Source organism: Curtobacterium sp. PhB78, assembly GCF_003751685.1.
In the GTDB taxonomy this organism is placed as follows: domain Bacteria; phylum Actinomycetota; class Actinomycetes; order Actinomycetales; family Microbacteriaceae; genus Curtobacterium.
Map to the genome: position 1 here is coordinate 1 of NZ_RKIA01000002.1, position 114,394 is coordinate 114,394.

General features: G+C 69.6%; 99 protein-coding genes, 1 rRNA gene and 1 pseudogene (1 of these 101 cut by a window edge). 50 read left to right on the forward strand and 51 right to left on the reverse strand.

Going from position 1 to position 114,394, the window contains the following annotated elements; translation table 11 throughout:
* Positions 1-116: 116 nt before the first annotated feature.
* The 4 genes from rrf (at position 117) to EDF53_RS03880 (ending at position 5,727) form a co-directional block, all read left to right on the forward strand.
* Positions 117-233 (forward strand): 5S ribosomal RNA (rrf, locus tag EDF53_RS03865).
* Positions 234-329: 96 nt separating this feature from the next.
* Entirely contained in the window at positions 330-1,460 is a 1,131-nt protein-coding gene (locus EDF53_RS03870) for an ROK family transcriptional regulator (protein ID WP_123292818.1), read from the forward strand.
* 92 nt (positions 1,461-1,552) lie between these two features.
* Positions 1,553-3,568 carry a beta-galactosidase gene (locus tag EDF53_RS03875; protein ID WP_123292356.1) on the forward strand — a complete coding sequence of 672 codons (2,016 nt, stop codon included), beginning with the start codon at positions 1,553-1,555 and terminating at the stop codon, positions 3,566-3,568.
* The gene (locus tag EDF53_RS03880; protein ID WP_260215204.1) at positions 3,565-5,727 is read left to right on the forward strand and encodes an alpha-galactosidase; all 2,163 of its coding nucleotides are present in this window, start codon (positions 3,565-3,567) and stop codon (positions 5,725-5,727) included. The genes EDF53_RS03875 and EDF53_RS03880 overlap by 4 nt, the downstream gene beginning before the upstream one ends.
* 279 nt (positions 5,728-6,006) lie before the next feature.
* Here EDF53_RS03880 and EDF53_RS03885 read toward each other — a convergent pair whose 3' ends face one another.
* The gene (locus EDF53_RS03885; RefSeq protein WP_123292357.1) at positions 6,007-8,655 is read right to left on the reverse strand and encodes a glycoside hydrolase family 2 protein; all 2,649 of its coding nucleotides are present in this window, start codon (positions 8,653-8,655) and stop codon (positions 6,007-6,009) included.
* A gap of 117 nt (positions 8,656-8,772) precedes the next feature.
* On the opposite strand from EDF53_RS03885, the gene EDF53_RS03890 reads away from it, so the two are divergent.
* Genes EDF53_RS03890 through EDF53_RS03910 form a run of 6 tightly spaced genes read left to right on the forward strand, consistent with a single transcriptional unit; the run spans position 8,773 to position 16,405 of the window.
* Complete coding sequence (locus tag EDF53_RS03890) at positions 8,773-10,458, forward strand: ABC transporter substrate-binding protein (RefSeq protein WP_123292358.1); 1,686 nt, start codon at positions 8,773-8,775, stop codon at positions 10,456-10,458.
* A 34-nt stretch (positions 10,459-10,492) separates the two neighbouring features.
* Positions 10,493-11,482 carry an ABC transporter permease gene (locus EDF53_RS03895; RefSeq protein ID WP_111086984.1) on the forward strand — a complete coding sequence of 330 codons (990 nt, stop codon included), beginning with the start codon at positions 10,493-10,495 and terminating at the stop codon, positions 11,480-11,482.
* A 12-nt stretch (positions 11,483-11,494) separates the two neighbouring features.
* A complete protein-coding gene (locus tag EDF53_RS19200; protein WP_159573964.1) occupies positions 11,495-12,529 on the forward strand; it encodes an ABC transporter permease in 1,035 nt (344 codons plus the stop codon).
* A complete protein-coding gene (locus EDF53_RS19205) occupies positions 12,526-13,398 on the forward strand; it encodes an ABC transporter ATP-binding protein (RefSeq protein WP_173168295.1) in 873 nt (290 codons plus the stop codon). Before EDF53_RS19200 ends, EDF53_RS19205 begins: the two co-directional genes overlap by 4 nt.
* Positions 13,395-14,288 (forward strand): ABC transporter ATP-binding protein, encoded by an 894-nt coding sequence (locus EDF53_RS03905; protein ID WP_123292359.1) that lies wholly within the window; start codon positions 13,395-13,397, stop codon positions 14,286-14,288. Before EDF53_RS19205 ends, EDF53_RS03905 begins: the two co-directional genes overlap by 4 nt.
* Entirely contained in the window at positions 14,285-16,405 is a 2,121-nt protein-coding gene (locus tag EDF53_RS03910) for a glycoside hydrolase family 36 protein (protein ID WP_148058258.1), read from the forward strand. Before EDF53_RS03905 ends, EDF53_RS03910 begins: the two co-directional genes overlap by 4 nt.
* A 206-nt stretch (positions 16,406-16,611) precedes the next feature.
* On the opposite strand, the gene EDF53_RS03915 is transcribed toward EDF53_RS03910, so the two are convergent.
* The 5 genes from EDF53_RS03915 to EDF53_RS03935 form a co-directional block, all read right to left on the reverse strand.
* The gene (locus EDF53_RS03915; RefSeq protein ID WP_123292361.1) at positions 16,612-18,282 is read right to left on the reverse strand and encodes a DHA2 family efflux MFS transporter permease subunit; all 1,671 of its coding nucleotides are present in this window, start codon (positions 18,280-18,282) and stop codon (positions 16,612-16,614) included.
* Positions 18,283-18,359: 77 nt separating this feature from the next.
* The gene (locus EDF53_RS03920; RefSeq protein ID WP_123292362.1) at positions 18,360-18,992 is read right to left on the reverse strand and encodes a response regulator transcription factor; all 633 of its coding nucleotides are present in this window, start codon (positions 18,990-18,992) and stop codon (positions 18,360-18,362) included.
* The gene (locus tag EDF53_RS03925) at positions 18,989-20,191 is read right to left on the reverse strand and encodes a sensor histidine kinase (protein WP_185020932.1); all 1,203 of its coding nucleotides are present in this window, start codon (positions 20,189-20,191) and stop codon (positions 18,989-18,991) included. The genes EDF53_RS03920 and EDF53_RS03925 overlap by 4 nt, the downstream gene beginning before the upstream one ends.
* Positions 20,192-20,220: 29 nt before the next feature.
* On the reverse strand, positions 20,221-21,030 hold the full coding sequence (locus tag EDF53_RS03930) for an ABC transporter permease (protein WP_123292364.1): 810 nt from the start codon (positions 21,028-21,030) through the stop codon (positions 20,221-20,223).
* Positions 21,027-21,866 (reverse strand): ABC transporter ATP-binding protein, encoded by an 840-nt coding sequence (locus EDF53_RS03935; RefSeq protein WP_123292365.1) that lies wholly within the window; start codon positions 21,864-21,866, stop codon positions 21,027-21,029. The genes EDF53_RS03930 and EDF53_RS03935 overlap by 4 nt, the downstream gene beginning before the upstream one ends.
* 290 nt (positions 21,867-22,156) lie before the next feature.
* Between EDF53_RS03935 and EDF53_RS03940 the strand changes: the two genes are divergently transcribed.
* The 11 genes from EDF53_RS03940 (at position 22,157) to EDF53_RS03990 (ending at position 36,879) form a co-directional block, all read left to right on the forward strand.
* Positions 22,157-23,089 (forward strand): NADP-dependent oxidoreductase, encoded by a 933-nt coding sequence (locus tag EDF53_RS03940; RefSeq protein WP_123292366.1) that lies wholly within the window; start codon positions 22,157-22,159, stop codon positions 23,087-23,089.
* Positions 23,090-23,255: 166 nt separating this feature from the next.
* On the forward strand, positions 23,256-25,184 hold the full coding sequence (locus tag EDF53_RS03945; RefSeq protein WP_148058259.1) for a hypothetical protein: 1,929 nt from the start codon (positions 23,256-23,258) through the stop codon (positions 25,182-25,184).
* A gap of 122 nt (positions 25,185-25,306) precedes the next feature.
* Positions 25,307-26,800, forward strand: a complete 1,494-nt coding sequence (locus EDF53_RS03950; protein WP_185020933.1) for a YcaO-like family protein — start codon at positions 25,307-25,309, stop codon at positions 26,798-26,800.
* Between the two features lie 92 nt (positions 26,801-26,892).
* Positions 26,893-28,365: a nitroreductase family protein gene (locus EDF53_RS03955; protein ID WP_148058261.1), complete on the forward strand. Its 1,473-nt coding sequence runs from the start codon at positions 26,893-26,895 to the stop codon at positions 28,363-28,365.
* Positions 28,365-31,010 carry a lantibiotic dehydratase gene (locus EDF53_RS03960; RefSeq protein ID WP_185020934.1) on the forward strand — a complete coding sequence of 882 codons (2,646 nt, stop codon included), beginning with the start codon at positions 28,365-28,367 and terminating at the stop codon, positions 31,008-31,010. The genes EDF53_RS03955 and EDF53_RS03960 overlap by 1 nt, the downstream gene beginning before the upstream one ends.
* Positions 31,010-32,077: a lantibiotic dehydratase C-terminal domain-containing protein gene (locus tag EDF53_RS03965; protein ID WP_123292371.1), complete on the forward strand. Its 1,068-nt coding sequence runs from the start codon at positions 31,010-31,012 to the stop codon at positions 32,075-32,077. The genes EDF53_RS03960 and EDF53_RS03965 overlap by 1 nt, the downstream gene beginning before the upstream one ends.
* A 47-nt stretch (positions 32,078-32,124) precedes the next feature.
* Positions 32,125-33,177: a hypothetical protein gene (locus EDF53_RS03970; RefSeq protein ID WP_123292372.1), complete on the forward strand. Its 1,053-nt coding sequence runs from the start codon at positions 32,125-32,127 to the stop codon at positions 33,175-33,177.
* Positions 33,178-33,219: 42 nt separating this feature from the next.
* Entirely contained in the window at positions 33,220-33,405 is a 186-nt protein-coding gene (locus tag EDF53_RS03975; RefSeq protein ID WP_123292373.1) for a thiazolylpeptide-type bacteriocin, read from the forward strand.
* Between the two features lie 104 nt (positions 33,406-33,509).
* A complete protein-coding gene (locus EDF53_RS03980) occupies positions 33,510-34,403 on the forward strand; it encodes an ABC transporter ATP-binding protein (protein WP_185020935.1) in 894 nt (297 codons plus the stop codon).
* Positions 34,400-35,152 carry an ABC transporter permease gene (locus tag EDF53_RS03985; RefSeq protein ID WP_123292375.1) on the forward strand — a complete coding sequence of 251 codons (753 nt, stop codon included), beginning with the start codon at positions 34,400-34,402 and terminating at the stop codon, positions 35,150-35,152. Before EDF53_RS03980 ends, EDF53_RS03985 begins: the two co-directional genes overlap by 4 nt.
* Entirely contained in the window at positions 35,149-36,879 is a 1,731-nt protein-coding gene (locus EDF53_RS03990; RefSeq protein ID WP_148058262.1) for a YcaO-like family protein, read from the forward strand. The genes EDF53_RS03985 and EDF53_RS03990 overlap by 4 nt, the downstream gene beginning before the upstream one ends.
* Before the next feature lie 846 nt (positions 36,880-37,725).
* On the opposite strand, the gene EDF53_RS04000 is transcribed toward EDF53_RS03990, so the two are convergent.
* Complete coding sequence (locus tag EDF53_RS04000; RefSeq protein ID WP_311316833.1) at positions 37,726-38,502, reverse strand: 3'-5' exonuclease; 777 nt, start codon at positions 38,500-38,502, stop codon at positions 37,726-37,728.
* Positions 38,402-39,832 (reverse strand): nuclease-related domain-containing DEAD/DEAH box helicase, encoded by a 1,431-nt coding sequence (locus EDF53_RS04005; protein WP_185020936.1) that lies wholly within the window; start codon positions 39,830-39,832, stop codon positions 38,402-38,404. Before EDF53_RS04005 ends, EDF53_RS04000 begins: the two co-directional genes overlap by 101 nt.
* A 268-nt stretch (positions 39,833-40,100) precedes the next feature.
* Here EDF53_RS04005 and EDF53_RS04010 point away from each other — a divergent pair, with 268 nt between their 5' ends.
* From EDF53_RS04010 to EDF53_RS04015, 3 genes are read left to right on the forward strand one after another with little or no spacing between them, the layout of a single operon-like run.
* Complete coding sequence (locus tag EDF53_RS04010; protein WP_123292380.1) at positions 40,101-42,620, forward strand: DUF262 domain-containing protein; 2,520 nt, start codon at positions 40,101-40,103, stop codon at positions 42,618-42,620.
* Positions 42,617-42,775 (forward strand): hypothetical protein, encoded by a 159-nt coding sequence (locus EDF53_RS19210; protein WP_185020937.1) that lies wholly within the window; start codon positions 42,617-42,619, stop codon positions 42,773-42,775. The genes EDF53_RS04010 and EDF53_RS19210 overlap by 4 nt, the downstream gene beginning before the upstream one ends.
* A gap of 23 nt (positions 42,776-42,798) precedes the next feature.
* Positions 42,799-44,058, forward strand: coding sequence for a hypothetical protein (locus EDF53_RS04015; protein WP_123292820.1), 1,260 nt, complete (start codon positions 42,799-42,801; stop codon positions 44,056-44,058).
* A gap of 1,033 nt (positions 44,059-45,091) precedes the next feature.
* Here the strand turns inward: EDF53_RS04015 and EDF53_RS04020 are convergent.
* The 7 genes from EDF53_RS04020 to EDF53_RS04050 form a co-directional block, all read right to left on the reverse strand.
* Positions 45,092-47,410 carry a DEAD/DEAH box helicase family protein gene (locus tag EDF53_RS04020; protein ID WP_123292381.1) on the reverse strand — a complete coding sequence of 773 codons (2,319 nt, stop codon included), beginning with the start codon at positions 47,408-47,410 and terminating at the stop codon, positions 45,092-45,094.
* Entirely contained in the window at positions 47,407-49,170 is a 1,764-nt protein-coding gene (locus EDF53_RS04025; RefSeq protein WP_123292382.1) for a site-specific DNA-methyltransferase, read from the reverse strand. The genes EDF53_RS04020 and EDF53_RS04025 overlap by 4 nt, the downstream gene beginning before the upstream one ends.
* 791 nt (positions 49,171-49,961) lie before the next feature.
* Positions 49,962-51,515 carry a PTS transporter subunit EIIC gene (locus EDF53_RS04030; protein ID WP_123292383.1) on the reverse strand — a complete coding sequence of 518 codons (1,554 nt, stop codon included), beginning with the start codon at positions 51,513-51,515 and terminating at the stop codon, positions 49,962-49,964.
* Positions 51,516-51,561: 46 nt separating this feature from the next.
* Entirely contained in the window at positions 51,562-52,485 is a 924-nt protein-coding gene (murQ, locus tag EDF53_RS04035; protein WP_123292384.1) for an N-acetylmuramic acid 6-phosphate etherase, read from the reverse strand.
* A gap of 8 nt (positions 52,486-52,493) precedes the next feature.
* Positions 52,494-53,399 (reverse strand): MurR/RpiR family transcriptional regulator, encoded by a 906-nt coding sequence (locus EDF53_RS04040; RefSeq protein ID WP_123292385.1) that lies wholly within the window; start codon positions 53,397-53,399, stop codon positions 52,494-52,496.
* 187 nt (positions 53,400-53,586) lie between these two features.
* Positions 53,587-54,174, reverse strand: a complete 588-nt coding sequence (locus EDF53_RS04045; RefSeq protein WP_123292386.1) for a hypothetical protein — start codon at positions 54,172-54,174, stop codon at positions 53,587-53,589.
* Positions 54,175-54,297: 123 nt separating this feature from the next.
* Complete coding sequence (locus EDF53_RS04050; protein WP_123292387.1) at positions 54,298-54,942, reverse strand: NrtR DNA-binding winged helix domain-containing protein; 645 nt, start codon at positions 54,940-54,942, stop codon at positions 54,298-54,300.
* Positions 54,943-55,033: 91 nt separating this feature from the next.
* Here EDF53_RS04050 and EDF53_RS04055 point away from each other — a divergent pair, with 91 nt between their 5' ends.
* A complete protein-coding gene (locus EDF53_RS04055; protein ID WP_123292388.1) occupies positions 55,034-55,975 on the forward strand; it encodes an ADP-ribosylglycohydrolase family protein in 942 nt (313 codons plus the stop codon).
* 181 nt (positions 55,976-56,156) lie between these two features.
* On the opposite strand, the gene EDF53_RS04060 is transcribed toward EDF53_RS04055, so the two are convergent.
* From EDF53_RS04060 to EDF53_RS04075, 4 genes are all read right to left on the reverse strand, one after another.
* Positions 56,157-56,633 carry a DUF4395 domain-containing protein gene (locus EDF53_RS04060; RefSeq protein WP_123292389.1) on the reverse strand — a complete coding sequence of 159 codons (477 nt, stop codon included), beginning with the start codon at positions 56,631-56,633 and terminating at the stop codon, positions 56,157-56,159.
* Complete coding sequence (locus tag EDF53_RS04065; RefSeq protein ID WP_123292390.1) at positions 56,630-57,094, reverse strand: thioredoxin family protein; 465 nt, start codon at positions 57,092-57,094, stop codon at positions 56,630-56,632. The genes EDF53_RS04060 and EDF53_RS04065 overlap by 4 nt, the downstream gene beginning before the upstream one ends.
* A 284-nt stretch (positions 57,095-57,378) precedes the next feature.
* Entirely contained in the window at positions 57,379-57,750 is a 372-nt protein-coding gene (locus EDF53_RS04070; protein ID WP_123292391.1) for a hypothetical protein, read from the reverse strand.
* Between the two features lie 18 nt (positions 57,751-57,768).
* Positions 57,769-58,368: a TMEM175 family protein gene (locus EDF53_RS04075; protein ID WP_123292392.1), complete on the reverse strand. Its 600-nt coding sequence runs from the start codon at positions 58,366-58,368 to the stop codon at positions 57,769-57,771.
* A 47-nt stretch (positions 58,369-58,415) separates the two neighbouring features.
* Here EDF53_RS04075 and EDF53_RS04080 point away from each other — a divergent pair, with 47 nt between their 5' ends.
* Positions 58,416-58,661 carry a DUF1653 domain-containing protein gene (locus tag EDF53_RS04080; protein WP_185003124.1) on the forward strand — a complete coding sequence of 82 codons (246 nt, stop codon included), beginning with the start codon at positions 58,416-58,418 and terminating at the stop codon, positions 58,659-58,661.
* Here EDF53_RS04080 and EDF53_RS04085 read toward each other — a convergent pair.
* Genes EDF53_RS04085 through EDF53_RS04095 form a run of 3 tightly spaced genes read right to left on the reverse strand, consistent with a single transcriptional unit; the run spans position 58,634 to position 63,080 of the window.
* A complete protein-coding gene (locus EDF53_RS04085) occupies positions 58,634-59,998 on the reverse strand; it encodes a hypothetical protein (protein WP_123292393.1) in 1,365 nt (454 codons plus the stop codon). The genes EDF53_RS04080 and EDF53_RS04085 overlap by 28 nt on opposite strands.
* Entirely contained in the window at positions 59,995-60,708 is a 714-nt protein-coding gene (locus EDF53_RS04090) for an ABC transporter ATP-binding protein (protein WP_123292394.1), read from the reverse strand. Before EDF53_RS04090 ends, EDF53_RS04085 begins: the two co-directional genes overlap by 4 nt.
* Entirely contained in the window at positions 60,705-63,080 is a 2,376-nt protein-coding gene (locus EDF53_RS04095; RefSeq protein WP_185020938.1) for a protein kinase domain-containing protein, read from the reverse strand. Before EDF53_RS04095 ends, EDF53_RS04090 begins: the two co-directional genes overlap by 4 nt.
* 298 nt (positions 63,081-63,378) lie before the next feature.
* On the opposite strand from EDF53_RS04095, the gene EDF53_RS04100 reads away from it, so the two are divergent.
* Positions 63,379-66,873, forward strand: a complete 3,495-nt coding sequence (locus tag EDF53_RS04100) for a TM0106 family RecB-like putative nuclease (protein WP_123292396.1) — start codon at positions 63,379-63,381, stop codon at positions 66,871-66,873.
* 10 nt (positions 66,874-66,883) lie between these two features.
* On the opposite strand, the gene EDF53_RS04105 is transcribed toward EDF53_RS04100, so the two are convergent.
* On the reverse strand, positions 66,884-67,495 hold the full coding sequence (locus EDF53_RS04105; protein WP_148058265.1) for a hypothetical protein: 612 nt from the start codon (positions 67,493-67,495) through the stop codon (positions 66,884-66,886).
* On the opposite strand from EDF53_RS04105, the gene EDF53_RS18930 reads away from it, so the two are divergent.
* Positions 67,479-67,874 carry a hypothetical protein gene (locus EDF53_RS18930; protein WP_148058266.1) on the forward strand — a complete coding sequence of 132 codons (396 nt, stop codon included), beginning with the start codon at positions 67,479-67,481 and terminating at the stop codon, positions 67,872-67,874. The genes EDF53_RS04105 and EDF53_RS18930 overlap by 17 nt on opposite strands.
* Before the next feature lie 80 nt (positions 67,875-67,954).
* Here the strand turns inward: EDF53_RS18930 and EDF53_RS04110 are convergent, their stop codons facing one another.
* The 4 genes from EDF53_RS04110 to EDF53_RS04125 all read right to left on the reverse strand — a co-directional run bounded on the left by EDF53_RS04110 (position 67,955) and on the right by EDF53_RS04125 (position 71,013).
* Positions 67,955-68,371, reverse strand: a complete 417-nt coding sequence (locus EDF53_RS04110) for an SseB family protein (protein ID WP_185020939.1) — start codon at positions 68,369-68,371, stop codon at positions 67,955-67,957.
* Between the two features lie 104 nt (positions 68,372-68,475).
* The gene (locus EDF53_RS04115; RefSeq protein WP_123292399.1) at positions 68,476-69,279 is read right to left on the reverse strand and encodes an SDR family oxidoreductase; all 804 of its coding nucleotides are present in this window, start codon (positions 69,277-69,279) and stop codon (positions 68,476-68,478) included.
* Positions 69,280-69,356: 77 nt separating this feature from the next.
* A complete protein-coding gene (locus tag EDF53_RS04120) occupies positions 69,357-70,022 on the reverse strand; it encodes a GPP34 family phosphoprotein (RefSeq protein ID WP_185020940.1) in 666 nt (221 codons plus the stop codon).
* Between the two features lie 76 nt (positions 70,023-70,098).
* The gene (locus EDF53_RS04125; protein ID WP_123292401.1) at positions 70,099-71,013 is read right to left on the reverse strand and encodes an HNH endonuclease family protein; all 915 of its coding nucleotides are present in this window, start codon (positions 71,011-71,013) and stop codon (positions 70,099-70,101) included.
* Between the two features lie 56 nt (positions 71,014-71,069).
* Here EDF53_RS04125 and EDF53_RS04130 point away from each other — a divergent pair, with 56 nt between their 5' ends.
* Positions 71,070-71,846: an aldo/keto reductase gene (locus EDF53_RS04130; RefSeq protein WP_123292402.1), complete on the forward strand. Its 777-nt coding sequence runs from the start codon at positions 71,070-71,072 to the stop codon at positions 71,844-71,846.
* 13 nt (positions 71,847-71,859) lie between these two features.
* On the opposite strand, the gene EDF53_RS04135 is transcribed toward EDF53_RS04130, so the two are convergent.
* Positions 71,860-75,324, reverse strand: a complete 3,465-nt coding sequence (locus EDF53_RS04135) for a DEAD/DEAH box helicase (RefSeq protein WP_148058268.1) — start codon at positions 75,322-75,324, stop codon at positions 71,860-71,862.
* A 127-nt stretch (positions 75,325-75,451) separates the two neighbouring features.
* Between EDF53_RS04135 and EDF53_RS04140 the strand changes: the two genes are divergently transcribed.
* On the forward strand, positions 75,452-75,649 hold the full coding sequence (locus EDF53_RS04140) for a hypothetical protein (protein ID WP_123292404.1): 198 nt from the start codon (positions 75,452-75,454) through the stop codon (positions 75,647-75,649).
* Between the two features lie 16 nt (positions 75,650-75,665).
* Here the strand turns inward: EDF53_RS04140 and EDF53_RS04145 are convergent, their stop codons facing one another.
* Positions 75,666-77,093: an amino acid permease gene (locus EDF53_RS04145; protein WP_123292405.1), complete on the reverse strand. Its 1,428-nt coding sequence runs from the start codon at positions 77,091-77,093 to the stop codon at positions 75,666-75,668.
* A 211-nt stretch (positions 77,094-77,304) separates the two neighbouring features.
* Here EDF53_RS04145 and EDF53_RS04150 point away from each other — a divergent pair, with 211 nt between their 5' ends.
* The gene (locus EDF53_RS04150; RefSeq protein WP_123292406.1) at positions 77,305-77,796 is read left to right on the forward strand and encodes a DUF427 domain-containing protein; all 492 of its coding nucleotides are present in this window, start codon (positions 77,305-77,307) and stop codon (positions 77,794-77,796) included.
* Positions 77,797-77,821: 25 nt separating this feature from the next.
* Here the strand turns inward: EDF53_RS04150 and EDF53_RS04155 are convergent, their stop codons facing one another.
* Positions 77,822-78,157 carry a hypothetical protein gene (locus EDF53_RS04155; RefSeq protein ID WP_148058269.1) on the reverse strand — a complete coding sequence of 112 codons (336 nt, stop codon included), beginning with the start codon at positions 78,155-78,157 and terminating at the stop codon, positions 77,822-77,824.
* Between the two features lie 76 nt (positions 78,158-78,233).
* On the opposite strand from EDF53_RS04155, the gene EDF53_RS19605 reads away from it, so the two are divergent.
* From EDF53_RS19605 to EDF53_RS04170, 3 genes and pseudogenes are all read left to right on the forward strand, one after another.
* Positions 78,234-78,614, forward strand: a complete 381-nt coding sequence (locus EDF53_RS19605) for a hypothetical protein (RefSeq protein WP_123292408.1) — start codon at positions 78,234-78,236, stop codon at positions 78,612-78,614.
* Positions 78,581-79,099, forward strand: a pseudogene (locus EDF53_RS19525) (DUF6264 family protein); the annotation flags it as partial. The gene EDF53_RS19605 and the pseudogene EDF53_RS19525, both read left to right, overlap by 34 nt.
* Positions 79,100-79,416: 317 nt before the next feature.
* The gene (locus EDF53_RS04170; RefSeq protein ID WP_123292410.1) at positions 79,417-79,854 is read left to right on the forward strand and encodes a hypothetical protein; all 438 of its coding nucleotides are present in this window, start codon (positions 79,417-79,419) and stop codon (positions 79,852-79,854) included.
* A gap of 28 nt (positions 79,855-79,882) precedes the next feature.
* On the opposite strand, the gene EDF53_RS04175 is transcribed toward EDF53_RS04170, so the two are convergent.
* Positions 79,883-80,503 carry a hypothetical protein gene (locus tag EDF53_RS04175; RefSeq protein ID WP_123292411.1) on the reverse strand — a complete coding sequence of 207 codons (621 nt, stop codon included), beginning with the start codon at positions 80,501-80,503 and terminating at the stop codon, positions 79,883-79,885.
* Positions 80,504-80,770: 267 nt separating this feature from the next.
* Positions 80,771-82,225 carry an APC family permease gene (locus tag EDF53_RS04180; RefSeq protein WP_123292412.1) on the reverse strand — a complete coding sequence of 485 codons (1,455 nt, stop codon included), beginning with the start codon at positions 82,223-82,225 and terminating at the stop codon, positions 80,771-80,773.
* A gap of 98 nt (positions 82,226-82,323) precedes the next feature.
* Between EDF53_RS04180 and EDF53_RS04185 the strand changes: the two genes are divergently transcribed.
* The gene (locus tag EDF53_RS04185; RefSeq protein WP_123292413.1) at positions 82,324-82,752 is read left to right on the forward strand and encodes a DUF6892 domain-containing protein; all 429 of its coding nucleotides are present in this window, start codon (positions 82,324-82,326) and stop codon (positions 82,750-82,752) included.
* 21 nt (positions 82,753-82,773) lie between these two features.
* Here the strand turns inward: EDF53_RS04185 and EDF53_RS04190 are convergent, their stop codons facing one another.
* The 3 genes from EDF53_RS04190 to EDF53_RS04200 are packed head-to-tail and all read right to left on the reverse strand — an operon-like array spanning position 82,774 to position 85,445.
* The gene (locus EDF53_RS04190; RefSeq protein WP_123292414.1) at positions 82,774-83,400 is read right to left on the reverse strand and encodes a uracil-DNA glycosylase; all 627 of its coding nucleotides are present in this window, start codon (positions 83,398-83,400) and stop codon (positions 82,774-82,776) included.
* Complete coding sequence (locus tag EDF53_RS04195; protein ID WP_123292415.1) at positions 83,397-84,599, reverse strand: glycosyltransferase; 1,203 nt, start codon at positions 84,597-84,599, stop codon at positions 83,397-83,399. The genes EDF53_RS04190 and EDF53_RS04195 overlap by 4 nt, the downstream gene beginning before the upstream one ends.
* Positions 84,600-84,608: 9 nt before the next feature.
* The gene (locus EDF53_RS04200) at positions 84,609-85,445 is read right to left on the reverse strand and encodes a DUF429 domain-containing protein (protein WP_123292416.1); all 837 of its coding nucleotides are present in this window, start codon (positions 85,443-85,445) and stop codon (positions 84,609-84,611) included.
* Between the two features lie 32 nt (positions 85,446-85,477).
* On the opposite strand from EDF53_RS04200, the gene ligD reads away from it, so the two are divergent.
* Positions 85,478-86,497, forward strand: a complete 1,020-nt coding sequence (gene ligD, locus EDF53_RS04205; protein ID WP_123292417.1) for a non-homologous end-joining DNA ligase — start codon at positions 85,478-85,480, stop codon at positions 86,495-86,497.
* A 20-nt stretch (positions 86,498-86,517) separates the two neighbouring features.
* On the opposite strand, the gene EDF53_RS19215 is transcribed toward ligD, so the two are convergent.
* The 3 genes from EDF53_RS19215 to EDF53_RS04210 all read right to left on the reverse strand — a co-directional run bounded on the left by EDF53_RS19215 (position 86,518) and on the right by EDF53_RS04210 (position 88,001).
* Positions 86,518-86,661, reverse strand: coding sequence for a hypothetical protein (locus tag EDF53_RS19215; protein WP_159573682.1), 144 nt, complete (start codon positions 86,659-86,661; stop codon positions 86,518-86,520).
* Positions 86,658-86,819 carry a hypothetical protein gene (locus EDF53_RS19220; protein WP_185020941.1) on the reverse strand — a complete coding sequence of 54 codons (162 nt, stop codon included), beginning with the start codon at positions 86,817-86,819 and terminating at the stop codon, positions 86,658-86,660. The genes EDF53_RS19215 and EDF53_RS19220 overlap by 4 nt, the downstream gene beginning before the upstream one ends.
* 138 nt (positions 86,820-86,957) lie before the next feature.
* The gene (locus EDF53_RS04210) at positions 86,958-88,001 is read right to left on the reverse strand and encodes an ATP-dependent DNA ligase (protein WP_123292418.1); all 1,044 of its coding nucleotides are present in this window, start codon (positions 87,999-88,001) and stop codon (positions 86,958-86,960) included.
* A gap of 169 nt (positions 88,002-88,170) precedes the next feature.
* Between EDF53_RS04210 and EDF53_RS04215 the strand changes: the two genes are divergently transcribed.
* Entirely contained in the window at positions 88,171-89,214 is a 1,044-nt protein-coding gene (locus EDF53_RS04215; protein ID WP_185020942.1) for an MBL fold metallo-hydrolase, read from the forward strand.
* A 17-nt stretch (positions 89,215-89,231) separates the two neighbouring features.
* Here the strand turns inward: EDF53_RS04215 and EDF53_RS04220 are convergent, their stop codons facing one another.
* The 3 genes from EDF53_RS04220 to EDF53_RS04230 form a co-directional block, all read right to left on the reverse strand.
* On the reverse strand, positions 89,232-89,864 hold the full coding sequence (locus EDF53_RS04220; protein ID WP_123292822.1) for an FMN-dependent NADH-azoreductase: 633 nt from the start codon (positions 89,862-89,864) through the stop codon (positions 89,232-89,234).
* Positions 89,865-90,024: 160 nt separating this feature from the next.
* Positions 90,025-91,626, reverse strand: coding sequence for a putative Ig domain-containing protein (locus tag EDF53_RS04225; RefSeq protein WP_123292420.1), 1,602 nt, complete (start codon positions 91,624-91,626; stop codon positions 90,025-90,027).
* A gap of 238 nt (positions 91,627-91,864) precedes the next feature.
* Positions 91,865-92,767: a LysR substrate-binding domain-containing protein gene (locus EDF53_RS04230; protein ID WP_111086860.1), complete on the reverse strand. Its 903-nt coding sequence runs from the start codon at positions 92,765-92,767 to the stop codon at positions 91,865-91,867.
* 105 nt (positions 92,768-92,872) lie between these two features.
* Here EDF53_RS04230 and EDF53_RS04235 point away from each other — a divergent pair, with 105 nt between their 5' ends.
* From EDF53_RS04235 to EDF53_RS19225, 3 genes are all read left to right on the forward strand, one after another.
* Complete coding sequence (locus tag EDF53_RS04235) at positions 92,873-96,331, forward strand: bifunctional proline dehydrogenase/L-glutamate gamma-semialdehyde dehydrogenase (protein ID WP_123292421.1); 3,459 nt, start codon at positions 92,873-92,875, stop codon at positions 96,329-96,331.
* Positions 96,332-96,576: 245 nt separating this feature from the next.
* On the forward strand, positions 96,577-97,017 hold the full coding sequence (locus tag EDF53_RS04240; RefSeq protein ID WP_123292422.1) for a VOC family protein: 441 nt from the start codon (positions 96,577-96,579) through the stop codon (positions 97,015-97,017).
* Positions 97,018-97,074: 57 nt separating this feature from the next.
* Positions 97,075-97,224 carry a hypothetical protein gene (locus EDF53_RS19225; RefSeq protein ID WP_159574076.1) on the forward strand — a complete coding sequence of 50 codons (150 nt, stop codon included), beginning with the start codon at positions 97,075-97,077 and terminating at the stop codon, positions 97,222-97,224.
* A gap of 172 nt (positions 97,225-97,396) precedes the next feature.
* On the opposite strand, the gene EDF53_RS04245 is transcribed toward EDF53_RS19225, so the two are convergent.
* Complete coding sequence (locus EDF53_RS04245) at positions 97,397-97,840, reverse strand: thioesterase family protein (RefSeq protein ID WP_123292423.1); 444 nt, start codon at positions 97,838-97,840, stop codon at positions 97,397-97,399.
* Entirely contained in the window at positions 97,837-98,445 is a 609-nt protein-coding gene (locus tag EDF53_RS04250) for a QsdR family transcriptional regulator (RefSeq protein ID WP_123292424.1), read from the reverse strand. Before EDF53_RS04250 ends, EDF53_RS04245 begins: the two co-directional genes overlap by 4 nt.
* Positions 98,446-98,492: 47 nt before the next feature.
* Here EDF53_RS04250 and EDF53_RS04255 point away from each other — a divergent pair, with 47 nt between their 5' ends.
* A complete protein-coding gene (locus tag EDF53_RS04255; RefSeq protein WP_123292425.1) occupies positions 98,493-99,686 on the forward strand; it encodes an acyl-CoA dehydrogenase family protein in 1,194 nt (397 codons plus the stop codon).
* 16 nt (positions 99,687-99,702) lie between these two features.
* On the opposite strand, the gene EDF53_RS04260 is transcribed toward EDF53_RS04255, so the two are convergent.
* Together EDF53_RS04260 and EDF53_RS04265 are read right to left on the reverse strand one after the other, a co-directional pair.
* The gene (locus EDF53_RS04260) at positions 99,703-101,763 is read right to left on the reverse strand and encodes an alpha/beta fold hydrolase (RefSeq protein WP_123292426.1); all 2,061 of its coding nucleotides are present in this window, start codon (positions 101,761-101,763) and stop codon (positions 99,703-99,705) included.
* A complete protein-coding gene (locus EDF53_RS04265; RefSeq protein WP_123292427.1) occupies positions 101,760-102,656 on the reverse strand; it encodes a patatin-like phospholipase family protein in 897 nt (298 codons plus the stop codon). The genes EDF53_RS04260 and EDF53_RS04265 overlap by 4 nt, the downstream gene beginning before the upstream one ends.
* Positions 102,657-102,769: 113 nt before the next feature.
* On the opposite strand from EDF53_RS04265, the gene EDF53_RS04270 reads away from it, so the two are divergent.
* Positions 102,770-103,585, forward strand: a complete 816-nt coding sequence (locus tag EDF53_RS04270) for a hypothetical protein (protein ID WP_123292428.1) — start codon at positions 102,770-102,772, stop codon at positions 103,583-103,585.
* Between the two features lie 41 nt (positions 103,586-103,626).
* On the forward strand, positions 103,627-103,812 hold the full coding sequence (locus tag EDF53_RS04275; RefSeq protein ID WP_123312988.1) for a hypothetical protein: 186 nt from the start codon (positions 103,627-103,629) through the stop codon (positions 103,810-103,812).
* Between the two features lie 70 nt (positions 103,813-103,882).
* Here EDF53_RS04275 and EDF53_RS04280 read toward each other — a convergent pair whose 3' ends face one another.
* Together EDF53_RS04280 and EDF53_RS04285 are read right to left on the reverse strand one after the other, a co-directional pair.
* The gene (locus tag EDF53_RS04280) at positions 103,883-104,914 is read right to left on the reverse strand and encodes an NADPH:quinone reductase (RefSeq protein WP_123292430.1); all 1,032 of its coding nucleotides are present in this window, start codon (positions 104,912-104,914) and stop codon (positions 103,883-103,885) included.
* A gap of 141 nt (positions 104,915-105,055) precedes the next feature.
* Positions 105,056-105,418, reverse strand: a complete 363-nt coding sequence (locus EDF53_RS04285; protein ID WP_111086871.1) for a helix-turn-helix domain-containing protein — start codon at positions 105,416-105,418, stop codon at positions 105,056-105,058.
* Positions 105,419-105,530: 112 nt separating this feature from the next.
* On the opposite strand from EDF53_RS04285, the gene EDF53_RS04290 reads away from it, so the two are divergent.
* Entirely contained in the window at positions 105,531-106,178 is a 648-nt protein-coding gene (locus tag EDF53_RS04290; RefSeq protein WP_123292431.1) for an NAD(P)-dependent oxidoreductase, read from the forward strand.
* A 175-nt stretch (positions 106,179-106,353) separates the two neighbouring features.
* Here the strand turns inward: EDF53_RS04290 and EDF53_RS04295 are convergent, their stop codons facing one another.
* Positions 106,354-107,676, reverse strand: coding sequence for an MFS transporter (locus tag EDF53_RS04295; RefSeq protein WP_123292432.1), 1,323 nt, complete (start codon positions 107,674-107,676; stop codon positions 106,354-106,356).
* 182 nt (positions 107,677-107,858) lie between these two features.
* On the opposite strand from EDF53_RS04295, the gene EDF53_RS04300 reads away from it, so the two are divergent.
* Complete coding sequence (locus tag EDF53_RS04300) at positions 107,859-108,716, forward strand: LysR substrate-binding domain-containing protein (RefSeq protein ID WP_123292823.1); 858 nt, start codon at positions 107,859-107,861, stop codon at positions 108,714-108,716.
* A 36-nt stretch (positions 108,717-108,752) separates the two neighbouring features.
* On the opposite strand, the gene EDF53_RS04305 is transcribed toward EDF53_RS04300, so the two are convergent.
* The gene (locus EDF53_RS04305) at positions 108,753-109,901 is read right to left on the reverse strand and encodes a hypothetical protein (RefSeq protein ID WP_185020943.1); all 1,149 of its coding nucleotides are present in this window, start codon (positions 109,899-109,901) and stop codon (positions 108,753-108,755) included.
* A 113-nt stretch (positions 109,902-110,014) separates the two neighbouring features.
* On the opposite strand from EDF53_RS04305, the gene EDF53_RS04310 reads away from it, so the two are divergent.
* Positions 110,015-110,983, forward strand: a complete 969-nt coding sequence (locus EDF53_RS04310) for an aldo/keto reductase (protein WP_123292434.1) — start codon at positions 110,015-110,017, stop codon at positions 110,981-110,983.
* An 86-nt stretch (positions 110,984-111,069) separates the two neighbouring features.
* Here EDF53_RS04310 and EDF53_RS04315 read toward each other — a convergent pair whose 3' ends face one another.
* On the reverse strand, positions 111,070-111,705 hold the full coding sequence (locus EDF53_RS04315) for an NADPH-dependent F420 reductase (protein WP_123292824.1): 636 nt from the start codon (positions 111,703-111,705) through the stop codon (positions 111,070-111,072).
* A gap of 76 nt (positions 111,706-111,781) precedes the next feature.
* Between EDF53_RS04315 and EDF53_RS04320 the strand changes: the two genes are divergently transcribed.
* From EDF53_RS04320 to EDF53_RS04335, 4 genes are all read left to right on the forward strand, one after another.
* Positions 111,782-112,078, forward strand: coding sequence for a GNAT family N-acetyltransferase (locus EDF53_RS04320; RefSeq protein ID WP_123292435.1), 297 nt, complete (start codon positions 111,782-111,784; stop codon positions 112,076-112,078).
* Between the two features lie 22 nt (positions 112,079-112,100).
* Positions 112,101-112,562, forward strand: coding sequence for a VOC family protein (locus EDF53_RS04325; protein WP_123292436.1), 462 nt, complete (start codon positions 112,101-112,103; stop codon positions 112,560-112,562).
* A gap of 82 nt (positions 112,563-112,644) precedes the next feature.
* The gene (locus EDF53_RS04330; protein WP_123939187.1) at positions 112,645-113,115 is read left to right on the forward strand and encodes a MarR family winged helix-turn-helix transcriptional regulator; all 471 of its coding nucleotides are present in this window, start codon (positions 112,645-112,647) and stop codon (positions 113,113-113,115) included.
* Positions 113,112-113,621 carry a metallophosphoesterase gene (locus EDF53_RS04335; protein WP_123292438.1) on the forward strand — a complete coding sequence of 170 codons (510 nt, stop codon included), beginning with the start codon at positions 113,112-113,114 and terminating at the stop codon, positions 113,619-113,621. The genes EDF53_RS04330 and EDF53_RS04335 overlap by 4 nt, the downstream gene beginning before the upstream one ends.
* A gap of 90 nt (positions 113,622-113,711) precedes the next feature.
* On the opposite strand, the gene thiD is transcribed toward EDF53_RS04335, so the two are convergent.
* A protein-coding gene (thiD, locus tag EDF53_RS04340) for a bifunctional hydroxymethylpyrimidine kinase/phosphomethylpyrimidine kinase (protein ID WP_123292439.1) crosses the window boundary here: on the reverse strand, positions 113,712-114,394 show its final stretch. It continues 913 nt past the right edge of the window; the window shows 683 of its 1,596 coding nt (coding positions 914-1,596); the start codon falls outside the window, past its right edge; its stop codon occupies positions 113,712-113,714.

Here is a 114,394-nt window from a genome sequence, read left to right on the forward strand (position 1 = left end):
CGCGTCCACTTTGTGGTTCCCGACAGACGATCGGGAATCAAACTGAATACACCGCTCTGCCCATTCGTGGGCAGCAGCCGGAACATGTTTGAGACTAGATTGATGGTCGAAAGTGTTCCGGTGGTCATAGCGAGAGGGAAACGCCCGGTCACATTCCGAACCCGGAAGCTAAGCCTCTCAGCGCCGATGGTACTGCAAGGGGGACCTTGTGGGAGAGTAGGACGCCGCCGGACTTAACGTTGCAACACCAGGGAACCCCTGACCAGCACTGGTCAGGGGTTTCTGCGTTTCCGGGCTGAGCCGTAGGATCAGCCGACGACGGAGGAATGATGACCGAAGCCTGGCCGGCACTGCCCGAGGGCTCCCGCTTGGCACTGCGGGAGATCCTCATCCACGGCACGCTCTCGCGGGCGGAGATCGCACGGTCGCTCGGGCTGTCGCGCGCGAGCTTGACCCGGGCGATGCGGATCCTCGTGGCACACCGGCTCGTGGTCGAGGTCGGCACCGACGTGCGTGGCGCCACCGGTCGGCCGTCGGAGCTGCTGCAGTCGAGTTCGGGGCAGTGGGAGTTCCTCGGCGTCAAGCTGACCCGGGAGCGCCTGTACGCCGCGGTGACCGACCTGGGCGGGCGGGTCCTCGCGCTGCACGAGGAGACCGTCCCGTCGACCGTGCCGGAGGACCTGGCCGACCAGATCAGCACCGTGCACGAGCGCCTCCGTGCCGTGCATCCTGCGATCTCTGCCGTCGGGGTGTCCCTGCCCGGTGACGTCCTCAGCCGGGGCGGAGAGGCCGTTGTCGCGTCGTCGCCGTTCCTCGGGTGGACCGACGTCGCGTTCGCCCGGATGGTCCGGGAGCGAACCGGACTCGCAGCCTTCACGGCGAACGACGTCCACGCCCTGACCGTCAAGGAGCACTGGTTCGGTGCCGGCGCCGGCCGCGGGTCGATGGCCCTGGTCACCGTGGGTGAGGGGCTCGGCCTCGGACTCATCGTGAACGGGCAGGTCTCCACCGGCGAGCACGGGCGGCTCGGTCGGATCGGGCACCTCCCGGTCCTCGGTGGTGGGCCCGACTGCGGCATCGGGCACGCGGGGTGTGCCTCGAGCTACCTGCCGAGTCCGGTGATCGTGCGGAACGCCGGGCGCGAGGGATCGTCGTACGAGCAGGTCGTCGAGCTCGCGCGGAACGGTGACGAGCAGGCCGTGGCGGCGTTCGAGGACGCCGGACGAGCACTCGGTGTCGTCCTGGCCACCGCGGTGCACATCGCCGACCCTGCCGCGATCGTCCTGACCGGCGACGGGCTGCCGGTGTACGACCTGGCACGGACCACGGTGGACGAGTCGCTCCGTGCGGCCCTGGCTCCGTACCGGCAGCCGGTGACCGTCGAGGTGCAGCCGTTCGAGTTCTCTGAGTGGGCGCGAGCGGGGGCGGTCCTCGCGATCCGGCAGCTGCTGGAGACCTGATGCGGCACCACTGACGATGCGTTAGTTACACACGTTGACAAACGCCGCCGGAGACGGGAGGCTGGTGCGGTCCACCCATCGAAGGAGATGCCGTGACCGCTGCCCCCACCGTCCCGTGGCCGACCGACGGCCTGTCGTTCGGCGGCGACTACAGCCCTGAACAGTGGCCGCGCGAGGTCTGGCTCGAGGACGTCCGCCTGATGCGCGAGGCCGGGGTGAACCTGGTCACGATCGGGGTCTTCTCGTGGGCGCTGCTCGAGCGGTCGCCGGGGGAGTACACCTTCGACTGGCTCGACGACGTCATCGCCCTGCTGCACGACAACGGCATCGCCGTGGACCTCGCGACGCCGACCGCCGCCCCGCCGAACTGGCTGCTGACCGCCCACCCCGAGGTGCTGCCAGTGGACGCCACGGAGCGACGGGAGCGCCCGGGCGGACGCCTCGGATGGTGTGCGGCGTCGACGGTCTTCCGCGAGCACGCCCTGCGGATCGTCGGTGCCCTGGCCGAACGCTACGGTCACCACCCGGCGGTGCGGCTGTGGCACGTGAGCAACGAGCTCGGTGGCGGGAACGGCCGCTGCTACTGCGAGGAGTCGGCAGCGGACTTCCGAAGCTGGCTCGCCGACCGGCACGGGGACGTCGACACCGCGAACGCCGCGTGGGGAACGGCCTTCTGGGGACACACCTACACGTCCTTCGACGAGGTCTCACCCCCTCGTGGTGTCGGCGGCGCACCGAACCCCGGCCTCTTCCTGGACTTCGAGCGGTACTCGTCCGACGCCTTGCTCCGGCACTTCGACGCCGAGAAGGCCGTCATCGAGCAGTACTCGGACGTCCCCGTCACCACGAACTTCATGGTCGGCGCGGGCTCCCAGGTCGTCGACTACGCCGAGTGGGCGAAGCACGTCGCGATCCCGGCGAACGACCACTACACGCTCGTCGACGATCCGCACCGCGAGCAGGACCTCGCCCTCGCAGCGGACCGGATGCGCGGCATCACCGCCGACCGCACCCCGTGGTTGCTCATGGAGCACTCGACGGGCGGCCCGAGCTGGCAGCAGCGCAACCGGGCGAAGGAACCGGGCGAGATCCTGCGCAACTCGCTCGTGCACGTCGCCCGCGGGTCCGACGGCGCACTGTTCTTCCAGTGGCGGGCCTCCACCGCGGGGGCCGAGCAGTTCCACTCCGCGATGGTCCCGCACGCCGGCACCCGCACCCGGATCTGGCGCGAGGTCGTCGCGCTCGGCCGGGCACTCCGTGACCTCGCCCCCGTGCAGGGCAGTCGCGTCGAACCGGCCCGGGTCGCGATCGTCGTCGACGAGCCGTCCGGCTGGGCACTGCAGTCCGGACTGAAGCCGCACCGAGCGCTGCGGTACTCGCGGGAACTCCGAGCCTGGTACGCCGCGTTCCACGACCGGCAGGTGCTCACCGACGTCGTGCCCTCGGATGCCGACCTCGACGGCTACGACGTGGTCGTCGTCCCCACGATGCTCATCGTCGACGACGCCACCGCCGCACGGATCGCCGCAGTGGTCGACCGCGGCGCGACCCTCATCGTCACCTACCTGTCCGGCGTCGCCGACGAGACCGCCCGCATCCGTGCCGGCGGCTACCCGGGCGCGTTCCGGCAGGTGCTCGGCGCCTGGAGCGAGGAGTTCACCCCGCTGCAGCGCGACGAGACCCGCACGCTCGACGACGGCGGCACCGTCACCGAATGGGCCGAGGCCGTCGTGGTCGACGACGCCGACGTCGTGCTCCGCTACACGGACGGACCGCTCGCGGACCGCGCAGCGGTCACCCGCCGCGCCGTCGGCGGCGGCGCCTGGTACGTGTCCGCGATGCTGCCTGCCCAGAGCACCCAGCGGCTCGTGGACCGGGTCGTCGAGGAGCGCGCGCTCCCGCGGACGGTCACCGCGCCTCCCGGCCTGGAGGCGGTGCGCCGCGTCCACGACGACGGATCCGTGTTCCTGTTCCTCGTCAACCACCGCGCGGACGACGTGACGGTCGTCGCGTCCGGTACGGACCTGCTCGACGGCTCCGGCCACGGGCCGGAGACCGTCGTGCCCGCCGGTCGCGTCCGCGTCCTGCGCGAGGAGCGTGCGTCGTGACCGTCGTGGACCGCGATCCGGCGCCGGCGCGCGCACTCGACGGACGGCAGGTGCAGGTCCTGCGCGGCGGCGGGGTGTCGCTCGTGCTGGCGACCGCCGACGACGGGCTGCCCGAGGTGCTGCACTGGGGCCGCGACGTCGGACCCGTCACGGACGGCGACGGCGCCGAACTGCTGCTCGCGCTCGGACGGCCGCTCGGACCGAGCGCCCTCGACGCGGCCTGGCCACTGACCGTGCTGCCGACCGAACGCGACGGGTGGGAGGGACGACCCGCGATCGCCGGACACGTCGACGGGCTGCCGCTCGTGCCGCGGTGGCGCGACGTCGAGGTGACCGCGGAGCCCGGCGCGCTGGTCGTGACCGCGGTGTCCGACGAACTGCTGCTGCGGAGCGCCTTCCGGCTCGACGCCTCGGGGGTGCTGCGCGTCGGGCACACCGTGACGAACGGGGCCGCCGTGCCCGTGCACCTGCAGGCACTCGAGGCGACGCTGCCCGTGGGCGAACGGGTCGGCGAGGTGCTCGACCTGGCCGGACGCTGGACCCGCGAGCGCACCCCGCAGCGCCGGACCCTGACCGCCGGCAGCCACGCGCGGGAGAGTCGCCGTGGTCGCACCGGCCACGACGCCCCGACGCTGCTCGTGCTCGGGACGCCGGGGTTCTCGGACGCCTCCGGTGAGGTCTGGGGTGTGCACCTGGCCTGGAGCGCCGACTCGGTGCACCGCCACGACCTGCTCGCCGAGGCGCGACCGCTGCTCGGTGCCGGGGAACTCCTGCGCGCCGGCGAGGTGGTCCTCGGGCAGGGGGAGTCCTTCGCCGCGCCCGACGCCGTCTTCGTGTGGAGCGACGCCGGGCTCGACGGCCTGTCCGACCGGCTGCACGACTCGCTCCGCAGCCGCCCCGGTCACCCGAAGCGCCCCCGGCCGGTGGTGCTCAACACGTGGGAGGCCGTCTACTACCGGCAGGGCCTCGCGCCCCTGGTCGCACTGGCCGAGACCGCCGCGGACATCGGCGTCGAGCGGTTCGTGCTCGACGACGGCTGGTTCCTCGGGCGTCGCTCGGACTCGACGTCGCTGGGGGACTGGCGCGTCGACCCGACGGTGTGGCCGGACGGCCTCGGGCCGCTGGTCGACCGGGTCCGCGGTCTCGGCATGGAGTTCGGGCTGTGGTTCGAACCCGAGATGGTGAGCCCGGTGTCCGAGCTCGCGGCGGCGCACCCCGAGTGGTTGCTGCAGCGCCCCGAGGACGACGTCCGCACCTGGCGGAACCAGTACGTGCTCGACATGGCGAACCCACTCGCACGGGCGTACGTGCTCGAGGCGATGTCCGCCGTGATCGGGGCGCACCACGTCGACTTCGTGAAGTGGGACCAGAACCGCGACATCGTGCACGCGGTCCACGCCGGACGCGCCGGCATCGACGCGCACACCCGCGGGGTCTGGACGCTGATGGACGCCCTGCGCGCCCGGCACCCGTGGCTCGAGATCGAGGCGTGCGCGAGCGGCGGTGCCCGGGTGGACCTCGGCGTGCTGGAGCGCACCGACCGGGTGTGGCCGTCGGACTCGAACGACGCGTTCGAACGCCTGCCGATCCAGCGGTGGACCGAGGCGCTGCTGCCGCTCGAGCTGATCGGCTCGCACGTCGGCCCCGAGGTCTCGCACACCACCGGCCGGCACCTCGACCTGGACTTCCGGATGGCGGTGTCGCTGTTCGGGTCCGCCGGCATCGAGACCGACGTCACCCGGCTGTCCCCGACGGAGCTCGACCGGCTGCGGGCGTGGACGGCGTTGTACAAGCGGGAGCGCGGGCTGCTGCACACCGGCCGGCTGCGGCACCTGGAGCTCGGCGACCCCGGGCTCGTGGCGACCTCGGTCGTGGCCGTCGACCGGTCGCGGGCGCTGGTGCGGGTCGCACGGACCGAGACCGGGCCGCAGTCGCTGCCGGTGCCGCTGCGGATGCGGGGGCTCGACCGGGCGCGGCGCTACCGGCTCGCCCCCGTCACGGGGCTGCGGGTGCCGCACGGGCTCGACATGGTGCCGCCGGCGTGGCTCGTGCGCGGGCACCTGGACCTGTCGGGCGCGGTGCTCGAGGACGTCGGGGCGCGGCTGCCGCTGCTGGCCCCCGCGACCGCGATCGTGTTCGAGCTGCACGCCCTCGACTGACGCGACCCTGCCTGCCGCCGTCGGCCTGCCTGCCGCCGTCGGCCTGCCGGCCGCCGACGGCCGGCTGGCGTCGGCCGTCGGCCGTGGTCGGGCAGGCGCGGCCGGCGAGCGGGCGGAACATCCCGGTTCGTGGCGTGCGCACGCGGGTGTTTCGCCCGCTCGGCGGGACGGCGCGGCCGTACTGGTGTGCTGACGGTTCTGGTTCGCGATCTCGCAGGATCGTGAACCAGAACCGTCACGCCGTTGGCAGAACCCGTCCCCGCCCGGGCGCGGGGCTCGTCAGGGGCGGAGCGAGCCCGCGTGGCGGAGGACGAGCGGGCCGACGAGCGCCTCGGGGCCGATGCCCGGCGCACCCGTCACCGTGAAGGTCACCGACTCGCCGGCCAGCAGGGACACCAACCCGTCGTCGACCCGAGCGGCCGGGTCCACACGATCCGGGAACAGCGAGACGTCCCGCGCGTAGGACGTCGCCGTCACCGTGACGACCGCCCCGTCGTCCGTCGCCGTGACCGACGTGGACAGCGGCGAGCGGGCGAGCACCTGGTCGACGACCTCGGCGAAGTCGAACACCGTGCGGGTTCCGGCTCCGGTGACGACGAGCACCTCGGACCCGGCGTCCCCGGGCACGGCGAGCGAGGCCGGCAGCGTGACCCGGTCGGCGTCGGCGGGAGCGGCGGCCAGCGAGAACGACGACGAGTCGAGCACCGTGCCGTCGAACGCGACGCGGGCGACCGTGACCTCGTCGGTGACCGGCGCCCCGGACGCGTTCACGAGCACGACTTCGAGCCCACTCTCACCAGACGGCTGCACCGTGAGCAACACCGGCTGGTAGGCCTGCCGCACCGCGTACCAGACCGGCTTCCGGATGCCCGCGTGGTCGACGAGCGCCCAGGACACCACGGGCCAGTCGTCGTTGAGCTGCCAGACGATCATCCCGGTGTTGTCGGGCGTGCGGGACCGGAACCACTCCATGCCGAAGCGGATCGCGTGCGCCTGGTTGAGCTGCGCGGCGAAGTGCCAGTCCTCGATGCTCGTCGGCGTCGGCAGGTGCCCGCGCATGCCGTCGGCGAGCTTCCGGTTGCCCTGGTCGGCCTTCTGGTGCACGAGCATCTCGTGGCCGTCGGGGTCGAGCGGCTCGTCGTGCACCACCGCGGTCAGGGTCGACCAGGCGGGCGGCCCCTGGAACCCGAACTCCGCCACGAACCGCGGGTTCCAGTCGGCGTAGGCGCGGTAGTCGAGCCGGTTCCAGACGTCCCAGATGTGCACGCTGCCGTTCCGCTCGTCGTTCGGCGTCAGGTACTCGTCGAACGAGAACGGGCTGCCCGGCGTGTACGGACGGGTCGGGTCGAGCTCGGCGACGATCGACGGCAGCAGCGAGCGGTAGTAGCCGTTGCCCCAGGTCCGGCCGACGAGCGACGGCCGCCAGCCCCACTCGGCGTACGCGACGAGGTTCTCGTTGTTGCCGTTCCACACCACGAGCGACGGGTGCGGGCTGAGCCGGGTGACCGCTTCGCGGACCTCGGGCTCGACCTCGTCGGCGAGCCAGGGCTCCTCGGCGTAGGCGGCACAGGCGAACAGGAAGTCCTGCCAGACGAGCACCCCGAGCTCGTCGCACCGGTCGTACAGGTCGTCGGACTCGTAGATCCCGCCGCCCCAGATGCGGAGCAGGTTGACGTTCGCCTCGATCGCGTCGTCGATCCGGTCGGCGTAGCGCTCGGGCGTCATCTCGGTCAGGTACGCGTGGTCGGGGATCCAGTTCGCGCCCCGCACGATCACCGGCCGGTCGTTCACCCGGAGCAGGAACGGGGCTCCGCCGGCGTCGGCGGCGGTGTCGAGCGTGACGGTGCGGAACCCGACGCGGCCGGTCCAGACGTCGTCGCCGACCTCGACCCGGACGTCGTACAACGGCTGCTCGCCCTCGCCGCGCGGCCACCAGACGGCGACGTCGGGGACCTCGAGCCGCACGACGGCGGAGCCGTCGACGACGGCGCGCACGCTGGTGACGGACGTCGCGCCCGGCGCGGACGGGCGGCCGGGAGGCACGGTGCCGGACCCGACGGGCGTCGCCGCCGCCTCGGTGCCGCTCGCGCCGGGGGCGGACGTGCTCTGCTCGGCCAGGGCGGCGCCGTGGCCGTCGGCCCCGCCGGGGGTGACGTGCGGGGTCAGGGTGACCCGCGCCTCCAGTCCGGCCCGACCGGACACCCCTGCGACCGGAGCCGACCCGATGTGCTGGGAGAAGGCGCCGGTGGAACCTGCGGACTCGACGTCGACGTGCGCGGTGAGCACGCCGGTGGTGCCGTCGACGTCGACGAGGGGGCGGACGGCCGCGATGCGGGCGGCGCTCCACGACTCGATGCCGATCGACTTCCAGATGCCGCTCGTGGCGACGTCGATGCCCCAGTCCCAGCCGAAGTTCGACGCGTTCTTGCGGAGTGCGTTGTACGGGTGGTGGTTGACGTGGGGGAGTTCGCCGCCGTGCAGGGCGGACAGTCGCTCGGCCGCGGGGACCGGGGCGTCGAAGGTGATCACGAGCTCGTTCGTGCCGGGGCGCAGCAGGTGCCCGACGGGGAACCGGTACGCGCGGTGCTGGTTCGCGGTGGTGGCGACGACGATGCCGTTCAGCTCGATCGTCGCGAGGGTGTCGAGTCCGTCGGCGACGAGGTCGTGGCGGGCGTGCGTGGTCGGGCCCGTGCCGGTCTCGCCCGACCACGCGAAGGTGCGGCGGTACCGCCACACCGTGTCGCCGATCCACTGGGTCGCGGCCTCGTTGTCGCCGTCGAACGGGTCGGGGATCCGGCCCGCCCGCAGCAGGTCGGTGTGCACGCAGCCGGGGACGATCGCGGCGACCGGCTCCCGGTGCGCATCGGCCTGCGCCGGGCCGTGCACCGCCTCGACCGTCCACGTGCCGTCCAGGGTGGTCCGCTCCATTGCGTCTCCTCAATCGTGACGGGGCCGTGACCCGACCCCTTGACCGCCTTAGTTTACGCGTGTAACAATCACGCTCACAACGTGGATCCTGCGACGACGCAGACCGAGAGGACAACGATGTTCAACCCAACCCGTTCACGGCTCGCCATCGGCGCCGCCGTCCTCCTCGCCGCCGGCCTCGCGCTGAGCGGCTGCAGCGCGAGCGGCAACGCCAGCACGAAGGACGACGCCGCCTCGACCCTGGTCGCCTACACCGGACAGTCCGGCGACTACCAGATCAACTTCAACCCGTGGTCGCCGTCGAACATCGGCGGCGTCGGCACCATCTACGAGTCGCTGTTCTTCATCACCAACGTCAACACGAACGACCCGAAGCCGCTGCTCGGCAAGTCGTACGAGTGGAACACCGACGGCACGCAGCTCACCATCACGCTGCGCGACGGGGCGACCTGGAGCGACGGTGAGCCCTTCACCTCGAAGGACGTCGTGTTCACGCTCGACATGCTCAAGAAGCAGAAGGCCCTCAACTCGATCGGCTACGACGGCACCGCGAAGGCGGACGGCGACGACAAGGTGGTCGTGACGTTCGACAAGCCGTCGTTCGTGCTCGGCCCGAACCTGCTCGGCAAGACCTGGATCGTGCCCGAGCACCTGTGGAAGGACATCGACCCGACCACCGACGTCGTGCGCGAGCCCGTCGGCACCGGTCCGTACACGCTCGGCACCTTCAAGGCGCAGGCCTTCACCCTCGAGGCGAACAAGAAGTACTGGGACGGCGCCCCGGCCGTGAAGACCATCCGCTACCTGTCGCTCTCCGGCAACACCGCCGGCGCCGACGCGCTCAAGCAGGGCTCGATCGACTGGCAGACCGGCCCGGTGCCGAACATGGACGACATCGCCGGCAACTACAACGGCTACGACGGCATCACCGTCGGCCAGAACCAGATGGCCCTGCTCACCTGCGCGAACACCGACCTCGGCTGCACCGGCCCGCAGACCGACCCGGCCGTCCGCCACGCCATCGCCGACGCGATCAACCGCAAGCAGCTCAACTCGCTGGCGTTCGAGAACACCGCGAGCGAGATCTCGCCGACCTTCGCGCTCACCACGACGCAGAAGGACACCATCTCGAAGGACATCGAGCCGGCCGTGATGCCGGAGACCGCCGACAAGGCCGCCGCCGCGTCGTCGCTCGAGGGCGCCGGGTGGAAGAAGGGCGCCGACGGCATCTACGCCAAGGACGGCAAGAAGCTGTCCCTGACGGTCGAGGTCGTCACCGGCTGGACCGACTACATCACCGCGATCGACACGATGACCCAGCAGCTCAAGGCCGCGGGCATCGAGCTCAAGGCGCAGCAGTCGTCGTGGAACGAGTGGACCGACAAGAAGACCAAGGGCAACTTCGAGCTCGCGATCGACTCGCTCGGCCAGGGCCCGACGGCGAACCCGTACTACCTGTACAACAACTACTTCACGACGGCGAACACCGCGAAGGTCGGTGCTGCAGCCCCGATGAACATCTCGCGGTACAGCAACCCCGACGTGGACAAGGCCATCGCGAAGCTCGCCACGATCAACCCCGAGGACACGGCCGCCACGCAGCCGGAGCTCGACACGATCCAGCAGCACATCGTCGAGGACCTGCCGTACATCCCCGTGATGACCGGCGGCACGACGAGTGAGTTCCACGCGGCGAAGTTCACCGGCTGGCCCACGAAGGACGACCTCTACGCCTTCCCGGCCGTCTGGGCGAGCCCGGACAACGCCGAGATCTTCAAGGCGCTGAAGCCGGCGAAGGGCTGACCACGATGGGATCGCGACCGAGGAGCACTCGACGATGACCTACTTCCTGCGCAAGATCGGCTTCTACATCGTCGCGCTGTGGGCGGCACTGACGCTGAACTTCATCATCCCTCGGCTGCTGCCCGGGAACCCGGTGGACATCCTGCTCGCCAAGCTCCAGCAGCGCGGCGGGCAGGTGACCCCGGCGACACGGCAGGCGTACGAGCTGCTCCTCGGTGGCGATTCCTCGGAGCCGCTGATCTCCCAGTACGGCCACTACCTGGTCAACGTGTTCCGCGGTGACCTCGGGGTGTCCGTCAGCTACTTCCCGGCCCCCGTCACCGAGGTCATCGCGAGCTCGCTGCCGTGGACCATCGCCCTGGTCGGCATCGCCACCATCCTGGCCGCCATCATCGGCGTCGGCCTCGGCGCCTTCGTCGGCTGGCGTCCGGGCACCTGGCTCGACTCGTTCGTGCCGGCCACCACCCTGCTCGCCGCGGTGCCGTACTTCTGGCTCGCGCTGATCCTGGTGTACTTCTTCGCCACCGGCATCCACCTGTTCCCGGCGCAGGGCGGCTACGACGTGATCCTCACACCGGGGTTCAACTGGGACTTCATCGCCTCGGCGATCCAGTACGGGGTGCTGCCGGCCGTGACGATCGTGCTCGCATCGCTGGGCGGCTGGCTGCTCGGCATGCGCAACATGATGGTGTCGACGCTGTCCGAGGACTACATCACCACCGCCCAGGCCAAGGGGCTGTCCGACGGCAAGATCCTGCGGAACTACGCCGCCCGGAACGCCGTGCTGCCCTCCGTCGCCGGGTTCGCGATCTCCCTCGGGTTCATCGTGTCCGGCTCCGTCGTCACCGAGCAGGTGTTCTCGTACCCGGGCATCGGGTCGAAGCTGCTGTCCGCCGTGACCAATAACGACTACGCGCTCATGCAGGGGATCTTCCTGTTCATCACCCTGGCGGTCCTCGGCGCGAACCTCGTCGTCGACCTGCTGTACGGGCTCATCGACCCGCGGACGCGGGCGCGGAGCTAGGGAGGACACGCCATGACCAACATCCAGCAGGACACCGAACCCACCATCGGCGCACTCGCCGAAGAGGCCGACGCCGGGTCGACGCGGAGCATCGCCACGGCCCGAGCGTCACGACCGAAGGGCGGCATCCGCCGTTTCCTGCCGACCCTGACCCCGTGGCTCATCACGGGCATCGCGCTCGTCGCCGGCGTCACGCTGTTCGGCGTCGTCGGGCCGCTGCTCGTCGGCGACCCGACCACCATCCGTGACTCCGGGCTGCAGGGACCGAGCGGCGAGAACCTGCTCGGGACGACCCAGACCGGGCAGGACGTCCTCGCCCAGCTCGCCTACGCCACGCGCGGCAGCCTGCAGATCGGCCTGATCGTCGGCGTCCTCGCCACGGTGCTGTCCGCGTTCTTCGGGATCCTCGGCGCGTACCTGGGCGGGATCATGGACGAGGCGTTCTCGCTGTTCTCGAACGTGTTCCTCGTCATCCCCGGCCTGCCGCTCGTCATCGTCATCTCGGGCCTGGTCCCGCGTGAGGCCCGCGGGCTCTGGACCATCGCCGTCGTCCTCGCGATCACGTCGTGGGCCGGGTCCGCCCGGGTCCTGCGGGCGCAGACGATGTCGATCCGGAACCGCGACTACGTCTCCGCCGCCCGTGTCGCCGGCGAACGACCCTGGCGGGTCATCGCCGTCGAGATCCTGCCGAACCTGCTGCCCGTCCTGGCGTCGCAGTTCGTGTTCGCGGTGATCGCCGCGATCCTCGGGGAAGCGGGGTTGTCGTTCCTCGGCCTCGGGGCGTCGAACTCGTCGACGCTCGGCACCATGCTCTTCTACGCCCAGAACGGCTTCGCGCTGGCGAACGGCGCCTGGTGGTGGTTCGTGCCGCCCGGCCTGCTCATCGCCCTGCTCGGCATGGGCCTGTCCCTGGTGAACTTCTCGATCGATGAGGTCATCAACCCACGACTGGCGAACGTGCGTGCCCAGCGGCGGCGCGAACGTCGCGCCAAGCGGGCCGCCCGCGCCTCGCGTTCCGCACGCACCACGAAGGAGTTCGTCCGATGAGTGCCGAAGCCGTGCTGACGATCGACCACCTCGACGTCGTCTACGAGACCGAACACCCCGTGCACGCCGTCAAGGACGTGTCGCTCACCCTGGCTCCCGGCGAGATCCTCGGGCTCGCGGGGGAGTCCGGCTGCGGCAAGACGACCCTGGCCTACGCCATCACCCGGCTGCACCGACCGCCGGCGAAGGTCGCCTCGGGCAGCATCACGTTCCACGACCGCGACGGCACCGACATCGACCTGCTCGGGCTGCCGCACGAGCAGCTGCGGGCGGTGCGCTGGTCGAAGCTGTCGATGGTGTTCCAGGGCGCGATGAACGCCCTCAACCCCGTCACCACCATCCGGGCGCAGCTCGACGACGCCCTGAGGGAACACCGGCGCGACCTGTCCCGCAAGGAACGGCGCGCGATCGCCGAGGACGCCCTGAGCCGCGTCGGCGTCGACCCGTCCCGCATCACCGCGTACCCGCACGAGCTGTCCGGCGGCATGCGCCAGCGCGTGATGATCGCGATGGCCATGCTGCTCGAACCGCAGATCATGATCATGGACGAGCCCACCACCGCCCTCGACGTCGTGGTGCAGCGCGAGATCCTGCGCGAGATCGTCCGACTGCGCGACGAACTCGGGTTCGCTGTCGTGTTCATCACGCACGACCTGCCGCTGCTGCTCGAGATCAGCGACCGCATCGCGATCATGCTGCGCGGCGAGGTCGTCGAGTGCGACCGCGCCTCGGTCATCCAGCACGACCCGAAGCACCCGTACACGCAGAAGCTGCTGCAGTCGTTCCCGAGCCTGTCGGGGGAGCGCGGCGCGTTCATCCGCTCCGGCGTCGACGACCACGCGGCAGCAGTCCACGAGGAGATCCGATGACCAGCGTGACCGTCAGCCACCTCGGCAAGGACTTCCACACCCGCAAGGGCCTGAAGCGCACCACCCTGCACGCCGTCGACGACGTGTCGTTCGAGCTGCTGCCCGGGAAGACCGTGGCGTTGGTCGGGGAGTCCGGCTCGGGCAAGTCCACCATCGCCCGGATGCTCGCCAAGCTCGAGAGCACCACCCGCGGCTCGATCGACGTCCGGCTCGAGGACGGCACACCCGTCGTCGGCAGCATGTACCGCCGGCACGTGCAGATGGTGTTCCAGGACCCCTTCGCGTCGCTCAACCCGTTCCACTCGATCGAGCACCACATCGCCCGTCCGCTCCAACTCCACCACCGAGCCCGGGGCGCCGACGAGACCGCCGAGAAGGTGCGGGAACTGCTCGGCCGCGTCAACCTCGACGAGGACTTCGCGAGCCGCCGCCCGCACGAGCTCTCCGGCGGACAGCGGCAGCGCGTCGCCATCGCCCGCGCACTCGCCCCTGGCGCCCAGGTGCTCATCGCCGACGAACCGGTGTCGATGCTCGACGTGTCGATCCGGCTCAGCGTGCTCAACCTGATGGGCCGCCTGCAGCGCGAGGACCACCTCGCCGTGCTCTACATCACGCACGACCTGGCGACCGCACGCCACTTCTCCGACGAGATCCTGGTGCTCTACCGCGGCCGGGTCGTCGAACGCGGGCCCTCCGACGCCGTCATCCTCGACCCGCAGCACGACTACACCCGGCTGCTCGCCGAGGCCGCCCCCGACCCGGAGCGCACCGACCGCAAGGTGACCTCGGGCAGCGCTCTCGACCGCTCGAAGATCGACGACACCACCTGCTACGACCACGGCGTCGGGGCGTGGGTGTCGAGCGAGCCCGCTCCGGTCGGCGCACGGTGAGCGGAGCCTTCGCCGACTGGGTCACGCCCGGGTTCTCGGCACGGTTCCGGATCGGCGACGACCAACCCGCCGCCCTCGTGTCGTTCGTGGCGAGCGGCGGAGCGCGTGCCGACGGGGCGCTCGCCGACGGACCCGACGAACCGCAGCCCCTGGTGGAGCTGACGACGATCGGACACGGCCGGTTCCCGGGCGGGTACCGGCACGTGGACTCCACGATCGGGGCGCGACTGCGCCCCGTGTCGTGGCGTGCGTCCGACGACGCGACCGATCCGTGGTTCCGGATCGTGCAGGCGGACGCGGCCACGGGCCTCCAGGTCGAGTCGGTGTTCCGGGCGCGCGCCGACGTCGCGGGCTTCCAGACGTGGACCGAGGTGTCCGCCGACGGCGGTGAGCACGTCGTGGACTTCGTGTCGTCGTTCGCGACCGGGGCATTCCTGACGGACTCCGGGGTCGGCGTCGACGACCTGGCCCTCGTGCACGCGGACAACGACTGGGCGGCCGAGAGCCGGTGGCGGACCGATCCACTGCGGTCGATCGGACTCGCGGCGATCGACCGCGAGGCGCAGCACCACCCGCCCCGCAGCCGCGCCGTCGTGCAGAACCGTGGGTCGTGGTCGACCGGCGAGGCGCTGCCGATCGGCGTGCTGACGCCTGCTGTGTCCGCTGGTGCCGTGCCCTACGCGCTCGTTTGGCAGGTCGAGCACAACGGGCCGTGGCTCTACGAGCTCGGCGAGACCCGACGGCACGCGTACGTGCTGCTGAGCGGGCCGACCGACCAGGAGCACCACTGGACGGCCGTCGTCGCTCCGGGGCAGCCGTTCGTGTCCGTGCCGGTCTCGGTGGGGATCGCCGGCTCGGTCGGCGGGGCGTTCGAGGTGCTCACGGCGCAGCGTCGGGCGTTCCGGCACGTGCGCGAGGCCGATCGAGCCCTGCCGCTCGTGTTCAACGACTACATGAACACGCTCATGGGCGACCCGACCACCGAGAAGCTGCTGCCGTTGATCGACGCCGCTGCCGACGCCGGAGCGGACCTGTTCTGCATCGACGCCGGCTGGTACGCCGAGGGGCACTGGTGGGACACCGTCGGAGCCTGGGAGGAAGCTGCTTCGCGGTTCCCGACCGGGCTCGGATTCGTCATCGACCACATCCGGTCGCGCGGCATGCAGGCCGGGCTCTGGCTCGAACCCGAGGTCATCGGCATCCACTCGCCGCTGGCCGCGACCCTGCCGGACGACGCCTTCGTGCACCACCACGGCGTGCGGGTCGCGGAGCACGGACGGCACCTGCTCGACCTCCGGTCACCGGCCGCGCGGGCACACCTGGACTCCGTCGTCGATCGACTGGTCGGGTCGCTCGGCGTGACGTTCTTCAAGATGGACAACAACACGATGACCGGGCCGTTCGCCGGGATGCTCGAGCACCAGCGCGCGCTCCTCGACTGGCTCGACGACGTGCAGGCCCGCTACCCGTCGCTGCTCATCGAGAACTGCGCCTCGGGAGCGATGCGCGCCGACTCCGCGATGCTGTCCCGGTTGCACATGCAGTCGACCTCGGACCAGCAGGACCCGGTGCTGTCGGCGTCGATCGCGGCTGCTGCCCCCGCCGCGATGCTGCCCGAGCAGGCCGGGAACTGGGCCTACCCGGCGCCGTCGATGTCGCCCGACCTGTTCGACCTGTCGCTCGTGAACGGGGTGCTCGGGCGGATGTACCTGTCGGGCTACCTGAACGAGATGTCTTCGGCGCAGCGTGCGGTGGTCGGGGACGCCATCGCCGCCCACCGGGCAGTGCTCGAGGTCATCGAGTCGTCGGTGCCGGTGTGGCCGCTCGGGCTGCCGGCATGGGAGGACCCGTGGCTCGCGCTCGGCCTGCGCGCTGCGTCGGGCGATCTGTACTTGTCGGTGTGGTCGCTGCCCGGTGCGTCGGGATCGGTGTCGTTGCCGCTGCCGGGCTTCGCCGGGCGGCCGGTGGTCGTCGAGCCGCTGTTCCCGACGGCGCTCGGGTCGTGGTCTGTGGCGTGGGACGCTGCCTCGGGTTCGCTCGAGGTCGCCAACGGCGGGGCGACCCCCACAGCGCGGGTGCTCCGCGTCCGACCGGAGGGGGCGGACGCGGAGCACTGAGCGGGGCGCGCGTCGCGATGGCAGGGCGCGCGTCGGAGCGGACGGGAGGAACGGTGCAGGCAGGCGCCGTGCCTCCCGTCCCGTCGGTGGTCGCGTCCACGGCGCGGGGGACGCGGGTTCGCGTCCGGCCGGTGACGTTTCTGGTTCAGGATCCTCGGGGATCGTGAACCAGAACCGTCAGGAGCTGGGGAAGAAGGGGCCCCCGGTCAGGCGCGGGTCTCGTGATCGGCGTCGGCGTCGGCGTCGGCGTCGGTTCCGGTTTCGGGTTCGGTGGTGGACTCGGGGTCGTCGTCGGGGCGGCGCGGGGCGCGGAGCCGCAGGGTCGCACCGAGGCCGATGACCAGGAAGCCGGCGGCCGAGAACGCGGCGGCGCGGGTGCCGTCGGAGAACGCCTCGGCGGCGTCGGCGCGGGTCTGACCCTCGAGACCGGCGATCGCTCCGCCCGAGGACTGCACGACGGTGTCGGCGATCTGCTCGGCCCGGGAGGTCGAGACGCCGGCGTCCTGCAGGCGGTGCTCGAGGATGCTGCCCGTCGAGGTGAACAGCACCGTGCCGAGGACCGCGATGCCGAGCGCCGAACCGATCTGGCGCGCGGTGCTCTGGGCGCCGGAGGCCTCGCCGCTGCGCTCCACGGGGACGTCCTGCAGCACGACGCCGGTGAGCTGGGCCGTCGCGAGTCCGACGCCGAAGCCGTAGACGAACAGGCACGGGACGATCGCCCACCACGGGGTCGACGAGGTCACGACGAACCCGATCGCGGCGACCCCGACGATCTCGGCGCCGATGCCCATCCGCACGATCGGGAGCGCCCCGATCCGCTGTCCGACCGTGGCCGCGAACCCGCTCGCGACGAACGACCCGATCGCCAGGGCCAGCAGCACGAAGCCGGTCTGCAGCGCCGAGTAGCCGAGGACGTTCTGCAGCCAGAGGGGCAGCGACAGGATGATGCCGAACTCGCCGAGCGACACGATGAGCGCGGCGATCGAGCCGTTCCGGAACGAGCCGATGCCGAACAGGTCGAGCGCGATGAGCGTCGACCGACCCGCACGCTGCCGGCGCCGGGAGCGGACGACGAAGGCCACCCCGGCAGCGATCGCGATCACGAACGCGACGGGGATCGACGAGACCGGGCCGTCCCACGACCACGAGCCGATCGTGAACGGCGTCGACGACGGAGTCCACCAGCCGTAGGTGCGACCCTCGATCAGCCCGAAGACCAGCGCAGCGCTCGCGATCACGGACAGCAGGGCGCCGACGAGGTCGATGCGGCCGGTGTGCTCGGCGTCGCGCGACTCACGCACGGCGACCGCGAGACCGACCAGGATGACCGCCACGATCGGGACGTTGATGCCGAAGGCCCACCGCCACGAGAAGTCCGTCGTCAGCCAGCCGCCGAGCAGCGGACCGACCGCCACCATCCCGCCGATCGTGGAGCCCCACACCGCGAAGGCGATGCCGCGCTCCCGGCCGGTGAACGTCGCGTTGAGGATCGACAGCGTGGTGGGCAGGACCATCGCGCCACCGACACCCTGCAGCACGCGGGACGCCACGAGCAGTTCGCCCGTCGGGGACAGCGCCGCCAGGACCGACGCCACCGCGAACAGGATCACGCCGATGGTCAGCAGGCGTCGGCGACCGAAGCGGTCGGCGACGGCACCGAAGACGAGCAGCAGGGCGGCGAACACGAGCGTGTAGCTCTCCTGCACCCACTGCACCAGGGTCGAGCCGATGTCGAGGTCGGCGACGATGCTCGGGATCGCGACGTTGACGATCGTGGAGTCGACGATGATGAGCGCCACGGCGAGGCTGATCACGACCAGACCGATCCACCGGCGGCGGTCCGGGGTGCTGGTGGAAGCTGCGGCTGCGGCGCTCATGTGCGTGTCCTCTCAGATGATCAGCATGCTGACTACCTGACGGTACACCCGCTCCCGATGACCGGCACACCGGGGGATCAGGGGAGCAGGCGGAGTTCCATCGCGCGGGTCACGGCACGGGTGCGGTCGTTGACGCCGAGCTTCTCGAACACGTGGCCGAGGTGCGTCTTCACCGTCGTCTCGCTGAGGAACAGGGCGCGGCCGATCGCCGGGTTCGAGTTGCCCTGGGCGACGAGCTGCAGGACTTCGAGTTCGCGCGGGGTCAGCGACGGGCGGGCAGCCACGGCCGACGAACCCGTTGCCCGGCGGACCAGCGCAGCGGCAGCCGAAGGGGCCAGTGCCGTCTCGCCCCGCGCGGTCGCCCGCACCCCCGCGAGGATCTCGGACTCCGGGGCGGCCTTGAGCAGGTAGCCGGTGGCCCCGGCCTCGATGGCCGCGAGGATCTGGTCGTCGGACTCGTACGTCGTCAGGATCAGGACGCGGACGCCCGGTTCGGCCGCGAGGATCTCCGCCGTCGCCGCATCGCCGTCGAGCTCCGGCATCCGCAGGTCCATCAGCACGACGTCCGGGCGCTCGGCCAGCACGACCGACACCGCTGCACGACCGTCGCTGGCCTGGCCCACCACGTCGATGTCGTCGGCGTCCTGCAACAGCGCGACGATGCCCGAGCGGACGATCGGGTGGTCGTCGGCGACCACGACGCGGATCACCGGGTCACCTCCGCCACGGCTTGGCGAACGGCGGACGGGAGGCCCGGTGCGGCTCCGGTGGGCAGGGTCGCCTCGACGACGGTGCCCCGGCCCAGGGCGCTCGTGATCGTGCAGGTGCCGCCAGCGAGGGCGAGGCGCTCCCGCAACCCGCGCAGACCGTGCCCGGCCGTCGGCTGCTCGGGGTCGAACCCGGCACCGTCGTCGGTGATCCGCAGCACGGTCTGCCCGTCCTCGGAGACCAGAAGGACCTGCGCAGAGCCAGAGCCGGCGTGCGCGCGGACGTTCGAGAGGGCCTCTTGCGCGACCCGGAGCAGGACCACCTGCGCATCGCGGTCCAGTGCGCAGTCGGACGCGTCGACCGTGACGACTGCGCCGGTCTCGCGGGTGTGCCGTTCGGCGAGACGGTGGAGGGCGCCGGCGAGGCTGTCGCGGGTCATGCCGGCGGCTCCGGCTGCGACGAGGGTGCGGGATTCCTCGAGGGCGGCGCGGGCGGACTCCTCGAGGACGGTGAGTCGTTCTTCCAGCGCGTCGGAGCGGTCGTTCGCCAGGTCGCCGCGGGCCCGTTCGGTGAGCATGACGATCCCGGCGAGGTTCTGCGCGACGGTGTCGTGGATCTCGCGGGCCAGGCGCTCCCGTTCGCTCGCGATGCCCGCGGTACGGTTCGCGTCGGCGAGGGACTGCTGGGTGGCGCGGAGCTCCTCGACGAGCTGGCGGCGCTCCTCGGACAGACCGGCGACGCTCGAGATCCACACGCCCATCGCGCAGGCACCGATCACGCTGATGCCCTCGATGAGCAGGGTGCTGACCAGGGCGTCCGGGCCGCTCGACAACTGCAGGCCGATGCCGCTCGCGACCCCCACAGCGACGGACAGCAGGACCGCGGTGCGGACGCGCTCCGTCTGCACCCACACCAGCGGGAACACGATGCACTGCACGAACGCGGTGCTCGGGACGACGGCTGGCAGCACCAGGGCGGCGACGATGACGAGCGGCAGGAACGCGGCGGCGGCTCGGGGGCTGTCGTAGCCGCGGTGCCCGTACGCGATGTACGCCACGACGAGGCCCACCACCGCCAGGTAGGCCGGCCAGCGAGTCGACCAGGGGGACCAGCCCAGCGCGGTGATCACGGCGGTGAGGAGCATCGTGCCCGCGAAGAAGACGTGCAACCACCGGTTGCGCACCCACGTCTCACCGCTCATGACGACAGCATCCCACCTGCCCGGCGCCATCAGGAGTCCTTGCGGTTCCAGCGGAAGGTGAGGGCGCAGGCCACCGTGCCCCCGACCAGCCACGCGACCAGGACGAGCGTTCCGAGGGCGAGGTGCCACGCGCCTCCCGGCTCGGCGGACGCGAACGCGTCGGGCAGGAAGACGGACCGCATGCCGGACGCCATCCAGCGCAGCGGGAAGACGGACGCGACGTTCTGCAGCCAGTCGGGCAGCTGCGTGAAGGGCAGGTAGACGCCGGAGATGAACTGCAGCACCAGCACGATCGGGACGATGGTGGCGGTGGCGCGGCGGCCCTCGCGGGGGAGCGCCGAGATCGCGATGCCGAGGACGCAGCTGGTGGCGATGCCGAGGACCATGACGCCCGCGAAGACGCCCCAGTTGCTCGCGTCGGTCGGCAGGTCGACGCCGAACACCAGGCTCGCGATCCCGAGCAGCAGCGCCGTCTGCACGATGGTCGTGACGAGGACCATGCCGATCTTGCCGACGAAGTAGCTCAGCACCGGCAGCGGCGTGCCGCCGAGGCGCTTCAGCGTGCCGTCGCTGCGTTCGGTCGCGATGTCGACGCCGAGGGACTGGGTACCGGAGAGCAGGATGCCCGTCGCGACAAGGCCGGGCAGGTAGTAGGTGGCGTAGTCGACGCTGACCGGTCGCCCGTTGCTGGCGACGGCGCGGATCGGGTCGGCGTCCGCGAAGGCCACCGAGAACAGCGCCAGCATGATGATGGGGAAGAGGAACGTGAAGAAGACGGCGTCGGGGGCACGGAAGTAGGAGCGGATCTCGTACGAGACGCGGCTGGTCGCGGTGTTCACTTCTGGCCCACCATTCCGAGGTAGACGTCCTCGAGGGACGGGCGGATGACTTCGAGGTCGTGCATGGCCGTGGTGCTGCTGCGGACGAGCGCGGTCGGGTCGCTCGTCCGCTCGTCGTGCAGGTCGCCGGCGTCGTCGCGCCAGCGGACTCGTGGTGTGCGGGCTGCGGCGCCGCCGATCTCGTCGATCGGCGCGATGTCGAGTAGCTTCCCGTCGGCGATCACCGCTGCCCGGTCGGCGAGTTGGGCGGCTTCGTCGAGGTAGTGCGTGGTGAGCAGGATCGTCGTGCCCTCGGCCTGCACCTGGCGCAGGAGGTCCCAGAACTGGCGGCGGGCCTCGGGGTCGAAGCCCGTGGTCGGTTCGTCGAGGAACAGCACTTCGGGGCGGCCGATGATCCCGAGGGCGACGTCGACGCGGCGGCGCTGGCCTCCGGAGAGTCGGGCGATGCGGGTGTTGCGCTGTTCGGTCAGCCCTGTTGCTTCCAGCAGTTCGTCGGTGCTGCGGTGCTTGGGGTAGAGCGTCGCGAAGTGGTTCACCTGCTCGGCGACGGTGACGTTCGGGGACTCGGCGCTGGTCTGCAGGACGATGCCGATGCGTGCGTTGTGGCTGCGGCTCGTCCGTGCGGGGTCGTGGCCGAGGACGCGGACCTCGCCGGCGGTGCGGGAGCGGTAGCCCTCGAGGATCTCGACCGTCGTGGACTTGCCGGCGCCGTTCGGGCCGAGGAGGGCGAAGGTCTCGCCGGGCTGGATGACGAAGCTGACGTCGTCGACGGCGACCTTGCCGGTGGCGTACTGCTTGCTGAGGTGCTGGACCTCGATGGCGGGGGACTCGGGCATGGGTCCAGCCTGGCCGGTGGGGCGCCGCGGGGCATCGGTGGGGGCGGTGGTGCTGCATCCTCCGATCGGGGGATGGCGTGGTTTCCCTGTCGGGTGCTCGCGCACGGGGAAGGCATGTTTCTGTTTTTGCCCGGATGGCGTATCGCGATATCGCGCTTCCTGCACGGTGCGCTGGGCGGTGGACGTCACCGTCTTCTGTCTGGAGGCCCGTGGCGGGCTGGCACTGTGCCTCCCGTCCGATGGTGGGTCGCGTCAGGTTGCGTCAAGCAACGTCCGCGTAGACCGGGAGGATGCAGGTCGTCGGAGTCGAACAGTTCGGAGGGCCGGAGGCCCTCGCCGTCCACGAGGTGCCGGAGCCGCACGCGGGTGCGGGGTCCGTGCGGATCCGGGTGCAGGCGTTCGCCGTGAACCCGACCGACACGGGGGTGCGTGCCGGGGAGCGGGACAGCTCGCAGGCCTCGCCGCCGTACGTGCCGGGGATGGACGCCGCCGGCGTCATCGACGAGGTCGGGCCCGACGTCACCGGATGGGCGGTCGGCGACGAGGTCATGGCGATCGCGTTGCCGCTCAGCACGCACGGTGGGGCGTACGTGCAGGAGCTCGTGGCGCCGGTGGGGTCGTTCACGCGGATCCCTCGTGGGACGTCGATCGAGGCTGCGTCGACGGTGCCGATGAACGGGCTGACGGCGTTGCAGATCCTGTCGCTCGCCGGGCTGTCGCGTGGGGACACGCTCGCCGTGACCGGGGCTGCCGGGCTGCTCGGGAACTACGTGGTGCAGCTCGCGGTCGCCGCTGGGCTGACCGTGATCGCTGATGCTGCTCCGGCGGACGAGGCGCTGGTTCGGTCGCTCGGGCCGGCGCACATCGTGCCGCGTGGTGATGGGTTCGCTGCCGCGGTCCGTGCGCTCGTGCCGGACGGGGTCGATGCGCTCGCCGATGCTGCGGTGCAGCGTGGGGTCGTCGTCGATGCTGTTCGGGACGGTGGAGTGTTCCTGGACGTGCGGGGATGGTCGGGGGACGGCTCGCGGGGGATCCGGTTCGAGCAGGTGGCGGTGTTCTCGGAGTACCGGTCGTTCGACAAGCTCGAGCAGCTGCGGCATGCGGTTGAAGGGGGAACGGTGGTGCCGCGGGTGGCGGAGGTGTTGCCGGCTGCGCGGGCTGGGGAGGCGCATGAGCGGTTGGAGGCTGGGGGGACGCGGGGGCGGTTCGTGTTGACGTGGTGAGTTGACGACGGTGTGATGGACGGGAGGCGCGGTGCCGGTTGGTGCCGTGCCTTCCGTCTCCGGAAAAGCTGATCGGCGGCGAGGCGTATTCATCACCAGCGCTAGTATTAGACACGCCGGATTGATCCGTTGAAATGTTGCCGTCGTGTCCACTATGGTCGGTCACATGGGGACTCCGCGGGCTGAAGAACATCGTTTTGCTGGATCGGACCGACCCTTTCTTCGCCGTGACACGTTCTACGCCGAGATCGAGGACGGTATCCAGTTCTCATCCACTGGCCCGGCTTTCCGGCTCAGTGGGACAGCCGTCTTTGCGGTGTTCGAGCGTCTTGTCCCATTCCTGAATGGCGATGTGCGTCGTGACGAACTGCGAGCGGCCGTCGGCCCGTCTCGATGGAACTTCGTCGAATCCATGTTGAGCTTCCTGGCCGAGCGAGAAATCCTCCGATGGATCCCGCAGGATGATGTCGACGCACTGAGCGTCGATGACCGGGGCTTGTACACGGAGCAGATTGCGTTCCTCGCGCAGTACAGCGACCGCCCACATGCGGCTTTTGTCGCTTTCCGTGACACTCCGGTCCACATCGTCGGCGGCGGCGAGATCGGGACGACCACCGCGCGAAATCTCGCTGAGAACGGCCACCGTGCAGTCCGGCTGATCGTGCCCGACCCCGACAGCGCATCGATGGACCAGACTCGCGACCTTCTGGAAGCTGAGCACGTCATCGTCCTGCCGACCGCATCGGGGATGGCCTGGTTTGCGGCGAACCTCACGGACCTGCGACCCGAGCGTTGCCTTCTGATCGTCCCTGGAGACGAGCGGATCTTCGTGCTTCCGCATCAGTGGTCTCCGGGTGCGGTCGCACCCGATTGGATGGATGCGGTCGTGGCGCTGGAGGCGGGGTCGACCATCCAGTCCCTGCAAAGCACCTTCATTGCATCTCAAAGCAGCCTTGACCCACTGCAAGGTCGGTCGGGCTCGACCGCGGTCCAACGAATGCTCGGTGCGATCCTCTCGTACGAAGTGTTCAAAGGACTGAGCGGGGTACTTCCCGCTGAGACTGCAACGGGCCTGCTCTCGCTCGACGCGGTCACAGGGGAGGCGACGGCCCATCCCGTCTTTCCGAGGACTCAGCAACGCCGAGTAACGCTCTCCCCGGCGGCGCCCCGAGCCGAGGCCTCCGGCGCCATCACTCCCGAGGACTCCCGTGCGGGCTCCTATCCGGAGTGGTGCCGGCTGGTGGATGAGATCACCATGCCCGTGACACGCTTCGACGACGACGAAGTCACGCAACTGCCCCTAAAGGTCACGGTCGCGATCCAGCACAATGGGGTCCGCCGGGCTGCATCGAGTCTGTGGACGACCGCAGATGCCCGAATAGGTGCGATCGAGCGGGCTTGCGAGGACCTGGTCGCCGAGCTGGAACCTTCTGAAGTGCTTCTTCCTATGGTGCACATCACGACGGGTGAGTCGCACAACGTTCACGCCGAGCGGGTGTTCCGCCGGTCACGCGCGAACTCGGCTGGCCGGTACGAGCGATCAAGCGCTGCTGTGGCGGTAGCGTTGCGCGCCGGGGAAGCGACTGCCAAGGCGGTGCGCAAAGCCGTCGAGGAATGGCTGCTCCTCGAGAATGTGCAAGCGCCATCGGGAGTGGCGTTTCACCTCGAGCCCACTGGAAGAGCTTCGGAATTTGTTCGTACGATCGACTCGGCGAGCAAGCCCCTTGCGTTCGTGCACCTTGGTACCTGCGATGTCGACGGGGCCACCGCCATCAGCGTCGTCGTCGCGATGACGACCGGCGATAGTGAATCGACATGGCAGGTGAGTTCGGGTCCGGACCCGGAGTCAGCCGCCGTCCTGGCAGCGGTCGAGGTTCTCGCTCTTCGCCAGCTCGACACGCTTGACCCCGCCATCACCGAATCCATGCGGACCTGGTCTGGCATCGATCCGCGAGCGCTAATCGGCCGATGCGCTTTCCCGGCACACGGCGTCGTCGACGTCGTTGCAGCGGCGATCGATGCACCGTTCCTGTCCGCCGCCGGTCTGTGTGCGGCGACGGCTGTCGTGCTTGAAGGGGGCGTGAAAACGTGCTGACCGCCACAACTCATCGGCACGTTGTGCTCATCGGCGACGACGGCTGCGTCGGTTGTGTGCGTCTCCGGTTCGCCCAAATGGATGACTTTCAACTCCGGAGTCCAACTTCGAAGAGGCGAGCAGTGGCCCGAGAGTCTGTGCACCCATTCCTCTCCACCTTCGTCGATGCCTTCGCGTCCGGAACTCCCCAGGACGGCTACACGGCGGTGGGTCGGCACGACCTGGTCATCCACCGCGGCGCGGTCGTGCACCGGTCGCAGTGCTCGCGTGCGCCTCGAGCGCGTCGGCCTCTGAAAGCCGAGAGTGGCGGCTATCGAGCCAACCATTCGAAAGCGTTCTTCGCTGCTGATCTCGGCGCCTCAGAGCTCTCGAATCCCGTCAGCGGGATCGTGTCCGCATCAACGGACGAGGACATCCGGTCGCTCGTCACGGCAAAGGTGGCCGGCTTCTTCGTCGAACGTGACGGGCACGGCGAGTACGTGCGGAGCTGGGGCGGACACTCCGATTCGTATGCGCATTCACGTGACATCGGTCTTCTGGAAGGCATCGAGCGGCTTTCGTGCGCTGAGCCGGACGACTGCATGGTCGTGGAGTCGGTCCCCGAGGAAGTGGACATCATCAGGCCCGAGGAGTTCGGCGTCGACCTCGCGACTCAGATCGATCCACGGGAGATCGTTGCGGCGTGGACCCTCGGACACGACCTCTCCGACGGGCGGACCGTCGCCGTTCCAGCGCGGCTGGTCTTCTACGCCGCGCGACTCGCAGAGCCAGTGTGGGTCCAAGACTCCTCAAGCGGATGCGCTGTGGGAGGAGACGATCAGGAGGCGCAGCTCTTCGGTCTGCTCGAAGCCATCGAGCGGGACGCGTTCCTGTTGGCTTGGTACGGGGATCTCCCGCTTCGCCAGATCGATACCTCCACCGTCTGTGATCCCGAGTCCATCGGCTACATCGCGCGCCTGCGTCTCATCGGCATTGACGTCAGGTTCTTCGACGCCACCGTCGGTATCGATGTGCCCACCGTGATCGCAGTGTGCTCCACCGCCTCCGATGGCGTCTGTTTCGGCGCAGGCTCGCACCCTGAGCCTGCGCGAGCACTTCGGTCCGCACTGATCGAAGTCGCCTCGGACTTCCAAGTCGTCGAAGATCACGTGCGGCAACACCGAGAGCGTCTGCTTGCGATGTTCGAGGACCCGAACAAAGTCGCTGCCGTGGACGATCACGCTGACCTGTACGGGCTCCGTGAAGCGAGGAGCTGGCTCACCCACTGGGCTAATCCGGACACGAGGTCGACCCGCTGGTGCGGACTCGACGAGCTGCAGCGGGCAAGCGCGCCGGGCACCAGCATCACCGGGGATCTCGGCGACGTGATCGCTGCGGTCGTGCAAGCCGGCTTCTCGCCAATCGCTGTCGATGTGGCGTCGAGTGTCGCGCGTTCGTACGGTCTCGCCTGCTGGAAGGTGCTTGTCCCTGGACTGCTTCCGCTGGACTTCGGCTGGCCCGAACAACGTGCCCTCTCGATGCCGCGATTGAGCGGACGCGGCCAAGAGTGGCTGGACGCGCACGCTCCGCCCGGGACTGCTCTCCGAGTCCACCGACACCCCCATCCGTTCCCATGAGGCGCCAGCCGCCGGGGGAGTGGTCCGGAGCAGTGCAGGGTCGCGCAGCCGAACTGTACGCGCGCCTCGTTGTAGACCGTGTTCGATCTGGTATGCCGAGCGACGGTTGGAAAGCTGATTGGGCCAACGCTCCGCGCACGGTCGCACATCACGAGGGCGCGCAGACGATCCTTTTTGCCCCACCGGAGCAGGGAACAGGGCTGTTCGGGGAGATCGAACCGAGCGTGAGCCGGGCAGTGACCGACGTTTGCGCCAGCATCTACGGGCTGAAGCGGCTGCAGCTGACGGTCAACCTCAACGACCGGCCGGAGGTCCACACACACGTGGCGCACGCTAAGTGGGGACGCGGAGCGGCCTCCGGAGGCGGCCGCTACTGCGCGGATTTCTACCTCGTCCACGGCGGTGACGCAGAACTCCGCGCTGGCGTGTACCACTTCAGCGTTATCGCGAACGGCTGGGAGCAACTGCAACGGCACGACCGAACTGATGAGCTCCGCCAGATCCAGCAATACACCCGATCGGCCGCTTCCTACCTCGTGATCACGATCGATTTCTGGCGTTCTGCGTTCAAGTACGGGGACTTCGCCTACCAAGCAACCGCGATGGACGTCGGCACGGTATTCGGAGCTGAGCACGAGCTGCTCGGCGATGGAGTCGCAGGAAGTTGGGACATGGAAGTGGACGAGGAAGCGATCGCAGCGGTGCTCGGTCTCGATGCCCGGGACAACGGCGTCTACGCTGTTCAACCTTGGGGGGCTCTCCGAGACTACGAGGTCGCAGGGGCACCTGCCGAAGCGCTGACGACCCCGTTGCCCACGACGCCGACACGCCATCAAGGCGACCGAGGTCGCGTTCGATTCTCCACGACCCGTGCATTGCAAGCCGACATGCGACGTCAGCTCCCCGACGTCTCCGCGCGAGAGCGGGTCCGCCCGGTCGAACCATCCAGCGGGAATACCGACCGTGATCGTGATCGTGCGCGTCAGCTTCTGCTGCGCCGCGAATCGAGTTTCGGACGCTTCGGAGTCAGCGGCATCTCGCTCTCTGCGGTGAGGGAGATGCTCGCGGCCGCCCTGCGGTCAGCAAACGCGCTCACCGCAGGGGCAGCACACAAGCCAGACATCTTCTTCCTCGTGTACGCGACACGCGTGCAGGGGCTTGAGAAAGGACTTTACCGCGCAGATGCCGACGAGCTCCGCCTGGTTTTGTCCGGCGACGAGGACGCGTTCCTGGACAGCACGTACTTTCTGCACAACTACATGGGGAGACGTGCAGCATGCACAGTGATCATCTGCGCAGCGGTCCAGGGCGCATCCCGACACCGCGGAGTCCGCGGCTACCGCCTGACGAACGCGATGGTCGGCTCGGCATGTCAGGGCATCTTGAACTTTGCTTGCGAGGCCGGCATCGGGACGGGTACGGCACTCGGGTTCGACCCTGCGGCGCACTCCGCGCGCTCAGGAATTGACCCCGAAGAGGCCTCACCGATGCTCATGATCATGCTCGGGGCAGACATGCCTTCATGTGGCAGCGTCCACGCGGCGACGAATCATGGAGGCTCGTGATGACCATCTCGATTGACTCGCTTATGCAAGTACGTCTCGGTGGAGCCGATGTCCAAACGGTCGCACGGTTGGGCTCGATGAAAGACCACCGTGACTACGCGCTGTACTGGAACGCGGCGCGAGTCGTCGCCATGCAGCGCGAAGGCATCAGTGCGGCGCTCCTCGTAGGGATCGCATCCTGGCGTGACTCCGGCCGTGCAACGGCGCCCCTGATCGGCTTTCGCCGCTCAGTGTTCCGCCGAGACGTCCAGCAAGCGAGTCGTCGTTTCGAGGCGCTCAGCGCCGAGGAGCGCTCGATGGTCCGCTCCAGCCTTGGGTGCCACTCCGCAGCCGTCGATCGATGGATGCGGCAGGATGCGCTGCTCCAAGCCGAATTCGACACTCGTCTTGTCGAGCAGCGTGCGGCTCTGTGTAGCGAAATGTCGGACGGCGCAGTCCTGCGTGGTCTCGCTGTGGCCACACCAGACTTGGTCGAGGAAGTTTCGCGGTACGTTGCTGGGTTCGAACGGTCGGGGGACGTCGACAAGCGAGGTCGGCGCGTCGAGCGATCCATGTTCTCCTACCTCCTTCGAGCCGCGGCGAAGACGACGCCGTTCACATGGCTCGGACCGGTCTCATTCGTGGACCGGACCGCTCCCTCCGTGGGAGTTTCGTCTGCCGGGACCGGAACGAGTCGTTGGTCGATCTACCCGCTCTCGAACGTGTTGTTGGGGCTGACCCGAGACCACGAAGTGATGCGGGGCGTGCGGCTCACGATCAGCCCGGACTTCCGACGGACAGCGCAGGGATGCACGATCGATCGTGCGACGTGGACGTTCCCGGGCACCGCATCGAACGTTGACCGAGCCTCGTGTGTCGAAGACAGCGTTCATCTGCCGGTCGGGAGCCTGATCGCTGCGGTCGCTTCGATGTTCGATGCTTCGACTCAGACTCAGCCCTGGCGGTTCGTGGTGGAGGACCTCAGCCGCAGACTGTGCGTACCTGCGCCACGCGCCGCGGACCTCGTGACCCGGCTGCTCGCACTTGGCGTCCTAATCGCGCCATCGCTGAACGTCGAAGGCTTCGACGAGTTCGCGAGCTCGCAGCTCGCAGGCGGGAGCAAGCGCGGAAAACAGCTCGCCGAGGCGCTGTGCCGCTACCGAGACGACGCAGCGCGTGTCACTGACATCACTGACCCCGACGAACGGACGGCCCAGATCCGCAGCGTTCGCAGATCCGTTGCCGACATCTACGAGCTAGCGGGAACCGATGCAGACGTTCCGAGGTCAGTGGTCTACGAGGACGTCGTCGCTTGTCCGACCACACATGCTTTCGAAGATTTCGAGCTCTCCGGCGAGACAGTCAACAAGCTCCTTCGGTTCATCGATCTTCTCGACACCACGCATCTTCGGCGGGACCTACTGAACGGGTACTACCAGCGTGCAACCTGCGCCGGCGAATCGGTCGACGACGTCGGTGACTTCCTCCGCGGTCTTGACGACGAGCTCCTGGCCTCCTTTGAGGAGCACTCGTACGCGGACCTCCCCGACCGCATGCTCAAGGAGGATCCGTGGTTGCGCTGGGGAGCGGCGTGGCGCCGTGAGCTCGTGCGACGTCGGCTCACCGAGTGCTTGGGGTCAGCCCAGGAGTCGGTGCGACTGGAGACAGCCGACCTTGACGCTCTCATGCGGCGAGAGCCGGTGGATCTCTGGGATACGGTGCGTGCCGTCAGCACTGAAGCTCTGGAGATCCGCGCGCCGTTCCGGCACCTGAATCTTCTCGTGCAGCACGACCTTCGGAGCCGGACCACGCTGGTCAATGACTGCTTCGGCGGGGTTGGCTTCACGACGTCCCGCTTCACGCACGTCGTACCGGAAGCCAAGCTCGAGTACCTGGCGGAGATCGAAGAGCGAGCTCAGAAGGCAGGGGTGAGCCTGCTGGAAGTCAGCGGCGGTCGGGTGTTCTCGAACTTGAACCTGCACGGCGACGTTCTCGGATCGCGATTGCGGATGCCCGGTGACCCGCAGCGACCCGGCGCACACGAGTTGGATCTCCGAGCTCTGACGGTTCGGTGGTCTCGGTCACTCGGCCGGGCTCTCCTCATCCGAAGAGACACGGACAAAATCGTGCACCCTGAGTACTCGGGGTACCTCGTCCCCGCTGCTACTCCTCGACTGCACCAAGCCCTTGGGCTGTTCACGCCATCGGTCAACTTCGGTATGAAGCCAGCTGATATGTTGAGAAGGGTGCCGGGCCGTGGGCACGTCGTCGTCCGACCGCGCATGGAGCTCGGGGGCATCGTGATCGCTCGCGCCGCCGTGCTGGTGAACGCGGCTGACTTTCCGGATCAGGACCCGCTCACGTGTTCCGGCGCGACGACCTGGCGTCGATTCTGGGCACTCCATTCCATCCCGACGCGCGCCTACCTGCGGGTGATCTCCGGCGACACCCGCCGCCCCAAGCCCTTCTTCTTCGACATCTCGCTGCTCATCTGCGTCTCCAATCTGCACAGCAGGCTCCGACAAGTCGACGCGGAAACGGTGGTCGAGATCACAGAGCCGTTTCCCGATCCGACCGTTGCTTCTGCGAACGTCGGGTCATCGGGCCGGGTCGCTGAAGCGATGGTCGGCATCAGTATCGTCCAGAATTCCGCGGAGGTCAGGTAATGGCGGCTTCAGATTCGTCGAGCCCGTTCGAGACGCTCGAAGAGACCCTCGACCGAGACCGGGACCACTGCTGGATCGCCTACCACGTGTTCTACGGGGGGTCTCCAGACGTGCTCATGCGCGACTGTGTTGTGCCGCTCCTGGAGTCGCTCGTGGCTGGCGGCGTCGTGACTGATTGGTTCTACATCAACTACTGGGCTGAGGGGAGTCACGTGCGTGTTCGTCTTCGTGTCCACCAGCGGTGGCCGATCGCCCACATCGATTCTCTTGTCGTTGAGCCGGTCAGGTCCTACTTGACGCGGAAGCCATCGATGCACCCCATGGTCGAGCTCGAAGACAACGGATTCTACGAGCGGTTGTTCGCGGGCGAGTTCCAGGAAGAGCACCGTCCACGTTTCTTTCATCCAGACGGGAGTCCCCGGTTCCGCCCCAACAATTCGATCGAAAGGCGTCCCTATGAGCGTGAAGAACATCGCTACGGAGGAGCTGAGTGCATGTTGCTCGCGGAACGCCAGTTCGTCACCTCGACATCTCTGGCGGTGGACGTTCTCCAGGCGGGGAATCAACGAGTGAGGACGCTCCTACTCGGCGTCGCCGTTCAGGTCAGCTTCCTGACTGCTGCGGCGTTGCTCGCGGATCGCGGCTTGGTGCGTGAATTCTTCGTTGCCTACCATCGCCGCTGGGCGATCGGGTATTCAGACGCAACGCCGTACTCCTCTGCGTCGGGGGTGCGAAAGCACGAGGACACGGTGCATCAGCTCCGAAAGAGCCTCGTTCCGATGCTCGAATCGATATGCGCGGGCGAGACGACCCTCGTCCCCGAACGCTACCGCGGATGGACCGCAGAGAACGTTCGAGTCCGGCAGGATCTTCTCCAACTCTTCGACTCGGGGAAGTTACGCTTCGCCTACGATGACGGAATACGTCCGCCGGAGTCCGCCCAGGCTGCTGCTTGGTCCTTGTGCCACTCGCTTGTCCACATGACAAACAACCGGATGATGGTGTCTGTCGCAGACGAAGCGTTCGTTGCATTCCAGATCGCGGCGGCGCTGGACGTTCCGGAATGATCCCGCGAGCGTCCGAGGATCATCCATCGGATTCATGGCGGCCGCGTTTGGCCAAGCAGATCCAGATCGGTCCCGCTCGGTGGAACGGCGAGCACCTCGTCACCGACATTGCGCTCGCGGGCGAGCGCCGAATAGTCCGCGTCGGCATCCGTGAGCGCATGGTCCTCGACCTCATCGACGGTCGCCGCTGTGCGTCCGAGATCACCCTCGTGCTCGAGCGAATGGGTTTGTCGGTGACGCGATCATCAACTCGAGATGTGATCAACCGACTCATCACTTTTGGCTTCATCGAGCGGCCGTTCGTCGCATCGGCAGAGTCGCTGACCGCAATGGACGCCCGGGCACACGTTGCAGCATCGAACCTCAGGGCCGTCTGGGCGTCGACCATCGGGACGTCGCGACCGATGGATCGCTGGACCAAGTCGATGATTGCCACGCCCGGGCTCGTAATCTTCCTAGCTGTAGCTGTCTCCATGTGTGTGGCCGCAGCGGTGTCCGTCACGGCAGCGATCGCGGCGGTGCAGCAGCTGCAGGCGGGGTGGGTCGTCCTCGCTGTCATCGCGTCGATCCTCTGGAGTCTGGGCGTAACCCTCATGCACGAGTGGTTCCACGCGAGCGCTTTCCGCGTACTCGGAGGACGAACGGGGCGAGTGTCCATCACTAGACTCGGCGTCTTCCCGCTCCTCAACACGCAGCTGGACGGGTTCGGTCTTCTTTCCCGGCCGGATCGTCTGAGGGTGATCGTCATCGGGCCGCTGGTCTCGCTCTCCCTACTCGCTGTGCCGCTGCTGACCTTCGCGCTTGCACGGCACGGTTCGGAGCTCGAGGCGATCGCTGGAGCGGTACTCCTCGTCGATGTATTGGTTCTGGCTCTGGGGCTTTCTTGCCTGCCCAACACTGACGGCATCCGCATCCTCGAGTCGTTCACGCTCGTCGACCAACTGCATTCCGTCGCGTTCCGAACGCTCATCCGCCGGAACCGTCTACCGACAGCACTTCCTCTGCTCGCACGGGTCGCCGTTCGGAGCTATCCCATCTTGCCCGTAGCAACCGTCGTCGGTCTGCTGCTGGCTGGAGTGCTGGCCGTCCGGTCGCACTGATCCGAGTGCAACCGCACTCCAGGAACCTGAGAAGGAAATCCAATGAACAACCTTGCAAGCCTCGCGGCCGAACTCGACAGCTTCGAGGTCGACACCCTCGAGGTGAAGGACTACGTCGACTACTCCGAGATGGCGTTTGGATCGACCTGTTCGTCGTCTTCGTCCTCGTCGTGCTCGTCGACTTGCACTTCTTGCTGCACCTCGACCTCGTCGTGCGCGACGGCGTGACGAACAGCTGACCCAACCGTACTGATCCGGGGCGCTGGGGTACTTCGGCGCCCCAGCGCCCCTCAAAGAAGGACGAGCACTTGGCACGAACACAAGAGCCCTCGGTGAGCCTTGCGGCTGTCTCGTTGTCGATCAAGGGACGGCAGATCCTCGACGACATCAACCTGGAGATCGAGCCAGGTACATTCCACGGTGTCATCGGACCGAACGGGGCTGGGAAATCAACGCTCTTCGACGTCATTCTCGGCTTTCGGAGCCCAGATAACGGAACGGTGAGAGTTCTCGGGCAACCGACGCGTCCCCGGAATCCGGAGCTGTACCAGCACATCGGGGTGCAACCCCAGAAGACCGCCTTCTTCCCGAAGCTCGAGGTCCGGGAGCACCTGACGGCGCTCGCTGACCTTTACGGCGCCACTCGTGGACGTGCGAGCCGCTTGATGAACCTCCTCGACCTTGAGCGACACTCCACCACTCGGACGGAACGATTGTCCGGCGGGGAACGGCAACGACTCGCGATAGCGTCCGCGCTCGTTCACGAGCCTCGTGTGCTCCTGCTCGACGAGCCGACTGCCGGCCTTGATCCCGCAGCTCGCCACGATCTGGTCGAGATGCTCCGCTCGACGGAGTTCGGAGACATGACCACGGTGTACACGACCCACTACCTCGAAGAGGCGGAGCGCCTCTGCGATGTCGTCTCGATCCTTGATTGCGGCCGTGTCCTCGTCACCCGCTCACCCGACTTGCTCATTGCCGAATGTGGGGAACTCTCGCGGATCACGCTGCCGAACGCCGTGCACCATGCCGACTTGATCGGATCCCTTGAGGCGATCGCGGACGTGGACATCAGCCAGGAAGGGCTCCTGCTGCGTACGCCGGATCTTGGGCGTGCGTTTGCGGCGCTGACCACAGCCGGCGTCGACACGAGCGAGTCGCGGGTCATCAACGGTTCCCTTGAGGACGCGTTCATGAGCTACACCGGACGGAGCTACAACGCATGAGCACGCAGTCCACGATCAGGACGTTGTCGAGGGTGATGTTCAAAGCAGACCTCCGTGACTTCGCGACGCTCTTTTTCACGTTCGTCTTCCCAGCCGGACTGATGATCGGTCTCGTGCTCGGCCTTGGAGAACTCCCTTCGCCGGATGGCGGGACTTCGGTCGACGCCGTCGCATCGAACGTGATCGCGTTCGGCGTTGCGTTCGTCGCTGTGTTCGCGGGGGCGCAACACATCGCAGCATGGCGGGAGAACGGAATGTTCACCGTCCTCCGGGGCGCGCCAGTACGCCCCGGAGGCATCATCGCGGCTCAGGCTGCAGTTGGCGGGGTGTTCGCTGTAGCCCAGGCATCCTTGTTGGTGGCACTTGCGGCTACACCGTGGCTCGGAATGCAGCTGACCGCGACGGCTCCGCTCGCCCTCCTCGGGATCGTCCTGGGATACTTCTGTTTCTTCGGGATCGGCGTCGTGCTCGCCAACCTCGTCCCATCGATGGCGGCTGTCACAATGCTCTCGCTGGTCGTGGTCATGGCGCTGGGGATTGCGGGCGGAGCGATGATGCCGCTCGAGTTCCTTCCCCAGTGGGTGCAGGACCTCGCGCCCTACACGCCGGTCTTCCACATCCGCGAGGTGATGACGCAACTCTTGGTCGGTGGCGCCGAGTGGATGCACGCTGGTGTTTCGTCGCTCTACCTGACCGGTACCGGGTTTGTTTTCTTCCTGATCGCGTTCAGAACGCTGCGATTCGGGTGAGCGAGTCAGCACAGTCCGAGGCTCCGCATTCCGATGATCTGGGACCGGTCGTCTGGACGACACCCACCACCGTGGTGGTTTTGCAGGGGAGGGTGGCACGGGCCGAGAACGCTGCTGATTTCAGCGTTCTATGGCTCCGGACCAGGCCGACTTCGCAGGCCGCGCTCCTCAATGAGCAAGCGATTCACCAAGCCGAAGGTCCCGCCGGACACACGCCACTCGCGATGATGGTGGGCGCGATGGTCGAGTTCGCTCGAGAGTTCGGTGCAGATCGGGACTCTCGAGCCTGGGAGCTGGATCAGCTCACTGGCCTGATCAGGACCACGTCCTCTCCGGCGCTCCGAGAGCTCGGCGACCCTCCGCTCGGCTCCAAGCGCGCGGCAAGTCTCGTCGACCAGCGGTCACTGCGCGAGCACCGTCTCGAACACCTCGGGCTCGAGGAACGTGGCCTGGTCGACCCGATTGCCGCGCACCTCGGAGCGACCGTGACCGATGCGATCGGCTGGACGACCCTCGCACCTTCCTCCGGGACCACGCCTGTCATTGCGCGTGGCAGCGCCCGTCGGCTGACGTGGTCCGGTCAACACCGGTCGTTCGCAATGTCGCGGCGGGCGGCGCTTCTGGAAGGAACTGAGCGGCTCTCCGGCTCCCACCAGCTCAGCGGCGAAGCAACCGTTTCAACAGCGCGGGCCTTGGCCGGCCCGGTGCTGACACCGCTTGACTTCGACAGCATCCCGGACTCGTCGTACGGCGGCGACATTGAACGTTTTGATCCTGACCGGTTGCACGAATGGGTTCGAGCCACGTCGATGTCCACCTGCAGTCCGGTCTGGATACCCCGCGAGTACGTGTACTTTGCTGAGGTTCCGCATCACGATCGGTGGGCACTCGGGTCGTCGTCGGGATGTGCGACCGGTTCGTCCGTCGATGAGGCCACCCTGTTCGGTTTGCTCGAGCTCGTCGAGCGGGACACCTTCGTGAATTCTTGGTACGGCGGAATCCCACCGATTCCTGTTGATCCGATGACTGTGGCCGGAGCCGCCGAGCTCGTGGTACGCGCGGCGCTCCTGGGCTGGCCGATGCAGCTGGCCCTGCTCCGGAACACGTGGGGGATTCCTGTCTTCGTCGCGACCGTGAACACGAAGACCGTCCGTGTCTTCGGCGCTGCGGCACATCTCGACCTCGAGACCGCTGCTCGGCGTGCGATCGCAGAGGCGTTTGCGTACGCCCCCGGGCGCATTGCGGAACTGTCTGAACGGAGCGGTCGAGCAGCGGAACTGCTCGCGAACCCCTGGCTGGCTCAGAACATTGACGATCACCCGCTCCTTCCCGTCGCGTCAGCGCATCAGGACTACGGCACGATGTGCGGCGAGCCCGGACTCGCCATCAAAGTCAGCCGTGCCCGAGAGCACGCCTCGGCGGGGGCTGAACTCTTGTCACGCGCGACTCCCGACAACAGCCGAGGCGTTCGGATTGCCGAGCTCGCGGACGGACTGACTGAGCTCCTGTCGGCGGACGGCGTGGAGACGTATCGGGTGGTTCAGACGGCTCCGTTCCAAGTGCCGCTCGGTCTCCACACCGTCATGGCGCTGGCTCCCTCGCTCTCACAGCTCGACTTCGGTTGGGATGCACAGCGCGTCCGTACATCTTCGCGTCCGGAACGGCAGGCTGTTCGACTCACCGGGCGACCTGGAACGCCCCGCCTCCTACCTCATCCGTTCTCGTGACACGCGGACGAAGCGCCGTACCGCCGCTCGTGTTCTTCACAGCGCTGTACCTCCTCCCGCTCGTCGTGGCGCCCTCATGGTTGTGGGCCTTGGTCTGCTTCGCTCTGGCCGTTCTCGTTGCGTCATCGTCATTGCTCGTGCAGATAGCGTCGAAGCGGCTGGCATCGACCCCCTCGGAGCGACAACAGCGCTGGGTGAGTTGCACGTCAATCGCCGAGGGCATCGTCGCCTTGATGTCCTTGGCGGTCGCCGCTGTCACCGGGAGCTGGTGGATCGTGCTGCCCCTCGTGCTCACTGCTGTGACCGTTCATTCTTGCGCGTTGCGTGCCGCACTGAGGCGCTCGGTCGACTCGTGGTCTGTCACGTGCTTCTTGATCGCGATGGTGATCGCATGGGGCGCTAGCGTCCTGCCAATCGCGTGGGTGTGGCCAGCGGCCGGAAGCCTGGCGGCTGGGACATGCTTCGGCTATGTGCTGGCGTTGCGGCACGCTGACCGGCTCACCATTGGCTCCGGCCGCTCGTGAGTTGGGGACGATGTTGCTATCCGGCTCGTCGCCGTGGTCGGTGTCGCTGGAGCAGTGGTTCGACAGCTCGATGTGCCGTCGCTCGTCGTGCTCGGTATGCTCTGCGGAGCGCTGATCTGGCTGGCAGTACTCGCCGCGAAAGCAGCCGCGTTCGTGCGGATCGATGCCTGCGCCGACTACGGCGGATCGGGAATCAATGGTTCGGCTCGAAGCGCTCGTGGTCGCTTTCAAGGACCCGAGGAGGGCAGAGCGTCTGCGGCAAGTGCTCTGCGACCGGGACTGAAGACGCTCAGCTGGTCGAACCAGCCCGCCAATGCGAACGTCAGCGGCCTCGCGATGCTCCCGTACGGGCGCCCACCCACAAGCCGTCCCGCGCCCGGGTCATCCCCACGTAGAGCTCCCGGCGACCACGCTCCCGCCGCTCCCGTTCGGTCTCCGACGGTTCGGCCGGGGCAGCATCGAGCAGCCGGGAATCGACGTGCGCGAGCAGCACCTGCTTGAACTCGAGGCCCTTGGCCCGCTTCACGGTGCCCACGCGAACCGCGTCAGAGCTCCGTCCCGCGTACTGCTGCAGTGAGACGGTCGGGACGCCGGCCCTCCCGAGCACCTCGATGACGTCGTCCGCCTGCCGGTTCGTCGCCGTGAGGATGCCGATGTCACCGTGACCGGTCCCGACGAGTCGAAGGACCTCGGTCAGCCGGTCGAGCACCGCCCGGTCGTGCTCGGCGCGACTCGCGAACCGCGTCATCGTCGGAGCCGCACCGGAGCGCGAGACGTCGGACACCGCGTCACCGACCCCGTCGACGCCCTCGATGTCCACGAACTGGTCGTCCGCCACCATCTCCTTCGCGAACTCGAGGATCTCGGCGGTGTTCCGGTGGTTGACGTCGAGCACCACGCCTCGGCCCGACAGGTTGATGCCGACCTCGCCGAGCGTGTACCCGCCGGGGTAGATCGTCTGCTGGCCGTCACCGATGAGCGTCAGACCGTCGGTCCGGTCACCCACGAGTTGGTGCACCAGCGCGACCATCGCGCAGGAAAGGTCCTGTGCCTCGTCGACGATGACCGCGTCGTACCGCTCGAGCGGCACCGCGCGCACCGCGTCGCGAGCGAGCAACACGATGTCCTGCCAGTCGTGCGCACGTCGCTCGCGCAGCCCGCGCGTACGCCTCGTACAGGTCCCAGACGGCCTGCCGCGTCTCCAGCGGGAGCGCGTGCTTGCGCCCGACGCGGGCCAGGTCCGCGTACTCGTCGAACCGCGTTAGGCCGCGGCCCTTGATGACGTGGCTGATCTCGTCTTCCCAGTACGAGCGCGAGAATCGCGACGACCGCAATGGACTGGAGGCGCGGATCGCGTTCCATGCGTCGTCGAACGCGAGCCGGGCCTCCCGTCCAGGAGTTCGGAACGCGATGCCGCGTTCCTTCAGCAGGCGCGTGGCGAACGCGTGGACGCCCATGAAGTCGACGCGACCGACCATGTCGGGCGCGAGGCGTTCGAGGAGCGACTCGAGGACCTTCGGCAGGGTGCTGATGTACGTCGTGAACAGCACGCGGCCGCCGGTTGCGCGCGCGAGGTACGCCGCGCGGTGCAGGCCGACGACGGTCTTGCCGGTGCCCGCAGCGCCGCGGATGCGGGCCGGGCCGTTGAAGCTGCGGCGGACGAGCTTGGCCTGTGCCGGGTCGAGGAACGCCATCCAGTCCTCGATCGGTGCTTCGAGCACGCCGTCGAGGAGCTGATCGGTCAGTTCTTCGTCCGAGGTGTCGATCGTCGGGACGAGTACGTCGGGTTCGCGGGGGAGTACCGGTGCTGGAACGACGACCTGTGGCGGTGGTGTCGCCTGGTCGCCGATCACGGGGAAGTGGTGGAGCATCGCGGCGAGGACCTCGTCGACGCGGGAAGCCGAGAGCCGCGCGCCGCGCTTGGTGATGTGCCCGACGAGGTCGTGCGCGCCGATCACGTCGACCGATGCGACGCGGGCGTGCATCTTCTTCTGGCCGGCGAGTGCGGCGACCGCGTGGACTTCGCCGGGCGCCAGGCCCGTGTCCGCCAGCGCTGCCTCGGTGCTGTACGCGAGGTCGGCGAGGCGGGCGATGTCGTCGGTGACGTCCTCTTGGCCGCGGGTGATCCGGTCGCCGTGGACCGCGACCTCGCGCCAGGCCTTCGTATCGACGATGAAGACGCCGGCGCGGCCGACCACGACCATGTCGACCTGTGCTGTGTGGCTGCCGGGCCAGCGGCGGTCTGCGAGGAGGTGGTAGCCGATGCCGGCGAGTGGGGCGAGGATGCGGGCGGTCTCGCTCTCCGTCCGGTGCGCGATTTCGAAGCGGGCAGCGCGCTGTTCGGCGTCTTCTGCCTGGCGGCGAAGTTCGCGTGCGTGGCTTCGCTGGCGGTGTGCCTCGACTCCTGCGGATTCGCCGGCCATCGTCATGGTGTTGCCCCTCGAAGTGCTGACTGTGCGGACCACTCGTCGTCCCCTGGACGGGCAGTGCTGAACCATCCTCGTGGATGTCGGGCCGACTCGGGAACACCAGTTCTGGGGTGCTCGAGAACGCCACTTGTATGTTATTAATACGTTACACATCAGCAGAACCTCTTGCGGCTTTCCGCCGAAGTGCAGCCATCAGGGCAGGCCGCGCCGGTCATTGTCGAGAGGCGCTCGGTTCTGTCCCTAGGATTTCGATGACGGAGGACCATACATGGACGTACGTGAAACCACCCTGCAGGAACTGCTCGGCGGACCCAAGCAGTACCTGGTGCCGCTCTACCAGCGGCCCTACGCGTGGGAGGTGCGTCAGCGGAAGCGCCTGTGGAGCGACATCCTCGAACTCGCCGAGGCCCGCCGGACGAATCCGAGCGCGACGCACTTCATGGGCTCACTCGTGCTCTCGACCGGCGCGATCGTGCCGACCGGCATGGAGTTCCTCGTCGTCGATGGCCAGCAGCGACTGACAACGTTGTCGATCCTGCTGTGCGCGCTCCGGGACTACCTCCGGGTGCACCAGACCAACGCGCCGATGCTTGCCGAGAGCATCCACGAGCAGTACATCGCGGACCGCTTCAAGCCCGGCGACGCCCGGCTGAAGCTCCTGCCCACGCAGGCGGATCGTGACTCTTTCCGAGCCGTCGTCGACGGCGCAGTCGGTGCCGATTCCACGTCCGGGGTGGGCGACGCATACTCGTTCTTCCGTCGCGAGCTCGAGCTCGCCGACGACCCGGACGATCCCCACGACATCGAACGGATCCGCGAGGCCGTCCTCGGCGGTCTGAGCTTTGTGTCCATCACCGCTCGCGACGAAGACAACGTCTACCGAATCTTCGAGTCGCTCAACAACACGGGTCTCCGACTGACGCAGGGTGACCTCGTCCGCAACTACCTGTTCATGCGACTCGGCTCCCGTGGGGAGTCCGTCTACTCGTCGTGGTGGCTCCCGATGCAGCGCCGGCTCAGCGTCAACGACCTCGAGCTGATCTTCTGGCTCGACGCTGTCGCGGACGAACCGCTGCTGAAGCAGGGCGACATCTACAGCTACCAACAGGCGCGGCTTGCCAAGATGAACGACGAGCAGATCCTCGCGGAGATCGAACGCTTCAGCCGTTTGTCCGAGCATCTCGAGGTGATCCGGGAGCCTTCCCGCGAGTCTGACCCGGGTATTCGCAAGCACCTGCAGCACCTGGCGGAGTGGGGATCGACGACCACCGTGCCGCTCACCCTTCGGCTCCTCGCGCGGCGCGCCGCCGGCACCGGCAGTGCGGAGCAGGTCGGGGGCGCGCTCGCAGCTGTCGAGTCCTACATCGTTCGCCGGACCATCGGCGGGCGCTCGGGCCAGGGCCTGAACCGGACAATCCTGCAGGCGTGCGGCGTCCTTGATGATCGACCGGTCGACCATGTTCTCGTCGACTACTTCTCGACCGGGCGAAAGTACTTCTCGACCGACGACCAGATCCGCGACGCGGTCCGCACCCAGCCGTTCTACCTGCGTGGTCTGCGGACCCAGCAGAAGCTGATCCTGAAGTGGGTGCAGGAGGAACTCAACGCGAAGGAACCCGTTGACGTCGAGAAGTCGACGATCGAGCACATCTTGCCGCAGACGCTCACACCGGAATGGCGTGCCGCACTCGATGTCGAGCTCGCCGACGACGAGACCGTCGACCTGGTGCACGAGCAGCTTGTTCACTCGCTCGGAAACCTGACCCTCACCGGCTACAACTCCGAGCTCAGCAACCGACCCTTCCCATCGAAGCAGGACGACTACCGGAAGAGCAGCTTCAGCGGTCTGAATCGACTTGTCCTCGAGGGTTCGACGTGGGGACGCGCGGAGATCCTTGCTCGTGGTGAATGGTTCGCTGAACGGATCGTCGAGCAGTGGACCGGCCCGAACGAACGGCTGCAGTCATCCGACACCGGCCGCGACTGGTCGCTCGTGCACCAGGCGATCATGGCCATCCCAGCCGGCCACTGGTCGTCCTACGGTGATGTCGCTGCTCTCGTCGGCACGCACCCGGTCCCGCTCGGCGTCCATCTGGCGAGTCACGAAGTCATCGGCGCACACCGGGTCCTGCAGGGCGGCGGCACGATCTCGCCCGGGTTCCGTTGGGCGGACCCGGCCGACGAGCGTGACCCTCGAGCGGTGCTCGAAGAAGAGGGGCTGCGGTTCTGGGCCAACGGCGCCGCTGACGAGGCGGCCCGTCTCTCGACCGCGGCGCTCGCCGAGCGAGTCGGCCTCGTCGCCGATGGACTCAACGGGACGGATGCGGTGTCAGACGGGACCTTCATGGGACAGCTCTCCAGCGCGAACCCTCCGACGACGGTCCATGCGGTCTCCGAGCTCTTCGCCGCGTGGAAGGAACTCGGCGGGACTGTCGAGTTCGGGTCGAACCGGGAGAGCAGCGCATTCATGACGGCACCGCGTCGTTCCGAGGAAGGCCCGTCGCACTGGCCCTTCGCGATCTACCCGATCTCCGGAAGTGTCGAGGTGGTGTTCCAGCACCTACGAGTCCGCCCGCCGTTCGATGACCTTGCCCTGCGCCAAGAGTTCCGTAGCCGGCTCAACGCCGTGCCAGGGATCGACCTGGCGGCCAACAGGATTGACAAGCGGCCGTCGTTCCCGATCGACGTGCTCACCGCCACCGCTGCCCGTGAGCAGATCGTCGAGGCGCTGCGGTGGTTCGTCGACCAGGTCGCCGGTCCGTCAAAGCGCGAGGGGGCAGCCGCATGACCATGACCGCACCCGACCTCGCCCGAGAGCTTCGCATCGACCCGAAACGCCTGCGCGCTTTCATGAGGCGAACCGCAACTGATCACCGCCTCGGCAATCAGTGGGCCATCGACGACGTCTTGGCAGACAAAGCCCGCGAGTACTTCCTCAAATGACAGACCCAGACCAGGAGCACACGATGGACGATCAGATCGAGATCATCAGCGACGGTGACGGTCTCGCCGTCCTTGGTGAACCGAGAGCCGTTGAACAGTTCCTCCGGAGCGAGGGGTTGAGCGGTGACCCGACGGGCACGAGCTCGGAGATGCCGCTCGGCGCCCTCGGAAGTCTCGGCCAGCTAGCAGCCGCCGGCATGGCGAGCTCGGGGCGCTGGGTGCAATTGACAGAGGAGTCAGCCGCGATCGCCCGGCGGTTCCCGCTGATGAAGAACAGCGAGACCGGACTGATGATGGGGATCGCCCGTTCATCGACCGGCCAGACGAACCACATCCTGCAGTTCGCGTCGGTCGGTTCAATGCTCAACCCCACCACCATCGCCAGCATCGGCACGATGATGAACCAGATGGCGTTGCAGAAGTCGATCGATGAACTGGGCGACTACCTCGCGGAGATCGATGAGAAGGTCGAGGACGTCCTCCGCAATCAACAGGACGCAGTTCTCGCCGACATGATCGGTGTCGACTTCGTCATCGACGACGCCATGACGGGTCGCGCCTCGTCTGGACGAGTCGATGAGGCGACGTGGTCGAAGATCCAGGGGACATCCGCCACGCTCGCTCGCACGCAGGCGTATGCGCTTCGGCAGCTCGACGGTCTTGCGAACAAGCTTGAGAAGAAGATGAAGCTCGGCGAGCTCGCGGATGCGACTGAGGCAATCGAGCCAAAAGTACGCGAGTGGCTTGCCGTTATTGCGCACTGCCTGCAGCTGCAGGACACGCTCGACGTACTCGAGCTCGACCGGGTCCTCGACGCGGCGCCTGAGGACGCGACGCAGAAGCGACTCGCGCTCCGCGCGATTCGAGAAAACCGCTTGACACGAATCTCCGGCAGTACGGGCACACTCATTGAGCGCATGGACGCCGCGGTCGCGCGAGCGAACGGCAGAGTCCTGTTGCAGCCGCTCCCCGCGCAGGCTGTCGTCCGAGCTAGCAACGAGGTCGGCTCAGCCGTCGGACAGTTTCACCAGCGAGTCGGCCTCGGGAGCGGGCACACCGGTAAGGATGCGAAGCGGTGGCTCGAAGCGGTCGGTGAGTTCCGCGACAAGGCGATCGAGGACGGCGCGGATGGTCTGGACACCGCACGGGCATTCGGCGCGTCGGCGCTCGAGCGTGCGCGGCTCGCTACGGGAAGGGTCGCGGCGGACATCGCTGAGCGAGCGCTCCGTGATCGGCAAGACGATGACGCCGTGAAGCCGGAGAAGCGGAGAGGCGACCAGTAGGTCATTTCCCGTGTGAATTGGTCGGCTTCAGGCGTGAATGTTGCGACTCACGCTGGCGTCCTCCAGCTTGCCATCGATCGGGGTCTTGTAAACGGCGTACAGATCGACTGCTGCGGCGGTCACCCGCTTGTGGCACGCGTCCACGTGGTCCTCGGGCCAGGTCGCGCGGGCCTTCCTCGACTGGCCGGCACGAAGTCCAGCAGCGGGGCGCCGTCCTGCCGGCAATTTCGCGGGTGATGCCGACCAGGCCGGTCAGCTCAGCTCCTTCGAGCCGCGCTGGCGGGCCTGACTCAAGGCCAGACAGGTGCGCCGGCACTAAACGTGGTGGCCCTCGAATCGGGCCTCGTCCGCGGCCAGCCGCGCCAGTTCTGGTTCGACAACGACGGGAGCTGCTCGACGAACGCCTTTCGGGCGCAGCCACGATCGCAGCATCGGAAGACGCCTTGCCGCCACACGGCCGGCACCTGTGTCGCCCCGGGCACGTCACGGAGCAGTCGACACCGATCCCCACGACCGGTCACGACCCTTCGCACGACGAGCATCCGACCGGAGCCCCGGCACTCGGGACCGTCAAGATGAGTGGCTCGTTACGACGCTCGACGTGCTCAACATGGACGCCATCGAAGCCGACCACCGCGCCGCAGTGGGGACATCGGCAGATGACAAAGCCCGTGCAAGCATCCCCGAAGTATCGTGAGACACGTCGAGGTACTCGTTCTGGAACAGCGGTCGAAGCTACTGATCTTCGAGTGACCTCGACCCTAACCCGCTCAACATCACCCGGCGCGCCTCACCCCACCAAGTGTCCGGAGAGCCAGCTAACTGGTGTGCATAAGGCAAGCGACCGTTCGAGCAAAAATCGCGATAAGCGACGGCACGAATGTCTTCCAGTGTCTACACGGTACGGGTGGATGTCCAATGTCGACTCTAGTGCCGGTTGGATGGTTTGCCGACGTTGTCTCGGCAGCCCGGTAACCTGGCTCAATAGTTGGTCTCGCCGAGGCGAAAGAGAGGCTACAGGTCCTCCTCGCGGTCAGCTCGGAGGCGCTGGTGGTGGCGGCGCGAGCCTTAGCAACGCGTCTTCGACCGAACTTAGGTGTTCAGGAGCCGGCGCCCTGTTCGAGCGGGGACGCACAAGTGTGTATCCGTCGGTGTCTACAAGACTGTGGAAGTCGGCGCTCACCGTCCCCCGTGTAAACAATGCTATTTTAGGCTTCTCCACTGTAAGCAACTTGCCGCGCACTTTCTCCTCGAGGATGTGCTTGCCCGTCGGGTCGAGGGCAAAGCACTTGCCGTCAACCCACCAGAGGAAGTCGGGATAGAAGGTGCTGGACGTGCCGACTTTGACGGGCAGCAGGATTCCGTAGCCGTCGCCGCGCGCAGGGTTTCGCATCCAAACCCCGCGGTTCAGCGAATCAAGCACCTTCGCGAACGCCAGCTCTTCGGCGTTGAACTGGTTCTGCGCGTACTTAGCATGCACCGCGTTATTGAATGAGTAGAACTTGTCGGACGTCGGCGTGTAAGCGGACGGACTCCAGGTCTCCTCCCCGTAGATCTCATTCGGCACGAGGTCGACAGTTGATTCGAAGGCGTCGGCCATTGCGGACGCACGTTCCGACAGAATACCCTGCGCAGTCGATCCGCTACACGACCATTGCTCGTATGCAGGCCCCGTGAAGAGTTCTGGCTCCAGCAGGTGCGCGCAGTGCCGGGAGCGGAGCTGCACCCGCCTTCGCAGGTATTCCCCGTTCTTCCGGCGCATGCTGGCCGCGATCTGCTCGTACTTCGTAGTGTCCTCCTCGCCGCGAAGGGAGATCTTCTGGATCATTTTGCGCCCCTTGGCTGCCAGATGCTCTTCGGCGAAGATGGCCTGTGAGAGGACCCGAATTTTCTTCTTCTCCGCCTCGAGCTCGGCTTCGCCTAGGACGTACTGAGGCAATGAAATATCCGCCTCGATATCCTGCTTCACCGGCACTGGCTGGAGCGGATCCTTCCGGGTCCTAATGCGGATCGCCGGATCCGCATCTGAGCCCGCCTCGTCCGCGGCGTACAGCGCGAGCTCGGCTTTCAATCCCTCCACGATGCCGTCGAACGTCCGATTGGGCACGCGGACGAAGAGCGTCGACGTGTTGAGTCGGTCATCCGCGTAGTGGCGCGCTGCCGGCTGGCGAAGTGCTCTGCCGATTACCTGAGCTATGCGGACGTAGGAATTGGACTCGTCATCGAAGTATTCGATGTACGCCTCAGGATCGTCCCAACCTTCTTGAAGCGCCCGGTTGCAGATGATGTGCGTGTGATGGGGCTGCAGCTCGGCGAGCGATGAAATTCGGACGGCCTCGTCCGGTACGAGCTTCGTCTGCGTGTAGACGGCGATGTTCTCCGCATCCACGCCGCGAGCACGAAGGTGCTCCCAGATGGCGACGGGCCTGGAAATGATCTCGTCCTTGCGCGGATTCGATCTCTCCACGATATACAGCGCCTTCGGATTGAGCCCTGATCCGCTGCTAGCTGCCGCCTCCGAAAGCTCTCCATGGAGCGCTACTGCCGCGTCGAGCAGCTGGTCGGGGTCCGAGTCGAAGTTCTCGACCATGATGGTGTGTTTGAGCAGTTCATTCTCGACCACGTCTTTGGTCAGGATCCGGTATCGCCCGCGCGCCGCGATCTCGCTTGCTCGCGCGTCGTCTTCAACGACTTCCGCGAAACGCTCGAACTGTCCGCCGGCAGGCGGCGTCGCTGACGCGAGAAGGAACCCGACCGGCTTCAACCCGATGAGCTGCTCGAGCTGCGTCGGCGTCTGATTGTGGCTCTCGTCGTAGACCACCCAGAGCGGCCGCTGCGGAAGCGAGCGCAGCTGGTCCCACGGAGACCGTTCTCCGCCCCAATCCCTGTGAGGGCGGTGCATGTTCAGCCGCGCGCTTTCGCTGCCCTCGGAGTCCGCGTACTCGGCTTCGTTCCAGGACCCTACGGTGGTGACCCAAATGGTGAGCCCGGCCGTTGACTCCAGAAGCTCCTCCCACTCGGACTTACTCGGCCGTTCGCGCACTACCCGCGTGCCTGCGGGAAGCAGGTGTGAGTACTTGCCGTTCAGGTTCCGGTAGGTCTGGTCCGCGACCGCGCTGGACTTCGAAGTCCAGAGCACGATGGCGGGCGTGAGGTCCGCGACGACCCTTGCCAGGATCGGAGTCTTGCCTGCGCCGGTAACCGCTTTCAGATGCCCGACGAAAGGAATTGGAGTCTTGCCGAGGTACAGCGGGCCGTCGTCGACGAAGTACTGCACCCAGTCCGCTGCAGCTTCGGCGATCTGATTAGCCGCCGTCTCCTGAAAATCGAACAGTCGCAACACGTTGCTCATAACTTCTCCCCCTCGAACTGCGTCGTCGTCTCCTCTTCGATCTGAAGCGCGGCCAGGATCTCGTCCGGAATCTGACAGAAGACGAACGACTTTGTCTCGCTGATGTTGCAGGTTGTGCCGTAGATGCGCAGCGGCGTCTTCAGTCCCAGCTCGCTCGCTTCGGCGAGCGCCTCGTTAATGACGGCCGCGTTCACTTGACTGTTCGCGGTTCCGTACCAAACGAGCGCGAGCGCCTCGCCCCGATGGTTGGCGCCGATGACCCACTTCTTTCCGCCGACGCGCCGGATGCCTGACCTTGTGCCAGACCGGTCCGTCTGACAAATGACGGCGGTGATTTTGTCTTTCTCCAGGCTGAGGATGGCGTCGCGGTCCAACTGAGCGCCGGCCGTGAGGAACGAGAAGCCCGTCTCGAAGCCGTCGAGCTCGATCGCGGCCTTCAATCGCGGAGCGGTCAGAGTGCGGGCGTAGCGGTCCTCTTGGTTTCCCTCCTCGACGAGAACGAAGCGCCGGCGCCCGCCGTCACGCGCGTTGAGGCTCATGACGGCATCTCCGGTGGAGCCGCTGCCGGCGAAAGCGTCCAGAACGAGCGCGTCTTTCGAGCCCGCGGCGCCGACGAGCAGCTCCATGAGCTCGACGGGCTTCGCATAACGGAAACCATCGAAGTCTTCGCCAAACAGCTGCTTCAGCCTGTAGCTCCCTGCCCGCGCGTCGAGATCGATGACGCTCCGGAGAGTGCCCCGGAAATCCTCGAGGTAGTCCTTCATCTGGACGATTTGGTCGTGCCGCCTGGGGAAGACCACCCGGCCCTCATCGATGTAACGCTGCATTGTCTGTGGAGCGAAACGGTAGCCGTTCACGGGCATGCGGTACGTTCCCCGCCCGGTAGGGCTGTCAACCACTCCAGACTTCGTCACACCATACTCGTAGCCGCCTTTCTTCGGGTTGTGCACCCTGTACGCGACCTGATACGGCCCCTTGGCGTCGAGGTGCGTGTATCGCGCGAGTCGCCCGAGGGTCTCGCGTCCGTTTCCTCGTACGAGCGACCCCCAAGCCTTTGCCCGCGCATCCAGCTCGGGCTCGCTCTTTAAGATCTTGGCGTATTCGTCCAGCAAGGTGTCGCGCGTCTCGTCTGCGGGCGTCGTCCACGCCTTCGCCACCTCGGCCGAGTTCTTCGCATAACAAACGACATATTCATGCTCGATTTGGATCCTCGACGGGTTGTTGTCCGCCGAGCCGCGCCAGGTGATCACGCCGATGCGGTTCTTCTCCTCGAAGATCTCGTCCATGACCATGAGCAGGCGACCGAGCTCGATGTCGTTGATCGAAACGAAGATGACGCCATTTTCGGCCATCAGCGACTTCATGGCGACCAGCCTGGGTGCCATGTAATTCAGCCACTTGGTGTGTCTGCCACCGTCGACGTTCGAAACGTAGACCGAGTCGGCTCCGTCGGCGTCAGGATCCTGGAAACGCGCATCGCTGTAACGGAAGTCGTTGCCTCCGCGGTTGTAAGGCGGATCGATATAGACGACGTCGACCGACTCGGAGTACTGGGCTCGGAGCGAGACCATCACCTGGAGGTTGTCCCCCTCGATGACGAGATTGTCACCGAGCTCTGGACGGAACGAAAGGTCGTTCTGCCGCTCGAGCACACGGGGCGCGGGAACGAGAGCCCTGTAGGAACGCCGGCCCTGCCAGTGAAGATGGAGTCCTGCTTCTTCGCGCACGGACTCGGGGTCCGGCCGGTCGTTCTGAGCCATGGGAACAGTTTGGCAGGGCGCACCGACAAGGGCGAGCCGGGCGGACGCTCGCGCCCCGAGGATCGATCTACGTCGCTGGGGGTGCAGTGCGCCGCTGTCCTACCGCACCCGCGTCACACGGCTTCGTCTAGAGCACAGCTTTGGCCTATAGCGGGCGACGCAGACCACGCTCTGCCGCCCGATCACACGCGCTCAGCAGCACGTGTATCGGGTACCGGACGCAAACGGCGAAGACAGTGTCGAGGAGTGCTGCCATGTGTCCCATCGCCGCGCCGTTAGGCGCGGCGACTAGGGTTCTCAGGGAAGCGGACGAAGTGGCGGAAGAGCGCGCTGCAGAGGTCGATCCAAGTGCGGCCGATTCCGAGCTACGTCCGACCGATCGGTGATCCCGGAACGCGTGTTGGCCTCGACCGTGGGCCGCCGTCGAGATGCAAGGAGATGGTGTGCCGCATCGTCCCGGAGTGCCGCGAGGGCTGCGTGCATTCAGCGGGGTTGACTCCTAGCGTGCGACCTCCCGGTAGCGTGCGACCTCCCGGGTCGCGCTAGCGACCACGGCCAGCTGGTCACGCGGCGTGAAGGCAAAATTGACCTCGGGCGTACCGCCGCCGGGTCTCACGCGGCCACTTCCCCCGCCGGGCGACCTCGACGGGCTTCGGCCGGTGGAATGGGGAGGGACGCACTGCGCCTCCAGAAAGTGGCTCCGCCAACATCCGAGCACTGTGACGCGCTCGCCTCAAAGGTCGGACCAGCCAGCGGACCGTGTGCCAGTTACGCGCTCGCGCCCGACCGCGTCAGCGCGCAGCTCCCGCGGAGTCGGCCGGCGTGACCTGGACGTCCAGCGGGGCGTGCGGAGCGACGGGGTCGCCGGACGGTGCAGACGACTGCGCCTCGAGATCGGCTCGCACCGAGTCGGACACCCCGAACAGCAACGTTGCCACGAACCCGACGACGTACGCCACGATGAGCCCCGACCCGTACCCGAGAAGGGCCCACCCGTACCCGGACGAGCCGTTCAGCAGCGGGAGCAGGGACAGGTCTGAGGCGCCGATGGCGATCGCCCCGACGGAGTGCCCGAGCTGGTCGAACAGCCCGACGACACCGCCACCGAACGCCCCACCGATGCAGGCGGTGATGAACGGCCGACCGAGGGGCAGCGTCACACCGTAGATGAGGGGCTCGCCCACACCGAGGAGCCCGGCGGGCAGCGCACCACGGATGGTCCGCACCAGCGAGGCGTTCGAGCGGAACCGCACCCACAGCGCGATGCACGCACCGATCTGCCCGGCACCACCCATCGCCAGCACGGGCAGCAGCACGGTCCACCCGGTCTGGTCGATCAGGGTGGTGTGGATCGGGATGAGCCCCTGGTGCATGCCGGTCATGACGAGCGGCAGGAAGAGTCCTCCGAGCACGAAGCCGGCGAAGGCTCCTCCGTTCGCGAGCAGCCAGGTGGCAGCGGTCCCGATCGCGACGGAGACGACTCCGGCGACGGACATGAGCACGCCGAGCGTGATCGACCCAGCAACGAGGACGGTGACGGTCGGGACGACGATGAGCGCGATGACGTCCGGCGTGACCTTGCGCATGAAGCGCTCGACGTAGGCGGCGAGGATGCCGCCGGCCATGGCGCCGAGCACGCCTCCCTGGCCGGGAGCGAGGGTCTCGCCGAACACGGTCACGTTCGCGACACCGGCCGCGACGATGATGCCGCCGACCGCACCGCCGAGGATGGGCGTGCCGCCGAACTCCTTCGCGGCGTTCATCCCGACGAACACGGCGAGCAGCGAGAGAAACCCGGACGAGAGCACGCCGAGGAACGGCGTGACGCCGGGCAGCCATCCGAGGTTCGTCAGGATGCCGTTGATCCCGGCGATCAGCCCGCAGGCGATCAGCGCGGGGATGAGCGGGATGAAGATCGCGGAGACCTTCCGGATCGCACGCATCGTGCGGCCGTCGGAGCGGGACCGCGCGGAGGCCTTGATCGACGCGCCGCGAGCGGCGAGCTCCTCGGGCGACGCACCGGACGCACCGGATGCATCCGACGCGGCAGCGGCACTGGATGCACCAGCCCCACCAGCCGCGGCCGACGGGGCGGCCGCGCGCAGGGCCTCCAGGTCGTCGGCCACGCGGTCGACGAGACCCGGGCCGAGCACGATCTGCAGGTTCGAGCCGGCCGCCAGCGCGGCCATGACGCCCTCGGTGGACTTGAGCTCGTCGAGCGCGACTGCGTCGGTGGACACGACCTCGACGCGCAGGCGGGTCATGCAGTTCTCGACGTCGGCGATGTTCGCGGAACCACCGACCGAGTCGAGGATCTGCTGGGCGAGTTGCTGTGCATCGGGCATTGCTGTGCTCCTCGGGGGAAAGGAAACGGAAAAGGGGGAAAGAGCTCTACAGCACGGCGCGCAAGGAACCGGAAGCAGCGACGAGGCGCTCACGGGCCGAAGCCGCCGAGGCGCCGGTGAGGATCACGGCGATGGCGGTCTTCACCTCGCCGTCCGAGGTATCGAGCGCCGCCTGGACGTCGGCCGACGGAGCGCCGGTGACGTCCTGCACGAGCGAGAAGGCCCGCGCGACGAGCTTCGCGTTCGTGGCACGCACGTCGACCATGCGGTTGCCGTACGTCTTGTGGCTGCCCACCATCGCGAGCGTGGTGAGCATGTTCAGGACGAGCTTCTGCGCGGTGCCCGCCTTCAGGCGGGTAGAGCCGGCGATGAACTCGGGGCCGACGACGACGTCGATGGCGATGTCCGCCTCCCGCCCCGCGGCCGAGTCGGGGTTGCACGCGACGGAGACCGACAGTGCGGACCGGCGCCGGGCCTCCAGGATGGCTGCGATCACGTAGGGCGTCCTGCCGGACGCGCTGATCCCGACGACCACGTCGTCGGCCGTCAGGCCGAGCGCGTCGAGGTCGCGGACGGCCGCTGCTTCGTCGTCCTCCGCGCCCTCGACGGCGGTGGTCAGGGCGACGTCGCCGCCGGCGATGAGCCCCACCACCTGTGACGGGTCGGTGCCGAAGGTGGGCGGGCACTCGCTGGCGTCGAGGACGCCGAGCCGGCCCGGCGTGCCGGCGCCGACGTAGACGAGTCTGCCGCCGCGCGCGAACGCTGCGGCGATCGAGTCTGCCGCCAGGGCGATGGCCGGGAGGCACGGCTCCAGTGCCGCAGGCACGCTGCGGTCGCCGGCGTTCATGCGCTGGGCAGCTTCCAGCGTGGAGATCGTGTCGATGTCGTCCAGCGAGTGGTCGGTCGCCTCGGTCGTGAGGGCGGCGAGTTCGTCGCGGAGGGCGTCATGGGTTTCGTGCGTCTGGTTCATGGTGGTGCTCAGTTCCGGTGGTGGGTGCGGACGGCGTCGCGGCTGCGGGCGAGGAGCGGCTGGGACCGCTCGTCGGTGCGCTGTGCGACGACGATGAAGAGGGCGTCGACGATGGCGAGTTGGCTCATGCGGCTGCCCATCGCTGCGGGGCGGAGGGCGCTCTCGGCACCGGCGACACCGAGCAGGACGTGGTGGGCCGTGGTGGCGAGCGGGGCGTTGGCGTGGCCGGTGATCGCGACGATCGTCGACCGCTGGGCTGCGGCGGCGTGGGCGACCTCGAGGGTCTCGGTGGTGGAGCCCGAGTGGCTGACGAGCACCAGGACGTCGTGCTCACCGATGACGCTCGCGAGGGTCAGGGCGTTGTGCGGGTCGTCGGCGATCGAGCTCACGATGCCGATGCGTTCGAGCTTGAGGTGCAGGTCGCGGGCGACGATGCCGCTCGCGCCGACACCGTACAGGACGACGCGGCGGGCACTGCTCACGGCTGCGGCCGCTGCTTCGAGGGCGTGCGGGTCGAGCGCGGCGCGGGTGTCGGCCATCACGGCGCGGACGTCCTCGGTGACCTTCGCGATCACGGTGGCGACGTCGTCGTCGACGGCGACCCCGGCGTGGATCTCGGTGTGCTCGCGCTCGTGGATGCCCCGTTCGACGGCCCGGGTCATGCTGCGCTGCAGGCCGGCGAAGTTCGCGAAGCCGAGGTGCTGGGCGAAGCGGGAGACGGTGGCGGGGGAGACGCCCGCGCGGCCGGCGAGCTCGGCGGCGTTCGTGGTGGCTGCTGCCGCCGGGTCCTCGAGGACGGCGTCGGCGATGGCGCGCATGCTCGACGGCATCGTGGCCGACTGGGTGCGGACGAGGGCGAAGGCGTCGGCGCGCTCGACCCGGTCGGGCCGCTCTGACCGCTCGGTGATCGTCATCCCGCTATGAAAGCGTCTTTCGTGCGCGAGCGCCAGGGGTGAAAGTAAATTGCGTGTTACGTCGAGGTGGGCGTGCCGGGTGCGGCGGCGAGGCGCGGTGCAGTTCCGTTTCGCACAACCAAAGTCAGCTCGCGCCGCGGGATCGCGCGGCTCGGATGCGCTTTGGTTGTGCGGGCGGTCGTGCTCGTCAGGCCTGCGGGGCCGGGGATGCCACGACGGTCGCCGCCCGCAGGTACCGCCGCGACCGACGTGCCGCTCGCAGCAGGATCGGCGTCATGATCAGCGCGGTGATGAGCAGTGCTGCGCAGAGGAACCGGGGGAACGCCGAGCCGGAGACGTCGTCGTCCGCGAGCATCGGGAACTGGGCGCCAGCGATGCCGAGGTAGAGCAGGAGGAACTGCGCGAGGGCGAGCGGCTGGTAGGTGGAGAGCAGCCGTGCATGCTCGCGTGCCCGGAGGGCGAGGTCGGACTCGGGTGGCTGGATCGGGCTGCCGGTCTTGATCGCCTGCGTCACCATGCGCTTGCCTGCGGGGGAGAGCCCCGCCGTGGTGGCCTGCATCGCGGTCGACATCCCGATGGTCGTGGCGAGGATCGAGAAGGTACCGGTCAGACCTCCGACGGATGCGCCGAAGCCGACGACGGTGAGGACTGCGACGGCACCCGACTCGGTCGTGGCCAGCGACCAGCCGATGACGGCGCCGACGACGGCTCCGATCAGTGCGAGCAGGGTCGTCCGTCGCCAGGCGCGGCGTGCTGTCAGTTCGAGTTCCCCCATGCCTCCACCCTACGAGCGGATCGCCCGACGGTGACGACGGCCGCGACGATGACGATCGGTGCGACGAACAGCCAGTAGGCGAGTTCGGCGTTCGCGCGCACCCTCGGCGGCCGACCGGTCCCGTCACCCCCGCCGGTACCGCGTCGCCGGCTTCCCCGGCCCGTCCGTCCGCTTCGTGTCCGTGGCGACCAGCTTCGGCAGCATCGCTCGCCGGAACGAGTCCGGCAGCAGGCGCTCGCCGAGGACCGCCTCGTGCAACTGCCGCAGCTCCGACATCGTGAAGGGCTCGTCGAGCAGCCCGTGCGGATCCGGGGCGTCGCTGTAGACGGACCGGAGTCGAGCGACCGCGAACTCGAGGATGTCGTCGTGCCCGTGCACCATCCCGCGCGCCTCGACCACCGGCGTGAGTCGCACCTGGGGCTCGTCCAGGTCGAGAGCACGAGCCGGCACCACGTCGAGGTGCGCCACCGACAGCACCCACCCACGGTCGTCCCGCGAGGGATCGTCGAACACGTGCAGCTGCTCCGGCGCGAGCCCCGTCACGCCCGCCTTCGTGGAGAGTGACCGCAAGACGGCCGAAGCCAGCCGCTCACCCTCGTGCACGAACGTCCCCGGGAGTCGCCAGTCGCCCTCGGTGGCATCGCGGACCTGCACGACGGACAGTGGTCCGCCCGCGGGGACGGTCAGCACCGCGGTGTCCACGGCGACGGAGGGTCGCGGGTAGTCCGTCAGGCGTCGGCCGCTCGCGTCGCGGTACTCGTCGGTCATGCCGGTGAGTTTACGCACACTTGCGCAAACGTGACGAGTGGTGCAGGATCGGTTTTACGCAATCTTGCGCAAACCTGATCCGGAGGTCCACATGACCACCCCGCAGATCCACGACCGAGCAGTCGGTGCCGTCCTCGGCTCCGCCGCCGGCGACGCCCTCGGCGCCGGGTACGAGTTCCGACCGGCAGTGCCCGAGCCGACCCCGATCACGATGACCGGCGGTGGCTCCTTCGGCTGGGCGCCGGGGGAGTGGACCGACGACACGAGCATGGCCGTTCCGATCCTCCGCACGGTCGCCCGCGGCGGCGACCCAGCGTCGGAGCCAGCTCTCGACGGCCTGGTGGCCGCCTGGGCAGCGTGGTCGGTCAACGCGCCCGACGTCGGCATCCAGACGCGCAACGTCCTGACCGGTCTGGAGGCGCGGATCGCCTCCGTCGCGCGGGCTGCGGCCCGCCAGGAGCACGAGTTCAAGGGCCGCTCCGCCGGCAACGGATCGCTCATGCGGACCGCACCGTTGGTGCTCGCCTACCTGCGCGGTGACGTCGGCGAAGAGGAACGGCTCGCCACGACGGCTCGCGCGATCAGCGACCTGACGCACTACGAATCCGACGCGGGGGACGCGTGCGTGCTCTGGTGCGTGGCGATCCGGCACGCGGTGCTGACCGGCGAGCTCGACCTCCTGCGTGGCATCGACCTGCTCGACCTCGACCGTCGCCGACTGTGGGTGGACCGGATCGTCACGGCTGAGCACTCGCAGCCCGTTGACTTCACGGAGTCGAACGGGTGGGTGGTGTCCGCGCTGCAGGCCGCCTACGCCGCGGTGCGCCAGAGTTCCTCGCTCGAGGACGCTCTGGTCCGCGCAGTGCGTACCGGCAACGACACCGACACGGTCGCCGCGATCGCCGGTGGGCTCGCGGGTGCGCTGTACGGAGCATCGTCGTTGCCGGCCCAGTGGCGGGAGCTGCTGCACGGCTGGCCGAACCTGCGCGCCGACGACCTCGTCGCGCTCAGTGAGCAGGCGCTCGCCGTCTGACCGGGCCGGCGTCGGAGGCTGCCGTGGGGGGAGCCTCCGCCGCCGCACAACCGAAGTCGCCTCGAACCGCGGAATCCCGCGGCGCGAGGTGACTTTGGTTGTTCGCCGGGCGGTGGGCGCGACCACGCTGTCGGCGCGGGTGGCGAGGCGGAGGTGAGCCGGGCCTCCCGGTCGACCGCCGTCAGGCGATGCCGCGTCGCGGACGGAAGGCGCCTGAACGGACCAGCCACACGTAGAGCAGGCAGCCGATGCAGACGTCGAACACGGCGTTGAGGAACGCGGCGATCAGGGCGACCGCGGCGCCGATCGGGGCTGCGTACGGCACGCCGAGCAGGGCGAGGAGCAGCGCCACAGCGGTGACGAACAGGCCGACCTGCTGGGCGAAGGTCGGAGGTTCAGGAGCCTCGAGCTCGGCGGGCGGGGCGAGCCTCGGCCGGACGAAGCGACGGAAGAGCGCGCCGTACGGGTGGCGGCGGATGCCGGCGATGCCGCCGATGGCGAAGAGCGCCACGATGACGGCGAGCAGGACGATGCCGACGACCCATGTTGCGGGGATCAGCGTCAGGACGATCGTCAGGGCGAGCAGGACCGTGGTGATCGCGGCGCCGAAGCGCGGGGAGCGCGGGTCGATGCCTGCTGTGGCAGGGGCGGTGGTCATCGGGACTCCTGTGGGCCGGTGAGGACGGTGTCGAGGGCTGCGGCGAGCTCCGGTGGGCGGGGTGGGCCTCCGAAGCGGGTGCGGACGGCGTGGGAGCCGTCGACGAGCAGGACCGTGGGGGTCTGCAGGACGTTGAAGCGCGTGGCGAGGTGCGGGTGCTCGGCGAGGTCGATCTCGAGCCGTTCGACTCCGGCGTGCTGCGCTGCGAGGCTGTCGAGCTGGCGGGCCGTCGCCGGGCAGCGGGCGCAGGTCGGCGTGGAGAACTGGACGAGGGTGGCGCGGGTGCCGAAGGCGGTCGGGGGAGCGATGTCGGCGACGCTGCTGTTGGGGCTGGTCGGCGTGTTGCGCGCGCGACCGGTCTGGGGAACCGCTCGGCCCGTTCTCGTGCGCAGGAGCAGGCCGATCACGGTCGCGAGTGCGAGGACTCCCACCAGGACGGCGACGGCCACGATGACGGTCATGCCGTGACGGTACGTCGTTCTGGTGCGTCCAGGGGCGAACGTGACCGAACGTGACGGTCTCGGAGCGGTCGGACGATCGTGGAGGGGCTCGCGTCCGGAGGTCCGACCGGCCGACCGGGCGGCCGGGCGGCCGGGCGGCCGGTCGCCGGCGCCTAGAATAGGCATACTATTCAAGGCGCCGGGACCGGGACCGGGACCAACACCTGGACCGACGCACATGGCGGCGCGCGGCGGTCGCCGGACGCGGTGGACCGGCGACGTGACGCGGGCGGGCTCGCGTGTCGTCAGAGCGCGGCGCGCGCCCGGTCGATCCGCTCGATGAACGCTCGAACGCCCCAGATGATGAAGGTCAGGCGCTGCCCGTCCTGCAGCACGACCTGCATCTGCCGCGAGACGTTGCGTGAGGTGTCGTGAAGCTCCGCGATGGAGTCGAGCGGGATGCCGAACGTCGGCCGGACGAAGTTGAACGGGTGCGCGCGGAACCAGAGGACCGCGGGGGTCAGGGTGAGTCGGCCTCCCGCGGCTTCGTAGCGGCGCATCCCGAACCGGCCGGGTGCCGCGATGGACCGGGCCAGGCCGGCCTCCGCTGCCGCTTCGTCGATGACGAAGTTCGCGTTCTTGCGTGCCAGTACGGTCTCCGCGTCCCCCAGGCCCATGCGCTGACCGTACCGCGCTCAGACGCGGCGCAGCAGCCGAGCGACGGTGCCCTGCAGCACGAGGAGCAGGGCCCAGAGAAGGCCGATGCTCGGGAACACCACCGACAGGACCAGAGCGAGCGACAGCAGCCCGGCGGCGATGAGCCCCCGCGCCGAGTCGCCCAGCGGCGTGGAGAGCAACTCGGGGTTCCGCCGGAGCACGAGTTCGATGCCGGTGAGCGCCAGGCTCGTCACGACCATGCTGCCGAGGTACAGCGCGTGTGCCACCCGGTCGTCGTTCTCGCCGCTGTTGAGCAGGTTCGCGGCGAAGGGCAGGAACACGATGCTGATGAGCCACACGAAGTTCAGCTGCATGACCCGGGCGTTGTAGGAGCGGACGTGCTCGAAGACCTGGTGGTGGAGGATCCAGAACCGCGAGATCAACCAGAACGTGATGAGGAACTCGAGCAGGGCGGGCCAGTGCTCCCGGAGGAGGTCGCCGGCGCTCTCGCCCGAGGACATCTCGCTCGCGATGTCGACCAGCGGCAGGATCAGGAGCGTGATCGCAATGGCGACCGTGGCGTCCGAGAAGTTGACGAGTCGGTCGAGGCCGCGGTCCGTTCGAGCGTGCTCGGTCATGGCCCGAGTGTAGGAGCGCTCTGCCACCCGGCCCTAGCATCGCGGGTGTGAGCGACGACGTGACTCCTGGCCGGTACCGCCACTTCAAGGGCAACGACTACGAGGTGCTGCTCGTGGCCCGGGACGTCGAGACCGAGGAACCGGTGGTCGTCTACCAAGCGCTGTACGGCGAGCGGGGGCACTGGGTTCGTTCGCTCGCTGACTTCACGGCGCACGTGACCCGCGACGGGTACGACGGGCCGCGGTTCGTGCCCGTCGGCGACGGTCAGGTGCGTTCGACACCTCCGCGATGATGGCGACGGCGGTGGTGGAGAACGACTCCGACGAGCTCGCTGCACACGAACACCGCCGCAGTGCCGAGCGTCGCCGTGAGAGCGGAGACGAGTGGCACGGTCGGGTCCACGGCCGCGATCCACGAGGCATCCACGCCGCTCGCGAACGCGACCAGGGCCACACCGAGGGCCGCACCGAGCCCGATCAGGGACCCGCTTGCGCCGATCGCGACAGCTGCCACGGAGAGCGTGGTGATCGTGCCGCCCTGGGTGGAACCGACGTGCCTGAGCGTGGTGAGGTCGCTGCCGGTCCCGCGGCTCTGTGCGAGCGCCGAACCCACCGATGCTGCGGCAGCGATGCAGAGCGCCGGACCGAGTGTGAGCCCGAGTTCGACCAGGCCCGCTCCGGCCCGTTCGCTCGCCATGCTGCTCGCGACGGTTGCGGTCATGGTCCTCGTGACCGTCAAACCGACCCCGGCTGCGACGAGCGTCGTGAGCGCACCGAACAACCCGATTCGGGCTCGGGCCAGGCAGAGTCCGATGAACGGCGAGAGCGGACCGGAACGCAGGAGGCGAGCGGCGATCCCGACCATGGTCTGGGACGCGTCCGAGGCGACGATGGCTGCCGCGCCGACGAGCCCGAAGCCAGCGGCGGACATCACGATGAGCGGACCGTCGGACGAGTCGAGCACGGTCAGGCGGCTGGCAGCTGTCTCGTCTCCGGCGCCGCTCGCCACCCTCATCAGGTGCGGCGCGAACGCAACCGCGAGCACCGAGGGCGCCACGAACAACGCTGCCACCGTGAACGCACCGACCGCCCTCCAGGCACGACCGGACCGGACGACGGCGAACCGGCCAGATCGGAGCCCACTCCACCAACCTGCTGCACAGACGACCGCGAGCAGACACGTGATCACACCGCTCGGGACGCCGCCTGAACGAGGAGCCGTCACGCCGAGGACCTCCGCCAGACCGACGACCCAGCTCGTCCGGAGCCGTTGTTCGACCACGACAGCGAACAGCACGGCGACGACCGCTGCGGAGGAGACGACCACGGCTCCGAACGTCCAGAACGTCATCCAGCTCGTGCCCAGTGCTCGAAGGCACCGCGTCTCCGGAAGCAGCGAGACGGCGAGCCCCCGGGCCGACATGAACGAAGCGACTGTCGAACTGAGCGACGTGAGCTGCATGACCGCTTCGAGTGCTCGTGCGGTGTCCGGGTGGGCGCCCGCGAGATCGAGCCCGCCGCCGACCACCACTCCGAGTCCGATCACGGCGGCGACCACCGTGATCACGAACCCGAGCGCCGGACGGAGATCAGCGCGAACCGTGCGAGCCAGAGCGAGGAGAGCGATCACGAGGGCACCGTCATGAGGCGGCGGACCTGCTGCTCGGTCGGACGATCGAGCAGCGCTGTCGTCCGGCCGTCGACCAGCTGAACGATCCGGTCGGCGTCCGCTGCCAGCTGGAAGTCGTGGGTGACGGCGACCACTGTCCTGCCCGAGGTCGCCGCGCTCCGGAGGACTCCACGGACGAGCCCGGCATTCGAGTCATCCAGCGCCGTGGTCGGTTCGTCGCAGGCCAGCATCGCCGTACCGGCTGCGCACGCTCGCGCGAGGGCGACTCGCCTCCGCTGCCCGCCCGACAGGTGCTGGACCGGCGTTCGCCGAACGTCACGGTCGAGGTTGAGCGCCGCGCACACCCGTTCCGCGAACGATCGGTCGATCCTGCGAGCGAGACGTTGACCGAGCAGGACGTTGTCGTCGACCGACAGCGCATCGATGAGGTCGTCACCTTGTCGTGCTGCGGCGAACACCCGCGCTCGCAACCGTGCTCTGCCGGAGTCCGTGGCAGGGTGCATGCGCGTGTCGCCGAGCAGGACCGAGCCGGTCGCTGGCACCTCGATGCCCGTCACCAGGTCGAGCAGGGTCGACTTGCCGGCTCCGGACGGTCCGACGATGGCGGTCAGGCTGCCGGGCTCGGCGCGGAAGCGCACGTCGCTGATGATCCTGCGGCCGTCTGGACGGATCGAGCGTGCCGAGATCCCGAGGACGGAGAGCGCGATCATCCGTGTCCGCCGCGGAGGAACGACGGGACATCGTGTTGCAGGCCGCGACAACGTTCGAAGTCCTCGATCGCGGCCAGGGCGGTGAGGACGCCTGCTCCGCCATGGCCCCAACCGTCGTCGACTGCTCGGAGATGCTGATCTGGGTAGGCAACCCCGTCAGGAGTCTGGAGCCGGTGCAGCGCGAGACGCCGGCGGTGCTCGTCCAAGCGCGTGGCGACGGACTCGGCATCGAACGGTGCGATCCCGATCTCGCCGACGTCCACGAGGAAGTGGATGAGTCCCGCGCGTCCGTCGAGCAGACCCGAATGCGCGGTGAACTCCGGCGACGCTGCTTCGGCCACGCTGTGGAGCACCGGCAGGAGGTCCCGGTCGGTCGTCACGCGGAACACCTGCACGAGCGCGACCCCGACGCCGGCGGAGCCGGACCCGAGGAAGGGCACGAGTCGGCCGCTGTGACGGAGCTGCCGCCCCCACCCCTGTCGGTGCTCCAGGCGGTGCAGGTCGATCTCCAGCATGCGTCGGGAGGCCTCGACGGCCGCAGCATCATCGTGCAGGCGTCCGTGCAGCGCCAGGAACAACGCAATGCCGGACGGTCCGTTGCGGAGGCCGGCAGGCAGGCGCTGAGCACGGTTGCCGTCGTGGCTGAACTCCGTGAGACGTTCCGCGATCACATCCACGGTGTCCCGGTGGACGCTCCGGGTCGGAGCACTGAGGAGCGCGAGGCCGATCCCCGCGAGCCCGTCCTCGAGATCGACGCGCAGCATGCCGCGGACCTCCTCCCGCAGTCGGGCGAGGAACGCCGGCGTCGTCCTGCCCAGGAGTACCTCAGAAGCCCGGCCGGAGAACAGGCCCGCGCCTGAGGGCGCTTCGCTTGAGAGCGGACCCGGGGGAGTTCTCGTGTCGGGCTCAGACCGTTGCAGCGCAAGTGCGAGGCCGTCCGCTCCGCGCTCGAGGCCGGGCCGGTGCGCAGACCCGGGCGCTTCCCTCCGCGATCTGATCGCGTCCCGGAGCTCGGCAACACTGGGTGGCGTCATCCGCGCAGTGTTCCCGTCCGGCAGGGCAACGCACCGGCCGATGACGCTCCGCAACGCGTCCACTGGCGCGGTCGGGAACCAGACCCGGGCCGCGGCGAGTACTTCATCGATCTTCCCGGGGTCCAGTGGGAAGAGCGTCGTGAGGGGAACGAGTGCGGCGAGGTGCAGGCATGCGATCGCGAACAGATCTCGGTCTGGCCCACGGACCGCGTTCGGCGCGCTGAAGCCCGGTGTCGTTGGCCCGACCGTCCCAGAAGGTTCCCCGACTGTGCACGATTCGAAATCGATCAGCCGCGCGGCCGTCGGAGACTCCACGAGCACGTTCCGCGGTGAGATGTCACCGTGGACGGCTCCGAGCGCGTGCAGTCGCTCGACTTGACGCTCGATCGCGCGCACGGCCTGTCGGACGCTCGCTGCGTGTTCGTCGAGCGTCGTGCGGTCAGCCTCGGCGGCGGTGAGCGGGTTCTGCGACATGACTGCGCGGTTGAACGGAGTGCCCGGCACGGGTTCGCTCATCATGAACGCCGAGCCTCCGGAGCGGAACGTTCCGTGGACCCGCGGTGCCACCCCTGAACCTTCCAGGTGTCGAAGGGTCTCGTACTCGTCTTCCACACGACCGGCAGCGTCGCGGCCAGCCTGTTCTCCGACGTACTCGCGCCCCTCCTTGATGACCACTTCGCCGTGCGCGTCGTGCAACGCTCGGTACACGCCGCCAGCGTTGGAGAACGAGTACGCGCCGGAGACGCGCATCCGTGAGAGCGGCTCGTCGACTCCACATGATCGAAGCCGTTCGGCCTCGAGCCAGTTCGGCAGCTCGACCCAGTCGGGCGGGTCGAACACAACCCCTCGGCGGTCCGGCACGAGGGCACCGCTCGGATCTCGGATGGCAGGCTTGCCGTCCCAGTCGGAGAGCGAACGGAACGCTCCGTAGCGAACGTGCACCACGGACTTCCGCCACTGGAGGTCGCCGAGGATCCGTGGCCCGCGACAGTCGCCGAAGATCGCAGCCAGATGGTCGAGCAGCGCTTCGTCGACCGCGGACGCCGGAGGGTAGATCGTCACGAACTTCCCGCTGCTCGTGCGAGGCGCATCCTTGGCGTTGGCTCGTTCGAGGACCGTCCTGGTCGTCAGGTACTTGAACGACCACTCCGCGGTCCTGCAGAAGACGGCAGCCAGCGATCGAACCCGCTCGGCGTCCTGCAGCCGAGCCGACAAGTGGATCTTCCAGCCCTGGTCGGGCGGTCCCCCCTCGGGCTGTCGATGGTGAGTCCAGTCGAGGTCACTCGCCGTCCGCCACCCTGTCCAGTCGCCGCCCAGCCGTGCCCACCCGGTTTCCATCCCGAGATCGTGGCACCGGAGTGTTGACATGTCAAACACTACGTGTGTACGTTCGCAGTGTTCGATCAACGACGAAAGGATGACCGATCATGAACACCCACGATCTGCAGGCCGTCGAGGCCGACACTCCCGAGGACGGCAGCCACATCTTGCTCTCCTCGATCAGCCTCTACATCTGCTGGTAGCTCGAGTACACAGCGAAACGGGTCGGACTCCTGACAAGGAGTCCGACCCGTTCTCGTTCCGTGTCGGCGCTCGCCCCTAGGCTTTCAACGCACCAGAGAACAAGGGGAAACGCATGCAGATCGGCGTCGACGGGCACGTGCTGCTCAGCCCGAGTGACCTCAGCACGTGGTCGGCCTGCGAGTGGGCGTTCCTGCGCCGGCTCGACGTCAAGCTCGGTCGGGGCGAACCCCTGCCCGAGGCGCATGACGACATGCTCGAGCGCACCGCCCGGCTGGGGGACCAGCACGAGCTCGACTACTTGGACATCCTCAAGCAGACCCGCGACGTCGTCGAGTTCGACCGCCCCTCCCCGCCGGACTACGCACGCGCCGCAGCCGAAGCGCGACAGGCCTTCGCCGACGGCGCCGACGTCCTGTACCAGCCGACGTTCCACGCGGCGCCCACGACGGGCAGCCCGGGCTTCATCGGCTTCGCGGACTTCATCATCCGCAACGACCAGGGCGAGTACGAGGTCTACGACACCAAGCTCGCCCGGCACGCCAAGATCAGCGCCCTGTTGCAGCTCGCCGCCTACGCGGAGCAGATGCAGGCACACGACATCCCCACCGGGGCGCAGGTGCACCTGGTGCTCGGCGACCGGACGACGACCACGCACGACCTCGCCGACATCGCGCCGGTGTACCGCACGCAGCGCGCCGAGCTGCAGCGGGTCATCGCCGAGCGGATCGCCGCCGACGCCGAACTGCAGTGGGGCGACCCGCGGTACTCCAGCTGCGGGCGGTGTGCCGTCTGCTCGACCCAGGTGGCCGAGCACCGCGACCTCGTCCTCGTCGCCGGCATGCGCCTGGAGCAGCGGGCGAAGCTCATCCAGCACGAGGTGCGGACGATCGACGACCTGGCGGTCCGCACCCGGGCAGTGCCGGGCTTGTCCCGCGCGACGCAGGATCGGCTGGTGCGCCAGGCGAGCCTCCAGATCGAGACGGAGACCGCCCGACGGAACGGCGCCGACGGGCCGGACCAGCCCGCGAAGCCGCGCTTCGAGGTCCTCGATGCCCGCGCGCTCGATGCGATCCCGGCCCCCGACGCCGGCGACGTGTTCTTCGACTTCGAAGGCGACCCGCTGCACACCGAGGACGGCGTGCACTGGGGCCTCGACTACCTGTTCGGCTTGGTCGACGACCGCGCGGAGTTCACCGCGTTCTGGGCGCACACGATCCGCGACGAGCGAGTTGCGCTGGAGCAGTTCCTCGCGTTCATCGAGGCTCGTCGGCAGCAGTACCCGGGCATGCACATCTACCACTACGCCGCCTACGAGCGGACGCACCTGCTGTCGCTCGCCGCCCGGCACGGGGTCGGTGAAGAGGCCGTCGACGACCTGCTGCGCGCTGGCGTCCTGGTCGACCTGTACCCGATCGTCCGCAAGGCCCTGGTCGTCGGCAGCCACAGTTACTCGATCAAGAAGCTCGAGCCGCTGTACATGGGCGACGACCTGCGCGAGAGCGACGTCACGAACGCGGCCGACAGCATCACCGCCTACGTCGACGCGATCGAGGAACTCCGCAACGGGGACCCCGCCGCCGGCCAGCACATGCTCGACGAGGTCGCCGACTACAACGCCTACGACTGCCGCTCGACCCTGCGCCTGCGCGACTGGCTCCGGTCGCTGCGCACCGACGACCCGGACGCAGCCGATCCGGCACTCGAACTCGAGATCCCGCCGATCCCCGTCGAGCGCGAACCGAACCCGGTGTACGTCGCGCTCGCGTCGCACCTCGAGGGTGTCGACGCCCTCGACCGCACGCCCGACGAGACCGCGCTGGCGCTCGCCGCAGCCGCGATCGACTACCACCGGCGCGAGGCGAAGACCTTCTGGCAGGACCACTTCGACCGCCTGCGCAACCCGGTCGACGACTGGGCCGACACCCGCGACGTGCTCGTCGTGGAGCGTGCGTCCGTCGAGCGGGACTGGGACACGCTACCGCGTGCCCGCTCGCAGTCGCGGGATCTCCGGTTGTCGGGGACGCTCGCGCCCGGTTCGCGGCTCCGGCCGGGAGGCACGCCCCACCTCGTCTACGACGACCCGCTTCCGCCTTCGGTCGTGTCTCCGGGCCCCGGGTCGAAGGGCGCGTCATCCCGCGCCGTGATCGTGGACGTGTGGGACAACGGCGACGCCGTCGAGGTGCTCGTGAAGGAGGGGCTGCCCGTCGGGGCGGAACCGCACCACGAGTTCCCGGTCGCGCTCGCGCCGTCGGCACCGCCCCGAGCGAAGCCGCAGCCCGAGGCGATCGCCGAGTGGGGACAGCAGGTCCTCGACGAGCTGCCCTCGATGGTGTCGGACCCGGCCTTCGACCTGCTGCGCCGGGTGCCGCCACGCGGAGCGATCGTTCCCGTGCAGGGCGACGACACGGTGTCCGCCGTGGTGGCGACGCTGCGCGGCCTCGACCACTCGTACCTGGCGATCCAGGGGCCTCCCGGCACGGGCAAGACCTACGTCGGGTCGAACGTCGTCGCACGGCTCGTCCGCGAGTACGGCTGGCGCGTCGGCGTCGTCGGGCAGTCCCACGCGACCTCGGAGAACTTCCTCTCCTCGGTCGTGAACGCCGGCGTGCCCGCGGACCGCGTCGTGAAGGTGCCGAAGTCCGGTGCGACCGAGGACGAACTCGACGCCGCCGCGTGGACGCCCGTGAAGAACGGTGCTGCCGTCGCCGCGTTCCTGTCGTCGTGCGAGGCCTCCGGCACCGGCGGCGTCGTCGGCGGGACCGCGTGGACGTTCGCGAACGCGTCGACGATCGAGCGCCGCTCCCTCGACCTGCTCGTCGTCGACGAGGCCGGGCAGTTCTCGCTCGCGCCGACCATCGCGTCCTCGATCGCCGCGACCCGACTCCTGCTGCTGGGGGACCCGCAGCAGCTCCCGCAGGTCTCGCAGGGCTCGCACCCGGAGCCCGTCGACGAGTCCGCGCTCGGCTGGCTGGCGGACGGCGAGCACGTCCTGCCGCCGGAGTTCGGCTACTTCCTGGCCCGCACCCGTCGGATGGAGCCGGCGCTCACCGAGTCCGTCTCGGCGCTGTCCTACGACGGGCAGCTCGCGTCGATGGTGTCCGGTCGGCACCTCGACGGCATCGACGCGGGCGTGCACACCGAGCCGGTCGTGCACGCGGGCAACACGACCTCGTCACCAGAGGAAGCCGCCCGTGTGGTGGCCCTCGTCGGCGATGTCGTCGGGCGGACCTGGACCGACGGCTCGGACGCTCGCGCCCTGACCGACGAGGACGTCATCGTCGTCGCCCCGTACAACGTGCAGGGTGCCCTGATCCGTCAGGAGCTCGACCGTGCAGGCTTCACCGGTACCCAGGTCGGCACGGTCGACCTGTTCCAGGGCCGCGAGGCCGTCGTGTCGATCGTGTCCCTGGCAGCGTCGAGTGCAGCCGACATCCCGCGCGGGCTGGACTTCCTGCTCATGCCGAATCGGCTGAACGTGGCGATCTCGCGGGCGAAGTGGGCGGCGTACCTCGTGCACTCGCCGGCGCTGACCACGGGGCTCCCGCCCTCGATCGCCGGCCTGTCGCTGCTGTCCCGCTTCATCGAGCTCGTCCAGCCCCGGCAGTGACCGGCGTGCGTCAGCCCGATTCGACCGTGCCGACCGTGGAGCTGTAGGTGGCGACGGCACCGAACTCGGCGCCGATGATCGTGACGGACCACGCGGAGCCGTCCGGTGCGACCGAGTAGAGCACGCGGGCGCCGTCCGGAACGGCAGCGAGCCCGGTGCCGTCAGGCAGCAGGATCCGCTCCGGCGTGCTCATCCCGACCGACAGCGACGGTGGGAACGGACCGGTCCCGAACGACTGCTTCATGACGAAGGCGAGCGTTCCGGCGCTCTGCACGACGGCCGACCGCTCGGTGTCGGCAGTCGTCGCCGCTGGTGCTGGTGCTGGTGCTGGTGCTACTGCTGGCGCTGCGGTCTCCGCCGGTGCGGCGGGTGCCGACCGTTGCGGAACCGCCGCCGCGTCGATGGAGGCGCTCCGGCTGTCGAGGGGGAGCGAGAGCGCCGGCAGGTGGACGCCGGAACCGGCCAATGCCGACCCGATGACCGCGTACGCCATGAGCGCCGTCCCGACGCTGCCGAGGATCGCCCCTCCGCGACCGAACGCTCGCGAAGCAGCCGATCGCCATCGTGCGGTCTTGACGGCCTGCACGCCGAACACGATCGCCGAGATGCCGATGGTCGACACGATGAACCCTGTCTGGATCCCCGACTGTTGCGGCTCGACGAGCGCGACGACCACGCTGCCGGCACCGAGCAGCACGGAGAGCGTCGCGAAGGCCCAGGGCCTCGTGCGCCTGCGTGGCGTCGCGTTCAGCAGCGGCGATGGTGCGTGGAGTGTCGGCAGCCTGCGCGCACCACTTCGCGAGGGCCCTGACGAGTACTCCGGAGGGGACCAATCTCGTGGTCCAGGCCCGCCCAACGGCATCGTCGTTCCCCCGTCCGTTCAGTACGACGAACCCATCCTGGCGGTCGACGCGGAGGTGAGCGATCCCCAGAACTGGGTTGACGGGCTGGCCACGGCTGAACCCTGCGGGCCGGTACGATCACGGGTTCCCGGCGCTTGATTGGTATGCCTATTCTAGCGTTCGTCGAGTGGCGACGGCGTGCCGCCGGCACCTGCCCCCGCACTCGCTCGGAAGGGGCCTCAGTCGTCGGCCGTCGGGACGCCACCCTGCATCTGGACCCGCATCTGGGCGAGGACGTCGGCGTGCAGGAAGTTCGCCGCCTCGGCACTCGTCGGGTCGACCACGATGCCGAACTCCTCGGGCAGGGCGGTCACGAGCTCGGACATCGGAACCGGACGCCCCTCGGCCTCGGGCAGGCCAGCGGAGAGTTCGGCGGGGTCGGTGAAGACGGGCACGAACGGCTTGTCACGGATCATGACGTGGGCGACGCTGCCGGCCTCCGGTGTACCCGATGGCTTCCACGGCACCCACGCCGCGCTGCGCAGGAAGCCCGCCGGCGAGGCTGCCATCCGGCGGCGGAGTTCGGCGGCCGCGGTGGGCGGGGCCTTGTCGACGCCTCGGCCGAAGGCGGATCCGTTCGTCTCGTCGTTGCTCACGCCGACCATGCTGTCACGCTGGACGGACACGGCGGGGCCGAGCCGGGCCTCCAGGTCGTCACCCGGCGCACGAGGAGGTGCGCCGGGCGTCGGACCGGTGCGGCTCAGTACGCGGCCGACTGCCCGCCGTCGATCGGGACGACCGTCGCGTTGACGTAGGACGCGTCGTCGGACAGCAGGAACGCGACGACCGCGGCGATCTCGGGGGCTTCGCCGTAGCGCTTCGTCGGGTTGACCTGGATGAACTCCTCGGCGGCCTTGCGGGGGTTCTCCGCGTCGAGCTGCTTCATCGAGTTCTCGACCATCGGCGTCCAGATGGCGCCGGGGGCGATGGCGTTGATGCGGATGCCGTAGCGGCCGTACTCCACCGCCGAGTTGCGGGTCAGGCCGACGACACCGTGCTTGGCGGCGGCGTACCCGGACTGGTTGCCGATGCCGCGGATGCCGCCGACACTCGCGGTGTTCACGACCATGCCGGAGCCCTGCTCGCGCATGACCTTGAGCACCTTCTCGAGTCCGAGGAACACGCCGCGCAGGTTGATCGACACGACCTTGTCGAACTCGGCGGCGGTGAACGACTCGGTGGGGTTCTGCTTGCCCTCGATGCCGGCGTTGTTGAAGAAGCCGTCGATGCGGCCGAAGCGCTCGGCGGTGGCTGCGACGTAGGCGTCGACCTGTGCCTCGTCGGACACGTCGGCAACGGTGGTCAGGACCTGGGCGTCGGGGGTGGCCTCGAGCACGGCGGCCTTCGAGGCCTCGAGTCCCTGCTCGGAGACGTCGACGAGGGAGAGCGCAGCGCCCTCGGCGGCCAGGCGGACGGCGGTTGCACGTCCGAGGCCGGAGCCGCCGCCGGTGATGAGGACGACGCGGTCGGCGAAGCGGGACGTGCTGGTGCTGGTTTCGGGCATGGGGAGGCCTCCTGAGGTCTTCGGCGATGAATTCCCTTTAGGCTACACCTGTCGTTTTGCAGGGTGTGCTGGCGACGTCAGCTCGTGATGACCGTGGTCGTCGTCGCGGTGGTCGCCGCCATGATGACGATCATCGCCGCGGCCTGGATCTCCTCGAGCACGGCCTTCACCGCAGGGCTCGCCCAGGTGCCCGAGGTGATCTCCTTCACCAGTCCCTTGTCGACCGCGCCGAACTGCTTGCGGAGCGTGTTCGTCGCGTCGAGCAGCCCGATGACCGCAGCGGAGAACGGTGTCGGGGTCGCCCGCCGAGCCAGGACGTCCGCGATGCCGGATCGCAGCAGTGCCTCCGGAGCTCCGTCGCGCTCGGGGTGCTTCGTCGTGGGGAAGAGCCCGAGCACCTTGCCCTGCTCGACCCTGATGATCCCTTGCTCGACGAGTCCGGCGAAGACGTCGTCGCGGAGCCGCTGCTTCCCGAGCCGGCTCACCCACCACTTGGCCTTGCGGGGTGCGCCGGACGCCGCGATCGAGCCGACGACACCGTCCAGCACCGGGTCGCCCGTGGCGGCGCCGTCGACGACGGTGACCAGGCCGTTCTGCAGCGAGACGGCACCGCGGAGCGCGAGGTCGGCGAGGACCGCTCCCGCGAGACCGGTGTCCAGCGTCTGCCCGTCGAGGGACTTCCGGCCGTCGGGCTCGACCTGGAGGAGCGCGAACGCCTGCGGGACCGTGAGTTGCTCAGCCATGTCCGCAGCCTGCCACGCGGGGCGGAGGTGCGCCGGGCCTCCAGGTCGACACTCAGCGGCGGCAGACCGCCCGACGTCAGCAGGCGCCGAGCACCCGCTCCATCGCATCGCGCTCGGCCGGCGCGACCCACAGGCGGTACTCGGCCTTCACGGACACCTGGTGCTCGATGTAGGTGCAGCGGAAGGCCTTGTTCGCGGGCAGCCAGGTCGCGGCGTCGCCCGAGCGCTTCTGCGAGTTCGACCGGCCGTCGACGGCGAACAGGTTCGACGGGTCGTTCGCCAGGGCCTCACGCTCCGATTGGCTGAGCTGCTGGGCACCGGTGCGCCAGGCGTTCTCGAGCGCGACGACGTGGTCGATCTGCACGAGGGTCGAGGTCGTGTTGCCGCGCACGAAGTCGATCGTCGCGCCGGTGTACGGCGAGACGAGCGTGCCGGTCACCACCTTGCACGGCCCCTGGCGCACGATGCCGCTGAGGTCGCGCGCGAGCACGTCGTTCCGGGTGTCGCAGCCGTTGTGGTCGACGTCGATCCACGCGCTGCCGAACTCGCCGGTGCGGTCGTAGCCGGTGCCGGCGGCCTTGCCCTTGACGGGCAGCGTGGCGAGGAGCGCGCGGGCGTCCGCAGCGTCGGTGTCGGTCGACGTGCTGACGGTCGGGTCCGTCGGATCCGTCGAATCTGTCGGACTGGAGGCCCGGCTCGGCTCCGGTGCGTCGCTCTCGGTGCCGACCGTGGCCGTGGCGACCGCCGTGGGCCCGGCAGCCGCGTCGGCGTCCGGTCCGAGGACGCCGGTGGCGTCGAGCGCGTAGCCCCCGACCGCGAGGGCCAGGACGACGAGGACGGAGGTGAGGCTGATGCGGGTACGGCGGCGTCGGCGGGACGTCATGGGTGCGTGGAACTCCTGGTGGGGCGGCGGTGCAGCGGTGCGGTGGTGCTGTGGTGCGGTGGGGCCGGCCGGGGTGGCCTCGACGATCATGGCGGAGACCTCGGACATGGCCGTGGACCGCCACACTCTGAACCGATGCGCAACCACGGCGTAGACAGGTCCGCATGACCGATTACGCGAATCCGTCCGTGTCCGTCACCGGTGGGTCGATGCCGCTCCTGGGCTTCGGCACCTGGCAGATCCCCGACGGCGAGGCCCCCGCCGCCGTCGGCGAAGCACTGGCGGCCGGGTACCGCCACATCGACACCGCCACCGGCTACAGCAACCAGCGCGGCGTCGGCAAGGCCCTGGCCGAGTCCGGCCTCGCCCGCGACGACGTGTTCGTGACGACGAAGTTGCCGCCGGACAACGCCGACCGCGTGCGCGAGACGATCGAGGAGAGCCTCGACCAGCTCGGCCTCGACCACCTGGACCTCTGGCTCGTGCACTGGCCGCCGAACGGCGAGGCCCGCCCGGACGTGTGGGAGCAGGTCGTCCAGGCACAGGCCGACGGACTGACCCGAGCCGTGGGTGTGAGCAACTACTCGCTCGACCAGATCGACGAGCTCGTCACCGCGACCGGCACCACCCCGGCCGTGAACCAGATCAAGTGGAGCCCGGTCGAGTACGACAAGACCATCGCTGACGGGTTGGCCGAGCGCGGGGTCGTGCTCGAGGGCTACAGCCCCTTCAAGGCGAGCAACCTGCAGGACCCGACGCTGCTCGACATCGCCACCGCGCACGACGCCGACAGCGCCCAGGTCATCGTCGCGTGGCACGTCGCGCACGGCTTCGTCGTCATCCCGAAGTCGTCGAACCCGGAGCGCATCCGGTCGAACGCCGCCGGTGCCCGCATCGAGCTCGCGGCGGACGAGGTCACGGCGATCGACGCGCTCGCCTGACCGCTCCCGCGCGTCAGGCGAGCAACGAGCGGATGTCGTCGGCCGTCAGGTCGTCGGCGAACAGGGCGTCATCGTCGATCATCGTGGCGAACAGCTCGGCCTTGCGCGCGGCGAGGGCCAGGACCTTCTCCTCGATGGTGTCCTCGGCGATGAAGCGCTGCACGCTCACCGACCGGGTCTGCCCGATGCGGTGGGTCCGGTCGACGGCCTGCGACTCGGCGGCGGGGTTCCACCACGGGTCGAGCACGAACACGGTGTCGGCCTCGGTCAGGGTGAGTCCGAAGCCGCCGGCCTTCAGCGAGATGAGGAACGCGGGCGCGGCGCCCTGCCGGAAGCGCTCGATGACCTCGGGGCGCTTGCGGGTCGAGCCGTCGAGGTACTCGTAGCCGACGCCCCGTTCGTCGAGGGCATCGGACACCATCCGCAGGAACGACGTGAACTGGCTGAACACCAGGGCGCGTCGGCCCTCGGCGGCGAGCTGCTCGAGCTCGTCGAGCAGCAGGTCGAGCTTGGCGGACGGGATCGGCGTCGACGGCGACAGGGGCGAGTCCGACCCGTTCGAGACCAACGCTGGCGACAGCGCGAGCATCCGCAGCAGCGTCAGCGACCGGAACACGATCATCCGGTTCTTCGACAGGTCGTCGATCAGGTCGAGGACCTTCAGTCGCTCGCGGTTGAGCGTGCGCTCGTACAGCTCGCGGTGCGCGGGGTCGAGCGTGACGCGGACGACCTGTTCCTGCTTCGGCGGCAGGTCGGCGGCGACGGCCTGCTTCGTCCGGCGGAGCATGAGCGGCCGGATCCGCCGCCGGAGCTTCGCGGTGAGCTGCTGGCGCGCTTCGCCCCGGAGTTCGGGGGAGGCAAGGGGCTTCACGTAGTCGTCGCCGAACCGGGTCCAGGTGGACAGCAGCCCGGGCGCGACGATGTGGAACAGCGCCCACAGGTCGGTCAGCCCGTTCTCGAGCGGGGTGCCGGTGATCGCGAACTTCACGGGTGCCTGCAGCTCGGACGCCACCCGGTGGGTCTGCGACTGCGGGTTCTTCACGAACTGCGCCTCGTCGAGCACGAGCGCCGACCACGGCAGGTCGGTCCACGCCTGCGAGTCGAGCCGGAGCAGCGCGTACGAGGTGACGACGACGTCGGCCTGCGAAGCCGTGCGGGCGACGAGTCCGGGGTCCTTCAGCGACGTCGAGGTGACGGCCGCCACCCGCAGTGACGGCGTGAACTTCGCCGCCTCGGCCACCCAGTTGCCGACGACCGAGGTCGGCGCGACGACGAGGAACGGCGGCCCGTCGGGTTCGGCGGCACGACGGGCCGCGACCATCGCGAGCACCTGCAGTGTCTTGCCGAGGCCCATGTCGTCGGCGAGCACCCCGCCGATGCCGTGCGCCGCCAGGAACGACAGCCACGCGTACCCGGCGTGCTGGTACGGCCGCAGTTCGGCGTGCACGGTCTCCGGCACCGGGACGTCACCCGGGGGAGTCGCACCCGTCAGCCCCGCGGTGATCGCCTGCCAGCGTTCGTCGTGCGAGGTCTCGTCGGCGAGCAGGTCGAACTCGGTCCACAGCCCGGCCTGCAGCGGCGTCACCTGGATCGGCTGGTCGGGCGCCCACTCGTCGAGGTCGCGGGCCTCGTCGATGAGTTCTTTGAGTCGGTCGAACGCGGGGTCGGCGAGCGACAGGTACGAGTTGTCGACGAGCTTGAGGCGTCGCTGCCGGCCGGCCAGAGCGGTGAGCAGGGGCGTGAACGGGATCTGCTTGCCGTTCACGCTCACGATGATGCCGAGGTCGAACCAGTCGTGCTTGTCCGACGGCATCGTCGTGACGCGGATGTGCGGCCGCCCGCTCAGCCGCTCGTAGTCGAGGCGCTCACCCTGCACCACCGTGCGGACGCCGAGCGCCGGCAGCTCGGGCAGGAACTCGTTCGCGAACACCGCGACGTCGGCCCCGTCGATGGTGCCGTCCTGGAACCAGTCCAGTCCGCCACCGGGTCCGGCAGGGCGGACGGGAGGCTCGCCCGCGGTCGCGTCGTGGGCTCGCGCTGTCGACGTGGCGGGTTCCAGGGCCGCGGGCGCGTCGGCGTCGGCGGTCGCCGCCTCGGTGCCGGCTGGGTCGTCGGTGCTGGCCGGAACGTCGGTGCTGGCTGGATCGTCCGCGGCGCGGAGCCCGGACAGGTCGGGGAGCGGGCCGTGCAGCGAGACCGGGTCCTTGCGGCCGTCGACGTGCCAGCGCCAGTGCAGGTGCACCCGGTCGTCGGTGCGGGGTGCCCTGGCGGGCTCGAACGTCGCCGTCAGCACGAGTTCGGGCGGGGTGCGCTCGGGCAGCTCGACCGAGCCGTCGGAGCTGACGAGCCCGAGGGCACCGCGCAGCCGGGGCGACCAGTCGGCCAGGAACTCGTCGACCTCGGCCGTCGGCACCGTGATGCGGGTGCCCTCGAGGAGCATGCGCCGTTGGTCCTCGGGCACGGGCGCCGGGGTCGGTGCGAGCCCGACCGTGAACTCCGGGCTCTCGCGGAACACGTACACGCCGTGGTCGCCGACCATCCGCGCGGCACCGGGGACCACCGGGCGGCCGTCGAGGACCGCGCTCGCACCGATCACCACGGCGTCGTCGTGCCGGGCGACACCGGGCCGAGAGACATCGAGCAGCACCTGGGCCTGCTCGCCGAGGACCACTCCGCCCTCGCGCTTGCCGGTGACGAAGGCGATGTCGAGCCCCGACGCCTGCCGGAGCAACGGCCACAGCAGCGGGCTGCGGAAGTCGTCGAGGTGCAGCCAGTCGCTCTCGCCGGGCAACCCCGCGAGCTGGCCGGCACGGTGCAGGGCCGCGAGCTGCATGAACCACCCGTGCTGCTCGGCGCCGAGGCCCAGGCGGTTCTGCGAGTAGGGGAGCGTGCCCCAGGTGAGCTGCCCGCGCACCCAGTTGCCGGCGTCGCTGCGGGTCACCGGTCGGACCCCGAGCCGGACCGTGCGAGACGGCGCCGGCAGGGCTCGGCCGGCGGCCCGGGCGCGGGCCGCGAGGGCTGCGGGGACCGCGTCACGCAACTCGAACTGCAGACCCATCCGGGTGCCCTGCGGGGTGACCGCCTGCTCGTCGTCACCGGCGAGGCGGGCGAGGTCGTGCCTCCAGTCCGAGGGCGGCGGAGCCGGCGCTTCCGGACGCGGGCCGGCGTTGGCGGCCAGGGCACGCGCGTTGATGGTGAGCAGTGCGGCGGCCACGTGCTTGCAGTCGCCGCCGAGGGGGCAGCTGCACGTGCTGCGGACCGGGCGGATGAAGTCGCCGCGCGCCACGGTCATGTCGATGCGGCACTCGTACGGGTCGTCGGCGGTGCCGGAGACGGTCGCCGTGACGGTGCCGTCGTCGGCGTTCCAGACGGAATCGTCGACCAGGCCGGCGCGGACGACGTCGCGTGCGCGGCCGAAGGTCTGCGGCCCGACGAAACGGATGACGTCGACGGCGTCGATCATCGGGGCTGCTGGCACGGGTCAATCGTGCCAGGTGCCACCGACGCGCGGAGCCGCCGAACCGAACGGCACACATCGAGCAGGGCTACCGTCTGCGTGGACGGGCGACGACTGTTCGTCGCTCTCCACTCGATTGGACACGCTCATGCCGGACCGCTTGCGGTGGGTGCACGACTCCGCAGACCACTGGAACGTGTGGCTCGGCTCCGAGGTCGTCTGCGACGTCACCCGGACGGACCAGTTCACGGTGGACTCGCCGGACCACTCGATCAACGGGGCGCACTCGTCGCTCGAGAGCGCTGCGGCGCAGGTGCAGGGCTGGGTGCGCTGGAGCGGACGCTAACCCGCCCGCCCGCTCGCTACGGCTTCGTCGCGTCGGTCGGCTCGCCGGCCGCCAGCTTGCTGTGCTTGCGGGAGTAGCCGAAGTACACGCCCAGGCCGATCGCGAACCAGACCGCGAACCGCACCCACGTCTCCCACTGCAGGAACGTCACGAGCCACAGCGACGCGATGACGCCGATGATCGGGATGACGGGCATGAACGGCAGCCGGAACTGACGGTCGAGGTCGGGCTGGCGGTAGCGGAGCACGATCACCGCGGAGCAGACCACCACGAACGCGAGCAGGATCCCGATGTTCGTGAGTTCGGCGACGACGCCGATGGGCAGGACGCCCGCCAGGATCGCCGACGCGATGCCGAGGATCCACGTGACGCGGGTCGGGACGTGGCGCTTCGGGTCGGTCTTCGAGAACCACTTCGGCATCAGGCCGTCACGACTCATCGAGAACCAGACGCGGCTGGCGCCGAGCATGAACGTGACGAGCACCGTGACGATGCCGACGATGGCGCCGATCGCGATGACGTTCGCGACACCACCGAGGCCGACCGACGCGAACGCCGACGAGAAGCCCGAGGCCGGGTCGATGTCGGTGTACTTCTGCATCCCGGTCAGCACCAGGGTCGCCAGCACGTACAGGACCATCGAGATGCCGAGGGACAGCAGGATCGCCTTCGGCATGTGCTTCCGGGCGTCGACGGACTCCTCGGCCGCGGTGGACATGGCGTCGTAGCCGAACACCGCGAAGAACACCGTCGCGGCACCGGTCATCACACCGCCGAACCCGAACGGGAAGTACGGGGAGTAGTTCGCGCTGTTGATGTGGAACACGCCGAGCACGACGATGAGCACGACGAGTGCGACCTTGATGCCGACGGCGACGAACTCGAACCGGGCGGCGCTGCGGATGCCGCGGGTGAGCACGAACGCGGTGACCAGGCACAGGATGATCGCGAAGACGTCGATCACGTGGCCGTCGCCGGTGCCGGGTGCGCCGAGCATCCACGCGGGCAGGTCGATGCCGAACTGGCCGACCAGGAACCCGACGTAGCCGGAGATGCCGATCGCGACCACCGCCACGATCGCGGTGTACTCGAGCAGCAGGTCCCACCCGATGAACCACCCGACGATCTCGCCGAGGACCGCGTAGCCGTACGTGTACGCGCTGCCGGCCTTCGGGATGAGGCCGGCGAACTCGGCGTACGACAACGCTGCGGCGGCACTCGCGACGCCGGCGACCAGGAAGCTGATGAGGACCGCGGGACCGGCGACGCCGTTCGCCACGGTGCCGGCGAGGGTGAAGATCCCCGCGCCGATGATGCCGCCGATGCCGATCGCGGTGAGCTGCCAGAGGCCGAGGTGCCGTTTCAGGCCACCCTCGGCTCCGGTGTCGTCATCGATCGTCTCGATGGGCTTCCGTCGGAAGAGCGTGCGTGTCGTCGTCGTCACCCGCCCATGGTGCACCTTGCGGCGGCTCCGCGCGCGGGCGGCCGGGCGGCCGGTCGGCGGGCCGAGACTCGGGCTGAGCGACAGTCCTCGCGCCGCCGGGCCCGTGAAGTGTCGCTCACCCCGAGACTCGGGGCAGCCCGGCCGAGACTCGGGCCCGCCCGCCCACCCGCCCGCCAGCCCGACCGCAGCCGCACGGCGTAGACACGAGCCCATGCGCCATCCCACACGGATCGAACCCGGCCCCGGACAGGAATCGGTCTGGGACTACCCCCGCCCGCCCGCCGTCGAGCCCGTCACCGCCCGCGTCGTCGTCCGGTTCGGCGGCACCGTCGTGGCCGACACCACCGACGCGGTGCGGGTCCTCGAGACCTCGCACCCGCCGGTGTACTACCTGCCGATGGCCGACCTCGACCTCCGCCCCGCCCAGGGGTCGAGCATGTGCGAGTTCAAGGGCCGGGCGCGGTACTTCGACGTGGTCGGCGGGGACGGCACCGTCGCGAGCCGCGCTGCGTGGAACTACCCGACGCCCGAGCCCGGCTACGAGTCGCTCCGGGACCGCGTCGCGATCTACCCGTCGGCGATGGACTCGTGCGAGGTCGGCGGCGAGGTCGTGCAGTCGCAGGACGGCGACTTCTACGGCGGTTGGATCACGTCGGACGTCGTCGGACCGTTCAAGGGCGCGCCCGGCACGCTCGGCTGGTGAGCCGTCGCTCGGCTGGTGACCCGCGTCAGCGGTTCGCGTAGGGCGACCAGAACGGGGGCGGGAACGCGCCGGCGGTCGCGATGACGAGCAGCTGCCAGACGATCATGGCCAGCCCGGCCGCGCCGATCACGATGCCGATCCACGCCCAGACCTGCACTGCCCGGCGACGGCGACCGGCGATGACGATCGCGCGCCAGCCGCTCAGCACGCAGACGATGCCGAATGCCGCACCGAGCAGGACGTGCCGGACCGTGCCCTGCGCCGGCACGATGATGCCGAGGTAGAACGCGACCGGGCCGAGCAGCACGGCGAAGGTCGCGGGGGCTGCTGGCGGTTCGTGGTCCCGAGAGGGTGCTCCCATACGTCTGAATGTACCGAGCCGGTCGGGTTCCGTACACGTGCGAGCACCGTCGCCCGGGAGCAGGCACGATGGAGGCATGCGTTCCTTCCTCCGCGTCCTGCTCGGCCTGGCGCTCGTGTTCGCCGGCACGAGTCACCTCACCTTCGCGCGCAAGGAGTTCACGGCCCAGGTTCCGGAGTTCGTGCCGCTCTCCGAGGACGCCACCGTGCTGGCCTCGGGTGTCGCCGAGATCACCCTCGGTTCGGCGCTCGTGCTCGCGCCGAAGCCGGCCCGGCGCTTCGTCGGCTCCGTCGCTGCGCTGTTCTTCACGGTGATCTTCCCCGGCAACCTGTCGCAGTGGGTCAACCGCCGCGACGCGTTCGGCCTGGACACCGACGAGAAGCGCGTCGCGCGCCTCTTCGGGCAGCCGCTGCTCATCGCCGCGGCCCTCTGGTCCACGCGCGGCCGGCGGTCCTGATGGACGCGCCCGCCCGGTCGTCCGGTCCGGCCGACGCCGGTTCGGCGCCTCGGTCGGGTCCGGAGTCGGTTGCGGGGGCGCGTCTCGATCCGCTCGGGTCGGCTCCGGCACGGTTCGGACGGGAGGCCCGTCACCCCCTGGCAGGGCGCCGCCGCGTCGCGGACATGGTCGCCTCCATCGCCCTGCTCGTGGTGCTCACGCTCGAAGCGTTGGCAGCGGGGTGGGGCATCAAGCTCATGTCGTTGGCGTTCGTGTCGTGCGCTGCCCCGGGGAACACCTGCAACGTGGGGCTCGGTGACTCGGTCGTGACGGTCGGGCCGATCCTGATCGCGCTGGTGCTGGTCGCCTCGATCGTGGTGTGCATCCTGCGGCTGGTGCGGCGTCGGCTGGCGTGGCCGGTCGTGCTCGTCGGGATGGCCGCCGTCGTCGCGGTGTTCTTCGCGGCGCTGCTGCTCATCGAGAGCTCGGTGACGCACGGCATCTAAGGGGCGCTGCCGTCCCGAGGTTCCGAAATCTCGGCATGTCGGCGCCCTGTTCGTCGACGTCTGGAACCTCGGCGATCAGCGTGCGGCAGGTCGTGGAACCTCGCCGAGCCGGTCGGGTTCGGACTGGAGGCCCGTCCAGCGTCGTTCTCGCGCTGGTCGAACCCGTGCACCGCGACGACCGCGGGGGCGTCGCGATCGCCGAAGTCGGACGGCTCGCGGCCTCAAGTCGTCCTCCACAGGTGGCTGCGGCGGCGAGGTTGTCCACAGATGCACACGGCGGCCGTCGGTGGGCGGGCCGGGTTCGCGACGCTGGAGTCATGCCTGACACCGACACCCTCGACCGCCTCATCCGAACCCCTGTCCGTACCGACGACGACGTCGTCCAACTCGTCGCCGCCCTGGTCGACCGCCCGGTGCGCCGGCAGTGCTGGGTGGTGTTCCTCGACGAGCTCGGGATGTCGATCCCGTTCCTGCTGCCCATCGCGGACCTGCCCTACCAGCCCGACGAGCACGTCAGTGACTTCGCGTCGTTGATCTCCGAGATCGTCGGACAGCTCGGTGCGGTCGACGTCGTCCTCGCGTGGGAGCGGCCCGGTGTCGACCGCGTGCACCCGGTCGACTGGGAGTGGGTCGACGCGTGCGCCTGCGCCCTCGACGAGCACGCGATCCGGCTGCGGGCGCAGGTCATCGTCCACGACGGCGGTGCCGCGATGGTCGAACTCGACGAGCACGACCAGGACCAGGACGTCGCGTGACCGGCGGGCCCGGCGGTCGCGTGACCGGTCAGCCCTGCGGGGCGGTGTCCGGCACGGTCTCGCCCGTCAGCCCCTCGACGACGGCCTTCGCCGCGGGCCAGGACTTCGCGTAGTGCTCGGGGTCCGAGTTGATCTGTACTGCGTGCGCCATCTGCGTCGGCGTCATCGTCTTCCAACCGGGGACCTTGACGAGCTTCGCGTAGAACATCGACGCCGCCGTGTACGGGTCCATCCGCTGCTCGTACGTGCCCCAGGCGCCGTTGTCGCGCTGCTGGAACAGTCCGCGGCTGTCCGGCCCCGCGGCGTCGCCGTGGTCCAGGTTCACCAGGCTCGACTCGCCGATCGCCGTCATGACCCCGACGGCCTGGGTGTGCGGCCCGATGCCGACTGCCTTCGCGGCCTGGATCACGGACGCGGCGTTCACCAGGCGGTCCTGGCAGAAGCCCGCGATGGGGCCGGCGGGGACGACCATGCCGCCGACGGTCTTGGAGGCGACCTTCGGGCACGTGGGGGTGGCGTCGGCGGCGCTGGACTTCGCGATGCCGGCGATCGAGTTGACTGCGATCACGATGAGCACCACGACCCCGATACCGACGACCACGATGCCGGCGCCGAACACCGACGCGAGCGTGATGCCGACACGGCGCATGACGGGACCTCTCGACGGACGGGGTGGGGCAGGCGGAGCACGACGAGCGTACGGGCGCCGCCTGGGAACCGCACCCGCCCGATCGGGGGCCGCCGTGACGCACTGACGGTCCTGGTGCACCGAACACGGGGTTCGTGAACCAGGACCGTCAGCCGCGACGTCAGCGTCGGCGTCGGTGCGACCTGCTCCGACCCCATCCGCCGGCGGAAAGGGAGATGAGCGCGATGGCGGCGATGACGATCGTCCAGATGACGGCGGTCGCGTCCATCAGACGTCGCGGTGGTCGTGCGGCGGGTGCTGCACCTTCGTCGGTTCGGTGACGAGTCCGGTCGGGGCCTTCTCGGGCTGCTTGCGACCGTGCGTGAACCAGGTCAGGATCCACAACAGCACACCCAGGGCCAGCAGTGCACCGGCGATCTGGTACTGCTGCGGGTCACGGCCGGACGAGAACGGCAGCACGAGCCACAGACACGTGATGATGCCGATGACGGGGATGATCACGCCGGCTCGGAAGTGCTTGTGGTCGACCTTGTCGCGGCGGAGTACGAGCACCGTCAGGTTCACGACGGCGAACACGGTGAGCAGCAGGAGCGAGGTCGTGCCACCGAGGACCACCACGATCGGGGAGTCCGGGTCGAGCGAGACCCAGCCGATGAGCAGCAGGGAGATCGCGGTGGTGAAGACGATCGCGTTCGACGGGGTGCGACGGGCGGGGGAGATGCGGGCCAGGAAGCCCGGCAGCACGCCCTGCTTGCTCATGCCGTAGAGCAGTCGCGACGCCATCATCATGTTGATCAGGGCGGTGTTGGCCACGGCGAACATCGAGATGAACGGCAGCAGGTCGGCGATCGGGAAGTCCGGGGCGGCGGTCTGCACGACGGTCACGAGCGGGGTCTCGTTGCCGGCGAGCTCACCGATCGGCACGACGGCGACGGCGCAGATCGACACGAGCGTGTAGATCACGGCCGTGATGCCGAGGCCGGTGAGCATCACCTTCGGGAAGATGCGCGAGGGGTCCTTGGTCTCCTCGGCCATGTTCACCGAGTCCTCGAAGCCGACCATCGCGAAGAACGCCAGCGACGTCGCCGTGGAGATCGACATGAGCAGGGTCTTGTCCTCCGGGGTCTCGAACATCACCACCCGCGAGAAGTCCGCGTTGCCGCCTGCGATCGCCCAGAAGCCGATCAGGATCACCATGACGAGACCGGACAGCTCGACCAGGGTGAGGACCACGTTCGTCTTCACGCTCTCACTGACGCCGCGGAAGTTGATCGCCATCACCGCGAGCATGAAGCCCATGGCGATGAGCATCACGACGGCGTTCGGCAACTCGAGGCCGAACCCGACGCCGAGGTTGGCGGCGAACGCCCGCGACGCCGTCGACGCCGAGGTGATGCCGGAACACATCACGATGAAGGTCACGATGAAGGTGATGAAGTGGACGCCGAACGCCTTGTGCACGTAGAGCGCAGCGCCCGCGGTCTGCGGGTACTTCGTGACGAGTTCCAGGTACGAGAACGCCGTCAGCAGGGCGACCGCGAAGGCGATGAGGAAGGGGAGCCACGCTGCTCCTCCGACCTCTGCCGCGACCTGACCGGTGAGCGCGTAGACACCCGTTCCCAGGATGTCGCCGACGATGAACAGCAGCAGGAGCTTGGGACCGATGACCCTGCGGAGCTCGGGCTGCTCCTGCTGTGGTCGGTCCGTCTTGGTGGTGGCCATGCGTCACCCTTGCGCGCGAGACGCCTTGCTGTCTAGTCCCACAGGAAGGTTTCTCGCGATCGCAACACGGTCGCTCGGCGACGGATACTCTCCGGGCCATGGACCACGAGTCGAACACCACCGAAGAGCCCGTCGAGTTCGCCGACTTCAACGCGAAGCTGCTGGTGCTCGACGTCCTCTGCTACGACCTCGACGTCCTCGACCCCTACGACCCGGAAACGGCCGACGAGACGGACGAGGACCTCGACGTCGACGGCCAGGACGACCGGGCTCGTGAGTACTACGACGACCTGGAACTCCTGCCGTCGCACCTGTCCCTCGTCACGGAGATCACCGTCGACACCGAGCTCGAGGTGCTCCAGGACGTGCACCCCGGGTGGGAGGGCTCCGACGACCGCTTCGACCCGCAGAACTGGGACGACGTCCTCGACCTGCCGGCACTCCGCACCGTGTACGCAGCTGCGCCGCTGCCCGCCCACGTCGCCGAAGCCCTGGCCGCGAAGGGCGTCGAGGTCCGCTCAGCCTGACGGAGGGACCGGCGCAGTGAACTACAGCGAGCGGTCCAACGCTCGCAGCTGCTCGGTGAACTGCTTCGCGCCACCCTGCGCAGGGTGCCGGACGGCGATCGCCTCGATGCCGGCCAACGCGAGCGCACCCTGGGCCTTCCGCCCCACCGCGACGACCCGGACCCGGTCGACGCCACCGAGGGCATCGAGCAGTGCGAGGGCGACGGGTGCTCCCGACCGCACCTCGGCCGGACGGGGTGTGCGGTTCGTCAACCGGTCCGGGGCGACGAACGGGTGGTGCGGGAAGATCGCCCACGCCACGGGGAGCGGCCCGGCCCAGTCGGACAGTGCCGCCTGCACCACGCGCGATGAGGCCTCCCACGGAGCGGTCGGCTCCGGCGGCACCAGGTAGTCGTCGCCGAACCGGTCCGTCCCGAGCTCGCGCATGCTCGTGAACGGGATGCCCGTGTTCGTCATGCCCCGCCACCCGGGCGCCTCGGCCACGAGCAGGGTGTCCGCCGCCGGCCCGAACTGCTCCAGGTACCGCTGCAGGTTCGACCGCCGCAACCGCCCCTCGGCCGAACCGAGGTCGTAGAGCGCCTCGGCGTCCGCCTCCACCGGCACGGCGTCGAGCGCTGCCCAGAAGACCGTCGCGTCGAAGTGGCTCACGAGCGACCGAGCACCCGGCGGTACACGTCCTCGAGCCCCGAAGCCGACCGCTCCCAGCTCAGACGCTCCGCGTGCTCCCGCCCGGCCGAGGACAGCGCGGCCGCGTACCCGGAATCCGTCAGGATCCGCTCGATCTCGGCAGCCCACACCGACGGCTCACGGGACTCGAGCACGACACCCGTCTCACCGTCGACCACGGCCTCACGCAGGCCCCCGGCAGCCGCGGCCACGACCGGCACCCCGGACGCCGAGCCCTCCAGCGCCACGAGGCCGTACGTCTCGGAGTGCGACGGCACCAGCACGGCTGCCGCGCCACGGAACAGGAACGCCAGGTCGGCACGCGACTGCGGCCCGATGAAGGTGACGCGGTCGGCGATGCCACGCGCGGCGGCGAGCCGACGCAGTTCGTCCACGTAGTCACCCGCCTCGCTCGAGGCGTCCCCGGCGATGACCAAGGTGGGACGGGCCTCCTGGCTGATGCCCGCGATCGCCTCGATGGCCAGGTCGAGTCCCTTCAACGGCTGCACGCGAGCCGCCGCGACGACGTAGGGCGTGGCAGCCCGGCGCGCACCGGCGGCCGCCGGACGGAAGACCGACCCGTCGACCCCGGGCGGCACGATCCAGATGCGCGCGTCGGCACCGCCGAGCCGCGTCCGGACCGTCGATGCCTCGGCTTCGGACACCACGACCACCGCATCGGACTCACGCGCCAGCTGCTGCTCGCCCGTGATGCGCCCGGCGGACTCGGGCCGCTCACCCTCGGACAACGGCGTCTCGGGGTCGGCGGCGATCGAGTGGAACGACTGCACGTGGGGGATGCCACGCTGACGGGCGACCGGCAGGGCAGCGGCACCGGAGAACCAGTGGTGCGAGTGCAGGACGTCGAACGGCCCGAGCTGCTCGAGCTCGTGGCGGAACGGCTCGATGAACGCGTCGTGCTCGCCCTTCGGCACCGGCTCCGCCGGACCCGCCGACAGGAACCGCAGGCACACACCCGGCACGAGCGACACCGAGTCCGGCTGCGTCGGCGCCGAACGCCGCGTGATGATGTCGACGTGGTGGCCACGATCGGCCAGCGCCTCGGCCTGGTGCCGGACGACGACGTTCATGCCGCCGACCTCGCCCGAGCCGGGTTCGTCTCCGGGGGAGGTGTGCAGCGACACCAGCCCGATGTGCAGGGGTTCGCTCGTCGTGCTCACCGGTCAACCCTAGCCGCGCGTGCCCCGCTGCGACGGGCGCGCGGGCGCCACCACGACCGGCCGGCGGCCCGCCTCGTCCACCGGGTCGGACGGGAGGCCCACATCGCCTCCCAGGATCTGCACGCGCTGGTCGCCGTGCCGCTCCCAGAACGCCGCCGTCCAGGCGCACAGGGCACCGTCGAGCAGGTCCTCGCGGTGCTTGTGCGTCGGACCGTGCAGCACCGACGGGTCGGCGAGCCCCGCAGTCAGCGGATGCGAGTCGAGCTGCAACGGCGGGTCGAGCGGGGTCTCGCGCAGGCGCCGGACGAGCTCGTCGAACGCCTCGGCGCGGCGTGCCCGGGCCTCGGCTGCCGGCACCCTGAGGTCCAGGCGCTTGTACCGGGGCCGCTCGACGTCGTACCCGAGCTCCTCCACGCCGACCAGGGTCGTGTACGGGTAGCACTCGAACATCGCCGGCCCGGTCCTGGCGTGCATGGATGCCGTGTCGGACACGTACTCGACGCCCAGTGCGGTGAGCCGGTCGAGCAGGCTGGCGCCGGCGCTCGCCGCGGAGGCCTGGTTCGTCGGGTTCGCCGCCACCTTCCACCGGCCGTAGCGCTGCCCGACCTGCCGTTCGGATTCGCGGATGCCGGTTGGGTTCGTCACGACGAGCGAGGCGTCGACGGCGATGAGCGACCGCGGTCCGAGGTGGTCCCTGATCCAGGTCGTGGCGTCGTCGACCCCGCGGGCCCATCCGGCGTCGGTGATCGTGCCATCGGGCTCCATCGCGACCAGTCCGGTCTCGTTGGGCGCGCGGCTCGCGGTGCCGAGTCCCCACGCCAGGTCCACTCCGAGGTACGCGCTCACCCGTCCATCGTGCACCGAGTACCTTCCGGGGCATGGCGAGCGAAGCGACGACGGTGCGGGTGCCCGGTCCGGACGGGGACCGCGAGGTCCGGATCAGCAGCCCCTCCCGCGTGCTCTGGCCGGAGGCCGGGATCACCAAGGCCGACCTCGCCGAGTACCTGGTGACGGTGGGCGACGCCTTCGTCCGCGCGAACGGCGACCGACCGATCTCGCTGCAGCGGTTCCCCGGCGGCGTCGACGGCGAGCAGTTCTTCTCGAAGAACCCGCCCAAGGGTGCCCCCGATTACGTGCGGTCCGTCACGGTGACGTACCCGAGCGGCCGGAAGCACCCGCAGCTCGTCATCGACGAGCCGGCCGTCGCGGTGTGGGCCGCGCAGATGAACACCGTGGTCTTCCACCCGTGGGCCTCGCGCGCCGAGGACAGCGACCACCCGGACCAGCTCCGCATCGACCTCGACCCGCAGCCCGGCACGGACTTCTCCGACACGGTGCCCGTGGCGCAGGAACTCCGGAAGGTCCTGGGCGAAGCGGGTCTGACGGCATGGATCAAGTCGAGCGGCAACCGCGGTCTGCACGTCTTCGCCCCGATCGCCCCCGAGCACGAGTTCCTCGACGTCCGGCACGCCGTGATCGCCGCCGCCCGAGAACTCGAACGGCGGATGCCCGACCGGGTCACGACGGCGTGGTGGAAGGAGGAACGAGGCCAGCGGGTCTTCGTCGACTTCAACCAGGCGAACCGCGACCGCACGATGGCGGGCGCCTACAGCCCACGGGCTCTCGCGCACGCCTCGGTGTCGACGCCGATCACGTGGGACGAGCTGCCGACGGCGGACCCGACGGCGTTCACGATCCGGACCGTCCCCGAGCGCCTGGCGACGATCGGCGACCCGTGGCAGGCGATGCACGACGAGCCGGCGAGCATCGCGCCGTTGCTGGCGTGGTGGGAGCGCGACCTGGAGAACGGCGAGGGTGAACTGCCGTTCCCGCCAGACTTCCCGAAGATGCCGGGCGAGCCGCCGCGCGTGCAACCGTCCCGAGCGAAGAAGTCCTGACCCGTAGCCAGCGGGGACCGTCAGACGGCGGGCAGCGTGTCCGTCGAGCGGTCGGGGTCGTCGACGCGGGACGTCTGCATCGGCAGTCCGACGCTCGCGGTGTGCAGACGGGTCAGGCGCGACCAGGTACCGCGGTGCGCGTCGCTGATGCCGTCGACGATCACGAGCCCAGGCCGATCGTGACGAGTGCGAGCGCGGTGGCGGTCACGCCGGCGATGGCGCTGATGACCGCACTGAGCTGCAGGGTGCGGTGGCGGCGTGCCTCGCGCACCTCGGTGAAGGGGTTCCGCTGCGAGTGGCGGACAAGCGTGCTGGTGCTCATGTCGATCCGCTTTCGGTCCTGGGGCTCCCGGGATGGGTGCCTCGTGCTGCTGGTCTCCATCGTGGCAGCGTTTCGCTAGTTCGGCTAACTACTTTCCTGCGATCACCGGCAAGACGACGAAAAACGGACAACCACGCGTCAGGACAGGACATCCCGCAGGTCGTACGCCGACGGCACCTCGAGCTGGTCGAACCCGCACGACTCCGCGTCGCGGTCCGGACGCCACCGTTCGAACTGCACCGTGTGCCGGAACCGGTCGCCCTCCATCTGGTCGTAACGGACCTCGAGCACGACCTCCGGCGTCAGCCGGACGAACGACGTGTCGCGACCCGACGAGAAACGCGACCGTTCCCCGTCACCGGTGACGGGCCTCCCGTCCGCATCGCGGAGCACGACCGGCTCGAGCTCGTCGACCAGGGCGAGCCGGCGCTTGTCGGAGAAGGCTGAGACGCCGCCGACCTGGCGGAGCTCACCGTCGTCGCCGTACAGCCCGACGAGCAGCGACCCGACGCCCGAGCCGCTCTTGTGCACGCGGTACCCGATCGCGACGACGTCGGCCGTCCGGTGGTGCTTGATCTTGAGCATGGTCCGCTTGCCCGGTTCGTACGGCTTGGCCCGGCGCTTGGCGACCACGCCGTCGAGTCCGGCGCCCTCGAAGGTGGTGAGCCACTCGCGTGCCTGGTCGACGTCGAGTGTGGTGCGCGTGACGAACAGTGGGTCGGACATGCCGCTCGCGAGCTGTTCCAGCCGGTCACGTCGCTCGTCGAACGGCAGGTCGACCAGCTCGTCGCCGTCCGCCGCGAGCAGGTCGAACGCGACGAACTGCGCGGGCGTCTCGGCACTGAGCTTCGCGATCCGCGAGGCCGCCGGGTGGATGCGCTGCGACAGCGCCTCCCAGTCGAGGCGCTCGGCTCCGGGCTCGCCGGAGCGCAGGATCACCTCGCCGTCGAGCACCACCGGGTGGTCGCAGCCGCCGAACTGCGCGCGGAAGGCCTCGACGAGTTCGGGGAAGTAGCGCGTGAGCGGCTTCGCCCCGCGGCTGCCGATCTCGACGTCGTCGCCGTCGATCGTCACGATGCCGCGGAAGCCGTCCCACTTCGGTTCGTACCGCAGGCCACCGGTCACGCTGTCGGGTTCCGGGACGTCGGCGACGGCCTTGGCCAGCATCGGTGCGATCTCCATGCGTCGTGTCTACTCGGGCGCCGGTGGGCAGCGCTGCGCGGCGCTGCGGGCTTCGTGAGCAGGAATGGTCGGGTCCGGCGCGACGACTCGACATCTTCTGCTCACGAAGTGCGGCCGGGAGGCCCGGATCACCCGGGGCAGGTCGGCTCGCGTCAGTACTGTGGTGCGGGTGACGACCGTGCCCCCGTCGGCAGCGCCGGCTCCGGAACCGATCAGCCCCGTGCAGGCCGCCGCGCTCCGCGACGGCGTCCTGCCGCCCGTCGAACAGGTCCGGCCGGGGATCTGGACCTTCGCGGTGCCGTTCCGGTTCGGGGTGCCCGATGCGACCCTGGTCTACGTGGTGGAGGGGTCGGACGGATCCCTCGCGCTGATCGATCCCGGGTGGTCGGCCGACGGCGGGCTCGACGAGGTCCGCGCCGCCCTGTCGGCGATCGGCCGGTCGCTCGACGACGTGTCCCTCATAGCCGTGACGCACCTGCACGCCGACCACCTCGGTGCCGCCGCCGCGATCCGCCGAGCGACCGGTGCGCGGGTCGCGATGCACGGGCTCGAGGTCGACGCGCTGGAGCGCGAGCGCACCGACGCGGTGCGGAACGACGCCGACATCGCCACGTGGGGCCTGCCTCCCGGGCTGCACGACGGCGTCGTCGCGGCCTGGGGGAGCGGGCGACGGATCGGACTCGGGCGGAGCGAGGCGCCGTACGCCGACCTGCTGCTGGCCGACGGCGACGTGCTGCCGATCCCGGGGCGCACCATCCGGACGCTCTGGACGCCCGGGCACACCGCCGGGCACGTGTGCTTCGTCGACGAGCCGGACGGGCTGCTGTTCACCGGTGACCACGTGCTGCCGCGGATCAACTCCGGGATCGGCCTCGGTGGTCGGACCGCCACGAACCCGCTCGGCGACTACCTGGCGTCGCTCGGCCGACTCGACGTGCACGCCGGGCTCGAGGTCTGCCCGGGCCACGAGTACCGGTTCGCCGACGTCGTCGCCCGCGCGCAGACGTTGGCTCGACACCGCGAGGAGCGGTCACGGCACGTCGCCGAGGCGCTCGACCTGCTCGACCTGCCCACGCTGTTCGAGGTCGCCGCCCGCGTGCCGTTCAGCGGCGGGATCGAGTCGATGACCGGGTTCCTGCTCGCGAGTGCGCTGACGCAGACGGCGTTCCACGCCGAGCTGCTCGGCCGGTCCGGCGAGGTCCGCCCCGCCTGACCGCTCGCGTCCTGACGTCAGCCGAGCGTGGTGGCCAGGCGCTCGACCGTCGTCTTCGCGTCGGCGAGCTCGGCGGACGCGTGCTCGGCGAGCGGGGCGAGGTCGGGCAGCCGGTCGGCCAGGGTCGCACTGACCGTGATCGGGTAGAGCTTCATGCCGAGCGCCGTGCCGAGGATGAGGTGCAGGACCGGCGAGCCGTGGTCCCAGTCCTCGGTCGGGGTGCCGGCGTCGTAGGTCGCACCGCGGCTGACCACGGTCACGACCGGACGGCCGGCCAGGGGCTGCACGTCGCCCGCCAGGACCCCGGGGATGTGGATGCGGTCGATCCAGGCCTTGAGCGTCGACGGCACCGTGTAGTTGTACAGCGGCGACCCGACGACCACGACGTCGGCGGCGAGGAGTTCGTCGATGACCTCCTGGCGCAGGGCCTCGGCCTCGGGAGCGACGGTCTCGTCCGCGGTGCGGTCCGCTGCCGCCCAGTGCAGCGCCGAGGTCTCGAGGTGCGGGAGCTGGTCGACGTGCAGGTCGCGGCGGACCACCGTGTACTCCGGTCCGCGTGCGCGCCAGGCATCGGCGAACGCGGCGGTCAGCGCGCGCGAACGGGAGTGGGAGAGGTCGGCCGAGGAGTCGATGTGCAGCAGCGTGGGCATGGTGCCCACGCTACCGACGGTGGGACGGAAACGGCCCCGCCGCCCCGGGGAGGGGACAGGCGGGGCCGAGCCGGGCCTCCCGTCCGTCACGCGGGCACGCGACGGACGGGAGACGACGGGGGACCGTCAGCGCTGGTCGTACGTCAGCGCTGGTCGTCCGTCAGCGCTGTGCGCGGCGACGGCGCAGGGTGCGGGCGCCGATCAGGCCGGCACCGGCGACGAGCAGGCCGAGGGCCCAGGGCAGGGCGCCGGTGGCGTCCGAACCCGTGTAGGCGAGCTGGCCGCCACGGTTCGTCGGGGTGACCGGTGCGGCTGCGACCGGGGTCGTCGGGGTGACGACGGTGGCGGCGGTCGGCTGGACCTCGACGGGGAACGACGTGCTGAACGCGCCAGCGGCGACGGTCAGGTTGTGCGTCGAGGCGTGCGGGAACGTGACGTTCACGAGCCCGAAGTCACCGAAGTCGGGGTCTGGAGCGATCACGTCACTGGCGATGTCGGACGTGACGGTCGGCAGCAGGACCGGAGCGTCCTCGTCGACGTCGACGATCGGGTTGCCGTAGCGGTCGGCGAGACCACCAGCGACGACGAGCGTGCCGCCCTGCTTGATGGTCGGGCGACCGCCCTCGATGAACTCTTCGGGGCTCAGGGTGATGACGCTGCCGTCGGGCGCGATGATCCAGGTCGTCCGGTCGTCGCTGTCGTCGTCGTCGAACAGGCCCGCGCGGTCGGTCGTGTAGACCAGGATGCCGGCCGGGGCGCCGGCCTCGACGTTCAGCGCGACGTACTGCGTCACCGATGCGGTGCCGCTGGTCGCGGTGACGGCGAAGTCCCACTCGGAGACCCACGTCGTGACGCCGCTCAGCTCACCGGTCGACGCGTCGAAGGTCAGGCCGTCCGGCAGCTGATCGGAGGGGAAGTAGCCCTCTTCCTCGTTCTCCGCGGCGTTCTCGGCGTCGTACGACTCGAACCAGTCGAGCTTGTACGTCGGCTCGGGCGAACCCTGCGCACGGAACGTGTACGAGAACGCGTCGCCGGCGGCGGTGCTCAGAGCGAGCGGGTGGTCGGCGTCGGCGCCGGCCTTCGTGGGCTTGCCGTCGGTGCCGAGGAACGCGGGGTCCTGCGCGACCGGGGCGGTCGCCTCGGACGTCACCGAGGTCGTCTCGGTCGCGCCGGGCAGCGTGCCGGTCACCGTGACGGTGATCGTCTTGCGCACGTCGGTGGGGTCGATGCGGTAGGTCGCGGTCTTCGACAGGACGTTGCGGTCCTGGTCAGCCCACACGTACTTGTACGAGGAGTCCTCGTCGAAGCCGGTGACGACGGCGCTCAGGAGGGTGCCGACCTTGGCCGCACCGTCGATGGTGACGGTCGCGTCGGCGGCCTTCGCGGTGACGTCCGGGGTCGGCGTCGCGGTCGGAGCCGGGGTCTCGGCGGCGGGAGCCGTCGTCGCGGGAGCGGTCGGCTCGTCGGCCGGGGTGGTCGCGTCGTCGCTCGGGGTGGGGAGCGGGGTCTCCTCGGCGGGTGCCGGGGCCGGGGTCTCCGTGGTCTCGTCTGCGGGGACCGACGGCTCGTCGGTCGGTGTGGGCGTCTCCGTCGCGACGGGGGCCGTGGTCTCGTTCGAGGTGACGGGCTGCGTCGAGTCGGTCGGCTCGACGGCGCTGGCAGCGGTTGCCGACATGATGCCGAGACCGGTGGTCAGACCGACGAGTGCGACGGTGGTGCCGACGGCGCAAGCGCGACGAACGGCGGAGGTGCTGCGGTGCACGGGTTCCCCCCATGTTCAGGTCCGGCTGGGTGGCCGGATCGTAAGAATCTGCCGAGAGTTTCGGCCTGCTCGGATCGTAGTGCGGCTGCGTGGCCGTTCAGGCGTCGGTGACCGGAATGTGACCATGGTTGGGGGTCCGTGCGGCAACCCGCGTCGGACGGGAGGCCCGTGGCGGATCCGCCACGGGCCTCCCGTCCGTCATCCGGTGCGGTCCACCGCGTCAGGCGCGTCAGGCAGATCAGTCGCCGACGGCCGCCGCGGCACGTTCGAGGGCGGCGCGCAGCGCACGGACCGCGGGCGAGGACGCCCCGGCGGCGCGCACGACGGTGAAGATCGTCCGGCGGGGCTGCTCGGGCAGTTCGAGCAACCGGCAAGTCGTCGTGCGTCCGGTCCACATCAGGTCCGGCATCAGGCTGACCGCGTTGCCGGACTCGACCAGTCGGATCTGGGTCTGCAGGTCGGCGGTCTCGTAGCGGACGTCCGGCTCGAAGCCCCAGCGTCGGCACACCTGCTCCGCGAAGTGTCGCGACGCCGTCCCGCGGGGTTCCATCACCCACGGCAGGGCCTCGGCGTCCTCGAGGCTTGAAACCGGCAGCAGCGCCGTGTCGAGCGGCGGCAGCGCCAGGCGGACCGCATCGGTGGTCAGGTCCGAGCGGTCGAGCCCGGACAGGTGCGGGGCGGCGTGCGCCGGGTACTGCTCGGCGATGACCATGTCGAAGTCCCGCGCCCACGTCTCGTTCAGGGCGGTCTCCGGCTCGCGCTGCACCATCTCGACCCGGACGTCGGGGTGCTCGGTGGCCATCTCGTGCAGGGCGTTGGGCATCAGCGCGAGGGCGGCGGACTGGAACACGGCGACGCGCACCCGCCCCTGGACCGACGGCAGGGTGTCCTCGACCTGCGCCTGGGCCTGCTCGAGCACGTCCTGCACGTGGCCGGCGGCGGCGACGAGCACCTCGGCCTGCGGGGTGAGCTGCAACCGTCGTCCGGCCTTGCGGAGGAGTTGCACGCCGGCCTCGCGTTCCAGGGCGCTGAGCTGCTGCGAGACCGCCGACGGCGTGAAGTTCATGGCCTCGGCGACGGCGGCGATGGTGCCGCGGATCGACAGCTCGCGGAGCAGGACCAGGCGGCGGACGTCGAGCATGGTCTGACGGTAGCGGGGTCGCGGCTGATTCGGTAGTGCAAGTGAACGGTACTCATCAGGAACGGTCGCTTCCGCTACCGTATCCCGGGCCTCCACACTGATCCCATGACGACCCTGCAGGAGCACCCCGCCACCGACCACGACGCGCTGGCGGACCAGTCCGTCGCACTCGTCCGACAGTGGCTGGCCGAGGCCGAGTCGTTCCCGGTGGACGGCTCCGCCAAGCAGCTCGCCGGGGTGCTCGCCGACCCCGCCGGTCTCGACTTCGCGGTCGGCTTCGTGGACGGCGTCGTCCGCCCGGAAGACCTCGCCGTCGCCGCGCGCAAGCTCCGGCAGATCGCGCCCGGTGCCCCCGGGTTCCTGCCCGCCGCGATGCGCGGACTCGTGCGCCTCGGTGGCGGCATGGCACCGGTGCTTCCGGGCGTCGTCGTGCCCATCGCTCGCCGAGTGCTGCGGGGCATGGTCGGCCACCTCATCGTCGACGCGACCGACTCGAAGCTCGGGCCCGCCATCGCCAAGATCAAGCGGGACGGCGTCCGGCTCAACGTGAACCTGCTCGGCGAGGCCGTGCTGGGCGAGCGCGAGGCCGCGCGCCGGCTCGAGGGCACGCACAAGCTCCTGGCACGCGACGACGTCGACTACGTGTCGATCAAGGTCTCGTCGACCGTGCACCCGCACTCGCCGTGGGCGTTCGACCACGCCGTCGACGACATCGTCGAGCAGCTCCGCCCGCTGTTCGAGCGCGCCGCGGCCTCGACCCCGGCGAAGTTCATCAACCTCGACATGGAGGAGTACAAGGACCTCGACCTGACGATCGCGGTCTTCACGAAGCTCCTCGACGAGCCTGCGTTCCTCGGGCTCGAAGCCGGCATCGTCCTGCAGGCGTACCTGCCCGACGCCCTCGCCGCGATGGAGCAGTTGCAGGAGTGGTCCGCCGCTCGCCGGGCCCGTGGTGGTGCCGGCATCAAGGTCCGCCTGGTCAAGGGCGCGAACCTGCCCATGGAGCAGGTCGAGGCCTCGGTGCACGGCTGGCCGCTCGCCACCTGGCACACCAAGCAGGACTCCGACACCAACTACAAGCGCGTGCTCGACTGGGCACTCACGCCGTCGCGCGTCGAGAACGTCCGCGTCGGCGTCGCCGGGCACAACCTGTTCGACGTCGCGCACGCGTGGCTGCTCGCCGGTGAGCGGGGCGTGCGGGACGGCATCGAGTTCGAGATGCTGCTCGGCATGGCGCAGGGCCAGGCGTCGGCAGTGAAGAACACGGTCGGTTCCCTCCTGCTCTACACGCCGGTCGTCCACCCCGGCGAGTTCGACGTCGCGATCGCGTACCTGATCCGCCGCCTCGAAGAAGGCGCCTCGCAGGACAACTTCATGTCCGCGGTCTTCTCGCTGGTGTCGTCGCCGCCGCTGTTCGCCCGCGAAGAAGAACGCTTCCGCGCCTCGCTCGTGCCGCTCGCCACACCCGAGGGCCTCGCCGCTCCCGCGTCCCACCGCGTCGCCGACCGCTACGCGGCCGTTGGGCGCCCCGGACCCGGCCGGTTCGAGAACACGCCGGACAGCGACCCGTCGGTCGCGTCGGTGCGCCAGTGGGGGTCGGCGATCACGGACCGGATCGCGTCGTCGACGCTCGGCGTCCGCGCCGTCCAGGAGGCCCGGGTCGACTCCGCCGCGTCGCTCGACTCGGCGCTCGCTCGCGTCCAGGCCGCCGGTGCGGTCTGGGGGACCTGGTCCGGTGCCGCTCGTGGCGCGGTGCTGCACGCCGTCGGCGACGCACTCGAGGCGAACCGCGCAGCACTCATCGAGGTCATGGCCGCGGAGACCGGCAAGACCATCGACCAGGCCGACCCCGAGGTGTCCGAAGCGATCGACTTCGCACACTTCTACGGCTCGCTCGCGTCGCAGCTCGACGACCTCGACGGTGCGACCTTCACCCCGGCCACGCTGACCCTCGTCGCGCCGCCGTGGAACTTCCCGGTCGCGATCCCCGCCGGCTCGACCCTGGCCGCACTCGCTGCCGGGTCCGCCGTCGTCCTCAAGCCGGCGCCGCCCGCCGAGCGCTCCGGAGCCGTCCTCGCCTCGATCATCGAGACCGCGCTCGACGCCCACGGGGCCCCGGCCGACGTGCTCGCGTTCCTGCAGGTGTCCGAGAACGAGCTCGGCCAGCAGCTCATCGCCTCGCCGATGGTCGACCAGGTGATCCTCACCGGTGCCTACGAGACCGCCGAGCTGTTCCGCTCGTTCCGCTCTGACCTGCCGCTGCTCGCCGAGACCTCGGGCAAGAACGCCGTGATCGTCACCCCGTCGTCGGACCTCGACCTCGCGGTGAAGGACGTCGTCGCCTCGGCCTTCGGGCACGCCGGCCAGAAGTGCTCGGCCGCGTCGCTCGTGGTGATGGTCGGCTCGGTCGCGAAGTCGAAGCGCTTCCGTAACCAGCTCCTCGACGCCGTGTCCTCGCTCACCGTCGGCTCGCCGACCGACCCCACCACCCAGATGGGCCCGATCATCGAGCCGGCCTCGGGCAAGCTGCTCGCCGGCTTGACGACGCTCGGTGCGGGGGAGACCTGGGCCGTCGAGCCGAAGCAGCTCGACGAGACCGGCAAGCTCTGGAGCCCCGGTGTCCGCCAGGGCGTCCGCCGCGGCTCGGAGTTTCACCGCACCGAGTACTTCGGCCCGATCCTCGGCATGATGACCGCCGACACCCTCGACGAAGCGATCGACATCGTCAACGAGGTCGACTACGGCCTGACCTCGGGCCTGCACTCGCTCGACCCGGCCGAGATCGGTACCTGGCTCGGGCGGATCCAGGCGGGCAACCTCTACGTCAACCGCGGCATCACGGGCGCCATCGTCCGCCGGCAGCCGTTCGGTGGCTGGAAGAAGTCGGCCGTCGGCGCGGGTACGAAGGCCGGCGGGCTGAACTACCTGCTCGGGCTCGGGTCGTGGGCGCCGGCGCTGTCGACTGCTGCGTCCGTTCCTTCCGCTCCGGTCAGCGCCTTCGTTCGTGCGACCGGGGTCACCTCGCCGGTGCTCGACCGGTCGCTGGCGTCGGACGAGCAGGCCTGGTCGACGCTGTTCGGCACCGCGACCGACGTCTCGGCCCTGAGCGCCGAGCGGAACATCGCGCGGTACCTGCCGTTCCCGTCGGTGCTGGTGCGCCTGGCTTCTGGTGACGAGGATGCTGTTCCTGACCTCGTCCGCGTCGTCGCGGCTGCGCTCCGGGCCGGCACGACGATCGAGGTGTCGGCGGTCGCGGCACTGCCGTCGTCCGTCGCCGCGGCGATCCGATCGTTGCCCAACGTGCGCTCCGTGTCGCAGTCGGTCTCCGACGAGTCCTTCGCGTCGTCGATCGGGGCGGGTCCGTCGACCCGTGTCCGCCTCATCGGCGGCGACACCTCGGCGCTGTACTCGGCGATCGGTGGGCGTCCCGACGTCGCGGTGTACGGCGGCCCGGTGACCGAAGCCGGTCGGCTCGAGATCCTGCCGTTCGTCCGCGAGCAAGCGGTCTCGATCACGGCGCACCGCTTCGGCACGCCGAACCACCTGACCGACGAGCTCATCTGATCGACCGCGGCGCTGGCGTTCGGGTCCAGCGCCGCTTGCACAACCAAAGTGCCCCCGAACTGCGGCGAACCGTGGTTCGGGGGCACTTTGGTTGTGCGACGCGCGGAACGCCGTCCAGCGCCGCTGTCCGGTCGCCGCACGGTGTCGGGTGCTTCGGAGGGGCAGAGCGTTGCCTCGGGTGCGCGTCGCAACCACGGCGCGCACCCGACAGCCCTGCGTCGGGTCGAACCCGGAGGAGTTCCACCATGACCGAACCGTTCGCACGCCCGACCGCCCTCGCCCACGTCCGCGTCACCGTGACCGACATCCACCGCAGCAAGGCGTTCTACCAGCAGCTGCTCGGCACCGACCCGGCGATCGACTTCAGCGACCAGGTCGACGAGCCCGGCGTTCGCGAGGACCGTGAGCGCTTCTACGGCGGCTCCGTGTTCCGGCTCGGCGACCAGGTCTTCGGTCTGCGCCCGGTCGCTCCGGCGGGGCAGACGTTCGACCCGGACACCGTCGGGCTCGACCACGTGAGCTTCGTCGTGGGGTCGGTCGACGAGCTGCACCAGGCGGCTGCACGCCTCGACGCCGCGGGGGTCGAGCACGGCGAGGTCACCGACCTCGGCGACGCCGGCATGGTGATCCTGTCCGTGCAGGACCCCGACGACATCAACCTCGAGCTCGCTGCCCTCAAGTCCTGAGCAGTCCTGAGCAGTCCTCGGGCCGCGGGCTAGCATGGGGTGACGAGAGGGGACGTCATGCGCTTCATTCAAGCCATCGGCCGGGGGATCGGCTTCGTGTTGTCGACGGCGGCGAAGGTGCTCGGGACTCTGAACGGCGCAAAGCCCGCGGGTGACGACCTCGCTGTGCGGCTGAACCAGCCCCGTCGCGACGACTACCGCCCCTGACCTTCTCGCTGCGCCAGCCCCCGGAGCCCGGTCCCGATCCGGCCTGCACAACCAAAGTGTCCTCGATCCACGCGATTGCGCGGTTCGAGGGCACTTTGGTTGTGCGCCGGGGTGGGCAGGGTCAGCGCCCGAGCGGCGGCGCCGCGTCGGTGTCGGGCGACGGCGCGCAGCGTCAGTCGGCGACGGCGGGCTCCTGCGCGACCATCGTGCCGGTCACGAGCGCGCGCAGCGACTCCGGCAGGGGGATCGGTCGGCGGGCACCCTCGCGGTCGATGATGACGTGCGCGAACTCGCCGGTGGCGAGCAGCGCGCCGTCGGACTGCCGGAACAGGCCGAACTCCCACGACAGGCTCGTGTTCCCGAGGTGCTTGGAGCGCATCCCGACCTCGATGACGTCCGGCCACACGGCGGACTCGACGAAGCGGCAGCTCGACGACACCAGCACCGCGATCCACTCCGACGTGAAGGGGTCGAGACCCGCTTCCTCGCGGAACCAGTACGTCGACGCGTTGTCCATCGCCGAGTAGTAGATCGTGTTGTTGACGTGCCCGAACATGTCGTTGTCGTTCCACCGTGTGGGGTAGAGGCGGCGGAACGGGTACTCGTCGATGGTCATCGGTCTCCGATCGGAGGTGCGGGTGTGGCGTGATCGGCGGCGGGGCGCAGCACGTACTCGAACGCGGCGCGTGCCCGGACGGGGTCGGGGGCCTCACCGGAGATGAACTCAGCGTAGGTGAACGACTCTGAGATCCGGACGAGCAGCCGGGCGAGCTCCTCGGCGGACAACGGGGCCGGATCGAACTCGCCGGACGACTGCTCCTCGACCACGAGCGCGGTGACCCGTTCGACGAACCGGCTCTGCACGTCACTCTCCGAGGTGGTCAGCAGGCGCATCGCCCGCGCGGGCTCGCGGGTCAGGAAGGCGCGGAAGTAGGTGGCCTCGATGAGGTCGGCGGTGAACCGGTCGAGCACGTCGACGATGCGCGCCGCTCCGGACGACCCGATCGTGTCGGCAGCACGGGACGCCCGGTCGAGCGTCGGGACTGCGAGGGACCACAGGATCTCGGACAGCAACCGGTCACGGTTGCCCACCCACCGGAACAGCGACGTACGGTCCACGCCGAGTGCGGCAGCCAACGCGCCCATGTCGATCCGCGAGCCGTCGATGAACGTGTGGCGGGCCTCCCGGAAGGCGCGCAGCGCAGAATCCGATGTGTACACGCGGTCCTCCCTTGCAACGTTTTCGAGAATGATGCATCGTTGGTTCCATGTCAACGCTGACGCCCACGACGGGCCTCCTCGAATCGGACTTCTACGGCTTCCAACAGCAGCTGACCGAGCCGGAGCGCGCGTCGATCGGGCGGCTCCGCGAGTACCTCGAGCGCGAGGTCGCGCCCATCGCCGACGGGTACTGGGCACGCGCCGAGTTCCCGATGCAGGTGATCGCCCCGCTCGCCGAGCTCGGGATGTACGGGCCGGGGATCCCGCTCGTGCGCCAGTTCGAGAACTCGGCCGTCTACCGCGGGTGGGCTGCGCTCGAGCTCGGACGCGTCGACGCCAGCGTCGCGACGTTCATCGGCGTGCAGTCGGGTCTGGCGATGAACTCGATCGCCGTCGCCGGCAGCGAAGAACAGCAGCGCGAGTGGCTGCCGCGCATGGCGGCCGGCGAGCTCATCGGGGCGTTCGGCCTGACCGAACCGCTGTCCGGCAGCGACTCCGCCCGTGGCCTGCGCACCACCGCCCGCCGCGACGGCGACACGTGGGTGCTCGACGGTGAGAAGCGCTGGATCGGCAACGCCACCTTCGCCGACGTCGTCGTCATCTGGGCGAAGGACGTCGCGGACGAACAGGTGAAGGGCTTCCTGGTCACCACGGACACCCCCGGCTTCACCGCCACGAAGATCGAGGACAAGATCGCGCTGCGTGGGGTGCAGAACGCCGACATCGTCATGCAGGGGGTGCGTGTGCCGGAATCGCGTCGGCTCCAGCGCGCCGACTCGTTCCGGTCGACGGCCGAGGTGCTCCGCCTGACCCGCACCGAGGTGGCCTGGCAGGCCGTCGGCATCGCGGTCGGCGCCTACGAAGCAGCGCTCGCGTACGCCCGCGAGCGGATCCAGTTCGGCAAGCCCATCGCCGCGCACCAGCTCGTGCAGGACCTGCTCGTGAAGTCGTTGTCGAACATCACGGCCTCGATCGCGCTCTGCACGCAGGCCTCGGCCATGCAGGACGCCGGCGTCGGGGGCGACGAGCACTCCGCCCTGGCGAAGGCGTTCGCGACCGCGAAGATGCGCGAGACCGTGGGCTGGTGTCGCGAGGTGCAGGGCGGCAACGGCATCGTGCTCGACAAGGGTGTCGCCCGGTTCTTCGCGGACGCCGAGGCGATCTACTCGTACGAGGGCACGCGCGAGGTGAACACGCTCATCGTCGGTCGGGCGATCACCGGGCAGGCCGCGTTCGTCTAGCAGCCCGCCCGGCGCGCTACCCGAGCAGCTCCGGCCGCTCCCACTCCTCGCCGAGCACGTGCTGCCCGAGGAACGCGATCACCGTCTCGTACCAGACCACGGCGTGCTGCGGCGAGAGCACCCAGTGGTTCTCGTCCGGGAAGTACAAGAACCGGTGCGGCATCGTGCCGTCGTCGGCCGCGTGGTGCTCGGCGAGCTCGGACCACAGTCGCAGCCCCTCGCCGATCGGCACCCGGTAGTCCTTGTCGCCGTGGACCACGAGCATCGGTGACGTGATGTCCGCCACGAACCGGTGCGGGTCGTTGGCCTCGATGCCGGCGGCGTCGAAGATCGACGACCAGTACTGCGACGAGTCCGTGGTGCCGTTGAACTGGTCGAGCGCCCACAGGCTCGCGTGCGTGACGATCGCGCGGAAGCGGTCGGTGTGCCCGGCGACCCAGTTCGCCATGTAGCCGCCGAACGAGCCGCCCATCGCCGCCGTGCGGGTCTCGTCGATGTCCGCTCGGGCCTCGACCACGTCCGTGATCGCCAGCAGGTCGGTGTACGGCGCCTGCCCCCACGCGTTCCACCCACGGTTCACGAAGTCGAGCCCGTAGCCGGTCGACAGTGCCGGGTCCGGCAGCAGCACGGCGTACCCGCGCGCCGCCAGGAGCATCGGGTTCCACCGCCACGACCACTGGTTCCACGAGTTGAGCGGTCCGCCGTGGATCCAGAGCAGCAGCGGGTGCGGCCCGTCACCCTCCGGCACGACCAGCCAGCCGCGCACGCGCGCGCCGTCGGCCGCGGTCGTCTCGACCTCTTCCAGGTGCGCGGGGACCTCGGGCAGGGGCGCAGGCGTCGCGAGCGGGGTCACCTCGCCGTCCGTCGCGATCCGCACGGGGTGCAGCGGTGCCGCCCAGGAGGCCCGGAGCGCCACGACCGCGCCCGTCGCCTCCGCCACGCGCAGGCTCGAGTACGCCCAGTCGTCGTGGGTCAGCTGTTCGACGGCTGCGCCGTCGAGCGGGATGCGGAACACGGGTGCCCGGCCGTCCTGGTCGGCCACGGCGAGCAGCGCTCGGTCGCCGTGCTCGAACACGAGCTCGCTCGGCCAGCGGTCCCAGTCGGTGGCGATGCGGCGCGGGTCCGACCCGTCGATGCCGGCCGTCCAGACCTCTTGCTGGTTCGCACCGGCGGGGGTGGAGCGCACCGTCCGGACCCAGGCGATCGTGCGACCGTCGTGGCTCAGCGCGGGCATCTCGTGGTCGACGTCGGCGTCGTCGAACAGCACCGAGCGGTGGCCGCTGGTGCAGTCGATCGTGACGAGCGTCGAGCGGTCCCCACGGGCCTCCCGGACACCCACGGCTGCCAACAGGACGGAACCATCGGGCGTGAGTGCCCCGGCGACGTGGTCCAGCGACCGGCCGGGAGCCGGCGTGCGGTCGGTGAGGCGGGGGAGCGCGGTTGCGTCCTCGGCGTGGTCTTCGGTCTGGCCTTCGGCCAGGTCGAGCGTGAGGATGTGGGTCTGGGCCGGCCCGAGGTCGTGGTCCCAGTACCGCACCGGGTACGTCTCGTGCAGGATCGCGCGGACCTTCTTGTCCGTGCGGGCCTTCCGGAGCTGGGCGTCGGCGTCGACCACGGTGGCCGGGTCGGTACCGGCGCCGGGCAGCAGGTCGGCGGTGAGCGCGACGGTGTCGGCGGCCGCAGCGGTCGCGAGCACGCCGCCGACCCCGCCGGTGAGCCGCGTGAGGGGGCGGGCCTCACCACCGGCCGCAGGCAGGACCCAGAGCTGCGCGGCCTCGACGTCGGTGGCATCGGCGTCGGGTCGGGCGGAGACGAAGAGCAGGTCGCCGGTGCGGGTGAAGGCGATGCCGCCCTCGCCCTTGGCGGAACGGGTGAGGCGGACCGGGCGTGCGGTGGGTCCGGCCGCGTCGCCGGTCGGGGCCGCGGGCACCTGCCAGATCGAGCGCCGGTACCCGGTGCGGTCCTGGTCGAGCGCACTGACCGTCAGGGCGACGCGCTCACCGTCCGGGCTGATCGCGATCCCGTCGACCCGGGGGAGCGCGGTGTACTGGTCGAGGTCGGAGAACGGCGTCGTCATGCGACCACGCTCACCAGGTCATCGGCCCAGAAGGCGGCGATCTGCTCGGCGATCGCCGTGCCCTGGGCGCGGCCGGCCTCGGCCGAGGGAGCCTGGGTGGCCAGCGAGAGCGAGTTCGTGCCGAAGGCTTCCTGCGCGGCGCTGTCCGCCACGACGACCTCGACCGAGCTGCCGCCGGCGCGGAGCGACTCGACCGCGACGTCGAGCCACGGGCCGACCGGCGACGGACCCTCGGGACCGCAGGCGATCACGAGCACGCGTTCGTGACCGGCAGCGGCGTCGGCGTTCGTGCCGGAGCGGACCCCGCCGTCGACGTACGGTCGGCCCTCGATGCCGACGGGTGACCACACGAAGGGCACGGAGCAGCTCGCGGCGACCGCGAGGGGGAGCGGGACGCCGTCGGCCGCGGTCAGCAGTCGGAACGTGCCGTCGGTGGCGTCGACCGCGGTGATCGCGAGCGGCTTCGCCGGCCAGTCGGTGGACGGCAGGGTCTCGGTGAAGGTCGCCACGCGCTCGTCGTCGGACTGTCCGCCGGTGACCTGCTGGGCGGCGAGGCCGAGGCGGGCGCGGGCGTCCTGCTCACCGGTCGCGCCCTCGAGTGCGGCACCGATCCGCTGCTGGACGGCGTCGGTGTCGATGGCCGGCGGCTCGACGTAGGTCGTCGGCGCGGGCGTGTGCTGCTGGTCGTACGCCTGCTGCACGGCGCCGTTCCGGACGAAGGCCCCGACGACGCTGCCGGCGCTCGTGCCGACGACCAGGTCCGCGGCATCGAGGTCGACGCCGGCGTCCTGCAGGGCGGTGAGGACGCCGACCTCCCAGGCGATGCCGGCGACACCTCCGCCCCCCAGGACGAGGGCTCTGGATCCGGGAACGGGCGTGCTGGCATCGGTCATGGGTCTTGCTTACCAGCTGCGTGCGACGGGCCGGTGGAGCCCGACGGATCCTGTGGAGAACCGACCTGTGGACAACTCCGTCTGCGTCGGTGGCGTGACCTAGCGTCGTGGTCATGGGGCAACAGCGTTCAGGACGGGTCGGCACGGTCGGGTGGCCGATCGTGGTGGCGGCCGCGCCCACTGCGGCGTTCCAGCTGCCGAACCTGTTCGTCACCCCGGCGGTGCGACTGTCGCTCGTCGTGTTCGGGCTCGTCGTGCTGGCCGGTGCCGTGGCGGTGCAGGTGGTCCGGACCCGACGCAGCGACGCTGCGCGGGCGGTGGCTGAGGAGAACGCGACCGGGGCCGGACTCGAACAGTCGACAGCGGTCCGGTACGCGTTCGGCCAGATCGCCACCCGGCTCGTCCGGTTCACCGAACTGCCCCGTTCCGAGCGCCACGGCGAACTCTCCGTCGTCGCCGACCGGGTCGCCGTGGCCCTGGCGTTCTACCTGCTGCCGAAGGTGCCCGACGTCCGGGCAAACGTGTACCAGCTGTCCACCGATCTGCGTGCGCTCGAGCCGATCGGTCACGGGGGTGCCGGCGACACCGCCGGGGTCTTCCGCGCGGGCACGCCCTACGGCGACCGCAACCTCGAGTGGGTGCTGGTCGGGGGATCACCCCGGATCGTCGGCGACCGCTCGGCCGACGTCGACGTCGACGTCGACCAGGACGTGCCGGGCTTCGAACCGCGCTACTCGTCGTACGTCTCGGTGGTGATCCGGTCCGACCAGTACTCGTTCGGCATGCTCACCGTCGACTCCCCGGTCCCCGACGCCTTCACCGAACTCGACGCCAAGAACATCGCGATGATGGCGTCGTTCATGGCCGTGGCGTTCTCGTTGACCTACTCGTTCCCCGAGCGCGACCGCAATCCAAGGAAAGGCCCGTGATGCTCAAACGCTCTGTCGGACGCTCGACGTACGATGCCCTCATGACGACCGTGAACCCTGCTCCGCCGTCGTTCGGGCGTGCCCGGATCTCATCGCCGAACTGGAACGACACCACCACCGACGCCGACTACGAAGACCTCGACGTCATCGCCGCCAACATCGAGCGCGAGCGCGAAGCAGCCCGGATCCGGGTCGCCGCAGCCATCGCCGCGCGCCTGGGTCGCTGACCCTTCCCGCATCGTCCACCACGAACGGCTCCCACGGGTGTGGGAGCCGTTCGTCGTCTGGGCATCGGGGCTACTGTGCCTGGGGCACGTCGATCAGCACCTTGCCGACGGTGTCCTGCTCGACGGCGTCGTGCGCGTCCGCGGTGCGGGCGAGGTTGAAACGGGTGAGCGGCAGACCCGCGTCCGCGCCGACCGGCAGCACGCCGTCGTGCAGCGCCTCGGTGACGTCCTCGGCTGCTGCGGCCAGGGCCTCTTCGCCGATCGTGTAGAGCAGCAGGAACTGGTAGCGCGCGTTCACGCTCATGTTCGGGCGGATCGGCAGCGTGGCCTCGTCGCCGCCGTTGTTCGCGTAGATCGACACGACGCCGTGGTTCGCGAGGACGTCGGCGACCAGCTCGGCGTTCTGGGGGATCGACACCTCGACGACGATGTCGACGCCGTCCCGCGCGATCTCGCGGATGCGAGCCGCGGCGTCGTCCTGCCGGTAGTTCACGACGTGGTGAGCACCCGCCGCGGTGGCGAGTGCGGCCTTGTCGTCCGAGCTGATCGTCGTGATCACCGTCGCGCCGGCCCAACGGGCGAGCTGGATCGCCGCGTGCCCCACCGCTCCGGCACCACCGGCGACGAGCACCGTGACGCCGTCGAGCGCACCGGGGCCGAGCCGTGCGGGGCCGTCCTCGTGCGTCGTGAGGGCGCGGTGCGCGGTCATCGCCGGGACACCGAGCGAAGCACCGATGTCGAAGCTCGTCTCGTCGGGCAGGCGGACCGCTCGGCTCTCCGGCACGACGGTGTACTCCTGTGCAGTTCCGGTCGGGCGCGAGGCGGCGGCCATGAAGAGCCACACGCGGTCACCGACGGCGAGGTCCTCGACACCCGGGCCGACCGCGTCGACGACACCGGCGCCGTCCTGGTTCGGGGTGATCTCGGGGAAGGGCAGTCCGTCGCCGTAGGTACCGCCCGCCCGGGCCTTCCAGTCCGTCGGGTTCACGCCGGAGACGACGACGCGGACGCGGACCTCGCCGGCGCCGGGTTCGGGGACGTCCCGCTCGACGAGTTCGAGGACGCTGCTGTCACCGGGCTTCGTGTAGACGATCGATCGCATGCCCCCAGGCAACCACTCGCCGCCGTCGGGGATTCCGAGTGTGCGCGTGGCGGCACTTCGTGAGCACAAATGGTCGGGTGCGTTCGGCGGACCCGACCATTTCTGCTCACGAAGCGCCCCCCGCCCGCCCGCCCGCGCCAGTCAGCGCGCGTCGTACTCCACGCGCGACACCGCGACGTCGTCCATGTGCGACGTCGCCCACGCCTCGAGCGGCTCGAGCACCCGGCGGAGCGACCGCCCGCGATCGGTGAGTTCGTACTCGACGTGCGGCGGGATCTCGGGGAAGACCGTGCGGGTGACGAGCCCGTCCCGCTCGAGCGCCCGGAGGGTCTGCGTGAGCATCTTCTGCGACACGCCCTGCACCCGGTTCGCGATCGCCGAGTACCGTTGCGGCCCGTCGGCGAGGGTGCCGATCGTCAGCACACTCCACCGGTCGCCGATGCGGTCGAGCAGCTGTCGGCTGGGGCAGTCCGCCGCGTAGGGGCTGTACTCGAGTGCTGACATCTGGCCTGGCCTCCGTGGCGAACGAGCTCCGTTACGCACCGTGAGGTGCCTACTTACTCAAAGAGAGTAACTCTTGTACGGTGAGCAGCACCAGCCCCACGAAAGGAACAGCATGACCAGCATCGTCGTCTTCGGAGGCACCGGCTACGCCGGCTCCGCCATCACCCGCGAAGCCCTCTCCCGTGGCATCGCCGTCACCGCCGTCGCGCGCGACACGAGCAAGCTCGACGCCGCCGAGGGCCTGACCCTGGCGCAGGGCGATGCCTTCGACGCCGACTTCGTGGCCGAGGTCACGAAGGACGCCGACGTCATCGTCGTCGCACTGCACGCGGTCCAGGCCGACGGCAGTGAGCTCAAGGACGAGTTCCAGCACTTCGTCGACGCTGCGGCCAGCGCCGGTGCGCGTCTCGGCATCGTGGGCGGCGCCGGTTCGCTGCTCGTCGCCGACGGTGGACCGCGCCTGTTCGACTCGGCCGAGTTCCCGGACGCGTTCAAGGGCGAGGCGAAGAGCCATGCGCAGATCCTCGACGCGCTCCGTGCCTCGGACACCGACGTTGACTGGTTCTACGTCAGCCCGGCCGCCGGTTACGGCAGCTACAACCCGGGCGAGCGTCGTGGCACCTACCGCACGACCGACGAGGTCCTGCTGACCGACGCAGAGGGCAACTCGGACATCTCCGGCGACGACTTCGGCCTGGCCTTCGTCGACGAGATCGCGAACCCGGCGCACCACCAGGCCCGTTTCGGCGTGGCTTACTGAGGCGGTTCGCTTCCGCTTCGCACAACCAAGGTCACCCGGAACCGCGCAACGGCGTGGTTCCGGGTGACTTTGGTTGTGCGGCGCGCGTCCGGCGCGACCAGGCGGCGGACGGGAGGCGCGGGGCGGGGCCGCCACGGGCCTCCCGTCCGCCGGGCGGGTGCGCCCACCGCCCCGCTCAGTGGGCGACGATCGCCGGCAGCGGCACGTGGTGGCGCATGCGCACGGCCAGGTGCAGGCCACCTCGGCGGGCGAGGACGAGCGCGATCACGGCCGCGGCCGCCGCGGGCACCCCACCGGCGACCATCATCCCGACGTGCGCCCCGAAGTGGTCGACGACCTGGCCCATCAGCGGCCCACCGATCGCCTGGCCGCCGAGCAGCACGAGCACGTAGAGCGACATCACCCGGCCGCGGATCGCCACGTTCGACGACAGCTGCACGAGCGAGTTCGACGCGGTCTGGAAGAGCAGCTGCGACATCCCGACGGCGACGAGCGCCACGGTGAACGGCGCGATCACGGGGATCGACCCCGAGACGACGAGCAGCACCCCGGTCCAGAACACCCCACCGACGATGGTCCGGAGCCGCACGACCGCCCGCCGCGTGGAGAGCAGGGCGCCGACGAGCGCACCGATCGCCACGGCCGAGTTGAACACGCCGTACCCGGCGGCGCCGACGTCGTACACCTGTGACGCGAAGGCCGACAGCAGCACGGGCATCGTCAGCGCGAACACCGAGAAGAACGCGACGAGGATCACCGGCACGATGATCGTCGGCTTGTTGACGGCGTAGCGGAGCCCCTCGATCAGCTGCCCCTTGCCGCGGGGCGCCGGGGGCGTCCGGTGCAGTTCCGAGACCTTCAGGAAGCCGAGGGTCACGACGACGGCGACGCAGGCGATCGCGTTCACGCCGAACGACCAGCCGGCCCCGACGGCGACGAGCAGCGCGCCGGACAGCGCCGGGCCGATCATGCCGCCGAGCTGGAACACCGACGAGTTCACGCTGATCGCGTTGCGGAGGTGCTGGTGTCCGACGATCTCGGTGACGAACACCTGGCGGGCCGGGTTGTCGATGACGGTGACCATGCCGACCAGGAACGCGATCACCCAGATGTGCCAGGCCTCGACCACACCGGCGAGCGTCAGCACGGCGAGCAGTGCGGACAGCACCGCGAAGGCGCCCTGCGTGATCATCATCAGCGCGCGCTTCGAGAACCGGTCGACGAGCACGCCGCCGAGCAGCCCGAACAGCAGCATCGGCGCGAACTGGCAGGCGACGGTGATGCCGACCTGCGCGACCGAGCCGGTCAGCTGCAGGACGAGCCAGTCCTGGGCGATGCGCTGCATCCACCCGGCGGTCATCGCGACGAGGTTTGTGGCCGTGAACAGCCGGAAGTTCGGCACGGACAGGGCGATGAGGGTGTGCCGCCAGGGCGGGCGGGTGGCCTGGATCGGGAGTGGTTCGGTGGGCGGGGGGAGGGTCGTCGATGACGCACTCACGGTGAGGTGTTCTCCGGACGTCGTTGCGGATCTGGTACCCCAACGAAACTACGTGGCCACGAGCCATTCGACACCCCTATGGTGGCTATCAATCCATTGCGATGTCGAATGACCGCGCGAATGACCGCGCGAACGACCGTGCGAACGACCGCGCGACAGTCGCACGAACGAACGAGGTGCCCGTGCTCGATCCGGTCCTGCTGCAGACCTTCCTGGCCGTCGCCGAGACGCAGAGCTTCACGCAGGCCGGAGCCCGCCTCGGCATCAGCCAGCCCACCGTCTCCCAGCACGTCCGGCGGCTCGAGACCGCCGTGTCCCGCACCCTCGTCGCCCGCGACACCCGTGGCGTCACCCTCACCGACAACGGCGACGCGATGGCCGGCTTCGCCCGGACGATCCTCGCGGCGCACGCCACCGCGGACGCGTACTTCTCGGGGTCGGCGACCCGTGGGCGCCTCCGGTTCGGTGCGGCCGACGACCTCGCGATCACGCAGTTGCCGCGCATCCTCCGGGACTTCCGGCGGCTGCACCCGCAGGTGAACCTCGAGCTGACGGTGAACCAGTCGTCACCGCTCCTGCGCCGGGTGCACGCCGGGCAGCTCGACCTGGTGTTCATCAAGCAGACCGCGGGGGAGTCCGCCGAGGGCACCCGGGTCGCGACCGACCAGATGGTGTGGATGGCGCAGGACGGCATCGCGGTCGAACGCGACGAGCCCGTGCCGCTCATCGCGTACCAGGCGCCGAGCATCAGCCGGCAGATGGCGATCGACGCCCTCGAGGCCGCGGGCCGCACCTGGCGGATCACCTGCAACACCCGCGACGTCAACGGTGTGCTGGCGGCGGTGCGGGCGGGGATCGGCGTGGCGGTGTTCCCGCACTCGCTCATCCCGGCGGACCTGGTGAAGGTGTCGCAGCGGCTCGGGTTGCCGGATCTGCCGGCGGTCGACTACGTCCTCATCGCCAACCCGACGGTGCAGCGCGAGCCGATCGACGCCCTGACGAACGCGATCCTGTCCCGCGGGGTCGTCCGCGCCGTCTGACCGCCAGCCGAGGGTCCGAACCGGAGACCGAGGCCGCTACGGCGCGAGGGTCGGGGTCGTCCCGGTTCCGGTCAGGTCGGGCAGCGTCACCCCGGCGAGCGGCAGCAGCGCCGACGCGACGGCCCACAGCAGCACGAGCGTGCCGACGCCACCGAGCACGGCGCCGAGCAGCGCGACCGGCCGCTGCCACGTTGCCGCACGGTCGCGCAGCGTCACGAGCGCCACCACCAGCGCGAGGAGTCCGAGCACGACGCCGACACCGTGCACGGTCGCCGGCGCGGTGAACCACCAGGCCGCGAGTCCGAGCGTCGCGATGCCCGCGACGGCGCCCAGGACCGCCCCGGGCGTCGCACCGAGTGCACGGCGCGGCTCCGGCTGGGCGGCTGCGGCCACGGGCTGGTCGAGCAGTTCGGTCGGGAGGCCCGGCTCGGCCCCGACGGACGCGCTCGCCTCCGCCACGGGTGCGGTCGAGGGCACGGTGGCGTTCGAGGGCACGGTGGCGTTCGTGGGCACGGTGGCGTTCGTGGCCGCGGGTGCAGCCGCGGACACCGGCGCCTGCAGGACTTCGTCGAAGGAGCGCACGTGGGCGGACGCCGGCGTCGGTGCCGGGGTCACGGCGGTGGCGGCGGCCTGCTGGTGGGCGAAGCGGCGGGGCGTGCGGAAGCCGATCGGGCCGACGGGTTCGGGCTCGGTGCCCTCGACGACGACGTGCTCCAGGCCGGGCACCGAGAACCGGGGCTGTCCGGCGGAGGGCACGGGCGACGGTGCGGGGGCCGGTGCGGTGCGGGGAGCGGCGTCGATCGGTGAGACCGGGGCCGGTGCGGAGGCCACGGCGGCGGTGTCGAACGGCACGGTGTGCACGGTCGGAGAGGTCGGGGCCGGCGGCAGGAGGTCCTGCTGCGGCGGGTAGTCGGGGACCGTGACGTCGTCCTCGACCAGGGTGGCGATGGACGCGGGCTCCGGCGTCGGGTCGAGCGTGGCCGTCGGCTGCGCGGCGGAGCCGACCACGGTGGTGGGAGCCGGCGCACCGTGAGCGGCGCGCGACGTGGCGGGGGTGGGACGGGCCTCCTGGCCGGTGCTCGCTGCGGAGTCGGACGCGACCCGCCCGGCGGACGCGGCCGGTTCGACGACCGGTGCGGTCACCCAGGACGGCACGGGACGGCGCGGCCGTTCCGAATCCTGCATGCGATGCGACGCCACTGCGGTGCTCCCTTCGTCGACTGATCCATCGTCAGTTCTAGCGGCAACGGTCGCGGATGTCGCAGCCCCAGTTCCGGGGTCGCCGGTACGTTCGGGGCATGATCGGAATCGAACACCGTCCACTGGGTCCCTCGGGGCTCGTCGTCTCCACCGTCGGCCTCGGCTGCAACAACTTCGGGCGGCCGGGGACCGCCTCCGAGTCGCAGGAGGGCACGGACGCCGTCGTGCGGGCGGCACTCGACGCCGGGGTCACGCTCTTCGACACGGCCGACATCTACGGTGGCCGGCCCGGCATGTCCGAGGAGATGCTCGGCCGGTCGATCGCTGGGCGGCGTGACGAGATCGTGCTCGCGACGAAGTTCGGCATGGACATGCAGGGCGCGAACGGGCCGGACTGGGGTGTGCGGGGATCGCGGCGGTACGTCCGGTTGGCCGTCGAGTCGTCGCTCCGTCGCCTCGGCACGGACTGGATCGACCTGTACCAGATGCACCGTCCCGACGACGTGACCCCGATCGAGGAGACGCTGTCGGTCCTCGACGACCTGGTCCGCGAGGGCAAGATCCGCTACATCGGGCACTCGAACTTCGCGGGCTGGCAGATCGCCGAGGCCGAGCTGACCGCGTCGATCGCCGGCACCACGGCGTTCGTGTCCGCGCAGAACGAGTACAGCCCGCTCGCCCGAGCCGCCGAGGCCGAGGTGCTGCCGGCCGTCCGCGCCTACGCCCTCGGGTTCCTGCCGTTCTTCCCGCTGTACAACGGGCTGCTGACCGGCAAGTACACGAAGGCCGGGGGTCCGGCCGACGGACGGCTGTCGACGTCGAAGCCGCAGTTGCTCGAGGACGCCCCGTGGGACGTGCTCGACGACTACCAGCGGTTCTGCGACCACCGCGGTGTCACGATGCTGCAGGCGACGTTCGCGTGGTTGCTCGCGCAGCCGGGGCTGTCGAGCGTCATCGCGGGGGCGACGAAGCCGGAGCAGATCACGCAGAACGTCGAGGCCGGCACCACGTGGGAGCCGAGCGAGGACGACATCGCCGACATGACGGTGATCTTCGACCGGGCGTAGGCGGGCGGCCGGCGCCGGGTTTCGCGCTGGGCGACAGTTCGCGGGCTCCGCAGTCCGTGATGTGTCGCTCAGCGCGAAACCGCGCGTCAGCGGGTGGCTGCCTGCAGTGCTTCGCGCAGCTGGTCGGCGGTCAGGCGCGGGCCGTAGCCGGGGGTGTCCCGCTGGATGCGCCAGCCCTCGGCGAGGGGTCCGGCGTCGACGACGTCGAAGCCGAACTCGTCGATGAGGTCCGCGGTGACCTGCTTCGCCTCGGCGTCGTCGCCCGCGATCACGAGGGCGCGACGGTCCGGGGTACGGGCCGGGCTGGCGTGGCCGGTGAGGTCCGCGGCGCCGATGTGGTTGAACGCCTTGACGACCCGGGCGCCGGGCAGGTGGTCCTGCAGCAGCTCGGCCGTCGTCGTCGACTCGTCGTCGAGCGCAGGGATGTGGCCGTCGCGCTCCCAGTAGTAGTTGTTCGTGTCGATGACGACCTTGCCGACGAGCGGCTCCGCCGGGATCGTCTCGATTGCGGCGAGCGGCACCGTCACGACGACGACCTCGCCGGCGGCGGCGGCTTCGTCACGGGTGACCGCACGGGCCTGGTCGCCGAGTTCGGCCACCAGGTCGGCCAGGGTCTCGGGGCCGCGGGAGTTCGCGATCACGACCTGGTGGCCGTACTGCACCGCGAGCCGTGCCAGTTGGGATCCGATGTTGCCTGCGCCGATGATGCCGATCGTTGTCATGGTGTCCATCCAACGCTCGGCGGCCACGAGCATTCCCGGTGGGGCACGTGCGCCCCGGGCGGAGCATGATGGCGGCATGGACCACGAGTTCCGCGACGAGACCGACCACGACCGCTACGCGATGTACGTCGGCGGCGAGCTCGTGAGCGTGCTCGACTACCGCGAGAACGGCGACGCGATCGCGTTCCCGCACACGTACACGGTGCCGAAGCACCGCGGGCACGGCTACGCGGCCGAGCTCGTCGAGTACGCGGTCGCCGACGTCGAGACGAACTCGACGAAGCGGGTCGTGCCGATGTGCTGGTTCGTCGGCAAGTGGTTCGACGAGCACCCCGAGAAGTCAGACCTGCTCATCCGCAGTGCCGCGGACTGAGCCGACGCGAGAAGAGCGCCCCATGCCCACCATCACCCCCTTCCTCTGGTACGACGACCAAGCCGAGCAGGCCGCCCGGTACTACGTCGACCTGTTCCCCGGCAGTTCGATCGACAGCGTGGCGAAGACCCCGGACGGCGCGACCCTGGTCGTCGAGTTCACGTTGCTCGGGCAGCCGTACCGGGCGATGAACGGCGGCCCCGGACACCCGCACACCGATGCCGTCTCGTTCCAGGTCGACGTCGACACGCAGGACGAACTCGACCGCATCTGGGACGCCCTGCTCGCCGACGGCGGGAAGCCGAGCATGTGCGGCTGGTTGTTCGACCGCTGGGGTGTCGCCTGGCAGGTGACCCCGTCGATGATGGGTGAGCTCATGACCGGTTCGGGCGACCCCGAGGCGAACGCCCGTGTCTTCCAGGCGATGATGACGATGCAGAAGCTCGACATCCCCGCGCTCCGGGCCGCAGCTGCAGGTCACTGAGCCCGAATCTCGCGTACCGACCGGTATGGTGTCGGCACAGAAGACCGCCGGCCGGCGCCGGCACCGAAAGGCTGGAGCCACGATGGACCACCCGAGCTCCGGGATCCGGAACAGCGAGATCGGCCGGGCGTACACCGAGCTCGCCCGGATCACCCGACGTGCGAGCATCCGTGCCCGCGGGTCCGACCAGGCACTGAGCGTGGTCGACCAGTCCCTCGTCGACTTCGTGGTGCAGCACCCCGGCTGCATGGCCATCGACATCGCCCGGTACCTGCGCCTGAACCGCTCGACGATCTCGCGGCAGCTGTCCGGGCTCCTCGCCACGAAGCTGATCGAGACGACCGACGGCGGTACCGGCAACGCGAAGCCCCTCGTGGCGACGGACGCCGGTCGCACCGCGCTCGAACGCTCCGTGCAGCTGCACCGGGATGCGCTGGAGGAACGGCTCGCCGGCTGGTCCGACGACGACATCGCCCTGCTCGCCGGACTGCTCGAACGGCTCGGCGCCTCGGACGAGGCCGGACTGCCGATGCCCGGACGATCCTCGACGTGACCACGTCGTTCGTCCTGCTCTCCGACACGCACCTGCCGAAGCGGGCGAAGGACCTGCCCGCGGCGCTCTGGGCCGATGTCGACGCCGCCGACCTCGTCGTGCACGCGGGGGACTGGGTCGACCTCGCCACCCTCGACGCCGTGCAAGCCCGATCCCACCGGTTCGAGGGCGTGCGCGGCAACAACGACGGCCCCGAGTTCGACGACCGGCTGCCGCTCGTCGCGCACTTCGCGGTCGAGGACCTGCGGTTCGCGCTCGTGCACGAGACCGGTGCCGCGACGGGCCGGGAGCGCCGGGCGGCCGCCGAGTACCCCGACGTCGACGTGCTCGTCTTCGGGCACTCGCACATCCCGTGGGACACCGTCGCACCGACCGGGCTGCGGCTGCTCAACCCCGGCTCGCCGACCGATCGCCGTCGGCAGCCGGACTTCACGTGGATGCGCGGGACGGTGACCGGTGCCGACCTGGCCGTCGAGCTGGTGCGCCTGCCGCCGCCCGCCCGCTGAGGCCACGCGACCTGGCCCGTTCGCGAAAGCGACAGATCCCCGCGGAACATCGGCGGACATCTGTCGCTTTCGCGGGAGGGTCGGCGCCCGTCAGCGCGGAAGTGTCGCTTCCGCGGCACTGACCGCGGCGCCGGCATCCGCGGGGATCGCGGGAGCGGCGCCAGCAGCCCCCGCCCCCGGAACCACCAGCGGCATCGCGAAGAACGCCAGCTCCCACTCGGTCGAGCGGCGGAACGCGCGCGCCATCCGCCCCCGCTCGATCGGGGTCGCTGCTGCCGCCATCTCCTCGACCAGACGGGTCGCCTCGGCACTCGAGGCCGCGAAGCCCGGGTCGCCGTACGCCGTGATCCAGTCCGCGAACGCGTGCCCGTCCGGAGCCGCGCCGAGCTGCGCCCCCGCCCAGGCGTAGACCCGGAAGCAGGGGAGCACCGCCGCGGCGAGCACGGCCGCCGACCCGGAGTCCGCCGCCTCCTGCAGGTGTGCGAGGTACCCGGCGCACGTCGGGTGGACGGGGTCGTCGGCGTGGGTGCCGGCGAGGCGTCGGTGGTGCAGGTCGCGGGCCTCGGCGGCGCACCCCTCGGCCGCCGCCGTCCAGAAGGCGGCAGCCGCAGGACCACGACCAGCGCCGGCACCAGCACCCGCAGCGCCGGCAGCCGCAGCGCCAGCAGCGCTCGCCGCCAACGCCGCCAGGTGCTGCTCGTAGGCCCGCAGGTAGTGCACGTCCTGCGCGAGGTACCCGGCGAACACGTCCGCGTCGAGCGTCCCGTCGCGCA

What these genes read in the sequence shown, in the direction of transcription:
- EDF53_RS03870 (WP_123292818.1), top strand. Translation starts at nt 330, where the DNA reads ATGACCGAAGCCTGGCCGGCACTGCCCGAGGGCTCCCGCTTGGCACTG.
- EDF53_RS03885 (WP_123292357.1), bottom strand. Translation starts at nt 8,655, where the DNA reads ATGGAGCGGACCACCCTGGACGGCACGTGGACGGTCGAGGCGGTGCAC.
- EDF53_RS03890 (WP_123292358.1), top strand. Translation starts at nt 8,773, where the DNA reads ATGTTCAACCCAACCCGTTCACGGCTCGCCATCGGCGCCGCCGTCCTC.
- EDF53_RS03895 (WP_111086984.1), top strand. Translation starts at nt 10,493, where the DNA reads ATGACCTACTTCCTGCGCAAGATCGGCTTCTACATCGTCGCGCTGTGG.
- EDF53_RS19200 (WP_159573964.1), top strand. Translation starts at nt 11,495, where the DNA reads ATGACCAACATCCAGCAGGACACCGAACCCACCATCGGCGCACTCGCC.
- EDF53_RS19205 (WP_173168295.1), top strand. Translation starts at nt 12,526, where the DNA reads ATGAGTGCCGAAGCCGTGCTGACGATCGACCACCTCGACGTCGTCTAC.
- EDF53_RS03905 (WP_123292359.1), top strand. Translation starts at nt 13,395, where the DNA reads ATGACCAGCGTGACCGTCAGCCACCTCGGCAAGGACTTCCACACCCGC.
- EDF53_RS03915 (WP_123292361.1), bottom strand. Translation starts at nt 18,282, where the DNA reads ATGAGCGCCGCAGCCGCAGCTTCCACCAGCACCCCGGACCGCCGCCGG.
- EDF53_RS03925 (WP_185020932.1), bottom strand. Translation starts at nt 20,191, where the DNA reads ATGAGCGGTGAGACGTGGGTGCGCAACCGGTGGTTGCACGTCTTCTTC.
- EDF53_RS03935 (WP_123292365.1), bottom strand. Translation starts at nt 21,866, where the DNA reads ATGCCCGAGTCCCCCGCCATCGAGGTCCAGCACCTCAGCAAGCAGTAC.
- EDF53_RS03940 (WP_123292366.1), top strand. Translation starts at nt 22,157, where the DNA reads ATGCAGGTCGTCGGAGTCGAACAGTTCGGAGGGCCGGAGGCCCTCGCC.
- EDF53_RS03945 (WP_148058259.1), top strand. Translation starts at nt 23,256, where the DNA reads ATGGGGACTCCGCGGGCTGAAGAACATCGTTTTGCTGGATCGGACCGA.
- EDF53_RS03955 (WP_148058261.1), top strand. Translation starts at nt 26,893, where the DNA reads ATGCCGAGCGACGGTTGGAAAGCTGATTGGGCCAACGCTCCGCGCACG.
- EDF53_RS03960 (WP_185020934.1), top strand. Translation starts at nt 28,365, where the DNA reads ATGACCATCTCGATTGACTCGCTTATGCAAGTACGTCTCGGTGGAGCC.
- EDF53_RS03965 (WP_123292371.1), top strand. Translation starts at nt 31,010, where the DNA reads ATGGCGGCTTCAGATTCGTCGAGCCCGTTCGAGACGCTCGAAGAGACC.
- EDF53_RS03975 (WP_123292373.1), top strand. Translation starts at nt 33,220, where the DNA reads ATGAACAACCTTGCAAGCCTCGCGGCCGAACTCGACAGCTTCGAGGTC.
- EDF53_RS03985 (WP_123292375.1), top strand. Translation starts at nt 34,400, where the DNA reads ATGAGCACGCAGTCCACGATCAGGACGTTGTCGAGGGTGATGTTCAAA.
- EDF53_RS04005 (WP_185020936.1), bottom strand. Translation starts at nt 39,832, where the DNA reads ATGACGATGGCCGGCGAATCCGCAGGAGTCGAGGCACACCGCCAGCGA.
- EDF53_RS04010 (WP_123292380.1), top strand. Translation starts at nt 40,101, where the DNA reads ATGGACGTACGTGAAACCACCCTGCAGGAACTGCTCGGCGGACCCAAG.
- EDF53_RS19210 (WP_185020937.1), top strand. Translation starts at nt 42,617, where the DNA reads ATGACCATGACCGCACCCGACCTCGCCCGAGAGCTTCGCATCGACCCG.
- EDF53_RS04015 (WP_123292820.1), top strand. Translation starts at nt 42,799, where the DNA reads ATGGACGATCAGATCGAGATCATCAGCGACGGTGACGGTCTCGCCGTC.
- EDF53_RS04020 (WP_123292381.1), bottom strand. Translation starts at nt 47,410, where the DNA reads ATGAGCAACGTGTTGCGACTGTTCGATTTTCAGGAGACGGCGGCTAAT.
- EDF53_RS04025 (WP_123292382.1), bottom strand. Translation starts at nt 49,170, where the DNA reads ATGGCTCAGAACGACCGGCCGGACCCCGAGTCCGTGCGCGAAGAAGCA.
- EDF53_RS04030 (WP_123292383.1), bottom strand. Translation starts at nt 51,515, where the DNA reads ATGCCCGATGCACAGCAACTCGCCCAGCAGATCCTCGACTCGGTCGGT.
- murQ (WP_123292384.1), bottom strand. Translation starts at nt 52,485, where the DNA reads ATGAACCAGACGCACGAAACCCATGACGCCCTCCGCGACGAACTCGCC.
- EDF53_RS04040 (WP_123292385.1), bottom strand. Translation starts at nt 53,399, where the DNA reads ATGACGATCACCGAGCGGTCAGAGCGGCCCGACCGGGTCGAGCGCGCC.
- EDF53_RS04045 (WP_123292386.1), bottom strand. Translation starts at nt 54,174, where the DNA reads ATGGGGGAACTCGAACTGACAGCACGCCGCGCCTGGCGACGGACGACC.
- EDF53_RS04050 (WP_123292387.1), bottom strand. Translation starts at nt 54,942, where the DNA reads ATGACCGACGAGTACCGCGACGCGAGCGGCCGACGCCTGACGGACTAC.
- EDF53_RS04055 (WP_123292388.1), top strand. Translation starts at nt 55,034, where the DNA reads ATGACCACCCCGCAGATCCACGACCGAGCAGTCGGTGCCGTCCTCGGC.
- EDF53_RS04060 (WP_123292389.1), bottom strand. Translation starts at nt 56,633, where the DNA reads ATGACCACCGCCCCTGCCACAGCAGGCATCGACCCGCGCTCCCCGCGC.
- EDF53_RS04065 (WP_123292390.1), bottom strand. Translation starts at nt 57,094, where the DNA reads ATGACCGTCATCGTGGCCGTCGCCGTCCTGGTGGGAGTCCTCGCACTC.
- EDF53_RS04070 (WP_123292391.1), bottom strand. Translation starts at nt 57,750, where the DNA reads ATGGGCCTGGGGGACGCGGAGACCGTACTGGCACGCAAGAACGCGAAC.
- EDF53_RS04075 (WP_123292392.1), bottom strand. Translation starts at nt 58,368, where the DNA reads ATGACCGAGCACGCTCGAACGGACCGCGGCCTCGACCGACTCGTCAAC.
- EDF53_RS04090 (WP_123292394.1), bottom strand. Translation starts at nt 60,708, where the DNA reads ATGATCGCGCTCTCCGTCCTCGGGATCTCGGCACGCTCGATCCGTCCA.
- EDF53_RS04095 (WP_185020938.1), bottom strand. Translation starts at nt 63,080, where the DNA reads ATGGAAACCGGGTGGGCACGGCTGGGCGGCGACTGGACAGGGTGGCGG.
- EDF53_RS04100 (WP_123292396.1), top strand. Translation starts at nt 63,379, where the DNA reads ATGCAGATCGGCGTCGACGGGCACGTGCTGCTCAGCCCGAGTGACCTC.
- EDF53_RS18930 (WP_148058266.1), top strand. Translation starts at nt 67,479, where the DNA reads ATGCCGATGGTCGACACGATGAACCCTGTCTGGATCCCCGACTGTTGC.
- EDF53_RS04115 (WP_123292399.1), bottom strand. Translation starts at nt 69,279, where the DNA reads ATGCCCGAAACCAGCACCAGCACGTCCCGCTTCGCCGACCGCGTCGTC.
- EDF53_RS04120 (WP_185020940.1), bottom strand. Translation starts at nt 70,022, where the DNA reads ATGGCTGAGCAACTCACGGTCCCGCAGGCGTTCGCGCTCCTCCAGGTC.
- EDF53_RS04125 (WP_123292401.1), bottom strand. Translation starts at nt 71,013, where the DNA reads ATGTCCGAGGTCTCCGCCATGATCGTCGAGGCCACCCCGGCCGGCCCC.
- EDF53_RS04130 (WP_123292402.1), top strand. Translation starts at nt 71,070, where the DNA reads ATGACCGATTACGCGAATCCGTCCGTGTCCGTCACCGGTGGGTCGATG.
- EDF53_RS04140 (WP_123292404.1), top strand. Translation starts at nt 75,452, where the DNA reads ATGCCGGACCGCTTGCGGTGGGTGCACGACTCCGCAGACCACTGGAAC.
- EDF53_RS04150 (WP_123292406.1), top strand. Translation starts at nt 77,305, where the DNA reads ATGCGCCATCCCACACGGATCGAACCCGGCCCCGGACAGGAATCGGTC.
- EDF53_RS04155 (WP_148058269.1), bottom strand. Translation starts at nt 78,157, where the DNA reads ATGGGAGCACCCTCTCGGGACCACGAACCGCCAGCAGCCCCCGCGACC.
- EDF53_RS19605 (WP_123292408.1), top strand. Translation starts at nt 78,234, where the DNA reads ATGCGTTCCTTCCTCCGCGTCCTGCTCGGCCTGGCGCTCGTGTTCGCC.
- EDF53_RS04170 (WP_123292410.1), top strand. Translation starts at nt 79,417, where the DNA reads ATGCCTGACACCGACACCCTCGACCGCCTCATCCGAACCCCTGTCCGT.
- EDF53_RS04175 (WP_123292411.1), bottom strand. Translation starts at nt 80,503, where the DNA reads ATGCGCCGTGTCGGCATCACGCTCGCGTCGGTGTTCGGCGCCGGCATC.
- EDF53_RS04180 (WP_123292412.1), bottom strand. Translation starts at nt 82,225, where the DNA reads ATGGCCACCACCAAGACGGACCGACCACAGCAGGAGCAGCCCGAGCTC.
- EDF53_RS04185 (WP_123292413.1), top strand. Translation starts at nt 82,324, where the DNA reads ATGGACCACGAGTCGAACACCACCGAAGAGCCCGTCGAGTTCGCCGAC.
- ligD (WP_123292417.1), top strand. Translation starts at nt 85,478, where the DNA reads ATGGCGAGCGAAGCGACGACGGTGCGGGTGCCCGGTCCGGACGGGGAC.
- EDF53_RS19220 (WP_185020941.1), bottom strand. Translation starts at nt 86,819, where the DNA reads ATGAGCACCAGCACGCTTGTCCGCCACTCGCAGCGGAACCCCTTCACC.
- EDF53_RS04210 (WP_123292418.1), bottom strand. Translation starts at nt 88,001, where the DNA reads ATGGAGATCGCACCGATGCTGGCCAAGGCCGTCGCCGACGTCCCGGAA.
- EDF53_RS04220 (WP_123292822.1), bottom strand. Translation starts at nt 89,864, where the DNA reads ATGCCCACGCTGCTGCACATCGACTCCTCGGCCGACCTCTCCCACTCC.
- EDF53_RS04230 (WP_111086860.1), bottom strand. Translation starts at nt 92,767, where the DNA reads ATGCTCGACGTCCGCCGCCTGGTCCTGCTCCGCGAGCTGTCGATCCGC.
- EDF53_RS04235 (WP_123292421.1), top strand. Translation starts at nt 92,873, where the DNA reads ATGACGACCCTGCAGGAGCACCCCGCCACCGACCACGACGCGCTGGCG.
- EDF53_RS04240 (WP_123292422.1), top strand. Translation starts at nt 96,577, where the DNA reads ATGACCGAACCGTTCGCACGCCCGACCGCCCTCGCCCACGTCCGCGTC.
- EDF53_RS19225 (WP_159574076.1), top strand. Translation starts at nt 97,075, where the DNA reads ATGCGCTTCATTCAAGCCATCGGCCGGGGGATCGGCTTCGTGTTGTCG.
- EDF53_RS04245 (WP_123292423.1), bottom strand. Translation starts at nt 97,840, where the DNA reads ATGACCATCGACGAGTACCCGTTCCGCCGCCTCTACCCCACACGGTGG.
- EDF53_RS04255 (WP_123292425.1), top strand. Translation starts at nt 98,493, where the DNA reads ATGTCAACGCTGACGCCCACGACGGGCCTCCTCGAATCGGACTTCTAC.
- EDF53_RS04260 (WP_123292426.1), bottom strand. Translation starts at nt 101,763, where the DNA reads ATGACGACGCCGTTCTCCGACCTCGACCAGTACACCGCGCTCCCCCGG.
- EDF53_RS04265 (WP_123292427.1), bottom strand. Translation starts at nt 102,656, where the DNA reads ATGACCGATGCCAGCACGCCCGTTCCCGGATCCAGAGCCCTCGTCCTG.
- EDF53_RS04270 (WP_123292428.1), top strand. Translation starts at nt 102,770, where the DNA reads ATGGGGCAACAGCGTTCAGGACGGGTCGGCACGGTCGGGTGGCCGATC.
- EDF53_RS04275 (WP_123312988.1), top strand. Translation starts at nt 103,627, where the DNA reads ATGACGACCGTGAACCCTGCTCCGCCGTCGTTCGGGCGTGCCCGGATC.
- EDF53_RS04280 (WP_123292430.1), bottom strand. Translation starts at nt 104,914, where the DNA reads ATGCGATCGATCGTCTACACGAAGCCCGGTGACAGCAGCGTCCTCGAA.
- EDF53_RS04285 (WP_111086871.1), bottom strand. Translation starts at nt 105,418, where the DNA reads ATGTCAGCACTCGAGTACAGCCCCTACGCGGCGGACTGCCCCAGCCGA.
- EDF53_RS04290 (WP_123292431.1), top strand. Translation starts at nt 105,531, where the DNA reads ATGACCAGCATCGTCGTCTTCGGAGGCACCGGCTACGCCGGCTCCGCC.
- EDF53_RS04305 (WP_185020943.1), bottom strand. Translation starts at nt 109,901, where the DNA reads ATGCAGGATTCGGAACGGCCGCGCCGTCCCGTGCCGTCCTGGGTGACC.
- EDF53_RS04310 (WP_123292434.1), top strand. Translation starts at nt 110,015, where the DNA reads ATGATCGGAATCGAACACCGTCCACTGGGTCCCTCGGGGCTCGTCGTC.
- EDF53_RS04315 (WP_123292824.1), bottom strand. Translation starts at nt 111,705, where the DNA reads ATGACAACGATCGGCATCATCGGCGCAGGCAACATCGGATCCCAACTG.
- EDF53_RS04320 (WP_123292435.1), top strand. Translation starts at nt 111,782, where the DNA reads ATGGACCACGAGTTCCGCGACGAGACCGACCACGACCGCTACGCGATG.
- EDF53_RS04325 (WP_123292436.1), top strand. Translation starts at nt 112,101, where the DNA reads ATGCCCACCATCACCCCCTTCCTCTGGTACGACGACCAAGCCGAGCAG.
- EDF53_RS04330 (WP_123939187.1), top strand. Translation starts at nt 112,645, where the DNA reads ATGGACCACCCGAGCTCCGGGATCCGGAACAGCGAGATCGGCCGGGCG.